The organism is Variovorax frigidus (assembly GCF_051216515.1).
Taxonomy (GTDB): Bacteria; Pseudomonadota; Gammaproteobacteria; order Burkholderiales; family Burkholderiaceae_C; genus Variovorax.
The window spans coordinates 1-115343 of sequence record NZ_JBPJZF010000006.1; the positions used below are offsets into that span (position 1 = coordinate 1).

At 70.2% G+C, this 115343-nt stretch carries 91 protein-coding genes (1 of these 91 running past the window's edge); 53 read left to right on the plus strand and 38 right to left on the minus strand.

Annotation, left to right across the window (positions count from 1 at the left end; translation table 11 throughout):
* Positions 1-323 precede the first annotated feature (323 nt).
* Positions 324-2225, plus strand: a complete 1902-nt coding sequence (locus ACSFBC_RS18190; protein ID WP_435511755.1) for an ATP-binding cassette domain-containing protein — start codon at positions 324-326, stop codon at positions 2223-2225.
* An 88-nt stretch (positions 2226-2313) separates the two neighbouring features.
* On the plus strand, positions 2314-4077 hold the full coding sequence (locus tag ACSFBC_RS18195; protein ID WP_435511756.1) for a phospholipase D family protein: 1764 nt from the start codon (positions 2314-2316) through the stop codon (positions 4075-4077).
* Positions 4078-4095: 18 nt separating this feature from the next.
* On the opposite strand, the gene ACSFBC_RS18200 is transcribed toward ACSFBC_RS18195, so the two are convergent.
* Positions 4096-5490 (minus strand): aminotransferase-like domain-containing protein, encoded by a 1395-nt coding sequence (locus tag ACSFBC_RS18200; RefSeq protein WP_435511757.1) that lies wholly within the window; start codon positions 5488-5490, stop codon positions 4096-4098.
* 97 nt (positions 5491-5587) lie between these two features.
* Here ACSFBC_RS18200 and ACSFBC_RS18205 point away from each other — a divergent pair, with 97 nt between their 5' ends.
* Genes ACSFBC_RS18205 through ACSFBC_RS18250 form a run of 10 tightly spaced genes read left to right on the plus strand, consistent with a single transcriptional unit; the run spans position 5588 to position 13666 of the window.
* Positions 5588-6187: a LysE family translocator gene (locus ACSFBC_RS18205; protein WP_435511758.1), complete on the plus strand. Its 600-nt coding sequence runs from the start codon at positions 5588-5590 to the stop codon at positions 6185-6187.
* On the plus strand, positions 6184-7116 hold the full coding sequence (locus ACSFBC_RS18210) for a DMT family transporter (RefSeq protein WP_435511759.1): 933 nt from the start codon (positions 6184-6186) through the stop codon (positions 7114-7116). Before ACSFBC_RS18205 ends, ACSFBC_RS18210 begins: the two co-directional genes overlap by 4 nt.
* A 37-nt stretch (positions 7117-7153) precedes the next feature.
* A complete protein-coding gene (locus ACSFBC_RS18215) occupies positions 7154-8368 on the plus strand; it encodes an aminotransferase-like domain-containing protein (protein WP_435511760.1) in 1215 nt (404 codons plus the stop codon).
* A gap of 31 nt (positions 8369-8399) precedes the next feature.
* A complete protein-coding gene (locus ACSFBC_RS18220; RefSeq protein WP_435511761.1) occupies positions 8400-9035 on the plus strand; it encodes a LysE family translocator in 636 nt (211 codons plus the stop codon).
* 44 nt (positions 9036-9079) lie between these two features.
* Positions 9080-9721: a glutathione S-transferase family protein gene (locus ACSFBC_RS18225; RefSeq protein WP_435511762.1), complete on the plus strand. Its 642-nt coding sequence runs from the start codon at positions 9080-9082 to the stop codon at positions 9719-9721.
* Between the two features lie 5 nt (positions 9722-9726).
* Positions 9727-10626: a PhzF family phenazine biosynthesis protein gene (locus tag ACSFBC_RS18230; RefSeq protein ID WP_435511763.1), complete on the plus strand. Its 900-nt coding sequence runs from the start codon at positions 9727-9729 to the stop codon at positions 10624-10626.
* Positions 10627-10633: 7 nt separating this feature from the next.
* Positions 10634-11326 (plus strand): VOC family protein, encoded by a 693-nt coding sequence (locus tag ACSFBC_RS18235; protein ID WP_435511764.1) that lies wholly within the window; start codon positions 10634-10636, stop codon positions 11324-11326.
* A gap of 2 nt (positions 11327-11328) precedes the next feature.
* Positions 11329-11970 (plus strand): LysE family translocator, encoded by a 642-nt coding sequence (locus ACSFBC_RS18240; RefSeq protein WP_435511765.1) that lies wholly within the window; start codon positions 11329-11331, stop codon positions 11968-11970.
* The gene (locus ACSFBC_RS18245) at positions 11967-12938 is read left to right on the plus strand and encodes a threonine dehydratase (RefSeq protein WP_435511766.1); all 972 of its coding nucleotides are present in this window, start codon (positions 11967-11969) and stop codon (positions 12936-12938) included. Before ACSFBC_RS18240 ends, ACSFBC_RS18245 begins: the two co-directional genes overlap by 4 nt.
* 50 nt (positions 12939-12988) lie before the next feature.
* Entirely contained in the window at positions 12989-13666 is a 678-nt protein-coding gene (locus tag ACSFBC_RS18250) for a histidine phosphatase family protein (protein WP_435511767.1), read from the plus strand.
* A gap of 16 nt (positions 13667-13682) precedes the next feature.
* Here the strand turns inward: ACSFBC_RS18250 and ACSFBC_RS18255 are convergent, their stop codons facing one another.
* From ACSFBC_RS18255 to ACSFBC_RS18265, 3 genes are all read right to left on the minus strand, one after another.
* A complete protein-coding gene (locus tag ACSFBC_RS18255) occupies positions 13683-15266 on the minus strand; it encodes an esterase-like activity of phytase family protein (RefSeq protein WP_435511768.1) in 1584 nt (527 codons plus the stop codon).
* A 10-nt stretch (positions 15267-15276) separates the two neighbouring features.
* Positions 15277-17502 carry a metallophosphoesterase gene (locus ACSFBC_RS18260; protein WP_435511769.1) on the minus strand — a complete coding sequence of 742 codons (2226 nt, stop codon included), beginning with the start codon at positions 17500-17502 and terminating at the stop codon, positions 15277-15279.
* A gap of 219 nt (positions 17503-17721) precedes the next feature.
* On the minus strand, positions 17722-18657 hold the full coding sequence (locus ACSFBC_RS18265) for a LysR substrate-binding domain-containing protein (protein ID WP_435511770.1): 936 nt from the start codon (positions 18655-18657) through the stop codon (positions 17722-17724).
* Positions 18658-18785: 128 nt separating this feature from the next.
* Here ACSFBC_RS18265 and ACSFBC_RS18270 point away from each other — a divergent pair, with 128 nt between their 5' ends.
* The 5 genes from ACSFBC_RS18270 to ACSFBC_RS18290 all read left to right on the plus strand — a co-directional run bounded on the left by ACSFBC_RS18270 (position 18786) and on the right by ACSFBC_RS18290 (position 25261).
* On the plus strand, positions 18786-19781 hold the full coding sequence (locus tag ACSFBC_RS18270; RefSeq protein ID WP_435511771.1) for a Bug family tripartite tricarboxylate transporter substrate binding protein: 996 nt from the start codon (positions 18786-18788) through the stop codon (positions 19779-19781).
* 51 nt (positions 19782-19832) lie between these two features.
* Positions 19833-21356, plus strand: a complete 1524-nt coding sequence (locus ACSFBC_RS18275; protein WP_435511772.1) for a UxaA family hydrolase — start codon at positions 19833-19835, stop codon at positions 21354-21356.
* A 157-nt stretch (positions 21357-21513) separates the two neighbouring features.
* Complete coding sequence (locus ACSFBC_RS18280) at positions 21514-22983, plus strand: NAD-dependent succinate-semialdehyde dehydrogenase (protein ID WP_435511773.1); 1470 nt, start codon at positions 21514-21516, stop codon at positions 22981-22983.
* A 28-nt stretch (positions 22984-23011) separates the two neighbouring features.
* Positions 23012-23815 carry a 4-hydroxy-2-oxoheptanedioate aldolase gene (hpaI, locus tag ACSFBC_RS18285; protein ID WP_435511774.1) on the plus strand — a complete coding sequence of 268 codons (804 nt, stop codon included), beginning with the start codon at positions 23012-23014 and terminating at the stop codon, positions 23813-23815.
* A gap of 48 nt (positions 23816-23863) precedes the next feature.
* Positions 23864-25261, plus strand: a complete 1398-nt coding sequence (locus ACSFBC_RS18290) for an FAD-binding oxidoreductase (RefSeq protein ID WP_435512238.1) — start codon at positions 23864-23866, stop codon at positions 25259-25261.
* Positions 25262-25277: 16 nt separating this feature from the next.
* On the opposite strand, the gene ACSFBC_RS18295 is transcribed toward ACSFBC_RS18290, so the two are convergent.
* From ACSFBC_RS18295 to ACSFBC_RS18305, 3 genes are all read right to left on the minus strand, one after another.
* Positions 25278-25601: a hypothetical protein gene (locus tag ACSFBC_RS18295; protein ID WP_435511775.1), complete on the minus strand. Its 324-nt coding sequence runs from the start codon at positions 25599-25601 to the stop codon at positions 25278-25280.
* Between the two features lie 283 nt (positions 25602-25884).
* Positions 25885-26130: a GlsB/YeaQ/YmgE family stress response membrane protein gene (locus ACSFBC_RS18300; protein WP_435511776.1), complete on the minus strand. Its 246-nt coding sequence runs from the start codon at positions 26128-26130 to the stop codon at positions 25885-25887.
* Between the two features lie 66 nt (positions 26131-26196).
* The gene (locus tag ACSFBC_RS18305) at positions 26197-27072 is read right to left on the minus strand and encodes a response regulator (RefSeq protein ID WP_435511777.1); all 876 of its coding nucleotides are present in this window, start codon (positions 27070-27072) and stop codon (positions 26197-26199) included.
* Here ACSFBC_RS18305 and ACSFBC_RS18310 point away from each other — a divergent pair.
* Positions 27056-27943 carry a hypothetical protein gene (locus ACSFBC_RS18310; RefSeq protein WP_435511778.1) on the plus strand — a complete coding sequence of 296 codons (888 nt, stop codon included), beginning with the start codon at positions 27056-27058 and terminating at the stop codon, positions 27941-27943. The two genes, ACSFBC_RS18305 and ACSFBC_RS18310, sit on opposite strands and share 17 nt — an antisense overlap.
* On the opposite strand, the gene ACSFBC_RS18315 is transcribed toward ACSFBC_RS18310, so the two are convergent.
* Positions 27873-29399: an ATPase domain-containing protein gene (locus ACSFBC_RS18315; protein ID WP_435511779.1), complete on the minus strand. Its 1527-nt coding sequence runs from the start codon at positions 29397-29399 to the stop codon at positions 27873-27875. The genes ACSFBC_RS18310 and ACSFBC_RS18315 overlap by 71 nt on opposite strands.
* 133 nt (positions 29400-29532) lie before the next feature.
* Here ACSFBC_RS18315 and ACSFBC_RS18320 point away from each other — a divergent pair, with 133 nt between their 5' ends.
* Complete coding sequence (locus ACSFBC_RS18320) at positions 29533-30171, plus strand: YbhB/YbcL family Raf kinase inhibitor-like protein (protein ID WP_435511780.1); 639 nt, start codon at positions 29533-29535, stop codon at positions 30169-30171.
* Positions 30172-30175: 4 nt separating this feature from the next.
* On the opposite strand, the gene ACSFBC_RS18325 is transcribed toward ACSFBC_RS18320, so the two are convergent.
* From ACSFBC_RS18325 to ACSFBC_RS18335, 3 genes are all read right to left on the minus strand, one after another.
* Complete coding sequence (locus ACSFBC_RS18325; RefSeq protein ID WP_435511781.1) at positions 30176-31006, minus strand: creatininase family protein; 831 nt, start codon at positions 31004-31006, stop codon at positions 30176-30178.
* A gap of 10 nt (positions 31007-31016) precedes the next feature.
* Positions 31017-31538, minus strand: a complete 522-nt coding sequence (locus ACSFBC_RS18330; protein ID WP_435511782.1) for an SET domain-containing protein — start codon at positions 31536-31538, stop codon at positions 31017-31019.
* 182 nt (positions 31539-31720) lie between these two features.
* A complete protein-coding gene (locus ACSFBC_RS18335) occupies positions 31721-33058 on the minus strand; it encodes a PQQ-dependent sugar dehydrogenase (protein WP_435511783.1) in 1338 nt (445 codons plus the stop codon).
* A 213-nt stretch (positions 33059-33271) separates the two neighbouring features.
* Between ACSFBC_RS18335 and ACSFBC_RS18340 the strand changes: the two genes are divergently transcribed.
* The 6 genes from ACSFBC_RS18340 to ACSFBC_RS18365 all read left to right on the plus strand — a co-directional run bounded on the left by ACSFBC_RS18340 (position 33272) and on the right by ACSFBC_RS18365 (position 41328).
* Complete coding sequence (locus tag ACSFBC_RS18340; protein ID WP_435511784.1) at positions 33272-35479, plus strand: protein-disulfide reductase DsbD family protein; 2208 nt, start codon at positions 33272-33274, stop codon at positions 35477-35479.
* Positions 35480-35591: 112 nt separating this feature from the next.
* On the plus strand, positions 35592-36284 hold the full coding sequence (locus ACSFBC_RS18345) for a redoxin domain-containing protein (protein ID WP_435511785.1): 693 nt from the start codon (positions 35592-35594) through the stop codon (positions 36282-36284).
* Between the two features lie 39 nt (positions 36285-36323).
* Positions 36324-37448 (plus strand): uroporphyrinogen decarboxylase, encoded by a 1125-nt coding sequence (hemE, locus tag ACSFBC_RS18350; RefSeq protein WP_435511786.1) that lies wholly within the window; start codon positions 36324-36326, stop codon positions 37446-37448.
* Positions 37449-37801: 353 nt separating this feature from the next.
* Entirely contained in the window at positions 37802-39913 is a 2112-nt protein-coding gene (gene priA / locus ACSFBC_RS18355) for a replication restart helicase PriA (protein WP_435511787.1), read from the plus strand.
* 116 nt (positions 39914-40029) lie between these two features.
* Positions 40030-40704 (plus strand): hypothetical protein, encoded by a 675-nt coding sequence (locus ACSFBC_RS18360; protein ID WP_435511788.1) that lies wholly within the window; start codon positions 40030-40032, stop codon positions 40702-40704.
* Positions 40705-40938: 234 nt separating this feature from the next.
* Positions 40939-41328 carry a hypothetical protein gene (locus ACSFBC_RS18365; RefSeq protein ID WP_435511789.1) on the plus strand — a complete coding sequence of 130 codons (390 nt, stop codon included), beginning with the start codon at positions 40939-40941 and terminating at the stop codon, positions 41326-41328.
* 83 nt (positions 41329-41411) lie between these two features.
* Here the strand turns inward: ACSFBC_RS18365 and ACSFBC_RS18370 are convergent, their stop codons facing one another.
* Together ACSFBC_RS18370 and ACSFBC_RS18375 are read right to left on the minus strand one after the other, a co-directional pair.
* Positions 41412-42380 carry an AEC family transporter gene (locus ACSFBC_RS18370; protein ID WP_435511790.1) on the minus strand — a complete coding sequence of 323 codons (969 nt, stop codon included), beginning with the start codon at positions 42378-42380 and terminating at the stop codon, positions 41412-41414.
* Between the two features lie 20 nt (positions 42381-42400).
* Positions 42401-43702: a phospholipase D-like domain-containing protein gene (locus tag ACSFBC_RS18375; RefSeq protein ID WP_435511791.1), complete on the minus strand. Its 1302-nt coding sequence runs from the start codon at positions 43700-43702 to the stop codon at positions 42401-42403.
* Between the two features lie 168 nt (positions 43703-43870).
* Between ACSFBC_RS18375 and ACSFBC_RS18380 the strand changes: the two genes are divergently transcribed.
* The 3 genes from ACSFBC_RS18380 to ACSFBC_RS18390 are packed head-to-tail and all read left to right on the plus strand — an operon-like array spanning position 43871 to position 47552.
* On the plus strand, positions 43871-45973 hold the full coding sequence (locus ACSFBC_RS18380; protein WP_435511792.1) for an ATP-dependent helicase: 2103 nt from the start codon (positions 43871-43873) through the stop codon (positions 45971-45973).
* A 17-nt stretch (positions 45974-45990) separates the two neighbouring features.
* Positions 45991-46401 (plus strand): hypothetical protein, encoded by a 411-nt coding sequence (locus ACSFBC_RS18385; RefSeq protein ID WP_435511793.1) that lies wholly within the window; start codon positions 45991-45993, stop codon positions 46399-46401.
* 41 nt (positions 46402-46442) lie between these two features.
* The gene (locus ACSFBC_RS18390; protein WP_435511794.1) at positions 46443-47552 is read left to right on the plus strand and encodes a phospholipase A; all 1110 of its coding nucleotides are present in this window, start codon (positions 46443-46445) and stop codon (positions 47550-47552) included.
* Positions 47553-47619: 67 nt separating this feature from the next.
* Here the strand turns inward: ACSFBC_RS18390 and ACSFBC_RS18395 are convergent, their stop codons facing one another.
* The gene (locus tag ACSFBC_RS18395; RefSeq protein ID WP_435511795.1) at positions 47620-48537 is read right to left on the minus strand and encodes a protein NO VEIN domain-containing protein; all 918 of its coding nucleotides are present in this window, start codon (positions 48535-48537) and stop codon (positions 47620-47622) included.
* Between the two features lie 245 nt (positions 48538-48782).
* Between ACSFBC_RS18395 and ACSFBC_RS18400 the strand changes: the two genes are divergently transcribed.
* The 6 genes from ACSFBC_RS18400 to ACSFBC_RS18425 are packed head-to-tail and all read left to right on the plus strand — an operon-like array spanning position 48783 to position 55311.
* Positions 48783-49661, plus strand: coding sequence for a branched-chain amino acid ABC transporter permease (locus ACSFBC_RS18400; protein WP_435511796.1), 879 nt, complete (start codon positions 48783-48785; stop codon positions 49659-49661).
* A 5-nt stretch (positions 49662-49666) separates the two neighbouring features.
* Complete coding sequence (locus ACSFBC_RS18405) at positions 49667-50734, plus strand: branched-chain amino acid ABC transporter permease (RefSeq protein ID WP_435511797.1); 1068 nt, start codon at positions 49667-49669, stop codon at positions 50732-50734.
* Entirely contained in the window at positions 50731-51540 is an 810-nt protein-coding gene (locus ACSFBC_RS18410) for an ABC transporter ATP-binding protein (RefSeq protein ID WP_435511798.1), read from the plus strand. Before ACSFBC_RS18405 ends, ACSFBC_RS18410 begins: the two co-directional genes overlap by 4 nt.
* A gap of 3 nt (positions 51541-51543) precedes the next feature.
* The gene (locus tag ACSFBC_RS18415) at positions 51544-52329 is read left to right on the plus strand and encodes an ABC transporter ATP-binding protein (RefSeq protein WP_435511799.1); all 786 of its coding nucleotides are present in this window, start codon (positions 51544-51546) and stop codon (positions 52327-52329) included.
* A gap of 43 nt (positions 52330-52372) precedes the next feature.
* Positions 52373-53563 carry an ABC transporter substrate-binding protein gene (locus tag ACSFBC_RS18420; RefSeq protein WP_435511800.1) on the plus strand — a complete coding sequence of 397 codons (1191 nt, stop codon included), beginning with the start codon at positions 52373-52375 and terminating at the stop codon, positions 53561-53563.
* 5 nt (positions 53564-53568) lie between these two features.
* Positions 53569-55311: an AMP-dependent synthetase/ligase gene (locus ACSFBC_RS18425; protein ID WP_435511801.1), complete on the plus strand. Its 1743-nt coding sequence runs from the start codon at positions 53569-53571 to the stop codon at positions 55309-55311.
* A 54-nt stretch (positions 55312-55365) separates the two neighbouring features.
* Here the strand turns inward: ACSFBC_RS18425 and ACSFBC_RS18430 are convergent, their stop codons facing one another.
* The 4 genes from ACSFBC_RS18430 to ACSFBC_RS18445 all read right to left on the minus strand — a co-directional run bounded on the left by ACSFBC_RS18430 (position 55366) and on the right by ACSFBC_RS18445 (position 59122).
* Positions 55366-56367, minus strand: a complete 1002-nt coding sequence (locus ACSFBC_RS18430; protein WP_435511802.1) for an NAD(P)H-dependent flavin oxidoreductase — start codon at positions 56365-56367, stop codon at positions 55366-55368.
* Between the two features lie 47 nt (positions 56368-56414).
* Positions 56415-57599, minus strand: coding sequence for an acetyl-CoA C-acyltransferase (locus tag ACSFBC_RS18435; RefSeq protein ID WP_435511803.1), 1185 nt, complete (start codon positions 57597-57599; stop codon positions 56415-56417).
* 26 nt (positions 57600-57625) lie between these two features.
* Positions 57626-58366 (minus strand): SDR family oxidoreductase, encoded by a 741-nt coding sequence (locus ACSFBC_RS18440; protein WP_435511804.1) that lies wholly within the window; start codon positions 58364-58366, stop codon positions 57626-57628.
* Between the two features lie 126 nt (positions 58367-58492).
* Positions 58493-59122, minus strand: coding sequence for a TetR/AcrR family transcriptional regulator (locus ACSFBC_RS18445; RefSeq protein ID WP_435511805.1), 630 nt, complete (start codon positions 59120-59122; stop codon positions 58493-58495).
* A gap of 90 nt (positions 59123-59212) precedes the next feature.
* Between ACSFBC_RS18445 and ACSFBC_RS18450 the strand changes: the two genes are divergently transcribed.
* From ACSFBC_RS18450 to ACSFBC_RS18460, 3 genes are all read left to right on the plus strand, one after another.
* Positions 59213-59803, plus strand: a complete 591-nt coding sequence (locus ACSFBC_RS18450; RefSeq protein ID WP_435511806.1) for a 2-hydroxychromene-2-carboxylate isomerase — start codon at positions 59213-59215, stop codon at positions 59801-59803.
* A gap of 316 nt (positions 59804-60119) precedes the next feature.
* Positions 60120-61784 carry an AMP-binding protein gene (locus ACSFBC_RS18455; protein WP_435511807.1) on the plus strand — a complete coding sequence of 555 codons (1665 nt, stop codon included), beginning with the start codon at positions 60120-60122 and terminating at the stop codon, positions 61782-61784.
* A gap of 29 nt (positions 61785-61813) precedes the next feature.
* Complete coding sequence (locus ACSFBC_RS18460) at positions 61814-63598, plus strand: acyl-CoA dehydrogenase C-terminal domain-containing protein (RefSeq protein WP_435511808.1); 1785 nt, start codon at positions 61814-61816, stop codon at positions 63596-63598.
* Here ACSFBC_RS18460 and ACSFBC_RS18465 read toward each other — a convergent pair.
* The 5 genes from ACSFBC_RS18465 to ACSFBC_RS18485 form a co-directional block, all read right to left on the minus strand.
* A complete protein-coding gene (locus ACSFBC_RS18465; protein ID WP_435511809.1) occupies positions 63502-64521 on the minus strand; it encodes an alpha/beta hydrolase family protein in 1020 nt (339 codons plus the stop codon). The genes ACSFBC_RS18460 and ACSFBC_RS18465 overlap by 97 nt on opposite strands.
* Complete coding sequence (locus tag ACSFBC_RS18470; protein ID WP_435511810.1) at positions 64514-65326, minus strand: alpha/beta fold hydrolase; 813 nt, start codon at positions 65324-65326, stop codon at positions 64514-64516. Before ACSFBC_RS18470 ends, ACSFBC_RS18465 begins: the two co-directional genes overlap by 8 nt.
* Positions 65323-70302 (minus strand): amino acid adenylation domain-containing protein, encoded by a 4980-nt coding sequence (locus ACSFBC_RS18475; protein ID WP_435511811.1) that lies wholly within the window; start codon positions 70300-70302, stop codon positions 65323-65325. The genes ACSFBC_RS18470 and ACSFBC_RS18475 overlap by 4 nt, the downstream gene beginning before the upstream one ends.
* Positions 70299-77702: an amino acid adenylation domain-containing protein gene (locus ACSFBC_RS18480; protein ID WP_435511812.1), complete on the minus strand. Its 7404-nt coding sequence runs from the start codon at positions 77700-77702 to the stop codon at positions 70299-70301. Before ACSFBC_RS18480 ends, ACSFBC_RS18475 begins: the two co-directional genes overlap by 4 nt.
* A 93-nt stretch (positions 77703-77795) precedes the next feature.
* Positions 77796-81044, minus strand: coding sequence for an autotransporter outer membrane beta-barrel domain-containing protein (locus ACSFBC_RS18485; RefSeq protein ID WP_435511813.1), 3249 nt, complete (start codon positions 81042-81044; stop codon positions 77796-77798).
* Between the two features lie 884 nt (positions 81045-81928).
* On the opposite strand from ACSFBC_RS18485, the gene ACSFBC_RS18490 reads away from it, so the two are divergent.
* The 3 genes from ACSFBC_RS18490 to ACSFBC_RS18500 are packed head-to-tail and all read left to right on the plus strand — an operon-like array spanning position 81929 to position 84023.
* Entirely contained in the window at positions 81929-82843 is a 915-nt protein-coding gene (locus ACSFBC_RS18490; RefSeq protein WP_435511814.1) for a universal stress protein, read from the plus strand.
* Complete coding sequence (locus ACSFBC_RS18495) at positions 82840-83382, plus strand: hypothetical protein (RefSeq protein WP_435511815.1); 543 nt, start codon at positions 82840-82842, stop codon at positions 83380-83382. Before ACSFBC_RS18490 ends, ACSFBC_RS18495 begins: the two co-directional genes overlap by 4 nt.
* A gap of 8 nt (positions 83383-83390) precedes the next feature.
* Entirely contained in the window at positions 83391-84023 is a 633-nt protein-coding gene (locus ACSFBC_RS18500; RefSeq protein WP_435511816.1) for an N-acetyltransferase, read from the plus strand.
* On the opposite strand, the gene rsmI is transcribed toward ACSFBC_RS18500, so the two are convergent.
* Positions 84020-84964, minus strand: coding sequence for a 16S rRNA (cytidine(1402)-2'-O)-methyltransferase (gene rsmI / locus ACSFBC_RS18505; protein WP_435511817.1), 945 nt, complete (start codon positions 84962-84964; stop codon positions 84020-84022). The genes ACSFBC_RS18500 and rsmI overlap by 4 nt on opposite strands.
* Between rsmI and ACSFBC_RS18510 the strand changes: the two genes are divergently transcribed.
* The 3 genes from ACSFBC_RS18510 (at position 84964) to ACSFBC_RS18520 (ending at position 86796) form a co-directional block, all read left to right on the plus strand.
* Positions 84964-85386, plus strand: a complete 423-nt coding sequence (locus tag ACSFBC_RS18510; RefSeq protein WP_435511818.1) for a YraN family protein — start codon at positions 84964-84966, stop codon at positions 85384-85386. The two genes, rsmI and ACSFBC_RS18510, sit on opposite strands and share 1 nt — an antisense overlap.
* Before the next feature lie 67 nt (positions 85387-85453).
* Complete coding sequence (locus tag ACSFBC_RS18515; protein ID WP_183025228.1) at positions 85454-86053, plus strand: SIS domain-containing protein; 600 nt, start codon at positions 85454-85456, stop codon at positions 86051-86053.
* Positions 86050-86796, plus strand: coding sequence for a BON domain-containing protein (locus tag ACSFBC_RS18520; RefSeq protein WP_435511819.1), 747 nt, complete (start codon positions 86050-86052; stop codon positions 86794-86796). Before ACSFBC_RS18515 ends, ACSFBC_RS18520 begins: the two co-directional genes overlap by 4 nt.
* Positions 86797-86818: 22 nt before the next feature.
* Here ACSFBC_RS18520 and ACSFBC_RS18525 read toward each other — a convergent pair whose 3' ends face one another.
* The 4 genes from ACSFBC_RS18525 to ACSFBC_RS18540 all read right to left on the minus strand — a co-directional run bounded on the left by ACSFBC_RS18525 (position 86819) and on the right by ACSFBC_RS18540 (position 92871).
* On the minus strand, positions 86819-88879 hold the full coding sequence (locus ACSFBC_RS18525) for a prolyl oligopeptidase family serine peptidase (RefSeq protein ID WP_435511820.1): 2061 nt from the start codon (positions 88877-88879) through the stop codon (positions 86819-86821).
* A 31-nt stretch (positions 88880-88910) separates the two neighbouring features.
* On the minus strand, positions 88911-89813 hold the full coding sequence (locus ACSFBC_RS18530; protein ID WP_435511821.1) for an NAD(P)-dependent oxidoreductase: 903 nt from the start codon (positions 89811-89813) through the stop codon (positions 88911-88913).
* Positions 89814-89856: 43 nt separating this feature from the next.
* Positions 89857-90162 (minus strand): NIPSNAP family protein, encoded by a 306-nt coding sequence (locus tag ACSFBC_RS18535; protein WP_435511822.1) that lies wholly within the window; start codon positions 90160-90162, stop codon positions 89857-89859.
* Positions 90163-90231: 69 nt separating this feature from the next.
* The gene (locus ACSFBC_RS18540; protein WP_435511823.1) at positions 90232-92871 is read right to left on the minus strand and encodes a ligase-associated DNA damage response DEXH box helicase; all 2640 of its coding nucleotides are present in this window, start codon (positions 92869-92871) and stop codon (positions 90232-90234) included.
* Between the two features lie 131 nt (positions 92872-93002).
* On the opposite strand from ACSFBC_RS18540, the gene ACSFBC_RS18545 reads away from it, so the two are divergent.
* A complete protein-coding gene (locus ACSFBC_RS18545; protein WP_435511824.1) occupies positions 93003-93464 on the plus strand; it encodes an acyl-CoA thioesterase in 462 nt (153 codons plus the stop codon).
* On the opposite strand, the gene fahA is transcribed toward ACSFBC_RS18545, so the two are convergent.
* Genes fahA through hmgA form a run of 3 tightly spaced genes read right to left on the minus strand, consistent with a single transcriptional unit; the run spans position 93461 to position 97112 of the window.
* Positions 93461-94750: a fumarylacetoacetase gene (gene fahA / locus ACSFBC_RS18550; protein WP_435511825.1), complete on the minus strand. Its 1290-nt coding sequence runs from the start codon at positions 94748-94750 to the stop codon at positions 93461-93463. The two genes, ACSFBC_RS18545 and fahA, sit on opposite strands and share 4 nt — an antisense overlap.
* Positions 94751-94758: 8 nt before the next feature.
* Complete coding sequence (locus ACSFBC_RS18555; RefSeq protein WP_435511826.1) at positions 94759-95742, minus strand: Bug family tripartite tricarboxylate transporter substrate binding protein; 984 nt, start codon at positions 95740-95742, stop codon at positions 94759-94761.
* Between the two features lie 32 nt (positions 95743-95774).
* Entirely contained in the window at positions 95775-97112 is a 1338-nt protein-coding gene (gene hmgA, locus ACSFBC_RS18560) for a homogentisate 1,2-dioxygenase (RefSeq protein WP_435511827.1), read from the minus strand.
* Positions 97113-97244: 132 nt separating this feature from the next.
* On the opposite strand from hmgA, the gene ACSFBC_RS18565 reads away from it, so the two are divergent.
* The 5 genes from ACSFBC_RS18565 to ACSFBC_RS18585 all read left to right on the plus strand — a co-directional run bounded on the left by ACSFBC_RS18565 (position 97245) and on the right by ACSFBC_RS18585 (position 101243).
* Positions 97245-98078: an IclR family transcriptional regulator gene (locus ACSFBC_RS18565; protein ID WP_435511828.1), complete on the plus strand. Its 834-nt coding sequence runs from the start codon at positions 97245-97247 to the stop codon at positions 98076-98078.
* A 104-nt stretch (positions 98079-98182) separates the two neighbouring features.
* Entirely contained in the window at positions 98183-98599 is a 417-nt protein-coding gene (locus ACSFBC_RS18570) for a hypothetical protein (RefSeq protein WP_435511829.1), read from the plus strand.
* Between the two features lie 41 nt (positions 98600-98640).
* Positions 98641-99132, plus strand: coding sequence for a DUF6152 family protein (locus tag ACSFBC_RS18575; RefSeq protein WP_435512239.1), 492 nt, complete (start codon positions 98641-98643; stop codon positions 99130-99132).
* Positions 99133-99175: 43 nt separating this feature from the next.
* On the plus strand, positions 99176-99394 hold the full coding sequence (locus tag ACSFBC_RS18580; protein WP_435511830.1) for a SlyX family protein: 219 nt from the start codon (positions 99176-99178) through the stop codon (positions 99392-99394).
* A gap of 310 nt (positions 99395-99704) precedes the next feature.
* Entirely contained in the window at positions 99705-101243 is a 1539-nt protein-coding gene (locus tag ACSFBC_RS18585) for an EAL domain-containing protein (protein WP_435511831.1), read from the plus strand.
* Between the two features lie 57 nt (positions 101244-101300).
* Here the strand turns inward: ACSFBC_RS18585 and pyrF are convergent, their stop codons facing one another.
* Positions 101301-102125 carry an orotidine-5'-phosphate decarboxylase gene (gene pyrF, locus ACSFBC_RS18590; RefSeq protein WP_435511832.1) on the minus strand — a complete coding sequence of 275 codons (825 nt, stop codon included), beginning with the start codon at positions 102123-102125 and terminating at the stop codon, positions 101301-101303.
* 196 nt (positions 102126-102321) lie between these two features.
* Between pyrF and ACSFBC_RS18595 the strand changes: the two genes are divergently transcribed.
* A complete protein-coding gene (locus ACSFBC_RS18595; protein WP_435511833.1) occupies positions 102322-107100 on the plus strand; it encodes an autotransporter domain-containing protein in 4779 nt (1592 codons plus the stop codon).
* Between the two features lie 66 nt (positions 107101-107166).
* Here ACSFBC_RS18595 and ACSFBC_RS18600 read toward each other — a convergent pair whose 3' ends face one another.
* Genes ACSFBC_RS18600 through tsaB form a run of 3 tightly spaced genes read right to left on the minus strand, consistent with a single transcriptional unit; the run spans position 107167 to position 109164 of the window.
* Positions 107167-107934: a uracil-DNA glycosylase gene (locus ACSFBC_RS18600; RefSeq protein WP_435511834.1), complete on the minus strand. Its 768-nt coding sequence runs from the start codon at positions 107932-107934 to the stop codon at positions 107167-107169.
* A 31-nt stretch (positions 107935-107965) separates the two neighbouring features.
* Positions 107966-108466, minus strand: coding sequence for a ribosomal protein S18-alanine N-acetyltransferase (rimI, locus tag ACSFBC_RS18605; RefSeq protein WP_435511835.1), 501 nt, complete (start codon positions 108464-108466; stop codon positions 107966-107968).
* Positions 108463-109164, minus strand: coding sequence for a tRNA (adenosine(37)-N6)-threonylcarbamoyltransferase complex dimerization subunit type 1 TsaB (tsaB, locus tag ACSFBC_RS18610; RefSeq protein ID WP_435511836.1), 702 nt, complete (start codon positions 109162-109164; stop codon positions 108463-108465). Before tsaB ends, rimI begins: the two co-directional genes overlap by 4 nt.
* A 124-nt stretch (positions 109165-109288) precedes the next feature.
* Here tsaB and dacB point away from each other — a divergent pair, with 124 nt between their 5' ends.
* Both dacB and ACSFBC_RS18620 read left to right on the plus strand, forming a co-directional pair.
* A complete protein-coding gene (dacB, locus tag ACSFBC_RS18615; protein ID WP_435511837.1) occupies positions 109289-110716 on the plus strand; it encodes a D-alanyl-D-alanine carboxypeptidase/D-alanyl-D-alanine endopeptidase in 1428 nt (475 codons plus the stop codon).
* A 95-nt stretch (positions 110717-110811) separates the two neighbouring features.
* Positions 110812-112419: an alpha/beta hydrolase family protein gene (locus ACSFBC_RS18620; protein ID WP_435511838.1), complete on the plus strand. Its 1608-nt coding sequence runs from the start codon at positions 110812-110814 to the stop codon at positions 112417-112419.
* Positions 112420-112422: 3 nt separating this feature from the next.
* Here ACSFBC_RS18620 and ACSFBC_RS18625 read toward each other — a convergent pair whose 3' ends face one another.
* From ACSFBC_RS18625 to purE, 3 genes are read right to left on the minus strand one after another with little or no spacing between them, the layout of a single operon-like run.
* Positions 112423-113424, minus strand: a complete 1002-nt coding sequence (locus ACSFBC_RS18625) for an L-threonylcarbamoyladenylate synthase (RefSeq protein WP_435511839.1) — start codon at positions 113422-113424, stop codon at positions 112423-112425.
* 4 nt (positions 113425-113428) lie between these two features.
* Positions 113429-114613 carry a 5-(carboxyamino)imidazole ribonucleotide synthase gene (locus tag ACSFBC_RS18630; protein ID WP_435511840.1) on the minus strand — a complete coding sequence of 395 codons (1185 nt, stop codon included), beginning with the start codon at positions 114611-114613 and terminating at the stop codon, positions 113429-113431.
* Positions 114610-115167 (minus strand): 5-(carboxyamino)imidazole ribonucleotide mutase, encoded by a 558-nt coding sequence (gene purE / locus ACSFBC_RS18635; RefSeq protein WP_435511841.1) that lies wholly within the window; start codon positions 115165-115167, stop codon positions 114610-114612. Before purE ends, ACSFBC_RS18630 begins: the two co-directional genes overlap by 4 nt.
* 36 nt (positions 115168-115203) lie before the next feature.
* Between purE and ACSFBC_RS18640 the strand changes: the two genes are divergently transcribed.
* Positions 115204-115343, plus strand: partial view of a tetratricopeptide repeat protein gene (locus tag ACSFBC_RS18640; RefSeq protein WP_435511842.1) — the start only. It continues 781 nt past the right edge of the window; only the first 140 of its 921 coding nucleotides appear in the window; the start codon lies at positions 115204-115206; the stop codon falls past the right edge of the window.

Below are 115343 nucleotides of genomic sequence, written 5' to 3' on the forward strand. Positions count from 1 at the left end.
TCACCGCCTCGCTTCGTTCGACTCTCGTCTTCCTGAAACTCAACCGCGATTCGCTTTCAGCGCAGCCTTCGATTATGACTCGGTTTTGGCAACTTCGTCAAACCTTTCGGCTTTTTTCTTCTCCCACCAGAGTGAAGCCTTCCGGCTCCACCCCGACCCGCTTTCGTACATGACGTCCGCTGAGCGAAGCCCTCAACTATAGCGCAGTTCAGAGGGGATTCGAGGGCGAACGCGAAGAATTTGCACCGCGCATCGGGGGGCGCCGCGTCGGCGATCGCCCTCCGTCATGCCGCGGTCCGCCGCCCCTTGGATAATCCCCCCACATGGCACTCATCACACTCCTCGACGCCCAACTGGCGTTCGGTCACGTCCCGCTGCTCGATCATGCGGACTTCTCTCTTCAGTCGTCGGAGCGCATCGGCCTCATCGGTCGCAACGGTGCGGGCAAGTCCTCCTTCCTCAAGATCCTCGGGGGCCTGGAAAAGACCGACGACGGCGTCCTGCAGCTCCAGCAGAACCTGCGCATCTCTTATGTGGCGCAGGAACCCGCTCTGGACATGGATGCGGATGTGTTCACGGCCGCCAGTGCGGGGCTGTCGGAAGTGATCGCCGTGCGCGAGCTCTATCTGTCCGGCGCGGAGGGCGTGGACCTGGACGCGCTGCAGTCGCAGATCGAGGCCTACGACGCCTGGAACTGGGAACAGCGCGTCGAAGAGACGCTGCATCGCCTGCACCTCGACCCCGCCGCCCGCGTGGGCTCGCTCTCGGGCGGGACGCGCAAGCGCGTGGCGCTGGCGCAGGCACTCGTGGCCGCGCCCGACGTGCTGCTGCTCGACGAGCCCACCAACCATCTGGACCTGGATTCCATCGAGTGGCTGGAGCAGCTGCTGATCGACTTCAAGGGCAGCGTCGTCACCATCACCCATGACCGCAGCTTCCTGGACCGTGTCGCCACCCGCATCATCGAACTGGACCGCGGCAAGCTGAGTTCCTACCCAGGCAACTTCGCGCAGTATCTGATCCAGAAGGAAGAGCAGCTTGCCCAGGAGGCAGTCATCAGTGCCAAGGCCGACAAGCTGCTGGCGCAGGAAGAGATCTGGATCCGCAAGGGCGTCGAGGCGCGGCGCACCCGCAGCCAGAGCCGGATCGGCCGCCTCGAGGCGCTGCGCGCGAGCCGCTCGGCGCGCCGCGAGGTGCAGGGCAGCGTCAACATGGACGTGGCCGCCGGCCAGTCGAGCGGGAAGATCGTGGCCGAGCTCACCGAGGCGACCAAGTCCTTCGGAGAGAAGACCGTCATCCGCAACTTCAGCGGCACCATCCTGCGCGGCGACAAGATCGGCCTCCTCGGCCCCAACGGCGCGGGCAAGACCACGCTGCTCAAACTGATCCTGGGCGAGCTCGAACCCGACAGCGGCAAGATCCGCCGCGGCACCAACCTGCAGGTGGCGTATTTCGACCAGATGCGCGACAAGCTCGACCTCGACGCCACGCTGGAGGACTTCATCAGTCCCGGCAGCGAGTGGATCGAAATCGGCAAGCAGCGCAAGCACGTGAAGAGCTACCTGGGCGACTTCCTGTTCTCTCCGGCCCGCGCCAATTCGCCGGTCCGCTCGCTCAGCGGCGGCGAGCGCAACCGGTTGCTGCTGGCGCGCCTGTTCGCACGGCCCGCCAACGTGCTGGTGCTCGACGAGCCGACCAACGACCTGGACATCGACACGCTCGAACTGCTCGAGGACTTGCTGCAGAACTACGACGGCACCGTGTTCCTCGTGAGCCACGACCGGACCTTCCTCGACAACGTCGTGACCAGCACCATCGCCTTCGAGGGCGACGGCCATTGGCGCGAGTACGAGGGCAGCGTGCAGGACTGGCTGATCCAGTCGAAGCGCGCGCGCGAGATCGCGGCCCAGCGCGCGGCGTCGGCCCCGCCGGCCGCCGCACCGACGCCGGCCCCCGCCCCCGCGGCACCGGCGATCGACACGCGTCCCGTCGTCAAGAAGAAGCTGGCCTACAAGGAGCAGCGCGAGCTCGAAGCGCTGCCTGCCCTGATCGCTTCGCTGGAAGAAGAGCAGGGCCGCATCTCGGCGCTGCTTGCGCTCGACGGCGGCGCCATCTACGCCAGCGATGCCTCGCGTGCGACCGAGCTGGCCGAGCGCCATGCCCAGATCGACGACGACCTGCTGAGCGCGCTCGAGCGCCAGGAAGCGCTGACCGGTTCGCGCTGAAGGCGAGCGGCGCCCCGCGCGCTGTCCGACGCGGACGGCACGCGGCGTGCGCTATATATATGGCCCTCTCCACCGCCCAGGACGCTGCATGCTCTTGCTCCGCGCTTTCGCCCCCCGCCTTCGCTCCGGCTGCCTGGCGTTGCTGCTGCCGTTGCTGCTGGCCGCCGGCTGCGCCCAACTGCCGCAGAACGTCGAGCGGCCGGTATCGACCGCGCTGGCTTCCCCGGGCGACACCGCACTGGCGGCCCTGGTTCAGCAACGCCGCAGCGCGGCAAAAGCCCACTTCGAATCGGGATTCCTGCTGCTCGAGGGCCCGCAGGCCGCCTACGGCAGCCGCCTGGCGCTGATCGACGCGGCACAGAAGACGCTCGACCTGCAGTACTACGCGATCCATGCCGATGCCAGCACCGGCCGGCTGCTGCGCGGCATCGTCGCGGCGGCGCGGCGCGGCGTGCGGGTGCGCGTGCTGCTCGACGATTTCCACAGCACGGGACGCAATGCGCTGGTGATGCGGCTGGCCTTCGAGCCCCGCATCGAGATGCGCATGTTCAACCCGCTGGCCGGCGCCCGCGGCTCCACGCTCGGCCGGATGGTCAATGCGATCAGCGACTTCGATCGCGTGCAGCAGCGCATGCACAACAAGCTCTTCATCGCCGACAACGCCATGGGCGTGACGGGCGGGCGCAATCTCGGCGACGCCTACTTCGGCATCGCCGAGACGGGCAATTTCATCGACCTCGACGTGCTGGCCGCCGGCCCGATCGTGCAGGACCTGTCGCGCAGTTTCGACAGCTACTGGAACGACGAACGCGCCTACCCCGTGCAATCGCTGGTCAGCCACGCGGAGCTGCTGGAGATCCGCGACGACCTGAAGTCGAACAACGCCGCCCGGCGCGAGCGCGATCAGAACCAGGGCGGTACGCCTCAACCGCCCGACGGCGAGCCCCGCCCCGCCGATGCCGGTCCGACCGACGCCCAGCGTGCCGCGGTCTGGGACGAGAAACCGCTCGACCTGCGCACCGCCGCCTTCACCTGGGCACCGGCGGTGGTGATGTCCGACAAGCCCGCCAAGATCGCGTCCGAGTCCGCCGACACCCCGAACACGGGCAGCGCCAGCAACCCCGGCCTGGTGGTGACGCAGCCGAGCGATGCGTCCAGGGCCGCCACCGGGCGCGTGGCCGCGCTCGAAAAAGCCTCGGACGCCGCCTCCGACGGCGACACCGTGGTGTCGGGCCTGCTCGGGCTCATCGGCCAGGCACGCAGCGACCTCACCATCGTCTCGCCCTACTTCGTTCCGGGCACCGACATGAAGCAGGCCTTCGCCGCGGCGCGCGCGCGCGGCGTGCGGGTGCGCGTGTTGACCAATTCGCTGGCGTCGAACGACGCACCGGTGGCCCACGTGGGCTACGCGCGGCACCGCGAAGAACTGCTGGCGATGGGCGTCGAACTCTACGAGATGCGCAGCAAGCAGGCCGGCCTGGGCAGCGCCTTCGGCGCGTCCGGTTCCAGCGGTGTCGGCGAGTCGCGCTCGATGCTGCACGCCAAGGTGCTGGTGATGGACGGCAGGCTGCTGGTGGTCGGGTCGATGAACCTCGACCTGCGATCGCAGTTGCAGAACACCGAGATCGCGCTCTTGATCCGCAGCGACGAACTCTCCCGCACGGCCGCCGCGCGCATCGATCTGGCGATGCGCCGCGCCGCCTGGCGCATCGAGCAGGCCGACGGCAGCCTGGTCTGGCGCGCGCCCGAGGGCAGCCACCTGCAGGATGCGCACACCGAGCCCGACACCAGCGCCGGGCTGCGCCTGCTGCTCAAGCTCTTGGGCCCGCTCGCGCCCGACGCGCTGCTCTGAACCGGCGCAGCGGCGCGCTCAGCCGCGCACGCGGGCGAACACCTTCCAGAAGGTCGCGTCCTGCGCGGTCGCGAAGTTGATGCGCATCAGCGTGCTCGGCGGGCGGCGCGCATGGAACAGCGAGCCCGGCGCGAGCAGATAGCCCTCGTCGAGCATGCGCTGCGTCAGCGCATCGGTGTCGACGCCGGTGTCGACCCAGCCGAACAACCCGGCCGGCTCCGAAGCGAAAGTGCAGCCGTGCGTCAGCGCCAGCTTCACCGTGCGCGCCCGCGCGCCGTCGAGCCGCAGCCGCACCCGATCGGCATGCCGGCGCAGCTGCCCCTGGTCGATGCACCAGGCCAGCGCGCGCTCGAACAGCGCGGGCGTGGTGAGCGTGGTCAGCAGCTTGGTCTCGAGCAGCCGGCCGAACAGCGCGGGCGGCGCGGCCAGGAAACCGATGCGCCAGTTGGGCGCGAGGATCTTGGCGAAACCGCTCACGTAGATGGTGCGCTGCAGCCCGTCGAGCGCGCACAGCCGCGTGGCGTGCTCGGGCGCCAGATGGCTGTAGGTGTCGTCCTCGACGATGTGGAAGTCATGCTGGTTGGCCAGCTGCAGCACCCGGTGGGCGCTGCCCGGCGTGAGGCTGTAGCCGGTCGGGTTGTGCAGCACGCTCACGCTGACGAACAGCTTGGGCTTGTGCGTCTCGCAGTACTGCGCCATCACCGCCAGATCGGGCCCGTCGGCACGGCGCGGCACCGGCAGGATGCGCATGCCCAGCGCCTCGAGCCGCGCGAACTCGATGGCCCAGCCCGGCTCCTCGACCATCACCGGATCGCCGGCCCGCAGCAGCGCGCGGCTCACGATGTCCAGCGCATGGGTGGCGCCGACGGTGGTCACGATCTGCTCGGGCCCGGCCGGGATGTTGATGCCCATGAGCTTCTGCGACAGGCTGTGCCGCAACGCGCCGTCGCCGGCCGGTTCGCCGTACTGCAGCGAGATCTCCTGCAGCGCGCGCGTGCCGGTCAGGCGCCGCAGCGAGGTCGGCATGAAGGCCGAATCCATCCAGTCCGGCGGGAACACGCCCATGCCGGGCTGCGGCTTGTCGCTGCGGCTGTGAAACATGCCGCGGATCAGCGAACTGGCGTCGGCCGGCACGGCCGCCGCCTGCGTGCCCGCGCGCGCGGGGCGCGGTGCCGGTGTGGGCGCCGCGTCGCGCACGAAGAAGCCGCGCTGGCGCCGCGCCTCGACCAGCCCCTGGGCCAGCAGCTGGTCGTAGGCGGCCACCACGGTGTGCGGGCTCACGCCCTGCTGGCGCGCGCATTCGCGCACCGAGGGCAGCCGCGTGCCGGGCGGCAGCAGCCGGGTCCGGATGCGCTCGGCGAAGCGGTCGGCCAACTGGCCGGTCAGCGATTGGGTCGGTGTTCGTGTCAGCATGGCGGGTTCTGTGTCGAGCAGCGGACCGATACAGCCTACATTTTTGTCCGCTCAACTGTACCGGTACTGTAATGGTCCTCAGTCTAGAGTGTGTGACATGAACTGGCAAGAATTCACTGCGCTGCTGGTGTTGGCCACGGCGATGAGTTTCTCGCCCGGGCCGAACACCACGCTGTCCACCACGCTCGCCGCCAACGGCGGCCTGCCGCGCGCCATGCGCTTCGTGCTGGCCGTGCCGGTGGGCTGGAGCCTGCTGCTCGCGCTGTGCGCCGCGGGCATCGGTGCGCTGGTGATGGCGGCGCCCGCGCTGCGTTTCGTGATCAAGGCCCTGGGCATCGGCTACCTGCTGTGGCTGGCCTTCAAGCTCAGCGGCAGCGCCACGCTGGGCAAGGCCGGCGACGAACAGCTCCAGATCGGTTTCGGCCAGGGCGTGATGCTGCAGTTCCTCAACATCAAGGCCTGGCTGCTGGCCCTCACCCTGGTCGCCGGCTGGATCGCCGGCCAGCCCGATGCGGCGCAGCGCTTCGCGATCGTGGCGCCGGTGATGCTGGTGTTCGCCTTCATCAGCAACTTCACCTATGCATTGGTCGGCGCACTGCTGCGCGACTGGCTGGCCCAGGGCCGTCGGCTGCTGTGGTTCAACCGCGCGATGGCCGTCGTGCTGGTGCTCACCGCCGCCTGGATGCTCCGGATATGAGCACGCTCGCGCAGGAACAGAAAACCCTCGGCATGCGCCGCGAGACGCTGGGCATGTGGCTGGGCGTGCTCGGCGTGCTGATCTTCGCCATCACGTTGCCGATGACGCGGCTGGCCACCGGCACGCAGGCCGCGCCGCAGCTCTCGCCCTGGTTCGTCACCTTCGGCCGCGCCGCGCTCGCGGGCGTGCTGTCGATCATCGTGCTGGTCGCGATGCGCGCACCGCGGCCGCAGCGCCACGAATGGCGGCCGCTGGCCATGGCGGTGGCGGGCAACGCGATCGGCTATCCGCTGCTGCTGGGCTACGCGCTGCGCGTGGTCACGGCCAGCCATGCGGCGGTGGTGACCGCGCTGCTGCCGCTGGTCACCGCGGCCGTGGCGGCCTGGGTGCTGCACCAGCGCGCGCGGCTGGGCTTCTGGGTCTGCGCCGTCATCGGCAGCCTGCTGGTGGTCGCCTTCTCTCTTCTGCGCGCCTACCAGCAAGGTCACGGCTTCGGCTTCGAATGGGCCGACCTGCTGCTGGTCGGCGCGGTCTTCGCGGCCTCCTTCGGTTACATCTACGGCGCGCAGGTCACGCCCTCGCTGGGGGCCGAGCGCGTGATCTGCTGGGTCTGCGTGATGGCGCTGCCGCTCACGCTGCCCGGCGCGCTGCTGACCTGGCCGCAGCAACCGGTGGCCGTCTCGGCCTGGGCCGGCCTGCTCTACGTCGGCGTGTTCTCGATGTGGATGGGCTTCTTCGCCTGGTACCGCGGCCTGGCCATGGGTGGCGCGCTGCGCGTGAGCCAGACACAATTGCTCCAGCCCTTCCTCTCGATCCTCGCCGCTGTGCCGCTGCTCGGCGAACCGCTGGACGTGGTCACGCTCGGCTTCGCGCTGGCCGTGGTCGCCACCGTGCTGATCGGCAAGAAACTTTCACAGGGCGCGCGATGATGCCGCGCGCCCACGCACTCTCTCTCAAGGAAAAATCATGACGACATGGAAGATGGCCGCCCGCGCCGAGAAGATGAACCCCTCGGTGCTGCGCGAGATCCTCAAGGTGACCGACCTGCCCGGCATCATCAGCCTGGCCGGCGGCCTGCCCTCGCCCAAGACCTTCCCGATCTCGGCCTTCGCCGCCGCCTGTGCCGAAGTGCTGGAGAACGACGGCCCGGCCTCGCTGCAGTACGCCGCGAGCGAAGGCTACGGCCCGCTGCGCCAGGCCGTGGCCGACATGCTGCCCTGGAACGTCGACCCGGCGCAGGTGCTGATCACCACCGGCTCGCAGCAGGGACTGGACCTGATCGCCAAGGTGCTGATCGACCCGGGCAGCCGCGTGCTGGTCGAGACGCCGACCTACCTCGGCGCGCTGCAGGCCTTCTCGCCGATGGAGCCGACGCCGGTGAGCGTGGCGAGCGACGATGAAGGCGTGATCGTCGAAGACCTGATCGCCAAGGCCAAGGACTCGCGCTTCGTCTACCTGCTGCCCAACTTCCAGAACCCGACCGGCCGCACCATGACCGAAGCGCGCCGCGCCGCCGTGTCGGCCGCCGCCGCCGCCGCCAACCTGCCGATCGTCGAAGACAACCCCTACGGCGAACTCTGGTTCGACGAAGCGCCGCCGCTGCCGCTGACCGCGCGCAACCCCGAAGGCTGCATCTACCTGGGCTCGTTCTCGAAGGTGCTGGCGCCCGGCCTGCGCCTGGGCTTCCTGGTCGCGCCCAAGGCCATCTACCCGAAGCTGCTGCAGGCCAAGCAGGCGGTCGACCTGCACACGCCGATCTTCACGCAGCGCATGGTGATGGCGGTCATGAAGGACGGCTTCCTCGGCCGCCACGTGCCGACCATCCGCGCGCTCTACAAGCGCCAGCGCGATGCGATGGCCGCGGCGCTCACGCGCGAGATGAAGGGCCTGGACGTGAGCTTCAACGCGCCCATCGGCGGCATGTTCATGTGGGCCCGCCTGCCCGAAGGCATCGACACCGTGGCGCTGCTGCCCAAGGCGGTCGCGCGCGGCGTGGCCTTCGTGCCCGGCGCGCCTTTCTATGCCGACGGCAAGGGCGATCCGCGCACCCTGCGCCTGTCCTTCGTGACGGCCAGCGTCGAGGAGATCGACACCGCCATCGCCGCACTGGCCGCGACGCTGCGCGAGCAGTTGGCTCACAACGCCGCGGCCCAGGTGCAGCGCGAGCTGGCCGCGAGCTGAGCACCGCAACCCGGGGCGCCACGCGAGCACCATGATCGACCTCGCCACCCTAGGGCTGTTCCTGCTCGCCGTGCTGGCGCTGTTCCTGTCGCCCGGGCCGAACATGGCTTTCGTGCTGGCCCATGGGGTGGCACAGGGGCCGCGCGGCGGGTTCGCGGCGGCGATCGGCATCTCGGCGGCCGACCTGATGCACACGCTGTGCGCCGCCACCGGCATCACCGCGCTGGTCGCGGCCTGGGCGCCGGCCTTCGATTTGCTGCGCTATGCGGGTGCGCTGTACCTGCTCTGGCTCGCGGTGAAGGCCTGGCGCGACGGCGGTGCAGCTGTGATTGGCCAGGCAGCGCCCGCACCCTTCGCACGCATCGTGCGGGAAGCCTGGCTCAACAACCTGGTGAATCCCAAGGCGCTGCTGTTCTTCATGCTGTTCCTGCCGCAGTTCGTCGACCCGGCGCGCGGTCACGTCACGCTGCAACTCGTGGTGCTTGGCGGCGTGCTCTCGCTGGCGGCGCTGGCCTTCAACACGCTGCTTGGCGCTTTCAGCGGCCAGGTGGGTCGCTGGCTGCAGCGCCGTCCCGGTGCCGCGCGCCTGCAGCACCGGCTGCTGGCCGTGGCGATGCTCGGCTTGGCGCTGCGGCTGCTGATGCTGGACCGCCCGGCGCCGCGCTGAGACGATAGGCAAGCGCTCACAACAACGACAAGAGAAAGAAAGAAATGCTCAACATCTGGGGCCGGATCAGCTCGATCAACGTGCGCAAGGTGGTCTGGTGCGCGCAGGAGCTCGGGCTCGACTTCCAGCGCACCGAGGCTGGCGGCAAGTTCGGCGTGGTGCACACACCCGACTACCTGGCGCTCAACCCGAACGGCATGGTGCCGGCCATCGACGACGGCGAAGGCGAGGCGCGCGTGGTGCTGTGGGAATCCAACGTGATCGTGCGCTACCTCTGCGCCCGCCATGCGCCCGGCACGCTGTACCCCGACGACCTTCCTACGCGCTTCGACGCCGAGCGCTGGATGGACTGGCAGCAGACCGCGCTGAACCCGGTCAGCGGCGGCGCGTTCAAGCAGTGGATCCGCACACCGGCCGCCGAACGCAATGCCGCGGTCATCGACCATTCGGTGCGCGCCACCGAACCGCTGTTCGCACTGCTCGACGCCCACCTCGCGACGCATGCCTTCATGGGCGGCGACGCCTTCGGCATGGCCGACATCCCGCTGGGCTGCGAAGCGCACCGCTGGTTCGGCCTGCCGCCCACCGAGTACACGCGCCCGGCCTGGCCGAACGTGGAGCGCTGGTTCGCCGAATTGAAGAGCCGCTCTGCTGCCCGCGGCGTGCTGGATCTCGCCCTGGAATGACCGCCATGAAAACCCGCCCCTTCCAGCAAGTCGACGTGTTCACGTCCGTGCCCTACCGCGGCAATCCGCTCGCCGTGGTCCTCGACGGCAGCGACCTCGACGAAGCCCAGATGCAGCGTTTCGCGCAGTGGACCAACCTGTCGGAGACCACCTTCCTGCTGCCGCCGACCGACCCCGGCGCAGACTACCGCGTGCGCATCTTCACGCCCGGCAGCGAGCTGCCCTTCGCCGGCCATCCGACGCTGGGCAGTTGCCATGCGTGGCTGCGCGCCGGCGGCAAGCCGAAATCGGCGAAACAGATCGTGCAGCAGAGCGCGGTCGGCCTGGTGCCGATCCGCCGCGACGGCGAGCGGCTGGCCTTTGCCGCGCCCGCATTGCGGCGCAGTCCGCCCAGCCCCAGCATGCTGGCCCGCGTGGCCGGCGCACTGGGCCTCAAGCCCTCGCAGATCCGCAGCGCGCAGATGCTCGACAACGGCCCGGTGTGGATGGGCCTGCTGCTCGAGAACGTCGACACCGTGCTCGCGCTCGAGCCCGACCACCGCGCGCTCAAGGAGCTGGGCCAGAAGGTCGGCGTGGTGGCCGTGCCCGATGCGCCCGCGCTCATCGGTCGATCGAACCGCGAGGCGCGCGCCTTTGCCGGACGCGCCGCGCCGTCACCGGTGGCACTCGAAGTGCGCGCCTTCGCGGCACCGATCGGCGTCGAGGAAGACCCGGTCACCGGCAGCTTCAACGCCAGTGCCGCGCAATGGCTGATCGCCGACGGCCACATGCCCGAGCACTACGTCGCCGGCCAGGGCCAGTGCCTGGGCCGCGACGGCCACGTGCACATCGCGCGCGATGCCGAGGGCGTGGTCTGGGTCGGCGGCGACGTCGTGACCTGCATCGACGGCCACGTCGAGCTCTGATCGCGCCATGGCCGCCCGCATCGACCATCTCGTGATCGCCGCCCGCACGCTCGACGAGGGCGTGCGCTGGTGCGAAGCCACGCTGGGCGTGGTGCCCGGGCCCGGCGGCGCGCATCCCTTGATGGGCACGCACAACCGGCTGATCTCGGTGGCCACGCCAGCCTTCCCGCAGGCCTACCTCGAGATCATCGCGATCGATGCGACGAAGGAGCCCACGCGTGCCGCGGGCCTGCACCGCTGGTTCGACCTCGACGATGCCGCGCTGCAGGCCGGACTCGCGCAACACGGGCCGCAGCTCGTGCATTTCGTCGCACGCGTGACCGATGCCGCGGCCAGCCTGCAGGCGCTGGCCTCGGGCCCGGGGCCGATCGACCGCGGCCCGCTGGTCGAGGCCTCGCGCGACACGCCGGCCGGCCGGCTGGACTGGAAGATCAGCGTGCGCGACGACGGCCAGCGCCTGTTCTACGGCACGCTGCCCACCGTGATCCAGTGGGGGCCGGTGCATCCGGCCGACACCATGCCCGCCTCGGGCGTCACGCTGCTCGGGCTGGCCGCCAGCCATCCACGGCCCGAAGTGCTGCGCGCCGCCCTCACCGCCTTGGGTCTGGACGCCTTCGTCGTTCAGGCCGGCCCACCCAACCTGATCGCCACGCTGCAGACGCCGCGCGGGCGCATCCAACTCGAATCGAAAGGCCTCTGAACATGCTCACGCTCACCGAACTCGCCTGGTTTGCGCTGGCGGCGCTGCTGCTGGTGCTCACGCCCGGGCCCAACATGATCTATTGCGTGTCGCGTGCGCTGTGCCAGGGCCGCTCGGCCGGGCTGATCTCGCTGGCCGGCGTGCTGGTCGGCTTTCTCGTGCACCTGGTGGCCGCCGCACTGGGGCTCACGGCCCTGCTGCATGCCGTGCCCTTCGCCTTCGACGCGGTTCGGCTCGCGGGGGCTGCCTACCTGCTGTGGCTGGCCTGGCAGGCGGTCAAGCCAGGCGGCCACGCACCCTTCGCCGCGCGCGCGCTGCCGATCGATCCGCCGGCCAAGCTGTTCCGCATGGGCTTCCTGACCAACGTGCTGAACCCCAAGGTCGCGATGTTCTACCTGTCCTTCTTCCCGCAGTTCATCCATCCCGAACGCGGCTCGGTGCTGTGGCAGAGCGCGACGCTCGGCGCGGTGCAGATCGGCGTGAGCGGCGCCGTCAACCTGCTGCTGGTGCTCGGCGCCGCATCGATCACCGCGGTGCTGTCGCGCAGCGAAGGCTGGCTGCGCGCGCAGCGCTACGTGATGGGGAGCGTGCTCGCCGCGCTCGCGGTGCGCATCGCCTTCGACGGACGCAAGGCCACGCCATGAACTTCAGCCGCGAAGAGATCGAGGCCGCGCAACGCACCGTCTATGCCGCGATGCCGGCCACGCCGCAGTACGCCTGGCCGCTGCTCGGTGCGCGCCTGGGCTGCAGGGTCTGGGCCAAGCACGAGAACCACACGCCGCTGGGCGCCTTCAAGGTGCGCGGCGGCCTGACCTACATGGAAGCGCTGGCGCGCACCCAGCCCGCGGTGCGCCACGTGGTGAGCGCGACCCGCGGCAACCACGGCCAGTCGATCGGCTTCGCCGCGGCCCGCCACGGGCTGACCGCGACCATCGTGGTGCCGCACGGCAATTCGGTCGAGAAGAATGCCGCGATGCGCGCGCTGGGCGTGCAGTTGATCGAGCACGGCGACGACTTCCAGGCCGCGAGCGAACACGCAGCGCGGCTCGCCGACACCGAAGGCCTGCACCGCGTGCCCTCCTTCGCGCGCGACCTGGTGCGCGGCGTGGCCACGGGCTGGGTCGAATTCTTCGAGGCGCTGAAGCAGGCCGGCGACGTGCCCGCGGTGCTGTTCATCCCGATCGGCCTGGGCTCGGGCTTCGCCGGTGCCGCCACGGCGCGCCGCCATTGCGGCGTGACGACCAAGCTCGTCGGCGTGGTGTCGACGCACGCGACCGCCTACCGCGACTCCTTCCGCGCGGGCCGGCCGCTCGACGCACCGGTCAGCACGCTGCTGGCCGACGGCATGGCCTGCCGCACGCCGGTGCCCGAATCGCTGGCGGTGCTGGCGGCCGAGGCGGAAGACGTGGTCGCGGTCAGCGACGACGAAGTGGCGCAGGCGATGCGCTGGCTGTTCACCGACACGCACAACGTGGCCGAGGGCGCGGGCGCGGCGGCACTGGCCGCGGCGATGCAGCAGCGCGAACGCTGGCAAGGCCAAAGCGTGGGCATCGCGGTGAGCGGCGGCAACGTCGACGCCGCGGTCTACGCACGCGTGCTCGCGGGCGGCTGAGCGTCGCCGCCGAGACCGACACGGGCGCATGGCCCGGCCAGAATGCGGCCATGGGCACCCTCTATCTCGTCCGACACGGACAGGCCAGCTTCGGCGAGGCCGACTACGACCAACTGAGCGCACTCGGCCGCCGCCAGGCCGTACGGCTGGGCGAATACTGGCGCGAGCGCGGCATGCGGTTCGACGCCGTGATCATCGGCACGCTCAAGCGCCATCGCCAGACCTGGGAAGGCATCGCCGAAGGGCTGGGCCTGGACGCGGCCACGGTGCCGCTCGAATGGCCCGGGCTCAACGAGTACGACAGCCACGCGGTGATCGCGACGGTGCATCCCGAGCCACTGCAGAAGCCCGACACGCCCGAGCTGTACCGCCACCATTTCAGACTCCTGCGCGACGGCCTCGCGGGCTGGATGAACGCCCGCAGCGCGCCGGTCGGCATGCCCAGCTATGTCGACTTCCTGGCCGGCGTGACCACGGCGCTCGACCATGTGCGCGACCGGCACCACGGCGCTCGCGTGCTCGCGGTGTCGAGCGGCGGACCGATCAGCACCGCCGTCGGCCACGTGCTGGGCACCTCGCCGGAAACGACCATCGAACTCAACCTGCGCATCCGCAACACCGCGGTGACCGAGTTCGTCTTCACGCCCAAGCGGCACATGCTCCTGACCTTCAACACGCTGCCGCACCTCGATGGCCCTGCGTACGAAGACTGGATCACGTCCGCTTAGAACATGCGACGGCGCTTCAACCCACAGCCAAGGGCTTCGGCAAACGCACCCGGATGAACTCGTTGGCGTCGGGCTCGGTGGTGAGGCGCGACGGCGAGCCGCCGGGGTAGTTGTTGTCGTTGACGAACAGCAGCGTCTGCGCGTCGACGAGGGTCACGACTTCCACGCATTCCATCGGGAAGGTGAACACGCCGTCGATGGTGTCGGCGCCGCCGATGCCCTTCGGGTCCTTGAGCGCCATCAGGTCGACGATCTCTTCTTTCACCAGGAAGCCGTCGGTGTCCACCACCCCGATGTCGACCTTGTAGACGCGCTTGAAGCGCGCCGCATTGCGCCAGGTGCCCGAGGCCGGGAACTTGCCGGTGCGCACGTCGCCCGCGCCGCTGTCCTTCTCCATCACCAGGAACTCGTGGTCGTTGATCGCGACCATGTCGTTGACGCTGCAGGTCTCGGTCTCGAGGTTGCCGTCGCCGTTGATCTTCTGGAGCGTGCTCACGCGGTACGAGAACACCTGCGGATCGAAGTTCTGCGAGCGCAGATCGAACACGTTGATCACGCGGCGCTGCGGGTTGTCGCCCGAGACTTCCTTCTCGAACATGGCATAGAGCTTGGTGCGGCTCTTGTTGATCGCCATGCTCTCCAGGCCGCCCGAACCGCCCAGGTTGGCCACGCCGGTGTTGCCCTGGATGTACGGGTTGTTCGAGGTCTGCACCAGCGGATTGCTGCCCAGCTTGCGCAGGTTGGGAATCTGCACTTCACGCGCGATCACGCGGCCCTGCTTGTCGAACTTGACCAGGAAGGGACCGAATTCGTCGCCGATCCAGAAGTTGCCGTCGGCATCGAACTGCAGCGACTCGGGGTCGAGGTCGTAGCCGGTCAGCAGGCGGCTGGCGGTGATGCGCGGGTCCACCGCCAGCGTCTGGTTGGCGGGCGACACCGACGCGCCGGGATAGGTCGCGAGGTCGGCCACGATCGGGTAGCCGAGCCGGCGCTGCGGATCGCTCATGCGCACATAGCTGTCGGGCGTGAACGCGTCCAGCGCGGCGCCCGTCTGGAAGTGGGCCGGCAGCACCTTGCCCTGCGTCCAATCGAGGCGCACCGCGTAGATGTGCAGCAGCGCATCGGGCGAAGCGGCCTTGCCGCCGAAACCGTTGTCCTGCATCACATAGAACACGCCAGGCACCGGTCCCGGCACCAGGGCCGAGAAGCCCTGCATGGGCTGCTTGTCGGTGAAGGGCAGCGTGAAGCCGTAGCTGTTCTTCGCGCGATCGAGGTCACCACCCGAGATGTACTGGCCCGAGGTCGGGCCGGCCACGAAGCTGTTGGCCGGCAGCATGGCGCGGCCGGTCAGCGTGGGCGCGGTGACCTCGGCTTCGGGCGCCGGTGCCGGCGGGGCCGGTGCGGGCGCCGGGGGCGCGGGCGGTGCGGGTGCCGCGGCATCGCTGCCGCCACCGCCGCAAGCGGCCAGCAGGGCGCCGCTCGCGCCCACCAGCGAGAAGGTGGTCATGCCGCCGAGCAGGCTGCGGCGGCGCAGGCCGCCCTGGTCTTGGGAAGAAGCCACGGTGCTGCCGTCGTTGTTGTGGAGGTCGTTGTTCATCATCAAGGCACTCTCAGAAAGGCATGGGCGCCGTGGTCATGTCGGTCAGCGTGTTGTTCTTCAGGTCGATCACGAAATGCTGGGTCGGCGCGCCGCGGGCCAGCTTGAGCAGGATCGCCATCAGCGGCTTGAAGCGCGCCTGGAACAGCGCACCGACCTCGTTGTCGTTGCGCACCTGGTCGCCGTTGAACTTGAGCGTGGCGTCGGTCGCGGCCAGGGCTTCGGCGATCACCCTGTATTGCTTGGCGCGCGCGGTCGGGATGTCGCTGAACGCGAGGTCGCCGGCGTTGGCGAGGCGCACGAAGTCGCCCGCCAGGTCGATGGCCTTCCACTGGTTGAAGTCTTCCAGCCGCAAGCCGGCCGCGTTGGCCAATGCACGCGCCTTGGTCTCCGCCGTGGCATAGTCTTTTGCATACTGCGCGCTGGCCGAACCGTCGCCGCCCGCATCCGACAGGCAGGAGAAGAAGGCGTTGCTGAACAGGCTGTGGTTGCCGGTGTTGGCCAACTGCTTGAGCGTGACCTGGGTCTTGAGTTGCGACAGCACCAGCAGGTCGGCGCCATACAGCGGGCTCTTCACCAGTTCGCGCATCTCGCAGCGCCAGTCGTCGTTCAGCAGTCGCAGGCGCACCAGCTCGGACATGTAGCGCGTACTGAAGTCGCCGTAGGTCTTGGCGTCGAGGATGGTCTTGTCCCACAGCACGCCGTTGCTGCCGCCCGGCAGCATGAAGCCGTAGTCGCTGAAGTAGCTGTGCTCCTGGCGGTAGAGGTCGAACAGCTCGTCGAAGCGCGGCACCTTGTCGAGGCGCACGGTCTGCACGTCGATGTGCTCGGCGTCGGTGAAGGTCAACAGCTTGTAGGCCGGCACATAGGCCGCCATGGAGGGCGCCTGGACGTTCACCAGTCCGTGGCCATCGTCGTACTTGCGGATCGCGGTGTCATTGAAGTGCATGTGGCCGCCGACGTGGACCTGCAGGCCGGTGTCGGCCAGCGCCTTCGTGGCGTTTTCGGTCGGCCGGCGCTTCATCTGCATCTTGCTGGCGCCCAGCAACGCCACGATGTCATCCGACGCACCGTTGAAGAACTCGCTCATCGGGAAATGGCTGAACGCGACGACCTGCTTGCCCTGCGCCTTGCCGCGTGCCACCACATCCTTGAGCCATGCAATCACATGCGGCTTGTGCGTGAGCATCATGTTGTAGCCAGCATCGCCCGAGCCGTTGAAATCGTTCGCACCCGCGCCTGTCGGCTGATAGACGTTGGCGTCGATGCCGACGAGCCAAATGCCTTCCACCGGCTCGACCAGGTAGCTGGTGTCGGGCACTGTGTGGCAGAAGGTGTAGCCGTCCTTCTTGTAGGCGCCGCCGGCGCCCTGGTTGCAGATTTCGTACTCGCGCTTGTTCCAGACAGCTTGCGCCTTGGCCTCGTTCAGCGTGTAGTTCTGGTAGCTGTAGGTGCTGTAGGGCGTCTCGAAGTAGCGGTACCCGGCTTTGGGCATGAAGCCGTGCTGGTCGAGCGCTTCGGTCACGCCCTTGTAGCCCATGTGCTTCACTTCTTCAGTGCAATAGGTCCAGCCGCCCGTACGCGTCCAGTCGCCGCTGTAGTTTTTGCAATCGCTGCCGCCGCGGCTGTAGATCCGCTGGGGGTAGCCGACGCGGCCGGAGTTCGGGTCGATGCCGAGATAGTCTTCCTTGCCGCCTACGGCCTCCATGGGTTTGTTCGGATCGTGGTTGCCCGGTGCCGCGAAGAACTCGATGCCGTGCTTGGCCGAGTACTCGTCGAGCATTTTCTTCAGGCCACGCATGTGCACTGGCTGGCCGTCGTCGGAAAAGTCGCCCGGCAGCGCAATGAGCTTCACGCCGCGTGCCACGGCGTCGTCGAGCGCGGTGATGAAGGCGAAGTAGTTCTCGTTGAACAGGCGTGTGGAGGTCATCTGCGCATGCATCAGTCGCACGGTCGCCTGGAGTCCGGTCTTCGGGTTGAACACGCCGGGGAAGGAGCCATCCTTGAAGGTCGCATAGACATCGTGGAAATGGATGTCGGGCATGAACGCGATCTGCACGCCGGTGCCGGGAACCGGCGGCTGGGGCGGCGGCGTCACTTCCGGCGTGGTGGGCGGCGGCGCCACGGCGACGGGGGTGTTGTTGCCGTTGCTGCCGCCGCAAGCGGCGAGCAGGGACAGCACGGCGGCAGCGACGAGCAGGGACGCTGCGCGAGACGGATTCGGTGGTGAGGAGGTCATGAGAAAAATGAAGGCGGCAAGGGAACCATCCGGCGGCCCTCGCAACCAAGGGCGACCGAAACAGGAGCGCGATGGTGTCGATCGCGCGTGACGGCTTCATGGCACTCCCATGACGCGCGCGCATGCGCGGCAACGTGCCACGAGGATTTCGCGCGGTCTGGCGGTTGGGCTTCTCCGCCTCGAGAGGGTTCGACGTGCGACGTCGCGGGCTTCGCGTCGTCAGACCTTCTGCTTCGCGGCGCGACGCAGGCACTCGACCAGCCGCTCGGTGCTCGGCGTGGCGCGTCGGCCGCGCATCGAGATGAGCCCGACCGGCGGCAGTTCGATCGGCACCTTGAGCGCCAGCACCTTGAGCAGGCCCTGGCGCTGGAAGTGCAGCGCGACCGTTCTCGACATGAAGGCAGCAGCCCCGCGCTGCTGCAGGAAACTGATCTGCGCGAGGAAAGAGGCGGACTCCACGATGTCCACCGGCGGATGAAGTCCCTCGCGGTAGAACATCTGGTCGAGCTTCACCCGCAACGAGGCCCACGGCGGTGGCATCACGCATGGCATGGCCGCGAGGTCGGCCCAGCGTGGCTTGCGCTTCGCGGCCAGCGGATGGCCGGGCGCCACCACCACTGTCATCGGATCGGCATAGAGCGCCTCGGGCACGAGATCGGGCGCGGCATAGCCGGGCTCGAGCCGACCGACGAAAAGGTCGAGCTCACCCAGGCGCAGCTTGGGCAGCAGCCGCGTGAGATCGCCCTCTTCGACCAACACCGTGGTCTGCGACGAGCGCTCCTTGAGCAGCTCGATGGCGCGCGCCACGAGCACCGGCGTCGCCACCACCATCGCGCCGAGGCTCGTCCGGCCCGCGGCACCGCTCGCGACCGCATCGATCTCGTCGCGCGTGCGGTCGTAGTCGGCCAGCACCGAGCGCGCGAAGCGCACCACGCTGTCGCCATAGGGCGTGGGCTCGGTGCCGCGCGTGGAGCGGTCGAACAGTTGCAGCCCGAACATGCGTTCGATCTCGGCCAGCGTCTTGGACACCGCGGGCTGCGTCACCGACAGGAACTCGGCCGCGCGCCCGAGGTGGCGGAACTGGTCCAGAGCGACCAGCATCTGCAGATGCCGAAGCTTGAGGTTGGAACGAAGGACGCGATCGATCTGGCTCATGGCGGGGATGGCGGCTTCTCTTCATAACTTCCATGACATGAAGAGAGTCCGCTATTTCATTGGATTGCAATGATTGTCTCCGCAAGAATCCGCCGCTCGACCCCACAATGATTCCTTGGAGACAAGACATGAACTCGCTTCGCCCCACGCAGCGGCGCCACTTCCTCCTGGGCGGCCTGAGCGCCGCCGCCCTGGCCACCACCACCGGACGCGCTTTGGCCGCGAACTATCCGGACCGTCCGATCACCTTCATCTGCCCGTGGCCCGCCGGCGGCACCGCCGACCGATCGATGCGCGCGATTTGCCAGATCGCCGCGCGCGAACTGGGCCAGCCGATCGCGCTGGACAACCGCGCCGGTGCCTCCGGCATGATCGGCACCAAGGTGCTGGCCAGCGCGCGGCCCGACGGCTACACCATCGGCCAGATCCCCATCTCGGTCACGCGCTTCGCGCAGCTCGGCACCGTGCAGCTGGACCCGCTCAAGGACCTCACCTATCTCACGCGCACTTCGGGCCAGACCTTCGGCATCGCCGTGCCCGCGACCTCGCCGTTCAAGACGCTGGCCGACGTGGTCGCGCAGGCCAAGGCCAAGCCCGGCACCGTCACCTACGCGCATGCCGGCATCGGCGGCGCGACCCACGTGGGCATGGAGCAATTCGCACAGGCCGCCGGCGTGACCTTCAACGCCATCGCCTACAAGGGCGGCTCCGCCGCACTGCAGGACGTGCTGGGCGGCCAGGTCGAACTGCTGGCCGACAGCAGTTCCTGGGCGCCCCACGTCGAAGGCGGCAAGCTGCGCCTGCTCGCCACCTGGGGCGAGTCGCGCACGCCGCGCTTCAAGTCCACGCCCACGCTCAAGGAGCTGGGCTACGACGTGGTGGTCGAGGCCCCCAACGGCATCGGCGCGCCGCGCGGCCTGCCGCCCGCGGTGGAGCAGCGCCTGCGCGATGCCTTCCGCGTCGCGGTGAACAGCGAGGAGTTCCGCAAGGTGGCCGAGAGCATCGATGCGCCCGTCATGTACCAGGACGGTCCCGACTACCGGAAGTACGTGCAGAGTGTCTATCGCCAGGAAACGGACCTGATCCAGAAACTCAATCTGAAGGAACTGATGCAGAAGGGCTGAAGCGCCGGCGACACCGTCGCCGCGCAGTCCCTCTGCTTTCGCCCCACGCCCATGAACGACAGCCCGCTTCTCCGCCTGCACCCGAACGACAACGTCCTGGTCGCCAGGACCCCGATCGCCCTGGGCGAAACCATCGCCGAATTCGACGTGCGTGCCCGCGCACAGGTGCCGGCCGGCCACAAGATCGCCGCGCGCGCCATCGCGGCGGGCGCGGAGGTCAGGAAGTACGACACGGTGATCGGGGTGGCTTCGCGCGACCTCGAGGCCGGCGACTACGTGCACAGCCACAACCTCACGCTGGTCGACAGCTACCGCGACCCGGGCTTCTGCCAGGACGTGCGGCCCGTGGCGTACGTGCCCGAGGCCGAGCGCGCCACCTTCATGGGCTTCGTGCGCGCCGACGGCCGCGTCGGCACGCGCAACTTCATCGGCATCCTGTCGTCGGTGAACTGCTCGTCGACGGTGATCAAGCGCATCGCCGCGCACTTCACGCCCGAGCGGCTCGCGGCCTTCCCCAACATCGACGGCGTCGCCGCCTTCGCACAGACCAGCGGCTGCGGCATGTCTTCGCCGAGCGAACATTTCGACGTGCTGCGGCGCACCCTGGCCGGCTATGCGCGCCATCCCAACCTGGCCGGCGTGCTGATCGTCGGGCTGGGCTGCGAGCGCAACCAGGTCGACTCGCTGGTGGATTCGCAAGGCCTGAAGCAGGGCCGACTGATGCGCACGCTGGTGATGCAGGAGATCGGCGGCACGCGCGTGACCATCGAGGCCGGCATCCGCGCCATCGAGGACATGCTGGAAGAAGCCAACGCGGCGCAGCGCCAGCCGGTGAGCGCGAGCCACCTGAAGATCGGCCTCGAATGCGGCGGCTCCGATGGCTTCTCCGCCATCTCGGCCAACCCCGCGCTGGGGGCGGCGATGGACATCCTGGTGCAGCACGGCGGCACCGCCATCCTCTCGGAGACACCCGAGATCCACGGCGTGGAGTTCATGCTCACACGCCGCGCGATCACGCCCGAGGTCGGCCAGAAGCTGCTCGACCGGCTGGCCTGGTGGGAGCGCTATGCGGCCGGCCAGAACGCGCAGTTCAACGGCGTGGTCGGCCACGGCAACCAGGCCGGCGGCCTGGCCAACATCTTCGAGAAGTCGCTGGGCTCGGCGATGAAGGGCGGCACCACGCCGCTGCAGGCGGTGTACGAGTACGCCGAGCCGATCGACCAGGCCGGCTTCGTCTTCATGGACTCGCCGGGCTACGACCCGGTCGCGGCCACCGGTCAGATCGCCAGCGGCGCGCAGCTGATCTGCTTCACCACCGGCCGCGGCTCGATGTTCGGCAGCAAGCCCGCGCCCACCATCAAGCTGGCGAGCAACACGCCGATGTACCGGCGACTCGAGGAAGACATGGACATCAACTGCGGCGTGGTGATCGACGGCGAGATGAGCGTGCATGAACTCGGCCGCGAGATCTTCGAGCAGATCCTGCGCCATGCCTCGGGCGAGGCGACCAAGAGCGAGGCGCTCGGGCTCGGTGACCACGAGTTCGTGCCATGGCACCTCGGCATCGTGAGTTGAGAACGTGCAATGGAACCTGCTGCGCACCCCGATGCTGCATCTGCGGTGCTCACCGCACGCAAGTGCGGCTCCGCTCCTCGATACAGGCTCGGGGCGCTCGCGACGGTTCCATTCCACGTTCTAAAAATGATCTGAAACGTCCTTACCCCCCCTTCCCATGCCCCTGACCCTCACCCATCCCGAACTCCAGCGCGACGCCAACTTCATCGGCGGCCGGTGGCTGCCCGCCACGGGCCGCACGCTCGACGTGACCGACCCCGCCACCGGCGCGCTGATCGCGCAGGTGCCGGACTCCGGCGCCGCCGAAGCGCGTGCGGCCACCGATGCCGCACACGCGGCCTTCCCGGCCTGGCGCCGCACACCCGCGAAGCAGCGCGCGCAGATCATCAAGCGCTGGAACGATCTGGTGATGGCGCACCAGGACGACCTGGGCCGGCTGATCTCGCGCGAGCAGGGCAAGCCGCTGGCCGAAGGCAAGGGCGAGGTCGCCTATGCCGCGAGCTACATCGAATGGTTCGCCGAGCAGGCCACGCGCAGCAACGGCGAGGTGATCCCGGCGCCGGTGCCGGGACGGCGCATGTTCGCGATCAAGGAACCGGTCGGCATCGTGGCCGCGATCACACCCTGGAATTTTCCGGCCGCGATGATCGCGCGCAAGATCGCGCCCGCACTGGCCGCCGGCTGCACCGTGGTGTGCAAGCCGGCCGAAGACACGCCGCTGACCTCGCTCGCCCTGGTGGCGTTGGCCGAGCAGGCGGGCGTGCCGGCCGGCGTGCTCAACATCGTCACGGCCTCGCGCGAACGCACGCCCGAGGTGGTCGACGACTGGCTCGACGACCCGCGCGTGCGCAAGATCACCTTCACCGGCTCGACCCCCGTCGGCAAGCATCTGGCGCGGCGCTCGGCCGACACCTTGAAGAAGCTCTCGCTCGAGCTCGGCGGCAATGCGCCCTTCATCGTCTTCGAGGATGCCGATCTCGATGCCGCGGTCGACGGCCTGATGGCGGCCAAGTTCCGCAACGGCGGCCAGACCTGCGTGTGCCCCAACCGCGTGTTCGTCCACGACGCGGTGCACGACGCCTTCGCCGAACGCCTGGTGGCGCGCGTCGCCGCACTGCAGGTCGGCCCGGCCACCGAGGCCGGCTCGCAGATCGGCCCGATGATCAATGCGCGCGCGGTCGAGAAGATCGAACGCCATGTCCAGGACGCGGTCGCACGCGGCGCGCAGATCCTGACCGGCGGCGTACGCCTGCCGGCCCTGGGGCCGAACTACTTCGCCCCCACGGTGCTGACCCACGCCGATGCCACCATGGCCTGCGCCTGCGAAGAGACCTTCGGCCCGGTCGCGCCGCTCACGCGCTTCCACGACGAGGCCGAGGTCATCGCGCAAGCCAACGACACGCCCTTCGGGCTCGCGGCCTATTTCTATTCGCAGGACCTGCGCCGCATCTGGCGCGTCGCGGACGCGCTCGAAACCGGCATCGTCGGCATCAACGAAGGTGCGATCGCCGCCGAGGCCGCGCCCTTCGGCGGCGTCAAGGATTCGGGCTACGGCCGCGAAGGCTCGGTGCACGGCCTCGAGGACTACCTGCACACCAAGTACGTGTGCCAGGGCCAGCTGGACTGATCCTCTTCCTTCATCGACAAGACACCCCATGCCCGCACACAACGCATTCAAGGCCGCCCTGGCCGCAGGCCGGCCCCAGGTGGGCTTCTGGCTTTCCATGGCCGATCCCTACATGGCCGAGGTCAGCGCCACCGCGCGCTTCGACTGGCTGCTGATCGACGGCGAGCACGCGCCCAACGACCTGCGCTCGACGCTCGCGACGCTGCAGGCCGTCGCGCCCCATCCCTCGCAACCGGTCGTGCGTGCGGTGCAGGGCGACACCGCGCTGATCAAGCAACTGCTGGACATCGGCGCCAAGAACCTGCTGGTGCCGATGGTCGACACCGCCGAACAGGCCCGTGCGGTGGTGAGCGCGACGCGCTATCCGCCGCTGGGCATCCGCGGCGTGGGCAGCGCGGTCGGCCGCGCCTCGCAGTGGAGCGCGCGCACCGACTACCTGCAGGTCGCCGACGACGAGATCTGCCTGCTGCTGCAGGCGGAAACGGTCACCGCGCTGGGCAACCTCGACGCGATCTGCGCGGTCGACGGTGTCGACGGCGTGTTCATCGGCCCGGCCGACCTGGCGGCCTCGATGGGCCATCGCGGCAACCCCGGCCATCCGAACGTGCAGGCGGCGATCGAGCAGGCGATGCGCACCATCGTCGCTTCGGGCAAGGCCGCGGGCACGCTGACCTCCGACCCGAAGCTCGCGCGCCGGTACCTCGAACTGGGCTGCACCTTCGTCGCGGTCGGCGTCGACCTGCTGCTGTTCGCCTCGGCCGCCCGCAAGCTCGCGGCCGACTTCATCGACACCGTGCAGGCGCCCGCGCCCGCGTCGCGCGCCGCGTACTGAACGACAAGGAACGACCAAGTGATCACCACCGATGCGATCCAGGCCGCGCTGCGCGCCATCGTCGGCCCCAGGGGCTGCCTGAGCGAACCGTCGGACATGCAGCCCTTCGTGACCGACTACCGCAAGCTCTACCATGGCCGCGCCGCGGCGGTGGTGCTGCCGGCGTCGACCGAAGAAGTCAGCCGGGTCATGGCCTGGTGCCATGCGAACGACGTGGCGGTGGTGCCGCAGGGCGGCAACACCTCGCTGATGGGCGGAGCGGTGCCCGAGGCCGACGGCACGGCCGTGGTGCTCAACCTGCGGCGCATGAACCGCGTGCTGGCCGTCGACACGGTCAACGACACGATGACGCTGGAGGCTGGCGTCACGCTGCAGGCAGCGCGCGCAGCCGCGGAAGACGCGGGGCGCCTGTTCCCGCTGCGCATCGGCTCCGAGGGCTCGTGCCAGATCGGCGGCAACCTCTCGACCAACGCCGGCGGCACGGCCGTGCTGCGTTACGGCAGCATGCGCGACCTGACGCTGGGCATCGAGGCCGTGCTGCCCGACGGACGCATCTATTCGTCCTTGCGCGGCCTGCGCAAGGACAACACGGGCTACGACCTCAAGCAGCTCTTCATCGGCTCCGAGGGCACGCTGGGCGTGATCACCGGTGCCGTGCTCAAGCTGGCCGCGCAGCCGAAGTTTTCGGCCGTGGCGATCGTCGCGGTCAGCGGTCCGGCCGCGGCGGTCGCGTTGCTCACCGCCGCCAAGCGCCTGGCCGCACAGGCGGTCTCGGCCTTCGAGCTCATCTCGCGCCCCGCGCTGGAGCTGGTGCTCGGCTACCTGGGCGGCATGCCTTCGCCGCTGCCCGAGCCCCACGACTGGATGGTGCTGATCGAACTGAGCGCCGCCAGCGACGGCGACGGGCTCGATGCCTTGCTGCTGCAGATCCTCGAAGCCGGCATGGAAGAAGGGCTGGTGGTCGATGCGGCCGTGGCCTCCAGCCTGGCCGACATCCAGCGCTTCTGGCGCATCCGCGAGGAGATCTCGGATGCCCAGACCCGCGAGGGCGGCAGCATCAAGTGCGACATCTCCGTGCCCTTGTCGCAGATCGCCGGCTTCGTCGAAGAGGCCTCGGCCATGGTGCTGGCGCTCGAACCGGCCGCGCGCATGGTGATCTACGGCCACATGGGCGACGGCAACGTGCACTTCAATCCGCTGCGCCCCAAGGACCGCTCGGCGGCGGACTTCCTGGCGGCGAACTACACGCGCATCTCGAATGCGGTCGACGACCTCGCGCACGGCCAGGCCGGTTCGGTCTCGGCCGAGCACGGCATCGGCGTGGCCAAGCGCGACGACCTGCGACGCTACAAATCGCCGGTCGAACTGGAACTCATGTGGCAGGTCAAGCGCGCGCTCGACCCGAAGAACCTGCTGAATCCGCAGAAGGTGCTGCCGACGCCCTGAACACCGTCGGCCCCGCTCAAGCCTGCCAGACCCCGTAGCCCAGCGCCCGCAGGCGGATGCCGAGCTCGACCTCCATCGCCTGCGCTTCGGCATAGCGCATGGGGTTGTAGCGGTCATACAGTGCAGGCAGCAGATGCAGGCCATGGTCCTGCACGTAGCGATTGGCCTGGATGCCCGCCTTGTGCTTGTCGAAGCGCATGTCCGGGTCCAGCCCGGTCATGCCGACATAGACGAAGGGCTTGCCCAGCACGTACGCAGGATTCGCCCGCCGAAAGCGCGCGACGTTCCACACGCCGTCATCGAGCGCGACGACGTAGACGTGATAGTGCGGGCGCTTCATGGTGCGCAGTATGTGTGGCATTCACAAGAGATACCGTGGATCCGGCTTCGCCGGGCCACTGGTATCGCCCCCGGAAGGGGGAAGGCGAAGCGACACGCAGTGCGCGAGCCCTCGGGGGAGAGCCTGGTCTCCGGCTTCGCCGGGCCGCTGGTATCGCCCCCGGAAGGGGGAAGGCGAAGCGACACGCAGTGCGCGAGCCCTCGGGGGAGAGCCTGGTCTCCGGCTTCGCCGGGCCGCTGGTATCGCCCCCCTTGGGGGGAGGCGCCGAAGGCGCGTCGGGGGGTTACTTCTTCTTCACCATGCCCCAGACGAACAACAGCACGATCGCCCCCACCACCGAAGCGATGAAGCCCGCACCCTCGCCTGCCCTGTACCAGCCCATCGCCTGGCCGAGGTAGGTGACGGCCAGCGCGCCGGCGATGCCGATCAGCGTGGTGACGATGAAGCCGGCGGAATCGTCACCCGGCTTGAGCGCGCGCGCCACAAGCCCTGCCACGAAGCCGATCAGAATGGTCCAGACGATGCTCATGAAGTAGTCCTTGAAATGAAACGAAAGGAAAGACCGGCGTGCGCGACGATGCGCGGCAACGCGGTCTCATGATAGCGGTGCATGCACCGGCAGCGCCTTCGACACCGCGCTCGCGAGCGTCGCGATGTCGAAGGGTTTGATGAGGATCGACTGGGTGCCCAGCACCCGACCGACCTGCGCCATGTCGGCATAGCCGGTCACCAGGATGACCGGAATGTCGCCCACCATCTCGCGCGCCTGGGCGATGACTTCGGCGCCGTTGAGCCCCGGCATCGCGTAGTCGACCACCAGCAGGTCGTGCGGGGCGGAGGCCAGCGCGGCCAGGCCGCTGCTGCCCTCGGCAGCCTCGCTCACCACATAGCCCAGCATCGACAGGCTCTCGACCAGCACGCGCCGCACCTCGGCATCGTCCTCGATCACCAGCACCTTCTGCCGCTGGGTCGCGCTCTGCTGCGGCAACGGGCCGTCCGCCACGGGCGCTTCGGCGCCTTCGCACGAAGCCGGAAAGCTCATCTCGACCACCGTGCCCTGGCCTTCCTCGCTGCGCAGCACCGCGAGTCCGCCCGACTGGCGCGCGAAGCCGTAGACCTGGCTCAGGCCGAGGCCGGTGCCGCTGCCGACCGGCTTGGTCGTGAAGAAGGGGTCGAAGACCTTGGTCAGCAGGTGCGGTGCGATGCCCACGCCGGTGTCGCGCACCGCCACGGTCACGTACGAACCGGCGGGCAGCTCGTCGCCCGTGCCTTCGGCCAGTTGCGTGCTGATCGACAGCGTGCCGCCACCGGGCATGGCATCGCGTGCATTGACCGCGAGGTTGAGCACGGCCATCTCGAGCTGGTTGGCGTCGAGCATGGCCCAGGCCGGCTGATCGCTCACGGCCATCTCCACCTGGATGGCCGGCCCCACCGACACCACCACCAGTTCGTGCATGCCTTCGAGCAGCATTGACGTCGGTGAGCCGCGGCAGCAACGACTGGTTGCGCGCAAAGGACAGCAGCTGTCCGGTGAGCTTGGCACCGCGCCCGACGGCGCCCTTGGCACGCGCGGCAATGCCGAGCACTTTTTCGTCCTTCGCGACGCGTGCCAAGAGGTCGAGGTTCATGTTGACCACATGCAGCAGGTTGTTGAAGTCGTGCGCGATGCCGCCGGTCAGCCGCCCGATGGCCTCCATCTTCTGCACCTGGATCAGCGCCGCCTGGGCGCGTTCGCGCTCGCCGATCTCGGCCATGAGCCGGTCGTTGGCACCGGCCAGCTCGCGCGTGCGGGCCGCGATGCGCGCCTCGAGCTCGGCGTTGAGCCGCTCGACCTCGGCCCGCGTGTCTTCGAGCTGGCGCAGGTGCAGCCGTGTCGCGTACTGGCGCCGTCGCGCACGCACGGCCGCATCGGCGGCGCGCGCCAGCGTCTCGGTGTGAACCGGCCGCTCGAGCACGAACGCATTGCCCAGCGTCTGCAACAGCGCCAGCGCCTGGCGCGACCGGCCGCCGGCGTCGCGCGAGGCCAGCACGATGAAGGGGAAGTCGGACCAGCTCGGCTGCCCCGTGAGCCAGGCGCGCAGCGGTGCTTCGGGCAGCTGCACCAGCGATTCCTCCGTGAGAATGGCCGCGGCCGCGCCCACGTCGAGGTCGGCGACCATCGCATCCGCCGACGCGCAGACCACCGCCGTCAGATTGATCTCCTGCAGCACCCGCTGCACGACAGCCGCATCGCGTCCGCGTGGCGCGTGGATCAGCACCCGCCGCTCCATGTCAGGACCTGGCCACCAACGGCTGATCTCCCAACAAGGCGATCCCACCACGGTAGGCCGGCACGCCGCTGAGCACGCCGTCGAAATCGGTCAGCGCCGGGCCGACCTCGACGCCGCCATCGCCGAGGCGGAATTCGCGGATGCTCAGCTCGTGCCGGTTGGTCCGACTCTTGACCACCGAAACCGCCTTGAGCAGCTGGCCGCGGGCTTCGAAGAAACGGAACAGCACGATCGCATCCGACAGGTAGCTCAGGTCGAGGTCGCTGCGCACGTCGCCGATGACGCCGTGCTGGCCCAGCACCAGCAGCGTGACGATGCCCTGCTGGTTCAGGAAGCTCAGCAGCTCGTGCATCTGCAACAGCAGGAACTTCGCCCCTGGCATCGCCTGCAGATAGGCGTTGAGGCTGTCGATGACGACGACGTCGGCGCCGCGCACCTGAACGGCCGAGCGAACCATGTTGGAGAACTGGCCGGGTGACATGTCGGCCGGGTCGAGCGGCTGCAGTTCGAGCTGGCCGCTTTCGATGAAGGATTCGAGCGGCAGGCCCAGTGCGGCGCAGCGGCGCAACAACGTGCCTTTCCCCTCGTCGAACAGGTAGTACGACGCCTTCTCGCCGCGACGCAGCGCCGCGACCACGGCCGACATCGCGGTGGTGGTCTTGCCCACGCCCGAGGGCCCCATGAACAAGGTGTTGCTGCCGCGCGCCAGACCGTTGCCCAGCAGCGCGTCGAGCGCGGGTGTGCCGGTCGATGCGTTGGCCACCGCGAAGTCGGTGGAGTGTTCGGAGGCGATCAGCCGCGGATAGACCTGCAGGCCGCCGGTGTCGAGGTTCACGTCGTGCTCGCCGCCGCGGTAGCGCACACCGCGCATCTTCACGACGCGCAGATGGCGCCGCACCGGGCCGTACTCGCCGGTGGCCTGGTCCAGCGCCAGCACGCCGTGCGCGATGCTGTGCAGTTGAAGGTCACCGCCTTGCGAACTCATGTCGTCGAGCAGCAGCACGGTGCATTCGCGCGAGGCGAAGAAATGCTTGAGGGCCAGGATCTGCCGGCGATAGCGCAGCGGCTCCTGCGCCAGCAGCCGCATCTCGGACAGGCTGTCGAAGATGAGCCGCGTGGGGGACAGGCGCTCGACCGCCGCCATCACGTCGCGCGTGGTCTCGCCCAGTTCCACTTCCGAGGGATAGAGGATCGACTGTTCGGCCGACGGGCTGAGCCCCTCTTCGTTGACCAGCTCGAAGAGTTCGATCCCCTCGAGCGACCAGCCGTGCGAGTCGGCCACCGTGTGCAGCTCCGATGCAGTCTCCGACAACGTGACGTACAGCCCCTTCTCGCCGTTGCGCCGCCCTTCGAGCAGGAACTGCAGGCCCAGCGTGGTCTTGCCCGCCCCCGGCGTGCCCTCCACCAGGTAGAGATGGCCGCGTGGCAGTCCACCGCCCAGCACGTTGTCGAGGCCGTCAATGCCGGTGGAGGCTCGGATCTGGCGCGCGGGCGGCACGGAAGCGGGGGGAGCGGAAGTGGTGGGCACGTGAGCCTATGGAAGAAAAAGAGAAGGGAAAGGCGCAGTGCGCGGGGTTGATGCATTCTGCCGACAGCGGCCGCGCTTGGCTGTCCTGCGGCGTCCTACAAGAAGGTCCGCCTCGAAGCGATATACCTCACGAATGCTTGAAAAACTTCCCGATGTGATCGGCCATGCATTGCACGGCGTGCGTGCCGGCCTGGATGCGATCGTCTTCAACACGCTCGGCCTGCGCGAAGGCATGGCGACGATCGCGCTCAGCAGCCTGGCCTTCGCCGACCATGCGCCGCTGCCCGCGCGCTACACGGCCGACGCGCCCGAAGGCGAGGGCCTGTCTCCGCCGTTGCAATGGACCGGCGTGCCGGCGGGCGCGGCCTGCACCGTGCTGCTGGTGGAAGACGCCGATTCGCCCACGCCGCAGCCGCTGGTCCATGCCATCGTGGTCGGGCTGCCGACTGGCGATGGCGCACTGGCCGAAGCCGCGCTGCCGAGCGCGGGCCAGCCAGGCACGGGCCTGCACATGGGCCGCAACTCCTACCTGCAGGCCACCTGGCTGCCGCCCGATCCGCCACCGGGCCACGGCGTGCACCGCTATGCGTTCCAGCTCTATGCGCTCGATGCGCTGCCCGAGTTTTCGGAGACGCCGGGACGCGACGAGTTGATCGATGCGCTGCGTGCGCACGCCATCGCGAGCGGCCTGCTGATCGGCACCTGCGAACGGCCCGACGGCACGATCCGGATCGGACAGGACGCGCCGGCCGGACCGGCCATCGCAGGCTGAGCGTTCAGGGCGCGGGCGTGCCGATCACCGAGAGCGGCAGCCGCGAGACCTCGGACAACAACTGCGCAAGTGCGCGCGCCGCCGCATCGACCACCGCCTGACCGCGCGGTGCGGAGGCCGCGGCAGCATTGCCCGCGGCGCCGTGCGCGTTGTAGTCCTCCATCGCCCAGCCCAGCTTGGCGCTGCGGCCGTTGCCCAGGATCGGGTAGGCGTCGGCGCGCTGGCGCGAGGCCGAATCGAAATCCTGTGCCGCACCCATCACGACCTGGTCGGAAGCCAGCGCCAGCATCATCGAAGTCTCGATCTCGCCTGCGTGCACGCCGAAGCGATGCTCGTCGGCGCTGAATTGCGCACCGGCCTCGCCCAGCGGCAGGTTGAACCAGCTCACGCTGTAGACGATCAGGCCGTGCGCGGCGCGCAGTTCGCGCGCGACGATGTCCATCGCGCCCACGTGGCCGCCATGCGCGTTGAACAGCACCAGTTTGCGCACGCCCGCACGCGCCACGCCGGCGCCGATCTCGCGCCACAGGCGGATCAGCGTCTCGGAAGACAAGGTGAGCGTGCCCGGGAAGTTCGCGTGCTCGGGGCTCAGGCCGATGTGCTGCGTGGGCAGGAACAGCGCGGGCAGCGTGGCCGGCAGCAGCGGCAGCGCGGCGGCCACGATGCCGTCGGCCAGCACCGAATCCACGCCCAGCGGCAGGTGCGGGCCATGCTGCTCGGTCGCGCCCAAGGGCAGCACCGCGACCGTAGCGGCCGGGTCGAGCGCGGCGAAGTCGCGCGTCGTGAGTTGCGACCAGAAGCGGCGCGGTGCGGCGGAAGGTGCGGAAGCGGTCATGCGCGCGATCTTAGGCGGCGCGAGGCTCCAGCGAGAAGCCGAAGGAATCGAAGCTCTCCTCCTCGGTCGTCGCCGCGGCGAGCATGGTGCCGCGGCAGTTGGCGGCGCCGCAATGGCAGCGGTAGTCGCTGGCGGGCGAGCCGTCCTCGGCGGTGAGGCTGTAATCGATGAACAGTTCGTCGCCAGCGTCGACGGCCACCAGGGTCTGAAACTGCAGCACCAGCTCGCCGGTCTCGTCGTGCACCTCGACCGCCTCGCAGTTCGGGTCGCAGGAATGGTTGAGATGGCGCGTCGCGTTGCCGCCCTTGGCACCGTCGATGGTCTCGTCGTTGGACAGCCGGAACAGGTAGGTCAGCTGGTCGTTCCAGCTCTTGGTGGCGATCTGCGCCGGCGTGTAGCGCCGGCCTTCATAGAGGCCGAGCACCGACTGCGCCGGCAGGGCGCGGGTCGCGAAGGCGCCCAGGCCGTGGACGCCGCTGTCGGAGACGCGGATGAACGGCGTGGACGAGGTGAGAGTTTTGCGCGTTTTCATGAGGGGCTCTTGTGCCCCCGATTTTCGCGCATGCCGAGCCCATCGAAGCGGGCCGCGAGAAAGTCCACGGCCAACGCGAAGCTTCGGCCCGGTCAACGCAGCCAACCTGCGCCGCGCCCATGCGCTCATCGAGAGCGGCATGGCACAGGGCAAGGTGGTGCTGCAGGGTTTCTGAGCGCCGTTCAGCGCGCCTTCGCGACGCGCCAGACCACGTTGCCCACGTCGTCGGCCACCAGCAGCGCACCGCCCTTGTCGAGCGCCACGCCGACCGGGCGGCCCTGCGCCTTGCCCTCGGCCGACAGGAAGCCGGTCAGGAAGTCGACCGGCTGCCCGGCCGGCTTGCCGCCGATGAAGGGCACGAAGACCACCTTGTAGCCCGCGGGCGGGTTGCGGTTCCAGGAGCCGTGCTCGCCGATGAACACGCCGGTCGCGAACTCGGCCGGCATGCCGCGCGCATGGGAGAAGGTCAGGCCCAGCGGCGCGACGTGGGTGCCCAGCGCATAGTCGGGTGCGATGGCCTTGGCAACGCGGTCGGGCTGCTGCGGCTGCACGCGGATGTCGACGTTGCCGCCGAAGTAGCTCCAGGGCCAGCCGTAGAAGGCGCCGTCCTTGACCGAGGTCAGGTAGTCGGGCACCAGGTCGCTGCCGATCTCGTCGCGCTCGTTCACCACGGTGAACAGCACGTTGGTGTCGGGCTCCCAGGCCAGGCCGTTGGGGTTGCGCAGGCCGCTCGCGAACAGGCGCTTCTCGCCGCTCTTCGTGTCGACCTCCCACACCGCGGCGCGGCCTTCCTCGGCCTCCAGCCCGTTCTCGCCGACGTTGCTGTTGGAGCCGACGGTCACGTAGAGCTTGCTGCCGTCGGGGCTGGCGATCACGTTCTTGGTCCAGTGGTGGTTGATGCCGGCCGGCAGGTCGGTCACCTTGACGGGCGCGCCGGCCGCCGTGGTCTGGCCTTCGGTGTAGGGCACCTTCACCAGCGCGTTGGCGTTGGCGATGAACAGTTCGTTGCCGACCAGCGCCATGCCATAGGGCGACTGCAGACCCTGGATGAACACGCTGCGCGTCTCGGCCACGCCGTCGCCATCGGTGTCGCGCAGCAGCGTGATGCGGTTGGCGCTGGGCGCCTCGGCGCCGGCGCGCTTCATGACCTTGCCCTGCACGAAGTCCTTGATCATGCCGACCGGGCCCTTCTTGGCCTCGGGCGCGCCGGGCTCCTTGGGCGGCTTGTTGCTCTCGGCCACCAGCACGTCGCCGTTGGGCAGCGTGTAGACCCAGCGCGGATGGTCGAGCTGGCGCGCCAGCGCGGTCACGGCGAAGCCGGCCGGTGCGGTCGGGCCGGCGGTGTCGGTCCAGCCCACCGCCTCGGCGATCTTGAGCGTGGGAATGAGTGTCTTGTTGGGCGCCGGCAGCTGGGGTGTGGGGCCGACGCCGGCCTCGAAGGGCAGGCGGGCGGTTTCGCCGCAGGCCACCATCAACGCCGCGGCGAGGGGGATCATGCAGAGGCGGGCGGTTCGGTTCATTCGAGGGCTCCTGGGTGGACGAGGCCGCAACACGGGCCCGACACGGGCATGAGCATGGCCGCGCCCGGCATTCCCGCCTGTCGGCTGTGGGCGCTTTCTGGCGTGGGTCGGCCTGGAAACGGCGCCGCCGCTACCATCGGCCCATGACGACACCCGGCCACCGATACGGCCTGGCCAGGAACCATCTCCCCGTCTTCCGCTCCGACTGCCGGCATGCTCCGATCCCTTCTGCTCTCGTCCCTGTCCCGACTCCCCCTGGCCGCGCTCGCGCTGGCCGCCGCGCTTCCGGTCGCCGCGCAGCTCAACCCCCGCGTCTCGTCGGTGGTCACCACCCCCCATGTACGGGCCGAACTGGTGGCCCACGCGCCCGACGGCGTCGGCCCGGGCGCCACGGTGTGGCTGGGCCTGCAGATCGCGCACCAGCCCGAATGGCACACCTACTGGAAGAACGCGGGCGACTCCGGGCTGCCGACCGAACTGCAATGGACGCTGCCGGCCGGCCTGTCGGCGGGCGACATCGCCTGGCCCGTGCCGAAGAAGATCCCGATCGGCAACCTGGCCAACTATGGCTACGAGAACACGGTGCTGCTGCCGGTGCCGGTCACGGTGGCTTCCGGCTTCACGCCCGCGGCCGGGCTGACCGGTGCGGCCGGCGTCGACGTCAGGCTCAAGGCCTCGTGGCTGGTCTGCCGCAAGGAGTGCATCCCCGAGGAAGGCGAATTCGCGCTGCGGCTGCCAGCCCAGGGCTCCACGGCGCTGCACAAGGCCGACTTCGACGCAGCCTTCGCGGCTCAGCCGGCGGCGCTCGCGCAGGCCGGCACGGTCGAGGTCGCGGGCCAGACGATCCGCGTGCAGCTCGACGGCCTGCCGGCCGCGGCGCGCGGCAAGACGCTGGAGTTCTTCCCCGAGACCGGCGAGGTGATCCACACCGCCGCGGTCTCCGGCCGCGACTGGACCCAGGCCTGGCAAGGCGAGCGCTGGACCGCGACGCTGCCGCTGGCCGACCACCGCAGCGCCAGCCCGACGGTGATGCCGCTGGTGGTCGCGCTGGCCGAGGCCGACCGCGTGGCCGGCGCGCCCATCGCCTGGCGCGCCGAGGCGCCGGTGACGGGCACCTGGGCCACGGTGGCCGCGCCCGCGCAGGTGTCGCCGGCGCTGCAGGCCGCCCTGGCGGCCAATGCCGCGGCGCCCGCGGTGGCGCCCCAGACGACCTCCAGCACCGGCTTCTTCGCCGCCCTGCTCGGCGCGCTGCTGGGTGGCCTGCTGCTCAACCTGATGCCCTGCGTGTTCCCGGTGCTGGCCATCAAGGTGCTGGCCTTCGCCAACCAGGCGGGCGACCGCCGCGGAAACCGCAGCGCGGGCCTGGCCTACACGGCCGGCGTGATGGTCACCTTCCTGGCGCTGGGCGCGGCCATGCTCGCGTTGCGCGCGGCCGGCGAGCAGTTGGGCTGGGGCTTCCAGCTGCAGTCGCCGGCCGTGATCGCGGCGCTGGCGGCGCTGTTCACGCTGATCGGACTCAACCTCGCGGGCGTGTTCGAGTTCGGCCTGCTGGCCCCGCGCTCGCTGTGCGCGGCGCAGGTCCGGCACCCGATCGCCAATGATTTCCTCTCCGGCATCCTGGCGGTGGTGATCGCCTCGCCCTGCACCGCGCCCTTCATGGGCGCCTCGCTCGGCATCGCGATCGCGCTGCCCGCGCCGCAGGCGCTGATGCTGTTCGGTGCGCTGGGCCTGGGCCTGGCACTGCCCTACCTGGTGGCCGGTTTCGTGCCCGCGGTCGCGCGCCTGCTGCCGCGGCCCGGCCCCTGGATGGACACGCTGCGCCGCGTGATGGCCTTCCCGATGTTCGCCACCGTGGCCTGGCTGGTCTGGGTGCTCGGGCAGCAGAGCGGCATCGACGGCGCGGGCGCGCTGCTGGGGCTGCTGGTCTGCCTGGCGGCCGTCGTGTGGTCGCTCACGCTGCGCGGTCGCACGCGCTGGGTGGTGGGTGGCCTGGTGCTGGCCTGCAGCGCCGCGATGGCGGTGGCGATCGGCGGCAACGTCGTGCGCCCGCTCGAACCGGCGACGGTGGCCGCGGCCGCCGGCGCGCGCTGGCAGCCCTGGTCGGCCGCCCGCGTGGCCGAGTTGCAGGCGGCCGGCCGGCCGGTGTTCATCGACTTCACGGCCGCCTGGTGCGTGACCTGCCAATACAACAAGAAGACCACGCTCAACGATGCCGCGCTGCTGGCCGAGTTCGACCGCCGCCAGGTGGCGATGCTGCGCGCCGACTGGACGCGCCAGGACCCGGCGATCACGGCCGCGCTCAACGCGCTGGGCCGCAGCGGCGTGCCGGTCTATGTGCTGCAGGCGCCGGGCAAGCCGCCGGTGGTGCTGACCGAGATCCTGAGCAAGGACGATGTGCGGGCGGCCCTGAACACGCTCTGAGATCGGGGAGCCCCGGCCCCTCATGAGGGCACTACGGCTTGTCACAGCGGGGTGAGAAAAGCGTTCTAAGCTGTGGCGGTTGTTTGATTTTTTGACTGGAGACCCGCCGACCATGCCTTCCTTGACATCGTCCGCCTCGCGTTCCGCCCACGCCGCGCGCCAGGCCGGCGCCGCGCTGAGCCGTGCATCCCGCCGCGCCGTGATGGCTGCCGCCGTCGCCCTGGGCAGCACGCTGCTGATCGGCGCCCCGGTCCATGCCGCCCCCGCCGTGGGCCAGCCGGCGCCCGACTTCGTCGCCGTCGACACGCGCGGCGCGCAGCACAAGCTGTCGGATTTCGCCGGCAAGTACGTGGTCCTCGAATGGACCAACCCCGGCTGCCCCTTCGTGCGCAAGCACTACGGCAGCGGCAACATGCCGGCCACGCAGAAGGCCGCCACGGCCCAGGGCGTGGTCTGGCTGGCCATCAACTCCACCGAACGCGCCGCCAGCGACTATCTGCAGCCGGCCGCGCTCGACAGCTGGATGAAGACGCAATCCGCCGCCCCCACGGCCGTGCTGATGGACGAGGACGGCCGCATCGGCCAGGCCTACGGCGCGCGCACCACGCCCCATCTGTTCATCATCGATCCCAAGGGCACGCTGGTGTACGCGGGCGGCATCGACAGCATCCCGTCGGCGCGGCCCGACGACATCAAGACCGCCACCAACTACGTGACCCAGGCGCTGCGCGAGGCCTTCGGGGGCCGGCCGATCTCGGCCGCGGTGACCCAGCCTTACGGCTGTTCGATCAAGTACAAGACCTGAGTCCAAAGTTCGGGGACGCACTTCCTCGACAATCGGGGGATGGCCTTCGCTCCCCTGCTCAACGACACCTTCCTGCGCGCCTGCTGGCGCCAGGCCACCGACCACACCCCCGTCTGGCTGATGCGCCAGGCCGGCCGCTACCTGCCGGAGTACGTCGCGACGCGCGCGCGCGCCGGCAGCTTCATGGGCCTGGCCACCAACGTCGACTACGCGACCGAGGTCACGCTGCAACCGCTGGAGCGCTTTCCGCTCGACGCATCGATCCTGTTCTCCGACATCCTGACCGTGCCCGACGCGATGGGCCTGGGCCTGTCCTTCGAGGCAGGCGAAGGCCCGCGCTTCGCCCGCCCGGTGCGCGACGAGGCCGCCATCGCGGCGCTCGAAGTGCCCGACATGGAGAAGCTGCGCTACGTGTTCGACGCCGTCGCGTCGATCCGCCGCGCGCTCAACGGCCGGGTGCCGCTGATCGGCTTCTCGGGCAGCCCCTGGACGCTGGCCTGCTACATGGTCGAGGGCGCGGGCTCGAGCGACTACCGCCTGGTCAAGTCGATGCTGTACAGCCGCCCCGACCTGATGCACCGGCTGCTGAGCGTGAACGCCGACGCCGTCGCCGCCTACCTCAATGCCCAGATCGACGCCGGCGCGCAGGCCGTGATGCTGTTCGACAGCTGGGGCGGCGTGCTGGCCGACGGCGCGTTCCAGGAATTCAGCCTGGCCTACACCGCGCGCGTGCTGTCGCAGTTGAAGCGCGACGGCGCCGACGGCAAGCCCGTGCCGCGCCTGGTCTTCACCAAGGGCGGCGGCCTGTGGCTCGAGGCCATGCGCGCGCTCGACTGCGAAGTGCTGGGCGTCGATTGGACGGTGAACCTGGCCAGCGCCCGCGCGCTGGTCGGCGAGGGCCCGCAGGCCAAGGCACTGCAGGGCAACATCGATCCGAACGTGCTGTTCGCGCCGCCCGCGCGGATCGAGGCCGAGGTGGCGAAAGTGCTGCAGAGCTTCGGCCGGCCGCACACCGATCGTGCGCGCACGGGCCCGACGCACATCTTCAACCTGGGCCATGGCATCAGCCAGTTCACGCCGCCCGACCACGTGGCGGCGCTGGTGCAGGCCGTGCACGCGCAGTCTCGCGCACTGCGCGCCGGAGACATTTCCGGCGCACTGTGACCATTTGTAAGACGAAAGGTCACTTTCGCCTTGTCAAGCTAAAACTGTGTGCGCGGTTGACTTATGCACAAAACACGTGTTGCGGTGCGGAAAATTATCCAAAGGCAAGGGAGCCGCGCTCACAAAGCGATAGCGCTCCTAAGTCATTGATTCATATAGGTTTGTCGGGTTGCTTTTTTTGCGGGCATTTTGACGGAATGCCTTGATTTCCAAGGGCTGCAGACGAGTCAGGCCTAGATATCAACAAAGTTATCCACAGAAACACTGGATGGATTGCAAACTGCAAGCAAATCAACGACTTAAGGCATCTTGCTCAACGTCGCTTTAACTTTCACCGCTTCCGGAGCCCAGCCATGAATTGGCGAGTCGAGGTCGCCGTCCACACCCCCGCGCACGCCGCATTGGGTGATTTGCTGAGTTATGTCGCGCCAGCGGCACTGCCGGCGGGCACCCTGGTGCGCGTTCCGCTGGGACGCCGCGAGGTGTTGGGCGTCGCCTGGCAGAGCCAGCCGATGACCGAGGCGGACGCGACCCTGGAACTCAAACCCGTCGGCACGGCGCTCGACGCGCTGGCGCCGCTGGGCGAGGCCTGGCGCGACCTGGTCGGCTTCGCCGCGCGCTACTACCAGCGCTCGCTGGGCGAGATCGCGCTGGCCGCGCTGCCGCCGCAGCTGCGCGACCTGAACGGCGTGCAACTCATGCGCCGGCTCAAGCGCCAGGGCAGTCCCGTGATGGACACGCCCGAGGCCGACGCCGCGGCCGGCGCGCTGCCGGTCAGCCCCGAGCAGGCCGATGCGCTGCAACGTATCGCCACCGAACCCGGCCCCTTCCTGCTGTTCGGCAGCACCGGCAGCGGCAAGACCGAGGTCTACCTGCAGGCCGTGGCCACGCTGCTGGCCCGGTCGCCCGAGGCGCAGGCGCTGGTGATGGTCCCCGAGATCAACCTCACGCCGCAGCTGGAGGCGCGCTTCCGCGAGCGCTTCGAGGCCCGCTTCGGCGCCGGCGCGGTGGTCTCGCTGCACAGCGGCATGACCAACCCGCAGCGGCTCGCGAGCTGGCTGGCGGCGCATGCGGGCACGGCGCGCATCGTGCTCGGCACGCGCATGGCGGTGTTCGCCTCGATGCCGGGGCTGGCGCTGATCGTGGTCGACGAGGAACACGACCCCAGCTACAAGCAGCAGGAAGGTGCGCGCTATTCGGCACGCGACCTGGCGGTGTGGCGCGGCCGGCGCGAGGACGCCAAGGTGATCCTTGGCTCGGCCACGCCCTCGCTCGAGAGCTGGCACCAGAGTCGCCCGGCCGAGGCCGGCGACCCGGGCGGGCGCTACCTGCGGCTCGCGATGCCCTCGCGCATCGGCGCCGGGGCGCTGCCCGCGGTGCGGCTGGTCGACATGCGGCTGCAGCCCTCGAAGACGGTGCTCTCGGGCGTGCTGCTCGACGCCATCGGCCAGCGCATCGCGCGCGGCGAGCAGAGCATGGTGTTCCTCAACCGCCGCGGCTACGCACCGGTGCTGGCCTGCGGCGATTGCGACTGGAAGAGCGAGTGCCCGCACTGCAGCGCCTACCGCGTGTTCCACAAGATCGACCGCACGCTGCGCTGCCACCACTGCGGCTTCACCGAGCGCGTGCCGCGCGCCTGCCCGGCCTGCGGCAACCCCGACATCGCGCCGGTCGGGCGCGGCACCGAGCAGCTGGAGGAACACCTGGGCACGCTGTTCGCCGCGGTGACCCGGCCCGACGGCAGCCCGGTGCGCATCGCGCGCATCGACGCCGACAGCACCAAGAAGCAGGGCGCGCTGGCCTCGCAGCTGGCCGCGGTGCATGCGGGCGAGGTCGACGTGCTGGTCGGCACCCAGATGATCGCCAAGGGCCACGACTTCCGGCGCATCACGCTGGTGGCCGCCGTGAACCCCGACGGCGCGCTGTTCTCCAGCGACTTCCGCGCGCCCGAACGGCTGTTCAGCCTGCTGATGCAGTCGGCCGGCCGGGCCGGGCGCGATGCGGCCTACTTGGCGGCGCAGGGCAGCACCGCCGAGATGTGGCTCCAGACCCACCACACCGACCACGCGCTGTTCGCCGCGCTGCGCCGCCACGACTACCCGGCCTTCGCCGCCAGCGAGCTGGCGCAGCGCAGCGCGGCCCAGATGCCGCCCTTCGCCTTCCAGGCGCTGCTGCGGGCCGACGCGCGCACCCAGGCCGCGGCCCAGGCCTTCCTGCAGGCCGCCAGTGCGGCGGCCGAGACGCTGGAAGGCGGCGAGCATGTCGTGCGCTACCCGGCCGTGCCCCTGACGATCCAGCGCGTGGCCAACGTGGAGCGCGCACAGATGCTGCTGGAAAGCCATTCGCGCGCCGCGCTGCAGCGCCTGCTGGCGCAGTGGCAGCCGGTGCTGCACGCGCTGCGCCGCACGCCCGAGGGCAAGGGCGTGATCCGTTGGCTGATCGACGTCGATCCGCACCAGATCTAAGTTTTCCTGCACGGCATCCGGGCATCGGCAATACTTTGCAAATGCAGTTGACGCCGAGGGCGGGCTGCGCAAGCTGTAGCCCACGGGCCTTCGCGGGCCCGCACCGGAGTGACGCCATGACGCTGGGAACCCTGTCTCGACTGACCGGGCTGTTGTGCCTGCTGGCCACCGGCGCGTGGGGGGCTGCCGCTGCCGAGCTCAAGCACGAGGGCAACCGCCTGCTGGTGATCGGCCCGCTCGATGCCGAGACGCTGCCCGCGTTCAGCGCGCAGCTGGCCTCGGGCAAGGTACGCACGGTGGTGTTCGAAGATGCCTTCGGTGGTACCGCCGAGGTGGCTGCCAGCTACGCCGCGGCCATTCGCACCAGCGGCGTGCAGACCGAGGTGCGGGGCCAATGCCAGGCCGCCTGCGCCTACGCCTTCCTCGCGGCCAAGTCGCACCGCTTCGGCTCGGGGCTGCAAATCAACGGCCTCCTGATTCCGGTCGCCGTGCGGCCCACGGCCGAAGAGATGGCGACCCGCTGGCGCGGCGACGACACCCACCGCACATTGGCCGAATTCATCCCCCCGGCAGCGCCCGCCACGGCGGCCCTGGTGGAGACCAGCAGCAGCAGCAGCGCCCCGCGCGAGCACTGGCGTGCCGACCGCGGCGTGCTGTTCACCTCCTCGCCCACGCTGTTCGGCCGCGTGTACAACACCTTCTACTGCGACGGCACGCAGGGGCGCGATTTCTCGAAGTGCGAGTTGCTGACGGGGGCCGACCCGTACCAGTTGGGCGTGCTCACGCAGTAGGGCTCCGCCCCCGAGCATCGGCCACCCTGCCGGGCTCGAACCGCGGCCCCTGGATCGACGGGCAGCATCCGGCCTGCCCGGCTGCGCGCCTCTGCGAGAGGAGCTCCTGCTTGGGTGCATGTGAAACCGTCAGTTGCAAGCAGCTTAGGCGTTGAATCGTGCACATCGTCCTTCGCGGCTTCCGTGGAGTGAACGCTATAGTGCCCGCTATTCAAACAGCCAGGGAGCCGGCACATGAAGTCTCAATCCATTGTCACGCGCGCGATCTTTGTCCTGTGTGGGGGCATTGCCTGTAGTGCCATGACTGCACAGGCGAGTGCGGCGGATGCCGTCCTCGAGACGCGGCCGGTCCCGCCCGGCGCAGAGAAGGTGATCGTCGAGGCGACCGGGGCTTATGGCCTCGATCAAAGAAGCATCCAGCGTCACCTGGCCAGTTCCTTGACGACAGGCTCCATGCTTCCCCCGCGTAACGACGCACTCTCCAGTTTCGATGGCCGTGTGCTCACGAAAGTGCAACGTGCGCGCCCTGCGATCGGCAGCCCTTTCGGCAGCGAAGAGACCGTCGTTGTGTTTCCCAAGCTGGGCAACCTCCAGTACAGCGTCCGCCGCCCCGTGACAAACTGAGGCGCCTGGTGGTGCCAGGGCGGGCGCCGGAGCTGCACGCATCCATGCTCAGCGTCGCGGCCCGGTCGGCCTTCCACGTGGGCTCAATTCAACCAGCCCACGGCCAGCGGGAAGGTGAAGAAGGCCGCCACGGTGGTCCACAGGATGATCCGCGCGATGCGCCCGTTGTCGGCGCCGAAGCGCTCGGCCAGCATCGACACGTTGCTCGCGCTCGGCAGCGCGGCGACCAGCACGATCGCGACCAGCGCCGGCCGACTCAGCGGCAGGCCCCACGCGATCGCGACCCGCGCCACGGCCCACACCAGCAGGGGATGCAGCAGCAGCTTGGCGAGCACCACCGGCAGCACGTCGCCGACGCGCGCCAGCCCCAGGTCGGGTTGGCGGCGCGCCACCAGCGCCGAGCGCGCGAGCACCGCGCCGATGGTGAAGAGCGCGGCCGGAGAAGCCGCATCGGCCAGCATCGTGACCGTGCGGTCGATCGGGGCGAACAGCTGGAACTGCAGCGCCGACGCCAGCGCACCCAGCAGGATCGACCAGGGCAGCGGGTTCATGAACATGCCGCGCAGCGCCTGGCGCACGGCCTTGGCCGCGCCGTGCTCGTCGGCGCCGTCGAGCCGCGACAGCGCGATGCACAGCGAGGAGGTGATCACCATGTCGAAGGCGATCGTGATGATCACCGGCCCCGCGACGCCCGGCCCGAGCAGCGCGGCCAGCAGCGGCACGCCCATGAAGCCGGTGTTCGGAAAGGCCGCGACCAGCGCGCCGAAGGAGGCGTCGTTCCAGCCGATGCGCGCGCTGCGCGTGCGCCACACGGTGGCCGCGACCACCCCCAAGGCGCACAGGCCCCAGACCAGCGCCACGCTGCCGTCGAGCAGCTGTGCGATCGGCGTGCCGGCGCCGAAGCGGTAGAGCATGCAGGGCAGCGCGAAGTACAGCACGAAGACGTTGAGGCCGGGGATCGCCTCGAGCGGCAACACGCGCAGCCGCGCGGCCGCATAGCCGGCGGCGATCAGTGCGAAGAAGGGGAAGGTGACGAGAAAGATCGGCAGCACGGCCGCGATTGTCGCTGCCGTCAGAGCTGCGCAGAGAGCAGGCTCGCGAGGTGCTCCATCGCTTTCTCGCGCAGCGGCCGCTCGCGCCATTGCGCCAGCGTCACGGCCCGGCTTTGCCGCAGGTCGTCCTCGAAGGTCGCGACCTGCGCCTTGGCAAAGGCTTCGTCGTAGATGTTGAGGTTGGCCTCGTCGTTGAGCCGGAACGAGCGGTTGTCGAAATTGGTCGAGCCGACCGAGACCAGGAAGTCGTCGACCACCAGCACCTTGCAATGGAATATGGTCGGCTGGTACTCGTGGATCTGCACGCCCGCCTTCAGCAGCGGCCCCCACGACGCGCGCGATGCGCCGCGCACCGTCTGCGCATCGATGATCGGCCCGGGCGTGATGATGCGCACCCGCACGCCGCGCCGCACCGCGGCCACCAGCGCATCGTGCGTGAGATCGTCGGGCACGAAGTAGGCGCTGGACAGCTCGATCGAGCGTTCGGCCGCGGTGATCGCCAGCAGGTACATCAGGTGCATGCTCTCGCTGCCGCCCGAGGGCGAGCTGCTGAACATCTGTGCGCCGCCGCCCTCGCCCGGTGCGCGCAAGTCGTGCGAGCGCAGCGCCGGGAAATAACGCTCGCCGTGCAGCACCTGGCCCGAGACCTTGACCCAGTTGTCCATGAAGACCGCCTGCATCTGCGCCACCACCGGCCCCTCGACCTTGAAGTGCGAGTCGCGCCAGTGCTCGGGGTCCTGCGCATGGCCGGTCCATTCGGGCGCGATGCCGACACCGCCGGTGAAGCCGACCGCGCCGTCGACCACCAGCAGCTTGCGGTGCGTGCGGTTGTTCATGCGCGCGATGTCGTACCAGCTCGGCTTGTGGAACTTGCGGATCTCGACGCCGGCCGTCTCCATCTCCTGCAGGAAGCTGTCGTCGATCTTCGCGCTGCCGACCCAGTCGAGCAGCACGTGCACGCGCACGCCGGCACGCGCCCGCTCGGCCAGCGCATCGGCGAAGGCCCGGCCGATGTCGCCCGACCAGTAGATGTAGGTCTCGAAAGTGATGCTCTGCTGCGCGCCGCGGATGGCGGCCAGCATGGGCGGAAAGATCTGGTCGCCGTTGTGCAGCGCCTCGATGCGATTGCCCTGCACGACGGCCGGACCCAGCAACACGCTCATCGCACGGCGGAACTGCGGATCGCGCAGGCTGTATTCGCGCTCGATGTGCTGATCGATCTTCTTCTCGCCGGGGATGAAGTTCAGCACCAGCACCGTGGCCAGCACGGTGAGCAACGCGGTCCAGAGCACGATGGTGAGCGGATGTCTTGATTTTTTCATGGTGTTGCACGCGAGGAGGCTGCGGTCTTAACACGCGGCGGCACCCTGTCGCGTGCGACGAACACCCATCCGCATGCACGCCGGCAGCCGTTCCGTCAAGGCGGGGCTTTTCGGCGCGCCAGTATCATTGCGCGCTTTGCGCCTGCCCTCGTCACCGCTCACGCCCGAATGTCTTCCGGTCTCAATCTCGCCCAGCAGGAAGCCGTCAACTACCTGCATGGCCCCTGCCTCGTGCTGGCCGGTGCGGGCTCCGGCAAGACGCGCGTCATCACGCACAAGATCGGCCGCCTGATTCAGGCCGGCATGGCGCCCAAGCGCATCGCCGCCATCACCTTCACCAACAAGGCCGCCGCCGAAATGCGCGAGCGCGCCAAGGGGCTGATCGGCCGCGACGCCAGGCAGGTGGTGGTCTGCACCTTCCACGCGCTGGGCGTGCGCATGATGCGCGAGGACGGCGCGGTGCTGGGCCTGAAGCCGGCCTTCAGCATCCTCGACAGCGACGACGTCACCAAGATCCTTAAGGACGCGGGCGGCAGCAGCGACACCGCGACCGCGCGCATCTGGCAGTGGACCATCAGCAAGTGGAAGAACATGGGCCTGAACGCGGCCCAGGCCGAAGCCATCGCCACCGACGACAACGAGCGCATCACGGCGCAGATCATGGCCCGCTACGAAGAGCGGCTCACGGCCTACCAGAGCGTGGATTTCGACGACCTGATCGGCATGCCGCTCAAGCTGCTGCGCGAGCACGACGCGGTGCGCGAGAAGTGGCAGAACACGCTCGGCCATGTGCTGGTCGACGAGTACCAGGACACCAACGCCACGCAGTACGAGGTGCTCAAGGCGCTGGTCGGCACCGAGGGCCACTTCACCGCCGTGGGCGACGACGACCAGTCGATCTACGGCTGGCGCGGCGCCACGCTGGACAACCTGCGCAAGCTGCCGATCGACTATCCGAAGCTCAAGGTCATCAAGCTGGAGCAGAACTACCGCTCCACCAGCGCGATCCTGCGCGCGGCCAACAACGTGATCGGCCCCAACCCCAAGCTGTTCCCCAAGACGCTGTTCAGCGAACTGGGCGAGGGCGAGCCGGTGCGCGTGGTCGATGCCGACAACGAGGCGCACGAGGCCGAGCGCGCCGTGGCCCGCATCGTGAGCCTGCGCGCCGGCAGCGCCGTGACGCAGGGCGACCAGTACAAGGAGTTCCGCGACTTCGCGATCCTCTACCGCGCCAACCACATGGCGCGGATATTCGAGCAGGCGCTGCGCAAGGCGCAGATCCCCTACAAGGTCTCGGGCGGCCAGAGCTTCTTCGACCGCGCCGAGATCAAGGACCTCTGCGGCTGGTTCCGCCTGTGGACCAACAACGACGACGACCCGGCCTTCCTGCGCGCCGTCACCACGCCCAAGCGCGGCATCGGCCACACCACGCTGGCCGCGCTGGGCACTTTCGCGAGCCAGTACAAGCTGAGCCTGTTCGCGGCGCTGTTCAGCGCCTCGCTGCCCAGCGTGATCCCCAAGCGCACGCTCGAGGGCCTGCACGAGTTCGGCCGCTACATCAACGACCTCGAATACAAGGCGCGCCAGACCGTCGGTGCCGAGGCCGCGCGCGCCTTCCTGGCCGAGTGGCTCAAGGAGATCGGCTACGAACAGCACCTCTACGACGGCGAGGACAGCGAGACCGCAGCCGCCACGCGCTGGACCAACGTGCTGGAGTTCTGCGACTGGATGGCCGCGCGCTGCGGCGGCGAGATCGACGACACCTCGGGCGCCACGGTCGAGAGCGAACGCAAGAACCTGCTCGAAGTCGCGCAGACCATCTCGCTGCTGTCGACCATCAGCGAACGCGAGAAGGACCAGAACGTGGTGACGCTGTCGACGCTGCATGCATCCAAGGGCCTCGAGTGGCCGCACGTGCTGCTGATCGGCGTGAACGAGGGCACGCTGCCCTTCAAGCTCGACGACGACGACGGCCGCCAGCAGAAGGTCAGCGACGACACGCTGCAGCGGCTGCAGGAAGAGCGCCGGCTGATGTACGTGGGCATCACGCGCGCGCAGCGCACCTTGGCCGTGAGCTGGACCAAGCGCCGCAAGAAGGGTCGCGAGATGATCGCCACCCAGCCCAGCCGCTTCATCGCCGAGATGGGTCTGGACAGGACCACGATCAAGGAAGACCCGCGCGAGAAGCTCAAGGCGCTGCGCGCCGAGTTCGCGCGCAAGGTGCAGGACAATGCCGCCGCGGCCGCCGCCGCTTCGGCCGCCGACCGATGAAGCGCCGGATCGCCTCGTTGTGGCTGCTGGCCGCGCTCGGCGGCATGCTGTGCGCCCCGGCGGGCGCCGCCGAGGCCTGCCCGGCCAGCGCGAGCGAGCTTGCACCCGAAGCGCTCTACGGCCGCTGGGAGGCGCGTTTCGGCGATCTCGCGGTGCCCGCCGACGTGCAACTGGCCCGCCATCCCGAGTACGAGGGCAGCGTCCGTGGCACCATCACGCGCGGTGTGCAGACGGCCCAGCTGTCGGGCGACATCGGTAACGAAGGCTTTCTGGTCTTCGACGAATCCCTGGACGGCCGCGCCATCAGCGCAGTCTGGTCGGGTGAAATGCAGGCCGGCTCATGCGGCAAGGAGTTCAAAGGAACATGGCGAAATTCAAGCGACGACAGCGAGCAGCCCTTTGTGCTGCGAAAGATCGGCTCCCCCTGACGACCTGGCACGGCGCGGCCCTGGTCGCGATGTTGGCGAGCATGGGCTCAGCCCATGCGCAGCCGGCCGACAAGCCCGCCAGTTCGCTCGCCGTCGACGAGCTGACCTGGCAGCAATGCCAGCGCCTGGCCGGCAGCAAGGACGCGCGCCTGGCCTGCTTCGACCGCTGGGCCCAGCAGCAGACGCTGCCTGCCGCGGCCGTGCCGGCCGCGCCGCCGGTGCTCGCCAGCACACAGCCCGCACCGCCGGTCGATGCCAGCATTCCGGCCACCCGCGTGGTGGCCGTGGCCACCGAGCAGGGCTGCCGCGATCGCCAGTACTCGGCCTTCTCGCGCTTCTGGGAACTCGAGGAAGGCAGCGACTGCGGCACCTTCGGCTTCCGCGGCTACCGCCCGCTCAACGTGTCGATCTCGGCCGCCACGCACAAACCCGACGTGCCCACTTCGCCCGCCGCCGACCACACCGGCACGGCCGTGGACTACCAGGCCAACGAGATGCGCCTGGGCCTGTCGATGCGCACCAAGCTGGCCCAGGGCCTGCTGACCTCGAACGATCCGCAGAAAAAGGATTCGCTCTGGTTCGCATACTCCCAGCAGTCGACCTGGCAGCTGTTCAACGGCGATATCTCGCGCCCCTTCCGCACCACCGACCACGAGCCGGAGATGATGTACGTCTACCCGGCGGACTTCCGGCTGCCCTTTGGCTGGCGCTGGCGCTACCTGGGCGTGGGCATCGTGCACCAGTCCAACGGCCAGAGCCTGCCGCTGTCGCGCAGCTGGAACCGCACCTACCTGATGGGCGGCATGGAGCTGGACGACCGCTTCCAGCTCTCGGCGCGCATCTGGAAACGCTGGAAGGAAAACGTCGACAGCGACGACAACCCGGACATCGCCGATTACATCGGGCGCGCCGAAGTCACAGGCCGCTGGAACTACGACCGCGACAACACCTTCGGCATGACCGTGCGCAACAACCTGCGCGACAGCGGCCGCGGTTCGGTCCGGCTCGAATGGTTCAAGGCGATCGGCAATCCGGTCACCAGCAACCTGCGCCTCCACACGCAGCTGTTCCACGGCTACGGCGACACGCTGGTCGACTACAACCGCAAGCGCACGGTGTTGAGCATCGGTGTGAGCCTGGTCGACTTCTGATTCGGCTCGCCCAAGAAAAAGCCGCTGGCCCCGCAAGGCGCCAGCGGCTTTTTACATGGCGCCGGCCTCAGCTCAGCAAAGGCTCGAGTCCGGGCGCGCTGTCGATCTCGGTGGGCTTGAAGATCTTGTGCTGGGCGGCGGGGCCGCCGATGTCCATCACCACGGCCAGCCGCCAGGGGTCGCCGCGCTTGGCAGCGGCGCGTTCCACGCTGTCGAGCTGGAAGCTGGGCACGCCGCGTGCCGTGCCCTTGACCGCGAGCTTGAGCAGGGTGTTGCCCTTCTTGTCCGACACCTCGATGGCATAGCCCAGCCCCTGGCTGGACACGTCCTCGGCTTTGTAGCCGTAGCTCGAGAAGTGCTTGGTCAGGTGGGCCATCGCTGCCGCCTGGACTTCGTCCTTCGACAGCGGGCCGGAGGTAACGACCGGTGCCGGCGGCGGCAGGCTGCCGCGCGTGCGTGCGGCCTTCATCTCGTCTTCGGTCGGCAGCCAGCCGCGCGGGCCGCGCACCAGCACCGCGACCTTGAGATCGGCATCCCAGCGCGCGACATGCCATTCCTCTTCGTCCGGCACGCGCATCGAGACCTTGGCGGCCTTGTCGGTTTCCAGGTCGGCGATGGCCACGCGGTTGGTCTGCAGCACGGCGCGGAAGGACTGGCCCGCGTCGAGCGAGCGCTTGAGCAGCTTGAAACGGTCCTTGGCACGCTGGACCTGCAGCGCCGTGCGTTCGCCGCCACCGCCCAGGCGCTGCTGCGCATCGAGCGACTCGAGGAAGAACCAGCGCCCGCCCGCACCCACGCTCACGAACTCGGCCCAGATGGTGGCGATGACGTTGTCGCCCGTCGCCAGCCAGGCGGATTCGGAGGCTTGCTGGCGCGCATCGAACACGCCCATCTTGGCGATGATCTCGACCGGCGTGCGCTTGTCGCCCAGCAGGCGTTTTTCATTGATGACCGCAAGCACTGCGGCGTCGACTTCTTTGTCCATTCGGAGAGATTTCAGGCAAGTTGTTGGGAGCTCACGGAGTATGCCGTGCCCGGGACGCGGCTTCCGCGACGGTGTCGCGCTCCCGCCCCAAAACCGCCGCCACGCCATGGCAGCCACACCGGCATTCGTCTAGGGCATACCCCTAGCGAATACGCGACGCGCGCCGTTGACCGCCTGTTCAGGCCGAACCTATAGTCTGTCGATCGTTTGGTTAACCAACGTTTTTCATAAAAGGTGCGCACGCTTTGGACACTTCGCAGCTGTTTCAACTGGGCCTGCAGGGCGCGTCGACCGGCGCCATCTACAGCCTCGTCGCGCTCGGCCTGGTGCTGGGCTACAAGGCCACCGAGGTGCTGAACTTCGCGCACGGCGACATCCTCATGCTGTCGGCGTTCCTCGGCTGGTGGCTGATCGGCAGCGCGGGCCTGCCCTTCTGGGTCGTGCTGCCGCTGGTGGTGCTGATCATTGCGCTCTTCTCGTACCTGCTGGAGGCCCGCGTCATGCGCGTGATCGTCGGCCAGCCGCAGTTCGCCGGCGTGATGCTGACCATCGGCATCGGCTTCATGATCCGCGGCGGCGTGAGCATGGTGTTCGGCCCCGACTCGCGCACCTACGACACGCCCTGGACCGGCCAGACCACGCGCATCGGTGGGGCCGTGGTGGCCGACCTGAACCTGGTGATCGTCGCGGCCGCGCTGGCCGTGACCGCGCTGCTGTACGTGTTCATGGCGCGCACCTCGCTCGGCGTGGCGATCCAGGCCGCCTCGCAGAACCAGCTCGCGGCCTACCTCAGCGGCGTACGCGTCAAGCGGCTCAACTCGCTGGTATGGGGCATCTCGGGCGCGATCGCCGCGCTGTGCGGGCTGCTGCTCGCGCCGATCTCGCTGGTCGACCTGAGCCTCTGGTTCGTGATGCTCAAGGCCTTCTCCGCGCTGGTGCTCGGCGGCTTCGGCAGCGTGCCCGGCGCCATCGTCGGCGGCCTGCTGATCGGGCTGATCGAACAGTTCTCGGGCGTCTACCTGCCCGACGGCTTCAAGGACGTCATGCCCTACCTGGTGCTGATCGCGGTGCTGGTGCTCTTCCCCAAGGGGCTGCTGGGCGAAGCCCATGGCCGAAGGGTCTGACCGCCATGCGCTACGAAACCGATTACCGCCAGGGCCGCCGGCTGCTGTCGACGCTGCCCGCACGCCTGGCCTATCTCGCGCTGGCCGCGGTGCTGATCGCGGCACCGCTGGTGCTGCCGACCTTCTACGTGGGCGAGGCCGCCTTCGTCTTCATCCTCTGCATCGCGAGCCTGGGCCTGATGACGCTCACCGGCTTCACCGGCCAGGTGTCGCTGGGGCAATCGGCCTTCATCGGCCTGGGCGCCTACGTGCATGCGCTGCTGCTCACGGCCGGCGTGCCGTTGCCGCTCTCGTTGCTGGGCGCCGCATTCGTGGCGGCGCTGGCCGGGCTCGCGATCGGACTGCCGGCCATCCGCGTGTCGGGGCTGCATCTGTCGGTGGTGACGCTGGCCTTCGCCATCGTGACCGAGCACGTGATCGGCCGCTGGAAGGGCGTGACCGGCGGCCACAGCGGCCTGTCGGTGCCCGAGCCGCTGCTGTTCGGCTTCAGCCTGGGCGGGCCGCGCGCCTTCTACTTCCTCTGCCTGGCCGTGCTGGTGGTGGTGCTGATGGCGCTGCTCAACCTGATGCGCTCGTCCATCGGCCGCTCCTTCGTCGGCGTGCGCGATTCCGAGGCCGCGGCCCAGGGCCTGGGCATCCACGTGGCGCGTACCAAGGTCACGGCCTTCGTGCTGTCGGCCGGCATCAGCGGCATCGCAGGCGCCTTGATGGCGCATCAGATCCAGTTCATCACGCCCGAGAGCTTCGGCATGGCGCTGTCGCTGCAGCTGGTGCTGATGGTGTTCATCGGCGGCATGGGCAGCCTGCGCGGCGCGATCCTCGGCGCCCTGCTCATCGGCCTGCTGCCCTCGCTGATCTCGCTGCTCAAGGGCGCGTTGCCTTCGCGCATCGCCGACCAGTTCGGGCTGGAGCTGTTCATCTACGGCGCGGTGCTGACCTTCTTCGTGCTGCTCGAGCCCACGGGTCTCAACGGCCGCTGGATGCGCATCCGCGCGCTGGCCCGCGACTTCCCCTTCCTGCGCACCGCCAGCGCCCGGCGCGCCAAGGCCTACATGCGATCGGAGCGCGCATGAAGGCCTTGACCGTTCCCGAGTCCGTCGCGATCCATCACGCCGCGGCCGAACCCCTGCTCGAAGTCGATGGGCTGAGCCTCTCTTTCGGCGGCGTGAAGGCCGTGCGCGACGTGCACTTCTCGGTCCGGCGCGGCGAAGTCTTCGCCATCATCGGCCCCAACGGCGCGGGCAAGACCTCGGTCTTCAACCTGGTCACGCGCGTGTTCGACGCCAGCAGCGGCCGCATCCGCGTCGCCGGCCAGGACATCACGCGCGTGGCGCGCCACGACATCGTGCGGCGCGGCGTCGCGCGCACCTTCCAGAACATCGAGCTGTTCGAGGGTGCGACCGTGCTCGAGAACCTGTTGCTGGGCCGGCACCGCGCACCCCACGGCAACCTGTTCTCGCAGATGCTCAACCTGCCGTCGGTACAGCGCGCCGAACTGCACAGCCGCGAGCGCGTCGAGCAGGTGATCGACTTCCTCGCGCTCACGCCCCACCGCATGAGCCCGGTGGCGGGCCTGCCCTACGGCATCCGCAAGATCGTCGAGCTCGGCCGGGCGCTCGCGGCCGAGCCTTCGCTGCTGCTGCTCGACGAGCCCGCCTCCGGCCTCAACCCCGAGGAGACGCGCGAGCTCGCCTACTGGATCGAGGACATCCAGAACGAACTCGGCATCACGGTGGTGATGGTCGAGCACGACATGTCGCTGGTCTCGGCCGTGGCCGACCGCGTGCTCGTGATGGAACAGGGCCGCGTGCTGATGACAGGCACGCCGGCCGAAGTGCAGTCCGATCCGCGCGTGATCGCGGCCTACCTGGGAACCTGAGCCATGGACACGCTGCTTTCCGTGCGGAACATCGAGACCTGGTACGGCCCGGTCAACGCCATCCGGGGCGTCAGCCTCGACGTACAGGCCGGCCGCATCGTCGCGGTGCTGGGCGCCAACGGCGCGGGCAAGACCACGCTGCTCAACACCATCGCGGGCGTGATCGACCCGGCGCGCGGCAGCGTGAACTTCGACGGCCGGCGCATCGACGGCCTCGATGCCGATGCAGTCTGCCGCGCCGGCGTGGTGCTGGTGCCCGAAGGCCGCCAGCTCTTTCCCTTTCTCACGGTGGAGGAGAACCTGCGCATGGGTGCGTTCGCACGGCGTCCGCGCGAGGGCATCGCACGCGACCTCGAGCGCGTCTACGACTGGTTCCCGCGGCTGCGCGAACGCCGCCGGCAGCGCGCCGGCCTGCTCTCGGGCGGCGAGCAGCAGATGGTGGCCATCGGCCGCGCCTTCATGGCCCAGCCCCGGCTGCTGCTGCTCGACGAGCCCTCGCTGGGCTTGTCGCCGCTGTTCACCAAGGAGATCTTCGGCATCGTCCGTCGCATCAGCGCCGAGACCCACACCGCCGTGCTGGTGGTGGAACAGAACGCCGCGATCGCGCTGGCCTCGGCCGACGACGGCTACATCGTCGAGCTCGGCCGCGTGGTCGCGGCCGGCAGTTGCGCCGAGCTGAGCGCACGCGACGACGTCCAGCGCTTCTACCTCGGCCATGCGGTCGAGCACGTGGCGCACGGCACCGCGGGCGGCGTGCGCCCGCCGCGACGCAGCCTGAGCTGGCATTGACGACCACGCGACGCACGACTTTCAACACCCACAGGAGACACGCATGACCCTTCGACGCAGAACCATCCTGAGCTCGGGCCTGGCCGGACTCGCACCGAGCTTCCTGGCGCTGCCCGCGCGCGCCGGCGGCATCACCGACAAGGAGATCGTGATCGGCACGCACCTCGACCTCTCGGGGCCGGTGTCGGTGGCGGCACCGCCGATCCGCAACGGCCTGCAGATGCGCGTCGACGAGATCAACGAGGCCGGCGGCCTCCATGGCCGCAAGATTCGCTTCATCGTCGAGGACAACGCGAGCCAGGCTTCGCAGGCGGTGCGCGCGGTGGACAAGCTGATCCGGCGCGACGAGATCTTCGCGATGCTGTGCCCCTTCGGCTCGGGCCCGACCGTGGCCACGGCCAAGAAGCTGGTCGATGCGGGCATCGTCTGCTTCGCGCCCTATGCCGCCTCGGCGCTGGTGCGCCAGGCCGCGGGCAACTCGCCGCTGCTGTTCACCAATAACATCCACTACGACACCAGCACCGCCGCGGGCATCCGCTGGGCGGTGGAGAACCTTGGCAGCAGGAAGATCGGCTTCATCTACCAGGAGGGCCCGTTCGGCGACCTCGTGGGCAAGGGCGTGAAGAGCGCGCTGCAGGCCCGGAAGCTGACGATGGTGGCCGAGGCCAGCTACAAGGTCGGCGACATCGACTTCTCCTCGCAGGTCGCGCGCATGAAGGCGGCCGGTGCCGACCTGATCGTGGCCGCGACCACCACACGCGAGACGATCGCGGTGGCGGCCGAGGTGAAGAAGCTTGGCTGGACCGACGTGAACGTGCTGACCACCAGCCCGGGACGCGCCGGTCTCACGGCGATGCTGGGCAAGGCCTCGGTCGAAGGGCTCTACGGCATCGGCACCTGGCGCATCACGCCCGCGGACCAGGTCTCGGCCGCCGAGAAGACCTGGGCCGACAGCTACCGCACGCGCTTCAAGCTCGAGCCGCAGGACATTACGCTGGCCTTCTACGACTACGCGTCGTGGTTCTTCCAGGGCGTGCAGGCAGCCGGCCGCGCGCTCACGACCGACAGTCTGGTGAAGGCGTTGCAGGTCTCGAAGTACCGCGGCCTGTCTTCCTACGATGCGCAGCACTACACCAACGGCCATGTCGATCCCGAATGGATCCAGGTCGAGCAGGTGGTCAAGGGCCAGTGGATCGGCCGCTCGGGCGTGCTCGATCCGGCGAAGAACACGTGAGCGCCATGGCCGAAAACGCGTTGCCGCCGACCGGCATCCACACGCTGCCGCAATGGTGGCGCCAACGCTGCGCGCAGTGGGCCGACCGGCCCGCGCTGCGCCACAAGCGGCTGGGCATCTGGACCACGATGGACTGGCGCCGCTACTTCGAGGAGGCGCGCGCACTCGGCCTGGCGCTCGACGCCGCCGGGCTGCAGCCGGGCGAGGTGGTGTCGATCCTTTCGCACAACCGTCCCGAGTGGCTCTGCATGGACCTGGCCGCGCAGGCCATGGGTTTCGTGAGCCACGGTCTCTACCCCTCGGGCTCGGAAGAAGAAGTCGCGCATGCCCTGCACGAGGCGGGCACGCGCGTGCTGCTGGTGGAGAACGCCGAGCAGCTGATGAAGGCGATGAAGGCGCGCGGCCGCTGTCCGGCGCTGCGCCGGATCTGCGTGATCGACGACCGCGGCCTGCGCGGGCTCGACGACCCGGCCGTGGGCACCTACGCCGCGCTGGTGCAGGAAGGCATGCGGCCGACGGACGCGGCGCTGTTCGAGACCCGCATCGCGGCCGGCACCGGCGCGCAGATCGCGGCGCTGATCGGCACCGCGGGCACGAGCGCGCCCGCGCGGCTCGCGGCCGTGACGCAGCAGGCGCTGCTGCACCAGGTGCAGGCGCTGCAGGCAAGCCTGGGTGCGCAGGCCGGCGACCATTCGCTGTCCTTCGCGCCGCTGGCGCAAGCCGACGAGCGGCTGCTGGCCACCGGCATCCCGCTGGTGGCGGGCGGCCTGGTGCACTTCGCCGAAAGCCCGGGCACGGTCTTCAACGACCTGCGCGAGGCCGCGCCGCACTGGGTGTCGGGGCCGCCGCGCTTCTGGGAGCGGCTCCATGCGCGCACCGACATCCTCGCGGGCGACACCCGGCCCGCCTTCCAGCGGCTGTACCGCCGCAGCGTGGCAGCCCGACGCCCCGGCTGGATCGGTCGCACCGCGCTGCGGCGCGTGCGCGCGTCGCTCGGCCTGACTCGCGCGCGGCTCGCGCTGGTGAGCGCCGCCTCTTTGTCCGAGCCGCTCGTGCATTGGTACACCGCGCTGGGCGTGCCGCTGGCCGAGGTCTACGGGCTCGCGGAATCCTGCGGCGTCGTCTGGCTGCAAACCGACGGCATGCCCTCGGCACCGCACACCGAGGTGCGGCTGGCCGCCGACGGCGAGATCCTGCTCAAGGGGCCGGCCGTGCTCGCGGCCTACTGGTCGGCGGGCGCGCTGCAGATGCACACCGCACCGGTCGACGGCTGGTTCGCCACCGGCGACCTCGGCACCGTGCAGGCGGACGGCGGCCTGCGCATTGTCGGCCGACGCAGCGAGCGCATCGAGGCCGCGCCCGGCGACACGCTGGTGGCCGACGAACTCGAGCGCCTGCTGCGCGCCAACGCCTACGTCTCCGATGCGATGCTGGTGCGCGCACGGCGTGCGCATTGCACCTGCGTGCTGGCGCTCGAACCCGAGCGCGTGTTCAAGTACGCGCAGGACCACCATGTGCCCTACACCGACTATGCGCAGCTGGTCGCGCAGCCGGAGATCCAGCAGTTGATCGCGCAGCAGCTGGAAGCACTGAACGCCGGCCTGCCCCCGGGCCGGCGCATCCATCGCTTCGCGATCCTGCCCAAGCTGCTGCACGGCCACGACGAGGAACTCACGCCCCAGCTGCGCCTGCGCCGGCGCGTGATCGAGTCGAAATACGCGGCGATGATCGATGGGCTGTACGCCTAGGCCGGAACAGAGGGCGATCCGCCGGCCTGCACAGCGGATCGCGCCTCGCGATGCTCAGGCCAGCTCGGCCGTGCGCTGCTCCACCGCAAGCATGCGCTGCAGGCGCTGGCGGATCAGCACTTCGGCATCCGACATGATCCGATCGATCAGTTCCTTCACCGTCGGAATGTCGTGGATCAGGCCCACCACCATGCCGCAGCTCCAGGCGCCGGCGTCCATTTCGCCGTTCACCATGACCCGTGGGTAGACGCCCGCGACCTGGTCGTAGACATCCTCGATCCTGATCGCGTCGCCCTTCTCGCGCTCGATCGCCATCAGGCGATCGACACCGGCGTTCTTGAGCACGCGTTCGGTGTTGCGCAGCGAGCGCATGACCAGGCGCGTGTCGAGTTCCGAGGCCGCCACGATCGCATCCTTGACGTTCTGGTGCACCGGCGCCTCCTGCGTCGCGACGAAGCGCGTGCCCATGTTGATGCCCTCGGCGCCCATCGCGAGTGCGGCGACCAGGCTGCGCGCATCGGCCATGCCGCCCGAGGCCACGAAGGGAATCCTGAGTTCGTCGGCCGCGCGCGGCAGCAGGATCATGTTGGGCATGTCGTCTTCGCCCGGATGGCCACCGCATTCGAAGCCGTCGACGCTGACCGCGTCGCAGCCGATCTGCTCGGCCTTGAGCGAATGCCGCACCGAGGTGCACTTGTGGATCACCTTGATACCCGCTGCCTTGAGCGCGGGCATGTAGGCCTCGGGGCTGCGACCGGCGGTCTCGACGATGCGCACGCCGCCCTCGGCGATCGCGGCGATGTACTCGGCATAGGGCGGCGCCGAGAAGGTCGGCAGGAAGGTGAGATTCACGCCGAAGGGCTTGTCGGTCATCTCGCGGCAGCGCGCGATCTCCTTGGCCAGCAGCTCGGGCGTGCGCTGCGTGAGGCCGGTGATCAACCCGAGCCCGCCGGCGTTGGACACCGCGGCGGCCAGCTCGGCGAAGCCGACGTAGTGCATGCCGCCCTGGATGATGGGGTGCTCGATGCCGAACAGTTCGGTGATGCGTGTCTTCATGGAAAGTCCTCGTTGTCTCGGGGTTGTGGGAAAAAAATGGGGCGCGTTCAGGCGACCTCGAACAGCGCCGCGGCGCCCATGCCGCCGCCGATGCACATGGTGACGACGACGTAGCGGATGCCGCGCCGTCGGCCTTCGATCAGCGCATGGCCGACCAGCCGCGCGCCCGTCATGCCGTAGGGGTGGCCGATCGAGATGCCGCCGCCGTTCACGTTGAGCCGCGCGGGGTCGATGTCGAGCTGCCGCTGGCAGTAGAGGGCCTGGCTCGCGAAGGCCTCGTTGAGCTCCCACAGGCCGATGTCCTCGACGCCGAGGCCGTGCTGCCTGAGCAGCTTGGGCACGGCCAGCACCGGGCCGATGCCCATCTCCTCGGGCGCACAGCCGGCCACCGACATGCCGCGGTAGACACCCAGCGGCGAGAGGCCGCGGCGCTCGGCGAGCCTGGCATCCATCAGCACGCTGGCCGAGGCGCCGTCGGACAGCTGGCTCGCGTTGCCGGCCGTCACCACGCCGTCGGGCAGCACCGTCTTCAGGCCGGCCAGGCTGGCCTCGGTGGTCTCGGGCCGGTTGCCCTCGTCCTGGGTGAGCGTCACCTCGACGTAGCGGAGGGCGCCGGTCTGCTTGTCGGTCACGGCCATCTGCGCGGTGATCGGCACGATCTCGGCGTCGAAGCGGCCCTCGCGCTGCGCCTGCGCAGTGCGGCGCTGCGACTGTGCCGCGAACGCGTCCTGCGCCTCGCGCGAGATGCCGTAGCGGCTCGCGACCCGCTCCGCGGTCTGCAGCATCGGCATGTAGGCATGCGGCACGCGCGCGATCAACGCCGGGTCGGTGCTCTCGCCCACCCATCGCGTGTAGTCGTTCTGCACCGCGGAGATGTTCTCCTGCCCGCCGGCGACCACGATCTCCATGCCGTCGCCGGTGATCTGCTTGGCCGCGGTGGCGATCGCCATCAGGCCCGAAGCGCACTGGCGGTCGATGGTCTGGCCGGCCACGGAGACCGGCAGGCCCCCGGCGAGCGCGGCGAGCCGCGCGAGGTTCATGCCGGCCGTGCCACCGGTCAGCACGGCGCCGATCACGACATCGTCGACCTCGTCGCCCGCAATGCCCGCGCGGTCCACGGCATGCGCGATCACATGGCCAGTGAGCGTGGGCGATTTGATGTGGTTGAGTGCGCCCTTGAACGCGCGGCCGATGCCGGTGCGCGCGGTGGAGACGATGACGGCTTCTCTCATGGGTGGGTCTTTCCGTAGGGCAGGACTTACCAGCGTTCCATGTAGGGACGCAGGTCGAGCTCGAAGGTCCAGGCGTCGCGCGGCTGGGTGTGCAGGTACCAGTAGTTCTCGGCGATGTGCTTGGGGTTCAGGATGCCGTCCTGTTCCTTGAGTGCATAGCGCTCGGGGAAGGAGGTGCGGATGAACTCGGTGTCGATCGCGCCGTCGACCACGACATGCGCGACGTGGATGTTCATCGGGCCCAGTTCGCGCGCCATGCTCTGCGCCAGCGCGCGCAGCGCATGCTTGGCGCCGGCGAAGGCCGCGAAGTTCGCGGAGCCGCGCAGGCCGGCGGTGGCCCCGGTGAACAGGATCGTGCCGCGGCCGCGCTTGACCATGCGCTTGGCCACCTCGCGCGCATTCAGGAAGCCGCTCAGGCAGGCCATCTCCCAGATCTTGAAGTACTTGCGCGCAGTCTCCTCGAGGATGCTGCAGGGCACGTTGGCGCCGATGTTGAACACCAGCACCTCGATCGGGCCGTGTTCGGCCTCGACCTGCTCGATCAAGGCGATGACCTCTTCCTCCTTGCGCGCATCGCTGCCGTAGCCGAAGGCCTGGCCGCCCTGGGCGCGGATGCCCTCCAGCAAGGGCTCGAGCTTGTCGGCCGAGCGCCGCGTGAGGCAGGCGATGTAGCCTTCCCGCGCGAAGCGTTCGGCGATCGCACCGCCTGTTGAATCACCTGCACCGATGACCAGCGCCACCTTGGACTTCTCTTCGTTCGACTGCATACGCATCCTTTAAAAAACGACCGTTTGACAATCGGACGTTAGACAAAAGGCGAAGCCATGTCAATGGCGGTTTCGCGGATCGAACGAAGGGCGGCGTGCGGCGCGCCGTGCCGGGGGGATGCCCGTTCAGTCGCGCGCGCGCTTCGCGGCTGGCTTGGCGGCCGCTTTGGGCGTCGGCTTGGACGCCGGCATCGGGCCGTCCAGCGCATGGGTCTTGTCGAGGAAGCGCCGGCTCGAGGCCAGGATTTCCTTGCGCGTGGATTCGCTCTCCACCGCGCGGGCCAGCACCAGCGCGCCGACGCACTGCGCGATCAGCGCCCAGGCCGCATCGGGGTCGCCGATGCGCGCGCTCCAGCTCTTCTGCGTCTGCTTGAGGCCGCGCTCCACAGCTTCGCGCACTTCGGGTGCGGCGCGCGCGATCTCGGGGCCCAGCGTCGGCAGCACGCAACCCTCTTCGGGGTTGAGCGCATGGTAGGTGCTGAGGTAGCTGCGGATGCGCCTGGCGACGTGGTCGCTGGCCGACTCCTCGTCGCCCGCGAGCATCTCGGTGCTGTTCTTGACCTCTTCATCGATCACCGCGGTGAACAGCGCGCGCTTCGAGGGGAAGTGCGCATAGAACGCGCCGCCCGTCAGGCCGATCGCGCCCATCAGTGCATCGACGCCGGTCGCCTCGAAGCCACCGCGTTTGGCGATGGCTCGGCTGCTGTTGAGCAGTTTCTCGCGGACTTCTTCCTTGTGGGTAGAGGGGTAGCGCATGCGTCGACTCCGGTGTTTCCCTTGTTGACAAGGAAAAAACAATAACATAACTTGCGTTTGACAAACGACCGTTCAATTAAGGAGTGTTCCGTGAGCAAGCAAGCCGAGTTTTTCTTCGACGTGGGCAGCCCCGCTTCCTACCTGGCCTGGACGCAACTGCCGAAGCTGTGCGCCGATGCGGGCGCCAAGCTGGTCTACCGGCCGATGCTGCTGGGCGGCGTCTACCAGGCCACCGGCAACGCCTCGCCGGCCACCATCCCGGCCAAGGGCCGCTACACCGGCATCGACTACGCGCGCTTCGCGCGGCGCTATGGCGTGCCGATCGAGACCAATCCCCACTTCCCCATCATCACGCTCTACCTGATGCGCCTGGTCACGGGCACGCAGTTGCGGCACCCGGAACGCCTCCAGCCGCTGCTGCAGTCGGTCTTCAAGGCGCTCTGGATCGACGCGCTGAACCTCAACGAGCCCGCGCTCACGGCCAAGGCCGTCGCCGAGGCTGGCTTCACGGCCGAAGAGGCGACCGCGCTGGCCAACGATCCGGAGGTCAAGGCGCTGCTGCGCACCAACACAGAAGAGGCCGTGAAACGCGGCGTGTTCGGTGCACCGACGACCTTCGTCGGCACCGAGATGTTCTTCGGGCAGGACCGGCTGGACTTCATCCGCGAAGCCCTCGCCTAGGGCCTGTTCACACTATTTCCGGGGATCGCGTTGGTTGAGCCAGGGGCTGGATGCAAGGCGCACGTGCGTAGCAAGGCTGAAGCCTTGCAAGCACGGGCAACGCCGCAGACGGCCCCTGGCTCAGCCAACCCTTCGGGAAGGCCTGCCATGACGGGCCACTCGGCGTTGCGTTCCTTGCGCGTGCGGCAGCACGCGCAGCGTCACGCGCCTTGATTGGCCCGCCATGGCAGGCCTTCGCGACCCCGGAAATAGGGTGAACAGGCCCTAGCGCCGGCACGAGCCACCCGATCGATCAGAAATACAAGGAGACAAGACAATGGAACCCCGAATCTGGCATGCCTCGTACCCGCCCGGCATGGCGACGGACATCGAGCTCCCAGCCGACGAGACGCTGGTCACGCTGCTCGCCCGCGCGGTGCGCACGCACGGCGACGCGACGGCCGCCACCTGCCTCGGCGAATCGCTGAGCTACGCGCAACTCGGCGCGCTCTCGGACGGCCTGGCCGGCCACCTGCAGGGCATGGACCTGGCCAAGGGCGACCGGGTCGCGCTCATGATGCCCAACTGCCTGGCCTACCTGGTGGCGCTGGCCGGTGTGTTGAAGGCCGGCATGGTGGCGGTCACCGTGAATCCGCAATACACCGCGCGGGAAATCGAGCACCAGTTGCGCGACGCGGGTGCACGCTGCGTGGTGGTGTCGGAGAACCTGGCCGACGCACTGCAGGCCGGCATGACCGACTGCGACGTCCAGCACATCCTGCTCGCGCCGCTCGCCGACCTGCGCGCGTCGACCGATGCCACGGGCGTCGTCGCCGGCAACGAAGCCCTGGCCAGCGGGCCGTTCGGCGTGAGCCGGCTGAGCCTGGCACATGCCATCGCCTGGGGCGCGAAGGCGGGCCTCGCGCCGGTCGAGGTGCGGCCGGCCGACCCCGCGTTCCTGCAGTACACGGGCGGCACCACGGGCGTCTCGAAGGGCGCGGTGCTCACGCATGCGAGCTTCGGTGCGAGCCTGGCGCAGATCCGGCTGTGGATCGAGCAGGCCGGTTCCATGCAGGGCAAGTCGATGGTGACGCCGCTGCCGCTGTACCACGTCTATCCGCTGGCCATGGCCTTCTTCGCGCTCGACGCGGGTGCCGACAACCGGCTGGTGCAGAACCCGCGCGACGTGCCGAAGTTCATCGAGGAGCTGCAACGCGCGCCCTTCGAGATCCTGATCGGCGTCAACACGCTGTTCAATGCGCTGGTCGCGAGCCCCGAACTGTCCGCCGTCGACTTCTCGCGGACGCGGCTGGTGGCGGGCGCCGGGGCGTCGATCCAGAGCGCGGTCGCGCAGCGCTGGGTGGCCGCGGGCGCGCCGGCCATCACCGAGGCCTACGGACTGACCGAGACCTCGCCCAGCGTGACCTTCAACCCGCCGGGCCGCAACGGCACCATCGGCTGCGCCGTGCCCTCGACCGACGTGCTGATCGTCGACGACAGCGACCAGCCCGTCGCGATCGGCGAGCGCGGCGAACTGCTGATCAAGGGCCCGCAGGTGTTCGCGGGCTACTGGAAGCGGCCGGAGGAGACGCGCAGGGCCTTCACCGCCGACGGCTGGTTCCGCACCGGCGACGTCGTGACCATGGACGCCGAGGGCTTCATGTACGTGGTCGACCGCAAGAAGGACATGATCCTGGTCTCGGGCTTCAACGTCTATCCCAACGAGATCGAGGGCGTGGTCGCGATGATGGCCGAGGTGGTCGAGTGCGCCTGCATCGGCGTGCCCGACGAACGCTCGGGAGAGGTGCCGCACCTGTTCGTGGTGAGCCGGCAGCCCGAACTCACCGCCGCCGCGATCCAGGCGCACTGCCGCAACAACCTGGCCGCCTACAAGGTGCCCAAGCACGTGAGCTTCGTGCCCGCGCTGCCCAAGTCCACGGTCGGCAAGATCCTGCGCAAGGAATTGCGCAACCCGCCCGCGACGGCCGCCGCCACGGCCTGAATCCGCCCTTCCCATCGAGACCCCACGCCATGAGCCTGAGCTACCACGCGCCGCTGCGCGACATCCGCTTCGTCCTGAACGAACTGCTGGACCTGCCCCACGTCCTCGGCGGCGCCGACGGCGACGACTTCGATCCCGAGGTGATGGACCAGATCCTCGACGCCGCCGGCACCTTCGCCGAAGAGGTCGTCGCGCCGCTCAACGGCGTCGGCGACCGTGAGGGCTGCGCGATGCCCAGCCCCGGCGTGGTGACCACGCCGGCGGGCTTCAAACAGGCCTACGACCAGTTCGTCGAGGCCGGCTGGCCGGCGCTCGCCTGCCAGCCCGCGCATGGCGGCCAGGGCATGCCGACCGTGTTGAACAACGCGCTGTTCGAGGTCCTGTGCGGCGCCAACATGGGCTGGGCCGCCTACCCGGGCATGTCGCACGCGGCCTACACCTGCCTCGCGGCCAACGGCTCGGCCGAGCAGATGGCGACCTACCTGCCGCACATCGCCTCGGGCGCCTGGGCCGGCACGATGTGCCTGACCGAACCGCACAGCGGCACCGACCTGGGCCTGCTGCGCACGCGCGCCGTGCCCCGCCTCGACGGCAGCCACGCCATCACCGGCACCAAGATCTTCATCTCCGGCGGTGAGCAGGACCTGACCGCGAACATCGTCCACCTGGTGCTCGCGCGCCTGCCCGATGCACCGCCCGGCGTGAAGGGCATCTCGCTGTTCATCGTGCCGAAGTTCATCGTCGATGCCGACGGCGGCCTCGGTGCGCGCAATGCGGTGCAGTGCGGCTCGATCGAGCACAAGATGGGCATCCACGGCAACGCCACCTGCACCATGAACTTCGACGGCGCCCAGGGCTGGCTGCTGGGCGAGGCGAACAAGGGCCTGGCTTCGATGTTCGTGATGATGAACCACGCGCGCATCATCGTCGGCGTCAACGCGATCGGCCTGATGGACGCGGCTTACCAGAAGGCGCTGGCCTATGCGAAAGACCGGACACAGGGGCGCGCACCGTCGGCGCAGCGCCGCGAGGCGCCGGCCGATCCGATCATCGAACACGCCGACGTGCGCCGCATGCTGCTCACGCAGAAGGCGTACGTCGAAGGCACGCGGGCCTATGCGCTGTGGGCCTCGCACCTGATCGATCTGCAGCACCGCGGCGCATCGCCGGCGGCGCGGCAGGAGGCGGCCGAGATGCTCGCGGTCGCCACGCCGATCGTGAAGGCCTTCAGCAGCGACCTGGCGGTGGAATGCACGAGCATGGCCATGCAGGTGTTCGGCGGCCACGGCTACATCTGCGACAACGGCGTGGAACAGCACCTGCGCGACGCCCGCATCATTCCGCTGTACGAGGGATCGAACGGCGTGCAGGCAATGGACCTGCTGGGCCGCAAGGTGCTCGCCGACGGCACCGCGAAGTTCGCGCACTACCTGCAGGCGATCACCGATTTCGCCGATGCAAAGGCCGACGTCGAGGGCATGCAGCCCTTCTGCGCGCCGCTGCGCGAGGCGGCGGCGTTGGCCTTGCGCACCGCACGCCATCTCTCGCTGCGGGCAGAAAAGAACCCCGATGAAGCGGGGGCGGCCGCCGCGCCCTTCCTGCGGCTGGTCGGCCATGTCTCGCTGGCCTGGATGTGGGCGCGCATGGCCGACATCGGCCTGTCGCAGGGCCCCGGGGCCGAAGCGATCTACACGGCGAAGGTCGCCACGGCGCGCTTCTACTTCGCGCGGCTCTTGCCCGAGGTGCAATCGCTCGCGGCGATCATCTCGGCCGGACCGGAGGTGGTCATGGCCCCCGAAGTCGCCTGGCTCTGAGCCACCGGCCCGAAAGCGACGCTACGGGCCCAGCTGTCGACCGCGTCCAGCAACTGGGCCTGCATCGCCAGCGTGGTCGCGGTGTGGTCGATGTCCGGCCAGAAACGGTACTGCACCTGCCCGAACAGCCGCGAGCCGCGCAGCTGGCTCAGCATGCTGTGGTCGCGGTCGAAGCCGTTGTAGGTGTTCGAGTACATCAGCGACAGCGCCACGCCGCGGTCGACCAACGACAGCAGCGCGCGCTCGTAGTCGGCGGCCGAGAAGGCCTTCCCCTCGCCTCCGCCCAGGAAGCCACCGGCGGACGCCGGTGCGGTCCGGTGGGGCAGCAGCGCGCTCAACCGGCCCAGGGCGCGCGCGCGCGCCGTGGCATCGCCGTCGCCGAACCAGCCGACCAGGTCGCGCCACCAGGGATAGCTCGCACGCACCGCCGCATTGCGCGGAAAAGCCGCCATGCGGCGCAGCTTGCGCTCCAGCCGCACGGTGCGGGTCATGTAGATCTCGCCATCGAAGGACAGCAGGCCGATCACGCGCGGGTCGGTCAACGCCAGCGCCAGGCCGTTCTCGGCCCCCGAACAGATGCCGAACACCAGGAAACGGCGCAGCCCGTGGCGCTGCGACAGGTAGTCCATGGCGGCCTTCATGTCCTCCAGCGCCTGTGCGCGGTAGCCGTTGCGGCCCTGGGCCGCCACGCTGTCGCCGATGCCCGAGAGATCGAAACGCAGGGCCGGCAGGCCGGCGCCGGCCAGGCGGCGCGCCGCCTTCACGTTGATCCGGTGCGGACCGATGCGATGGTTCACGCCCGTGTTGAGCACCAGGCAGCCGATGTCGCCCATCTGCCCCGTCAGGCCTTGCGGTCGGGTGAGCAGACCGAACAGATGGTCGTCGGAGCCGAAGAGCACCGGGGCTTCAGAGAAGTCACTCATGGATTTCTGCCGTCACGCGTTGCAGGGCCTCGGCCGGCACCATCTCGTTGCCGGGGGAAGGGTTGCTGGTCCAGATGAGGGGGTGCGCGAGCGGCACGTGACGCACCGTGCCGCGGCCCGCCTGCGCGGCCACCCACTGGCGTGTGCGCGAATCCTCGGGTTTGGCGATGATGACGAGTTCGACGCTCTCGCTCAGGACCCGTCCCGGGGGGGGTGTCAGCGCTGCGACCTGTGCCCGCAAGACCGGCGACAACGCGAAGCCGAAGGCTTCGTCGCTGAAGGCCTTCGGGTCCTCGCGCAAGCTGCGGCGCCAGCCGGGATCGGGCAGCGAATGGCTGAGTTCGAGTTCTCTCACATGTCTTTCGCGCAGGTCCTCGAGGTACGCCTTCCCGTCGAGCACCGGCTCCCAGAGCACCAGCCGCGCGATGCACGGGTCGGCCATCGACGCGGCCTGCAGGGCCAGCGTGGCACCGATGCGGGCGCCGAACCACACGATGCGGGATGCGCCCGAGCGGGCCGCGAGTTCGCGGTGCGCCGACGCGATGTCGCGGCGCCAGCCGTCGAGCTCGCCGTCCTCGTCGTCGCCCGGCGAGTCGCCGGTGCCGTAAGGATCGAAGCGCAGGACCGGCATGCCCGCACGCGCCAGCCGCAGTGCGAGCAGACGGTAGAAGCGATGGCTGCGCAGGGCCTCGTGGCCCATGGGCGGGCACAGCAGCACCGCGGTGTCGGACACCCGCGCGCTGTCCGCCGCATGGAACAGGCCGAACAGTCGCCGCGACGGGGGACCGAACATCAGGGGCGTCATGGCTTGCGTCCCCAGCCCGAGAACATGCGGTTCAACAGCCCGCCGCGCGGTGGCTCCGCAGAGACCTCGGCCCCGGCCTCGGTTTCGGCCGCGGCTTCGGTCTCGGTGGCCGCCAGCTGCGCCAGGCTCTCGAACATGTAGCGGCGCGGTTCGATGCGCATGCCGAGGCTCTGCTCCGACTGCTGCACCACACGCATGGCCAGCAGCGAATCGCCGCCCAGGTCGAAGAAGTTGTCGCCGGCGCGGATGTCCTCGACATCGATGTTCAGCACCTGGGCCCAGACCTGGGCCAACTGCGCCTGTTCCGGCAGCAGGGGCGAGGCCGATGGCGGCTTCGCGGCGTTCGGTGCGCGCTCGTTCCGCGGCGCCTCCGCGGACGAGGACAGGCGACGCAGGAGGCGCGCACTGGCCGAGTCGGCCGGCGCGAGCAGTTCGGCCAGCGGCACGTCCGGTCGGTCGGCGATGGTCCGCAGGATCTCGACGAAGCGGTCGCGGAACGCGGTCCCCGTCTCGGGCAGGTAGATGTCGGCGTTGTAGGCGATCGGGCCTTCGAGGCCCTGCGGCTTCTCCAGCAGCCACAGCCCCAGGTCGTCGGTGGCGCCGCGCTGCAGCAGGTGCACCTGCTTGTGCGTGAGCCCCCCGAAATCGTGCGGGCGCTCGCGCGCATCCTGGAACGAGAACAGCCCCTGGTACAAGCCTGCACCCTGGGCCAGGCGCACGAACTCGGGCTCGGTCGCCATGCGCTCGAACGGCACCTGCTGGTAGCGCATCACCGCGACCAGCTCCTGCTTCACGTAGCGGATGAAGGCGCCGAAGTCCTGGCCGGCGTCGACCTGGAAGGGCAGCGGCAGCACGTTGTTGAAGAAGCCCATCACCGACTCCAGCTCGGGCGCCTCGCGTCCGCGCACCGGCGTGGCGATCACCACCGAGGGGCTGTCGATCGCGCTGCTCATCATCAGCACGTAGGCGCCCAGCGTCAGCATGCTGAGCGTGACGTCGTGCGCGCGCGCCACCTCGCGCAGGCGCTGGGTGGCGACCGGATCGATATGGATCCAGTTCACGCCGCCGTTGCCGGACATGCCGGCCTTGCGCGGCATGTCGGTGCGCGCCGCGCGCGGTGCGGGCATGCGCGCGAAGCGCTGCTTCCAGAAGTCGAGCTGCCGCGCGAAGTCGGGCTGCTTCATCCAGTCGGCATACCACTGCGCGTAGTCGCCCATCGCGACCGGCGGCTCGGGCAGCGCATGCGGCCGCCCGCTCACCCGCGCGCCGTAGAGCGCCGACAGCTCGGCCTGGTAGATGTCGAAGGACCAGCCGTCCCAGACCAGGTGATGCGGCACGAACATGAAGCCGTGATCTTCGGGCCCCATGCGGTAGAGCGCCATGTGGAACAGCGGCGCTTGGCGGATGTCCAGCGGCTGGTCCGCCAGCTGCTGCATGCGCCGCATGAGTTCGGCTTCGCGCTCGGCCTCGGGCAATGCGCTCAGGTCGATCAGCGGCACCTCGAAGTCGACCTGCGCCGCGATGGTCTGGACCGGCGCGCCGGTCTCGTCGCGACCCACGGCCGTGCGCAGCGCGCCGTGGCGCTGCACCATCTCGTGCAAGGCTGCGCGGAACTTTTCGATGTCCAGCGGCCCGAGGAAGCGGTGGCCCGAAGGCGCGTTGTAGACCGGCCGACCGGGGTGCAGCTCCTCGAGGAAAAGAATGCGCTCCTGCATCGGCGTGAGCGGCGCACTGCGGCGGTCGCGCAGCGCCACGATCGGCGCCTGCGCTTCGGACTGGCCCTCGCCGCGCAGGCGGCGCACGGCCTGCGCGATGCGCTCGGCGGTCGGCGCCTCGAACAGCATCGACATCGGCAGCTTGAGCTGCAGATCGCGGCCGAGCCGGGCCGTCAGGCGCGCGGCCAGCAGCGAATGGCCGCCCAGGGCGAAGAAGTCGTCGTGGATGCCCAGGCCCGGCAGGCTCAGCGTCTGCTCCATGACCGTGAGGATCTGCTGTTCGAGCGCGTCGCGCGGCGGCACGGCGGCGTCGCTGCGCGCGGCGACCGCGCTCTGCGGGGCCGGCAGCGCCTGGCGATTGACCTTGCCGTTGGGCAGCAGCGGCAATGCCACCAGCGCCACGAAGTGCTGCGGCAGCATGTACTCGGGCAGGAAGGCGGCCAGGTGCTGGCGCAGCGCCGCGGCCTCGGGCATGGGGCCGCGCGGCACCACGTAGGCCACGATGCGCACGTCGCCCGGCGCGTCCTCGCGCGTGACCACCAGCGCACGGTCCACGCCCGCGTGGCGCGCAAGGTTCGATTCGATCTCGCCGAGTTCGATGCGGTAGCCGCGCACCTTGACCTGGTCGTCGGCACGGCCCAGGCATTCGAGCACGCCGTCGGCACGCCAGCGGCCCAGGTCGCCGGTGCGGTACCAGCGCGCCGTGCCCTCCGGCGCACCCGGCACGGGCACGAAGCGCTGGTCGGTGAGTTCGGGCCGATTCAGGTAGCCCAGCGTCACGCCGGCACCGCCGATGTAGAGCTCGCCGGTCACGCCCACGGGCAGCGGGCGCATCGCGGCGTCAAGCACATGGAACTGGGTGTTGGCCAGCGGCCGGCCGATCGGGATCACGCCGTCGGCCTGCAGCACGCGGTGGAAGCTCGACCACACGGTGGTCTCGGTCGGGCCGTAGCCGTTCCAGAGCTCGCCCACCATCGGCAGCAGCTGTCGCGCCAGGTCGCCCGGCAGCGGCTCGCCGGTGCAGATGGCCAGCAGGTCGCGCCGGCCCGGCCAGCCCGCGTCGAGCAGGATGCGCCAGGTCGAGGGCGTGGCGTCGACGAAGTCGACTTCCTCGGTCTCGATCAGCGCGCGCAGGCGGTCGCCCTGCATCGCCTGGGTCTTGTCGGCGACCACGATGCAGGCGCCCACGGTCAGCGGCAGGATCACCTCGGACACCGCGATGTCGAAGGACAGCGTGGTCACGGCCAGCACGCGGCGCTGCGCGTCGATGCCGGGCACGCTGCACAGGCTGGTCAGCAGGTTCACCACGCTGCGGTGCGGCACCCGCACGCCCTTGGGGCGGCCGGTGGAACCCGAGGTGTAGATCACGTAGGCCACGCCTTCGGCGTCGCCGGTGTGGGCGGGCGCCACATCGTCCGGCGCCACCTCGTCGGCACGCACGCGCGCCAGCGCCTGCAGCGGTGCGGCGCCGTCGGTGTCGGCATCGGTGACGGCCACGCGCAACTGCGCATCGCCGATCATGAATTCGAGCCGCTCGCGCGGGAAGGCCGGGTCCAGCGGCACATAGCCCGCGCCCGACTTGAGGATGCCCGCCAGCGCGACCAGCATGTGCGCATTGCGGCCGCAGCACAGACCGACCAGGTCGCCCGGGCCGATGCCCTGCGCCTGCAGCGCGGCGGCCAGGCCGTTGGCCCGCCGGTCGAGTTCACGGTAGCTCAGCGACACGCCGCCGGCACGCACTGCGATCGCCTCGGGCGTGGCCTCGGCCTGGCGCGCGAAGAGTGCGTCGATGCGCACCTGCGCATCGAACGGCGCCGCGGTGGCGTTGAAGGACTGCAGCAGCGCCACGTCCTGTGCGCTGCAGGCCAGCGCCTCGGCCACGCTCGCCCCGGGCGTGCGCGTCAGCCGCTCCAGCGCCTCGGTGTACAGCGCCAGCCAGCGCTGCACGGTGCACTCGTCGAACAGCGCGGTGTTGTACTGCAGCTCGAGCATCAGGCCGTCGGCCACGGGTACCGCGTTGAGGAACAGCTCGAAATTCTCGAAGTGGCGCGGGTTGCCGGTCAGCGTGCTCCGCAGGCCGGGGAAGGTACCGCCCGGCGAGGCCGAGGCGCGGTCGAGGTTGAACATCACGCTCACCAGCGACGGCCGGCTCGGGTCGCGCGCCACCGGCAGCTTCTTGAGCAGCGCGCCGTAGGTCAGCGTCTGGTGCTCGAAGGCATCGAGCAGCGTGCCGCCGACCGTCTTGAGCAGCGTCTCGACCGGCTGCGAGGCTTCGACCGCGACGCGCACCGGCAGCAGGTTCACGCAGTGGCCCACCAACCGTGGCATGTCGCTCGCGGCCTGGCCGGCCACCGGCACGCCGATGACCAGATCGTCCTGCAGCGACAGCCGGTGCATGAGCGCCGCGAACAGGCTGAACAGCGTGGCGAACAGGCTCACGCCGGCCCGTGCGCCCTGCTGTCGCGCAGCCTCGACCAATGCGGCCGGCAGCAGCACGTCGAGACGACGCGAGTCGAAGCGCCGGCGTGCCGGGCGGGCCCGGTCCAGCGGCAACTCGAGCGTGGGCAGCGTGGCATCGGGGTAGCGGCCCAGCCAGTAGGCGAGCTGCGCGCGCGCGGCCGGCGTCTCGGCCTCGTCACGCGCCCAGTTCGCATAGTCCTCGTAGCTGGGGGCGGCTTCGAGCGCCGGGCCCTGGCCGGTCTGCTCGGCATAGAGCTGGCCGAGTTCGTCGGCGATCACGCCCCACGACCAACCGTCGCACACCGTGTGATGGGCGGTGAGCAGCAGCACGTGGTGCGTCGGCGTGTGGCGGTACAGCGCGGCGCGCAGCAGCGGACCGCGCTCGAGGTCGAACGGGGTCTCGACCGCCTCGGCATGGGCATCGGCCATCGCCTGCTCGCGGGCTTCGACGCCCAGCCGGCTCAGGTCGTGCTGCGCCAAGGCGAATGCGCCGGCCTCGACCACGATCAGCTCGGTGCCGTCGAGCGAGAAGCTGGCGCGCAAGGCATCGTGACGCGCCACCAGCGCCGCCAGCGCCGCCTGGAGCGCGGCGGGGTCCAGCGGGCCGTCGAGTCTCAGGTCGACCGATTCGTTGTAAGCCAGCGAAGCCTCGCTGCCCAGCTGGTGCGCCAGCCAGACTTCGCGCTGCGCCTCGGTGCTGGGGATCACGCGGGCGATCGCGCCGAACGCGAAGGGGTCGAACTCCTGGCCCAGACTGTCGTGGAGGTCCGGGGTGCCGGCGGTGTCGAGCGAAGACGTCATGCGTCGATCCTACGGAATTTCCCCGGCTGTGCGGCGTCGGGCACGAACCATGCGGGCTGGCCGTCCTTGTCGCGTCCGAGGCGGGCATTGGGCACGGGCGGCTTCGCGGCGTCGAAGCGACGGGCCGCGGGGGCGCCGCCCGGCAGGAATTCGGCTTCCTGCATCTCGGCAATCGACTCCTTGAAGGCCGACTTGAGCAGGGCGATGTCCGCCGGTGTGTGGGCCGTCGTCATGAAGCAGGGGAAGTTGTCGAGGATGTGCACGCCGCGGCTGCGCATCATCGCGAACAGCAGGTCCTGCAGCGGATGGTCCTCGAGCCAGCTCACGCGCCAGAGCGAGCCGAAGTAGCGGATCTCCAGCGGCGCGCCGACCTCGCGGCAGAAAGCCGTGAGCTCGTCGGCCATGGCCGCGGTGTGCAGGTTGAGCTGCGTCTGCAGCGCGCCGCCGGACGCATGCAGGTGGTCGAGCGCGGCCTTGGCCGCGGCCAGCGTGAGCGGGTGCCGCACGAAGGTGCCGGCGAAATAGGTCACGCCGACGGTGGGAATCGAATCGTCGCCGTAGTTCCAGGCGCCGCCGTCGAGCGCGTCCATGTACTCGCGCTTGCCCGCGATCGCGCCGATGGGCATGCCGCCGCCGATCACCTTGCCGTAGGTGGCCAGGTCGCCGCGCACGCCGAACAGCGCCTGCGCGCCGCCCGGATGGGTGCGGAAGCCCGTGATGACCTCGTCGAAGATCATGCAGGTGCCGCTCTTCTCGGTGATGCTGCGCACTTCCTGCAGGAACTCCCTGGGCTGGAAGTCGGGCCGGCGGCTCTGCACCGGCTCGATCAGCACCGCGGCCAGTTCGTCGGCGTGTTCGCGGATGAAGGCCAGCGATTCGGGCGTGCCGTAGTCGAGCACGCGCACGTCGCCGAACATGCCGCTCATCACGCCCGGCGTGGCCGGGATGCCGCGCGCACCGCGGCCGGCGCGCACCAGCACCTCGTCGAAGGTGCCGTGGTAGGAGCCGCTGAACAGCACGACGGTGCTGCGGCCGGTGTGGGTGCGGGCGATGCGCAGCGCGGCCATCACGGCCTCGGAGCCGGTGTTGCACAGCGCGGCGCGGTCGAAGCCGGTGAGCTCGCAGATGCGCTGCGTGACCTCGGCCGCGAGCGGATGCTGCGGGCCGATCTCGTAGCCGATGTCGAGCTGCTTGCGGATCGCGTCGTTGAGGAAGTCCGGCTGCCAGCCGAACATGTTCATGCCGAAGCCGTTGAGCGTGTCGACGTACTCGTGGCCGTCGATGTCCCAGACGCGCGAGCCCTTGGAGCGGTCGACCACGATCTGGTAGGTGATCTCCTTGGTGGCGGGGCGGAAGCCGTTGACCACGCGCGGGTCGGCCATGTGGCCACGGTTCTTCGCGGTGAAGTCCTTGCTGTTGCGCGTGCGTTCGACATAGCGGCGCACGAAGGCATCGAGCCGGGCCTGCTGACGGCCGGTGATCTCGCGGTTGGGCGTGGTGTGAATGCGCGCGATCGCGCCGAAGGCTTTCTTGACGTCGTAGGGCACGCCGCCGCCCACGAGCGGCGGCTCGGCGGGTGCGGCCGGTGCGGCGGGCACGGCCACGGGTGCCGTCGCTGCGACCGCTGCGGGCTGGGCCGCGGCGGCCACGGTGCCGGTGCCGGCCAGCAGCGCGAGCTGCTGCTGCATCAGTTGCATCTGCTGGGCGATGACCTGCTGGAGCATCGGCGCGTCGGCATTCATGGCCATCGGTGCGAAGGCCTGCACGGCCGCCGGCAAGGTCGCGCTGGCGAGCGGCGCGGCCACGGCCGCCGGAGCGGCCTGTGGCACGGGCGCGGCGACGGGCACAACCGCAGCGGCCGGCTCGGGCGGCAGCGTCTCGTCGAGGTGCGCGGCCAGCAGGTCGAAGCTGCGGCAGCCCTCCATCAGCTGGCGGAAGCTGATGTTGACCTTGAAGTGCTTCTTGACCTGCAGCGCGGCCTGGGTAAGCACCAGCGAGTCGAGGCCCTGGTCGATGAAGGTGGTCGCGCCGTCGGCATCGGCCATCGGCGTGCCGGAGATGTCTTCGAAGAGTTCGCGCAGCTTGGCGTGGAGGGCGGGGCGTCGGGCGGGGGAGGTGGTGGGCATGGGCGACTCCAAAGTCGGGGCGATGGAAAGGGAAGAAGGAACGGCGACGGCGGTGGCGACAACGGGCACGGCGACGGCAGCCACCGGCGACGCGATGTCGACCCAGTGGCGCTTGCGTTCGAAGGGGTAGGTCGGCAGCCGCACGCGGGCCTTGCGGCTGCGCGTGTCGAGCTGTTGCAGGTCGGGCGTGAGGCCGATCGTCCAGAGCCGGCCGAGTGCGAGGCGGTGTGCGACCAGCTCGTCGGCCGGCGCCGCACCGAGCAGCGCACAGGCTGCGGGCGCCGGGCGCTCGCGCGTGGCGTGCTGGCGCACCAGCGTGCAGAGGGTGTTGCGCGGGCCGAGCTCGATGAACAGCGGCTGCGTGAAGCGGGCCAGCACCTCGTGCACCGCCGGCGAGAAGCGCACGGTCTCGCGCAGGTGGCGCGCCCAGTAGGCGGGATCGGTGGCCTCGTCGGCCGTGAGCACGCGGCCGGTCAGCGTCGAGACGATGGTGCGCTGCGGCGCTTGGAGCGTCACGCCGCGCACCAGCGCCTCGAAGGGCGCGAGCGCTGGCGCCATCATGGCCGAGTGGAAGGCGTGCGAGGTCTCGAGCAGGCGCGCGGCCACGCCGTCGGCCTCGAGCCGGACCTGCAGCGCGGCGATGGCTTCGAAGGGGCCGGCGACCACGCTGGCCGTGGGGCCGTTCTCGGCCGCGAGCGACAACGCCGCGCCGAGGTAGGGCTGCACCTGCGCCGCCGACAGCCGCACCGACAGCATCTGACCCGCGGGCAGCGCCTGCATCAGCGCGCCGCGCTGTGCGACCAGTTGCGCCGCGTCGGCCAGCGACATCACGTTGGCCAGCACCGCGGCCGCGAACTCGCCCACGCTGTGGCCGATCATGGCCGCGGGGCGCAGGCCGAAGGCCAGCAGGCGCGCGCCCAGTGCGTACTCGAGCGCGAAGGTCGCGGGCTGCGTGGCCGAGGTCGGGCGCAGCGCGTCGGCATCGTCCGAGAACATGCGCTCGCGCAGGTCGAAGGGCAGCACGTCGGCGAAGGCCGCGAAGCAATCGTCCATGGCGGCGCGGAAGGCCTCGTCGTGCACATAGAGCGTGCGGCCCATGCCCGCGTACTGCGCGCCCTGGCCGGGGAACAGCCACACCTGCTCGTGCGCACGCGGCGCGATCGCGCCGACGACCTTGTACGGCGTGTCGGCAGCGCGCAGCAGCTCGACGGCCTCGGCCGTGCCGTCGGCCACCAGCGCCAGCCGCTGGCCGAAGGCCTTGCGGCCGACACGCAGCGTGTGGGCCACATCGCCCAGGTTGAGCGCGGGCGCGGCTTCGAGATGGTCGGCCAGTTGCGCGGCCATGCGGGAGAGCGCGGCCGGCGTGCGGGCCGAGAGCGTGATCAGCTGCGGGCCGGCCACGGGCTCCGAGGGCAAGGCGAGCGGCGCCTCTTCGAGGATCACGTGCGCGTTGGTGCCGCCCACGCCGAACGAAGAGACGCCCGCGCGGCGCGGCGCACCGGCTTCGCGCGGCCAGGCCGAGCGTTGCGCGTTCACGCGGAAGGGCGTGCCGTCGAAATCGATGGCCGGGTTGGCCGCGCTGAAGTGCAGCGAGGCCGGCAACTGTTGTTCATGCAGCGCCAGCGCGGTCTTGATCACGCCGGCCGCGCCGGCCGCCATCAGCGTGTGGCCGATGTTGCTCTTGACCGAGCCGATCGCGCAGAAGCCGCTGTCGGCCGTGTGGCGCGCATAGGCGCGGGCCAGGGCCGCGACCTCGACCGGATCGCCCATCGGCGTGGCCGTGCCGTGCGCCTCGACGTAGGAGATGCTGCGCGCGTCGACGCCGGCCGAGGCCAGCGCCATCGACACCACGGCGGCCTGGCCGTCCACGCTGGGCGCGGTGAAGCTGGCCTTGACGGCGCCGTCGTTGTTCACGCCCACGCCGCGCAGCAGCGCGTAGATGGTGTCGCCGTCGGCCTGCGCATCGGACAGGCGCTTGAGCATCACCACCGCCGCGCCGTCGCTGAACACCGTGCCCTGTGCCTGGGCGTCGAAGCTGCGCGTGTGGCCGTCGGGCGAGAACATCGCGCCTTCCTGGTAGAGGTAGCCGCTGTTCGGCGGGCAGGTGATCGCGATGCCACCGGCCAGCGCCATGTCGCACTGGCCCGAGCGCAGCGCGTGGAAGGCCTGCGCCATCGCGACCAGCGAGGTCGAGCAGGCGGTGTTGAGGCTGATCGCCGGGCCGGTGAGGTTGAGCCGGTTGGCCACGCGCGTGGCGAGGTAGTCCTTCTCGTTGCCCAGCATCACGGCGAACTCGCCGACCGTGTCGATCAGGTCGGGGCGCGGCATCACGTGGCGCTGGAAGTAGGTCGCGTTGTGCATGCCGGCATAGACGCCGACCGGGCGCTGCTGCTGGTCGGGCGCATAGCCCGCGCGCTCCATGCATTCCCAGCAGATCTCGAGGAACAGCCGCTGCTGCGGGTCCATCAGCGTCGCTTCCTTGGGGTTGATGCCGAAGAAGGCGGCGTCGAACTGGTCGACATCGTCGAGCACGCCGCGGGCGCGCACGTAGCTCGGGTCGGCCCGCAGCGCGGCGCTCACGCCGGCGTCGAGCGTGGCGTCGTCGAAGAAACGAATGGTGTCGCGGCCTTCGAGCAGGTGGGCCCAGAACTGCTCGACGTCGGCGGCGCCGGGGAAGCGGCCGGCCATGCCGACCAGCGCGATGGGCTCCTGCTGCGCATCGCCCGCCGTCGAACGCAGGCGTTCGGGCTCGGGCGTCGCCACGCCGTCGAGTTCGCGTGCGATGGCCTGCGGCGTGGGATTCTGGAAGAACAGGTTGGTCGACAGGCGCCGCGTGCTGCCGGCCTGCAGGTCGGCCAGCACCTTGAGCACGCGCAGCGAATCGCCGCCCAGGTCGAAGAAATTGTCGAGGCGGCCCGCCAGGTCGATGCCCAGCGCGCGCGCAAACGCGGCGCACACGCGGCGCTCGGTGTCGGTGCGGCCCTCTTCATAGGGCTCGGCCATCTCGGGGCGCTGGGCCAGTGGCTCGGGCAGGCCGCGGCGGTCGATCTTGCCGTTGGGCGAACGCGGCAGCGCCTCGAGCGTCACGAACAGCGCGGGCACCATGTACGGCGGCAGCGTGGCCTTGAGGTGCGTGCGCAGGTCTTCGGCGCTCGGCGCACTGCCGGGCTGGGCCGTGAGGTAGGCCACCAGGCGGGCGTCGCCGCCGCCGTCATGGCGCGCGAGCACCGCGGCCTCGCGCACCGCAGGGTGCGTGAGCAACGCGCTCTCGATCTCGCCCAGCTCGACGCGGAAGCCGCGCACCTTGACCTGGTGGTCGTTGCGGCCCAGGTAGTCGATCTCACCGTCGGCGCGCCAGCGGCCGATGTCGCCGGTCTTGTAGAGGCGCGCGTCGGGGTCGGCGCTGAACGGATCGACGACGAAGCGCTCGGCCGTGAGTTCGGGCCGGTGCAGGTAGCCCTGCGCCACGCCGACGCCGCCGATGTGGATCTCGCCCGGCACGCCGAGCGGTGCGCTGCGGCCGTGGCGATCGAGCACGTGGATGCGGTTGTTGGCGATGGGCCGGCCGATCGACGGCAGCGCCGCCCATTGCGCCGGATCGGCCGCCAGCTGCAGCGCGGTGACCACGTGGCTCTCGGTCGGGCCGTACTGGTTGTGCAGCCGGCAGCCGGGGTGGCGCGTGAAGAACGCACGCACCGCGGGGCTGGCATGCAGTTGCTCGCCGGCGGTCATCACGTCCTGCAGATCGGGCAGCGATTCGTTCGCTGCGACCGCGTACTCGGCGACGTTCTGCAAGGCGATGAAGGGCAGGAACAAGCGCTGCACGCGCTGCGCGCGCAGCACCGCGACCAGCGCCTGCGGATCGCGGCGCACGCTCTCGTCGATCAGCACCAGCGTGCCGCCGGCACTCAGCGTGGCGAAGATTTCCTGGAAGGCGACGTCGAAGCCCAGCGCCGCGAACTGCAGCGTGCGTTGCGGCTGCGGCACCGCCGGATGGTCGAACTGCCAGTGCAGCAGGTTGACCAGGCCGCGGTGCGGCATGGCCACGCCCTTGGGCGTGCCGGTCGAGCCCGAGGTGTAGATCACGTAGGCCAGGTGATGCGGCCGCACGTCGGCGGCAGGCGCATCGTGGCCCTCGTCATGCGCGGGCAGCGCATCGAGCAGCAGCACCGGGGTCGCATCGACCGGCAGTGCGGCGCGCAGCGCGGTCTGCGAAAGAATCACCTGCGGCTTCGCGCCGGCCAGGATCACCGCGGTGCGTTCGGGCGGATGGCTGGGGTCCAGCGGCACGTAGGCGCCGCCGGCCTTGAGCACGGCCAGCAGCCCGACCACCATGGCCAGGCTGCGTTCGACGTAAAGCGCCACCGGCACGTCGGGGCCGACGCCCAACGCACGCAGCCGGTGCGCGAGGCGATCGGCCTCGCGATCGAGTTCGGCGTAGCGCAGCACGTCGTTGCCGAAGCGCACGGCCTCGGCATCGGGCGTGCGGCAGGCCTGGGCCTGGACCCGGTCATGCACGCACAGCGTGGAAGGCCAGTCGGCTTCGGTGGCGTTGAAGCCCTGCAGCAGTTTCTGTTCGGCCGCGCCGATCATCGGCACCGCGGCCAGGGCGTGGTCGGCGTGCGCCGGCAAGGCGGCCAGCGCCGTCTGCACATAGCCGGCCCAGCGTTCGGCCGCGGCGCGGTCGAACAGCGCGCCGTCGAAGTGCAGCACGCCCTCGAGCGTGCCGTCGGCGCACAGAGCGCAGGCCAGCGACAGGTCCAGCGCAGGCAGCGGCGTCGTCGCGCCGAAGCGCAGGCCGGCGCAGGCGCGCGGTGCGCCCGCAACGGCCGGAAGAAAAGGGGAGGCCTGTTCGGCGTCGATGCGCACGAGCATTTCGTGCGCGCTCGGTTCGCCGTGCAGATCGATCAGGAGAAGTCGCGCGTCGTCCGGTGCGCGCGTGTCCAGAGCTGCCGCCAGCAGGAAAGCGTCCTGCGTGCTCAGCCGCGCCAGCACCGCGCCCCAGGCCGCGAGGCACAGGGTCTGGAGCGACGTGCCGCGCTCGAGCGCGAAAGCCTGCAGGTCGAGGGCCGTTTCCGCATCGAGCGACCACCGCACGACGCCGGCACCGTCGGCAGCCGAAGGCGCCGCGGTGCGTGGCAACTCGAGGACGCCCGACACCGCCGTCATCCGCGCTGAGCGCTCCCCCGCCGACCCTTGCGGCAGCGGAGGTGCGAGCGCGTGGGTCGAGGGTGCGAGCATGTCGGAGGATGCGGAGTCGGGCAGAGTGGTCATGGCTGTGGGGGCGGCGGTCGCATGCTGGGAACGAAGAACAAGCCAACGCCGTTTTTCATGGGTTGTTGACGGGGGTTCATGAGCGGTGTCCGGTTACCAGCGGGCCTTGAGGCCCAGCGATCCTTGTACGCCACTCTTCACGCGAGCGTCACCGCCCATCGCAAAAAGCCGACCGATTTCGCCGTAGACGCTCCAGGTCGTGTTCAGTGCCAGTGTCGCGCCGCCGGCCACTTCGCCCCAGCTGCCGCCGGTGCGCGTCGCGATGTCGGTGGTCGCCGCGGGGCCGATGAAGCGCGCGATGTCCGTGCCGCTGGAGGCGCGGTAGAGGTTGATCCGGCCATAGGGCTGCAGCGCGCCGAGCGAGGTGCTCATCTCGCCCTTGACGCGCACGCCCGCACGGGCGATCCAGCCGTTGTCCGCATCCTGCTGGACGCGCGCACCGGAGATCACGACGTCGTCGAGGTCCACGCGCTGGTGGATCAGCTGCAGCTGCGGCTCGATCGTCCAGCCCTGGCCCAGCGCGAAGGACTGACCGACCTCGATCGAGGCCAGCAGGCTGTCGCCCTTGCCCGTGACCGAGGGGTTGCCTTGCGGACGCAGCGTGTAGCGGTGGTCGCCGGCCTGCAGCACGGCGTCGGCGTAGAAGCCGCTGCCGTTGGTCCAGGTCGCGTAGAGGCCGAGGTAGCGCGCGCGCAGGTCGTTGCTGCCCACGCCGCCCCAGACGCCGTTGGCGAAGCCGCTGGTGCGCACGTCGCCGTCGAGCTGGCCGACATAGAGGCCGGCGTGCCAGTTGGCGTCGGCGAACAGGTCGGTGCCGACCTGGAAGCCGTCGACGCGGCCCTTGCTCGCGGGGGACACCGTGCCTTGCTGGCGCACGTCGATGTCGCTGGAGATCACGCGGCCCCAGGCGTTGCGCGGGCCGTTGGCGGCCGGCGCGCCCGCGACCGGCTCGTCGCCGATGCGCTGGTGCAGGTTGCCCAGCATGGCCAGGTCGGCCTGGCGCAGTTGCTGCGGCAGTGCGGCGAACAGCGGAACTTCGCTGCGGTAGGTCGGCACGGTGGCCGGCGGCGTGACCGGCGCACCGGGGGTGACCGGCGCGCCAGGAGTCACCACGTCGGTTTCCGAGCGCAGGTACCAGCTCTGGTCGGCGCCGTGCAGCGTGTAGGCGTAGGCGCCCGCGTCGACGTGGCCGTTGGCCAGTGCGAAGGCGTTGGCGGTCGAGGTGGCGCCGTTGCGCGCGGCCACGACTTCGATGCCGTTGCCCGTGGTCTGCGCGCCCAGGCCGCCCAGGTTGGTGATCTGGACCGTGGTGTTGCCGCTGGCGCTGCCGCCATTGAGCAGCAGGCGGTCGGTCGCGCTGCCGCTGTCGCCCAGTGCGGTGCCCAGGCGCAGCACGCCGCCGTTGCCGACGTAGTTGCCGTTCACCGTCAGGGTGGTGCCCGGTGCGCTGCTCAGCAGCGAGACGGTGCCCGCGTTGTTGAGCGACGCCACGGTCTGGTTGAAGCCGCCTGCGTCGAGCGTGGCGCCTGCGGCCACGGTGTGGGCCGAGGCGGCGCTCAGGGTGTTGGCCGCGCCTGCACGCAGCGTGCCCTGGCTGACCGTGGTGGCACCGCCGTAGGTGTTGGCCGCGGTCAGCACCAGCGTGCCGGTGCCGACCTTGGTCAGCGAGCCGCTGCCGCCGATGGCGCCGGCCAGCGTGCCGGTGAAGGCGCCGGTGTCGACCGTGGGCTGGCCCGTGCCCAGCGTGACCGCGTTCGCGATCTGCAGGCCGTCGGCTGCCAGCCGCAGCGTGCCGTCGTTCAGCGTGAGGATGCCGGAGGCGGCGCCCAGGTTGGCGTTGTCGGTCAGCGCGAGCACACCGGCGTCGACGGTCCAGGGTGTCACGCCGGCCTGCGCGCCGGTCAGCGTCCAGACGCTGGTGCCGCTCTTGTGGAAGCTGTCGAAGCCCTGGAAGGCGGTGCCGATGGTGCCGACGTCGAAGGAGGTCGCGGTGGCGTCGCCGCCCAGCGCCAGCGTGTTGTTGCTGCCGCCCGGGGCCGCGACGGCGTTGCCGTCGAAGACACCACCGGCGCGCAGTTCGAGCCGGTTGCCCGAGCCCTGGAACGCGACCGCGTTGGCGCGCACGGCACCGCTGCTGTCGAGGCTGCCCGAAATGCGGCCCGCGTTGATCACCGTGTTGCCGCCCGCGGCCGAACCCACGATGCCGACCGCGCCCGCGGCGCCCGTGCCCACGGCTGCGGCACCGGCGTTGCCGCCGCTCACCGTGCCGTCGTTGACCACCGTGGCACCGGCGTCCAGCAGCACCACGCCGCTGCCGCCCCGGCCCGCCACCGAGGTGGTTTCGATGCCGCCGACGGCACCACCGGCGCCGCCGAGGATCTGGCCCGTGGCCGTGTTGGTCACGGTGGCCGCACCGCTTGCGACGATGCCGTTGCCGCCGTTGCCGGCCTCCGTGGCCACGCCGCCCACGCCGCCCTGCGCCGTGCCGGCGTTGATGATCTGGCCGCCGTTGCTGCGCACCGCGTCGCCGCCCTTGCCGCCGCGACCGGATTCATGGCCGTCGGCCGTGATGCCGCCGGTGCCGCCTGCGCCGCCCGTCAACTGTCCACTGGCGCCGTTGCTCAGGCTGCCACCCTGGTAGAGGAAGACGCTGGTGCCGCCTTCGGCACCGTTGTAACCGTTGCCGCCCGCGCCGCCGACGATGCGGCCGGTGGCGTTCACGATGCTGCCGCCGTTGACCAGTGCCAGGCCTGCGCCGCCGCCGCCTGCGCCGTCCCACAGGGTCGAACCGCCCGCGCCGCCGGTGACGGCATGGCCGGCCGTGTCGACGGTCGCGCCCGCGGCCGTCACGACCAGCCCGCCGCCGCCGCCGCCGCCGCCGCCCGAGTAGACGATGGGCGTGGGGGGGTTCGCGCCGGCCGTGCCGGCGAGGTCGCCGGTCAGCGTCACGGACGCGCCGGCGTCCACGGTGCCAGCGCCGCCAGCGCCGCCCGGGCTGCCGTTGGAGGTGGAGAACGCGCCGCCGCCGCCACCGCCGCCACCGGCACTCAGGTCGGATCCGCCGGCTGCACCGCCGCTCGCGCCGCTGGCGACGCTGTTGCTGCCGCCCGCCGTGCCGGCTTGCGCGGGCGTCCCGGCCTGCGCACCCGCGCCGCCGTTGCCACCCAGCCCGGGATCGGGGTCGGTGGAATAGCCACCGGCGCCACCGCCGCCACCGCCGGCCAGCCCGCCGGCGCCGCCCTGGCCTTCATCGCGGTCGGCCCGGCTGCCGTTGCCGCCGCCGGAAAGAATCGTGGTCTGCGCCTGCACGCCGGCCGTGGGCCAGACAGAGATCGTCAGCACCGAAGCGAGGGCGATCGCATGGATGGCGAAGCGAGCCGCGGAGGTCCGGGTCGAGGGAATGCCCGCCGGAACGACGAGCGAGGTGTGCGACGCGAGGGTCGAGCAGCGAAGAATGTGTGTAGCCGTGTGTTTCATATTCATTTCACGCACCTGATTGGTGCAAATTGTGGATGAAATGTTAAAACAATATGACTAGTAAGAGTACAAAAGCTTACACATACCCCGCGGATTTGCGCAATTGTCCCGGGATCGTTACTTCCATCGCACCTTCCGAGCGTGCCAAGGCAGCCGGTCGCGCCCAGAGGCGCCGCGCCCCGATTTGTGTTTGTCAATCTGGCAAAGGGTGTGTGGCTTCTGTTGTAGCGGCCGGAGGGCCGGCCTAGACTTCCGACCATGCAAGGTCAGCCTCCTCGTTCCACCGACCTCAGCGGCCGATTCGGCCACTGCGGAGGGACCGCGCCGCGCCGACCGACCTTCTTCACATTCGACGGGCCGACGGCAGGGTCACACCAGACCCTCGCACATTCCTGAGCCCGGCGGTCAGCCTCCCTTCCTTTAGCGCACACCATCGACCGCCGGGCACCCGTCCCGCGCCGTAGCGCGCCCGCACGTTCCTGCGGGCCGCGCTCGCCTGGAGTGGTGGCGATGCACACACCGATCCCCCGGGGGCCCGCGCCCTCGATCGACGACGACCCCCGGTCCGGCCGCGTGCGACGCCGTACGCCGACCCCCGGCGTCCATCGCCCCGCTCGCGTGATCCGCCCTGCCCCGGGCTGAGCCGCCCCCCCCGCCTGCGCGCCGCCCAGGCGCCGCCTTTTTCCACCGAAGGACTGCCGCTTGCCGGCAGGGCCTCGGTGCTGTCCATCCCTGCGGAGAACACAACGATGAACATCCAATCGATCCTGGCCCTGACCGACCTCTCGGCGCCAAGCCGCCGCGCGGTCACGCGCGCCGGGCTGATCGCCGCCGAACACCGTGCCCTGCTGAAAATCCTGTACGCCGCGCCGGCCCTGGGCAACTGTGGCGAAAGCGATGCTGCAGCCCGCACATCGGCCCTCGCACGGGAGCTCGCCGCGCGCTTCGGCATCCTGGTCAAGTGCATTCCCCACGCCCCGGGCAGCGGGCACCTCGCGGATGTGAGCGCCGCCGCGCGTCGGGTCGACCTGCTGGTGGTCGACGCGGACTGCGAGCGACGCGGCCCCGCAGGGTTCGGCGGCTCGCCGATCACGCGACTGCTGCGCGCCGTTGCCTGTCCGGTGCTCGTGACACGGCGCGAGGCCCTGCACCGCTACCGCCGATTGCTGGTGGCGGTGGACTTCACGCCGGCTTCGAAACGCATGGTCGCGCTGGCCTGGGCGCTCGACGGCACGGCGCAGGTCGAGCTGTTCCATGCGCTGTCGGGCGCCCCGGAGGGCCGGCTGCGGCTGGCCGACGCCTCGGACCAGGCGATCAAGGCCTGCCGCCACCAGCGCCTGGGTGCGGCGCGCGAACGCATGTTCTGGCTCAGCGATTCGACGCCGGCGAATGACCGTCGGCTGGTCTCGGCGATCGGCCAGGGCGACCCGGCACGCCAGGCCGCGGTGCAGCAGCAGGCCAGCGGTGCCGAACTGCTGGTCGTGGGCAAGCGGCAACGCGTCGGACCGTTCGCGGCCCTGGCGGACCTTCTGATCGGCAGCGTGGCGCAGCGCGTGCTGGGCATGGCCACCGCCGACGTGCTGGTCGTGCCGTACGACGCGCGCTCGCGGGCGGAGCCCATCGACGCGCCCCTGGGCGCCGTTGCGAAGGCATTTCGTTCATGAGCGCGCCCGACACCCTGGACGCCTACCCGCTGCGGCAGGCGCTGCTGCCCGGCGCCCCCGACCTGCCCGTGTTCGCCGCCCGTGGCCCGGTCGACTGGTTGTCGCGACCCGAGCGCTACCAGGTCGTCTGCGAAGGCCGGGGCGGCCGCATCTATGCGACCAGCGAAGCGGCGCTCGAGGAAGCGCAACAGGTGTTGCAGGATGCCTACGGCACCCAACTGGTCCTGCGCGAGCCCGAGGTCCACACCTTCAGGGATGCGGCCGGCCGCGGGCCCTTCGAACCCGTCATGTTCCTGCGCATCAAGAGCCCCCGCGCCCGGTGCGTCGGGCTGCTCAAGGAACTCGCGCGGCGCCGCGTGCGGGTCATCGAGCAGGACGTGCGGCGCGACGATCTGGTGGTGCGCGCCGAGGTCCGGCTGGCCGATGCCCTGGGCCTGGCCGCTGCGGCGGCGCGCCTGACGAACGGCACCGCCGCGGTATGGATCTGGCTGTCGCGCTACGAGGCGGAATGGCCGCCGCCAGCGGGGTCGGCCCCATGAATCTCGCCTTGCCACTCTGTTCCTTCGGCGTCCCGGTTCGGCGGCCCTGGCAGCTGCATCGGCCGGCCGAACTGCGCATCGACGTCGATCCCCGCGCCGCCGCCGCGGACGACGCGGCGCTGGAGGCCCTCCACCAACGCCTGCATGCGCCCGGCGACCGGCTGTACGGCCTGCCGGCGTTCCCGTTGCACGATCCCGAATTCCAGCTGCGCGTGCGCGAGGCCGACGGCGAGTTCTATGCCTATGTCGAGGACCTGCGCCACGGCTGTCTCGCGGGTTCGACCGTCTTCAACCGGCTGGTCGAGGTCGGGCGCCGCGCCGATCGGCACCTGCGCGCACCCCACTCGCGCTACCGGCCCGCCTACCAGCGGCGCGGCATCGCCGCGGCCGTCTACCGCTGGGCGCTGGACGCGGGGATCTGCCTGATGACGGGCGCACGCCAGTCGCCCGGCGCGCATGCACTCTGGCAAAGCCTGGCGCGCGCGCACGCAGGCGGTTTCGCCGAAGTGCAGCACAAGCGGCTGCGCTACCTTGGCAGCGACATCGCCGAGCAGGACCTCGAACGGCTCGAAACCCGGATGTTCCTGCTGGGCCGCGGCTGGACGCTGGAGAGCTTCCGGCAGGCCACGCAGATGGACTAATCGACGCCTGCGGACTCGCCGCGGATGCGCAGCGCCGTGTCGTAGAGCGCATTGCGCGGCGCGCCGCTGATTTCGGCCGCGAGCTTGACCGCGGTCTTGAGCGGCAGTTCGGCCAGCAGCAGGCGAAGCACGCGCTCGGCCTCGGCGCCGTCGTCGGCCGCCACCGCCACCGGGTGCAGCACCAGCGCGAACTCGCCGCGCGTGCGATCGCGTCCGGCCGCGAACCAGTCGGCCAGCGCCCCGGCGGCCATGGTCGCGATCTCCTCGAACTGCTTGGTGAGCTCGCGCCCGACCGTGATGCGGCGCTCGCCCAGCACGGCCAGCGCGCGGGCCAGGGCCTCGATGCGGTGCGGCGCCTCGAGCAGCACCACGCTGCGCGCCTCGCGCGCCAGCTCGGCCACGGCCGCGTCGCGCTCGCCGGCCTTGCTCGGCAGGAAGCCCGCGAACACGAAGGCGCTGCGTTCGTCGCCGCCGTCGGCCACCAGCCCGGCGGCCTGCACCAGCGTGACCACGCTGCTCGCGCCCGGCAGCGGCAGCACCCGGTGGCCGGCCGCGCGCACCGCGGCCGCGAGCCGCGCGCCGGGGTCGCTCACGCCCGGCGTGCCGGCATCGCTCACGTAGGCGATGCGCTCACCCTGCGACAGCCGCGCGACCACCGTCTGCGCGGCCTCGGCCTCGTTGTGCTGGTGCACCGCGAGCAGCCGCGCGCCGGGCCGGTCGATGCCGTAGGCGCGCAGCATGCCCTGCGTGTGGCGCGTGTCCTCGCAAGCGATCACGTCGACCAGATCCAGCACATGCAGCGCACGCAGCGTGACGTCGGCCAGGTTGCCGATCGGCGTGGCGACCACGTAGAGCGTGCCCTGCGGATAATGCTGGGCACCCGCGGCATCGCGCGCGGCCGACAGGGCGGCGCCGAAAGAGGCGGGAGCGAGAGCATTCAATGGGATTTCTCCAGAACTACAACAAGAAGACGACAGGGAGCGGCGCACCGGCCACCACCACCAAGCAGCGCGGCGACGCGGCGGAAGACGCCGCGCTCGCGCATCTGCAGGCGGCCGGCCTGCGGCTGGTGATGCGCAATTATCGAACCCCCGGCCGCGGCGGCGGCGAGATCGACCTGATCGTGCGCGATCCGCGCGACGGCACGCTGGTCTTCGTCGAAGTCCGGCAACGCGCCGGCGGCACGCACGGCGGCGCGGGCGGCAGCATCACCGGGGTCAAGCAGCGGCGCATCGTGTTCGCTGCGCGACACTACCTGCTGGCGCTGCGCACGGCCCCGCCGCCGTGTCGCTTCGACGTGGTGCTGGTCGAGCCGCAAGGCATCGCGTGGCTGCAAGCCGCATTCGACGCGGGAACCGCCTGAGTCCCGGCGCGCTCCCACGCACCCGCAACACCTTTTGTTTCACCCCCCACGGCTATCATCACCGCCCATGCTCGAGCAACGCATACAGCAGCACTTCATCGACAGCGCCGACCTCAAGTACCAGTCGGGCCCGGTGCTCAGCAAACCCATTTCCCAGGCCATGCAGGCCGTGCTGGCCTGCGTGACCAGCGGCGGCAAGATCCTCGCGTGCGGCGCCGGCGTGTCCGGCCTGCTGGCTGCGCAGTTCGCCTCGCAGTTCGTCGGCCGCTTCGAACGCGAACGGCCCGAGCTGGCCGCCATCGCGCTGACCGGCGATGCCACCGACCCCACGGCCGACACGGCCGAGGCCGCCGATCCCGACCGTTTCGCGCGCCAGGTGCGCGCGCTCGGCCAGGGCGGCGACGTGCTGCTGGCGCTGAGCGTGAGCGGCAAGTCCGCCGCCGTGCTGGCCGCGGTCGAGGCCGCGCACTCACGCGACATGACGGTGGTGGCCCTGCTGGGCGCCAACGGCGGTTCGGTCGGCCGCGCCTTGCGCGAGACCGACGTCCAGGTTTCCGTGCCGCACGAGCGTGCGTTGCGCATCCATGAAATCCACCTGCTCGCGCTGCACTGCCTGTGCGACGGCGTGGACGCCCAGTTACTCGGAGAACAGGAAGCTTTCACATGAAGACCTCATCGATCCCCCGCCTCGTGCTGACCCTCACCGCCGGCGCCGCGCTGGCTGCCGCCCTCTCGGCCTGCGTGCCGCTGGTGATCGGCGGGGCCGCCGTCGGCGCCGGGCTGGTCGCGACCGACCGCCGCACCTCGGGCGCGCAGCTCGACGACCAGGGCATCGAGCTGCGCGGCGCGTCGCGCATCCGCGAGATCGCCAACGACCAGATGTACGTGAGCGTGACCAGCTTCAACCGCCAGATGCTGCTGACCGGCACCGTGGGCAACGACGCCGACCGCCGCCGGGCCGAGGCCGCGGTACAGGGCGTGGACAACGTGCGTTCGGTGGTCAACGAGATCCAGGTCGGCCCGTCGCGCTCGTTCCAGCAGCGTTCGAACGACACCTTCATCACCGGCAAGGTCAAGGCTTCGCTGCTCGACGCCAAGGACCTGTTCGCCAACTCCTTCAAGATCGTGACCGACAGCGGCGTGGTCTACCTGATGGGCCTGGCCACGCGGCGCGAGATCGACCGCGCCACCGACATCACGCGCGGCGTGTCCGGCGTGCAGAAGGTGGTGCGCGTGGTCGAGGTGATCAGCGAAGCAGAACTCGCCAACCAGGCGACCTCCGGCGGCACCCTGCCGAACGCGGCCCCGGCTTCTTCATCCAGCAACGGCTCGCGCGTCCCGCTGCCGCCGATGGAGCCGCTCAAGACGGCACCGGCCACGGGCGGTGCGACCGTCACGCCGGTCCGCTGAGCGAAAACGTCCCGGGAAAGCGCTATGCGGGCGCCCCGAGGTGCTTCCACAGGTACGCATAGCCCAGCGCGTCCATGAACGCGGCATCCTTGTTGTCCGTGGCCGCGCTGTGGCCGCCGTCCAGGTTCTCGTAGAGGAAGCTGGCGCCCTGGCCCAGCGCCACCATCTTCGCGTGCATCTTGCGCGCATGCGCCGGCCCCACGCGGTCGTCGCGGGTGGAGGTGGTGAACAGGGCGGGCGGATAGGCGGCACCCGCCCGCGCGTTCTCGTAGGGCGAGAAGGTCCGGATGAATTCCCATTCCTCGGGCTCCTCCGGGTCGCCGTATTCCGCGATCCACGAGGCGCCTGCCGACAGCTGCGTGTAGCGGCGCATGTCGAGCAGCGCCACCTCGCTCACCACCGCGCCATAGAGCTGGGGGTACAGCGTGAGCATGTTGCCCACCAGCAGTCCGCCGTTGCTGCCGCCCATGGCGCCCAGGTGCGCGGGCGAGGTGATCCCGCGTGCGATCAGGTCCTCGGACACCGCCGCGAAGTCCTCGCAGGTGCGCAGCCGGTTCTCCTGCAACGCCGCCTGGTGCCAGCGCGGACCGTACTCGGCGCCGCCGCGGATGTTGGCGACGACGTACACGCCGCCCCGCTCGAGCCAGGCACGGCCGATGCTGCCGCTGTAGCTGGGCTGCAGCGAGACTTCGAAACCGCCGTAGGCGTACTGCAGGGTGGGGTTGGTGCCGTCGGCCTTCAGGTCCTTCGACGCGATCTCGAAGTAGGGCACGCGCGTGCCGTCCTTCGAGCTCGCGAAGTGCTGGCGCACGCGGAAACGCGAGGCGTCGAAGAAGGCCGGGCTGTGCTTGAGTGCCTGGGGCTCGCCCTGGCCGACGGTGCCGATGTAGAGCGTGGTCGGCTGCAGGAAACCGCTCACGGTCAGGAAGTAGTCGTCGTTCTCGTACTCGTCGATGCCGCCCGCCTCGATCGTCGACAGCGCCGGCGCGCCGCCCAGTCTCTGGCGCTGCCACGCGCCGCGGCCCTCTGCCGGCGGCGTGAGCACCTCGAGCCGGTTCACCACGTCGTGCATCACGTTGACGATCAGGTGGTGGCGCGTCCACGAATGGCTGTCGAGCGCACTGCTGTCGTCGGGCGCGAACAGCACGGTGAGCTCGCGCCGGCCCGCCATGTAGTCGTCGAAGCGCGCGGCCAGCAGCGCGCCCGCGGCGTAGGTCGCGCCGCCGACCGTCCAGTCGCTGCGCGGCTCGACCAGCATCCATTCGCGCGTGACGTCGACCAGCGCGTCGTCGGGCACCTCGATCTTGGCCAGCGTGCCGTCGGCATGGCGCAGCCAGGTCTCGCTGTCGTAGAAGTCGCTCTGACGCGTGACGAAGTCGCGCTCGAAGCCGGGCGTGTTGTCGCGCCAGGCACCGACCGACATGTCCTCGTGCAGGCCCTCGTACACCGTCACGGCGCTGGCCAGCGGCGTGCCGCGCCGCCAGAGCTTCACGATGCGCGGGTAGCTGGACTCGGTCATCGAGCCGGGACCGAAGTCGGTGGCCACGTAGAGGTGGTCGATGTCTTTCCAGCCCACCTGGTTCTTGGCCTCGGGCAACGTGAAGCCACCCTCGACGAATTGCAGGGTCTCGAGGTCGAACTCGCGCAGCACGTCGGCATCCGCACCGCCGCGCGACAGCGAGATCAGGCAGCGCTGGGGGTCCGGGTCGAGGCAGTCGACACCGTGCCAGACCCAGTTCTCGCCCTCGGCCGCGGCCAGCGCGTCGATGTCGAGCACGGTCTCCCAGGCGGGCTGCGGCTGGCGGTATTCCTCGAGCGTGGTGCGGCGCCACACGCCCTTGGGATGGGCCTTGTCGCGCCAGAAGTTGTAGAAGAAGCGCGGGCCGATCTTGTCGACCATCGGGATGCGGTCCTCGGAATCGAGCACCTCGAGGATGCCTTGCTGCAGGGCCTCGAAGGCGGGCGATTGCGCATAAGCCTGCACGGTGCGCGCGTTCTGGGCGCGGACCCAGGCGAGCGGCGCATCGCCGTCGATGTCTTCGAGCCAGAGGTGGTCGTCTTGCGGGGCGGAACTGGAGGTCATGCCCCAGTGTACGAAGCCCCTGCGGCGCGCTTCAGCGCAGCCGGGTGATCAGGCTCGAGGTGTCCCAGCGCGCGCCGCCGGCCTGCTGCACATCGGCGTAGAACTGGTCGACCAGCGCGGTCACCGGCACGCGCGCACCGTTGCGCTTGGCCTCGTCGAGCACCAGGCCCAGGTCCTTGCGCATCCAGTCGACCGCGAAGCCGTAGTCGAACTTGCCCGCGATCATGGTCTTGCCGCGGTTCTCCATCTGCCAGCTCTGGGCCGCGCCCTTGCTGATCACGCCCAGCACGGCCTCCATGTCGAGGCCCGCGCGCTGGCCGAAGGCGATGGCTTCGGACAGGCCCTGCACCAGGCCCGCGATGCAGATCTGGTTGACCATCTTCGCGAGCTGGCCCGCGCCGCTCTCGCCCAGCAGCGTGACCGCGCGGGCGAACGCGGTGGCCACCGGCTGCACCTGGGCGAAGGTGGCGGCGTCGCCGCCGCACATCACCGTGAGCGCACCGTTCTGCGCACCGGCCTGGCCGCCGGACACCGGTGCGTCGATGAACTGCAGGCCGCGTTCGAGCGCCAACTTCGCGAGTTCGCGTGCCACGTCGGCCGAGGCCGTGGTGTGGTCGACGAAGACCGCGCCTCGGGCCATGCCGGCGAAGGCGCCGTCGTCGCCCAGCACCACCGAGCGCAGGTCGTCGTCGTTGCCGACGCAGCAGAACACGATCTCGGCACCGGACGCGGCCTCGCGCGGGGTGGCGGCGCTCCGGCCGCCGAACTCGGTGGCCCAGGCGGCCGACTTGGCCGGCGAACGGTTGTAGACCGTGACGCTGTGGCCCGCCTTCGCGAGGTGTCCGGCCATCGGGAAGCCCATCACGCCCAGGCCGAGGAAGGCCACCTTGCGCGAGGGAACGGAGTCGTAGGTCTTGGGGTTGAGGCTGCTCATGGCGTCAGCTTAAACGAGCCGTGCCCCGAACGCCCCGCCGCGGTCACTCGAAGACCGGCCGGAAGAAGCTGCGCTCGTAGCTCTGGATGCAGCGCGTCTCCTCGGCGTAGCGGAACGCGGCCTGGCATTCGGCGTCCTCGAAGGACTGGATGCGGTAGGTCTCGTAGGCCGCCAGCGAGGGAAAGGAGAACGAGGCCAGTGCGATGTTGTTCGCGCCTTCGGAGGGCAGCAGATAGCCGTGATGGAGGCCGCCGAACTTCCGCACCAGCGGAATCCAGAGCCGGCCGTAGTGCTCGAACTCCTTGAGCTTCGTCGGATCGATGACATAGCGGAGGTGGCAGGTGATCATGGGGTCGTGCGTCCTGTGCGTGAGGCCGCCCGGCGGCGCCGGGGCCTCGCGATTCTGCCGGCAACGGGCTCACAGCGGCGGCAGCGGACGCGACGGCTTGCGGGCGCGCCGCGGCCGCTTGTCCGAGGTCGAGGCATGACGCTCCTCGCCATAGACCAACGCGCGCTCGACCGAATCGACGCCGCCCACCGACACCGCGCCACCCGCGGCCTTCTCGAGCTGCGCGACCATGCGCGCGATGCGATCGGCCACGCTTTCGTTGCTGAGCTTCTCGCGGAAGCGCTCGACCATCAGCGGGAACGCGAAGGGCGTGGGCCGCGCGAGCGGCTGCACCACCAGGCGCTGCGTCGCGATGCGCTCGAGGCTGGCGCGCAGCCGGCCGATCTCGAGTTCCTGCGCCAGCAGTTCCTGCTCGGCCTGCAGCAGCAGCTTGTTCGCGGGGTCGTACTTGCGGAACACCTCCCAGAACAGCGAGGAAGACGCCTGCAGCTGCCGGTTGCTGCGCTTCTCGCCCGGGTAGCCCTGGAAGATCAGCCCCGAGACGCGCGCGATCTCGCGAAAGCGCCGCTGCGCGAGCTCGCTGGCGTTGAGGCTGGCCAGCACCTCGTGCAGCAGCGCGGCCTCGGTGTCGTGGTGCGCGATCGCATCCTGCGCCTGCATGTCGTGGCCGGTGCGCAGCACCTCGGGCAACAGTGCGGGCCAGTCGAGTTCGGTGGCGCACAGCAGCTCGAAACCGTAGTCGTTGACCGCGATCGAGAAGGTGCGCGGCGTGTGCTGCGCCACGCGCCAGGCCAGCAGGTTGGCCAGCCCCAGGTGCACCTGCCGGCCGGCGAAGGGATAGAGGAACAGGTGCCAGCCTTCGCGCGTCTTGAGCACCTCGGCCAGCAGCGTCTGCGGCGTCGGCAGCGCCGACCACTGCTGCTGGATCTCGAGCAGCGGCCGCACGCATTGCAGCTCGGGCGTGTCGTAGCGGCCCTCGCCAGCCAGCGCGAGCTGCTGCACCACGGCGTCGGCCAGCGTGGTCGACAGCGGCATGCGCCCGCCGTTCCAGCGCGGCACCGCGGGCCGCTTGCCGCTCGCGCGCCGCACCCAGGCCGTCATCTCGCGGATGCGCACCAGCTCGAGCATCCGGCCGCCGAACAGGAAGCAGTCGCCCGGCTTCATGCGCGCGGCGAAGCTCTCTTCGACGCTGCCGAGCCTGGCGCCGCCGATGTACTGCACCGTCATGCTGGCGTCGCTCACGATGGTGCCGATGTTCATGCGATGGCGGCGTGCGAGCCGCGCGTCGGGCACGCGCCAGACGCCGTCGGCATCGGGCACCGCGCGCTGGTAGTCCGGGTAGGCCGCGAGCGAGGGCCCCCCCTGCCGCACGAAGGCCAGGCACCAGTCCCAGCTCTCGCGCGACAGCTGCGCGTAGGCGGCGGTGCTGCGCACTTCTGCGTAGAGATCCTCCGGCACGAAGCCGCCGCCGAGCGCGACCGTGACCAGGTGCTGCACCAGCACGTCGAGGGGCTGTGCGGGCGTCTGGCGCGCCTCGATGTGGCCGGCCGCAATGGCCTCGCGCGCGGCCGCGCCTTCGACCATCTCGATGCTGTGCGTGGGCACCAGCGTGATGCGCGACGGCCGGCCCGGCGCATGGCCCGAACGCCCGGCGCGCTGCAGCAGCCGCGCCACGCCCTTGGGCGAGCCGATCTGCAGCACGCGCTCGACCGGCAGGAAGTCCACGCCCAGGTCCAGGCTGGAGGTGCAGACCACCGCGCGCAGCTCGCCGCTCTTGAGCCCGGCCTCGACCCATTCGCGCACCGCGCGGTCGAGCGAGCCGTGGTGCAGCGCGATCACGCCGGCCCACTCGGGCTTCGCCTCGAGGATCGCGTGATACCAGATCTCGGCCTGCGAACGCGTGTTGGTGAAGACCAGCGTGGTGCTGCTGCGCGCGATCTCGTCGACCACCTGCGGCAGCATCGTGAGGCCCAGGTGTCCGCCCCACGGGAAGCGTTCGGCGCGGCCGGGCAGCAGCGAATCGATGACCAGTTCCTTGGGCACTTCGCCTTGCACCATCGTGCCGTCGGCATGGCCGAGCAGCGTTTGCATGGCTTCGCCGAGATTGCCCAACGTCGCCGACATGCCCCAGACGCACAGCGTGGGGTTCCAGCGCCGCAGCCTTGCCAGCGCCAACTGCACCTGCACGCCACGCTTGTTGCCCAGCAGTTCGTGCCACTCGTCGACCACCACCATCCGCACCGTGCCCAGCACCTCGGCCGCATCGGCACGCGACAGCAGCACCGACAGGCTCTCGGGCGTGGTCACGAGCACGGTGGGCAGGCGCTGGTTCTGCGCGCTGCGCTCGGCCGCAGCGGTGTCGCCGCTGCGCGCGCCGGCGGTCCAGTCGGGCGCCAGCGCCTCGAGCGGCTGCTGCAGCGCACGCAGGGTGTCGGCGGCGAGCGCGCGCATCGGCGTGATCCACAGCACGGTGAGCGGCGGCGCGAGCGGGCGGCGGGCGGTCTTCTTCGGTGCCTCGGCCCCTGCCTTCTTTTTCTGCGCGAAGGCCCCGAGTGCCGCCAGCCACACCGCATAGGTCTTGCCGGCCCCCGTGGTCGCGTGCAACAGACCGGATTCACCGGCCGCCACGGCCTTCCACACCGCGCGCTGAAAGGCGAAAGGCTTCCAGCCGCGGGCGGCGAACCAGGCGGCGAGGGCGGCGGCGTTCATCGCTGCGAGCTTTGCCGGCGCGCGGCGCGGGCGCCATAGGACGAAGGCGCATCGTGCGCGACGGCCTTCCGCCCGACATAATCCGCTCCCCGGCGCCCCCAACCCACGACCCACGCTTCGGCGAACAGAACATGTCCTCCATCACCCTGCGCTTCCTGGCCGAACCCAGCACCGTCAACTTCGGCGGCAAGGTCCACGGCGGCACCGTCATGAAGTGGATCGACGAGGCCGGCTATGCCTGCGCCACGAGCTGGTCCAAGCGCTACTGCGTCACGGTGTTCATCGGCAGCATCCGCTTCCACCGGCCGATCATGATCGGCGACCTGGTCGAAGTCGAGGCGCGGCTGGCCTACACCGGCAAGACCAGCATGAACATCTCGGTGGAAGTGCGCAGCGGCGACATGAAGGGCGGCGGCATGCAGACGACGACCGAGTGCCTGATCGTCTTCGTCTCGGTCGATTCGCACGGCCTGCCGATGCCGGTGGGCGCGTTCACGCCGTCCACGCCGGGCGAGATGGCGCTGGCCGAGCGGGCCAAGAACCACCTCGACGCCAGCCGGGCCGCTTCCGGCAGCAGCGGCGCCAAGCCTTAGCGCGCGGCCGCGCTCGGCAGCACCGTGCCGCTGACCTCGCCCAGCCCGATGCGCACCGCGCCCGCGCGCTCGCAGTAGCCGCGCAGCGTGAGCGTGTCGCCGTCCTCGAGGAAAGTGCGGCGCTCGCCGTTGGGCAGCGTGAGCGCCTGCTTGCCGCCGAACGTCAGTTCGAGCAGCGAGCCGGCTTCTTCCAGCGTCGGGCCCGAGAGCGTGCCCGAACCCAGCAGGTCGCCGGGCTGCAGGTTGCAGCCGTTGACCGTGTGGTGCGTGACCAGCTGCGCCGCGGTCCAGTAGGCCGCCTGCGTGGTGTTGCCGCGCGTGAGGCGCGTGGCGGGCTCGCCGGCTGCGCGCATCTTCGCGGTGTGCAACCAGACCTCGAGCGTGATGTCGAGCGCGCCGCCATCGCGGTTGGCGGGCGAGTCCAGGTAGGCCATCGGCTGCGGGTCGCCCTCGGGGCGCTCGAACTTCGCGCGGAAGGGTGCGAGCGCTTCCATCGTGACGATCCAGGGCGACAGCGTGGAGGCGAAGTTCTTCGCCAGGAAGGGGCCCAGCGGCTGGTACTCCCAGGCCTGCAGGTCGCGCGCCGACCAGTCGTTGAGCAGCGTCACGCCGAACAGGTGTTGCTCGGCCTCGCCGATGGCGATCGGCTCGCCCAGTTCGTTGCCCCGGCCGACCAGGAAGCCGAGCTCGAGTTCGTAGTCGAGCCGCTTCGACGGGCCGAAGCTGGGCTCGGCCGCATCGGGCGCCTTGGTCTGGCCCTGCGGCCGCTTGAACTGCTGGCCGCTGACCACGATCGACGAGGCGCGGCCGTGGTAACCGATGGGCACCCACTTGTAGTTGGGCATCAGCGGCTGGTCGGGGCGGAACAGCTTGCCGACCGTGGTGGCATGGTGGATGCCGGTGTAGAAGTCGGTGTAGTCGCCGATGCGGCAGGGCAGCGCCATCTCGACCGCGGCCTGCGCGTACAGCGCGATTTCCCACTCGCCCTGCTTCGGGCTGCCTTCCTGCAGGCCTTCGGACAGCGCCGTTCGCAATGCCACGCGCTCCGCGGGCGTCGCGGCCATCAGCCGGTTCATGTCGGCGTGGTCGACCACCTTGGCGGCCTTCAGGTCGAGCACCTGGTCGCCGATGGCCACGCCGATGCGGAAGGCCTCGTCGGTGCCGGCCGGCCGGAAGCGGCCGAATGGCAGGTTCTGGATCGGGAAGTCGGTGCCCGCGGTGTGGGCGGATTCGACCCAGCTGCGCAGCTTCGGGTCGTGGGTGGCGTTGACGTTGAGTGTGGTCATGGGCTCTTTCAGTCTGCGGACATGCCGGCCTTCTTGGCCACATCGCCCAGGCGTTGGTATTCGGATTGGGTCAGTTGGTTCAATGCCTCGGCGGTCGAGCTGCGCGGCGTGAAGCCGGCCTGCGTGAGCTTGTCCTTCACCTCGGGCAGGGCCAGTGCCTCGACGAAGGCCTGGTTGAGCGCCTTGACGATCGGTGCCGGCAGGTTGGCCGGGCCGTACACGCCGAACCACGGGTCGAGCGCATAGCCCTTGAGGCCGGCCTCGGCGATGGTCGGCACGTTGGGCAACGCGGGCGAACGCGCCGGGCCGGCGACGGCCAGCGCGCGCAGCTTGCCGGCCTGGATATGCGGCAGCGAAGCGGGCAGGTTGTCGAACATCACGCCGATGGTGTTGCCCAGCATGTCGTTGATGGCCGGGCCGCTGCCCTTGTAGGCGACGTGCGTGAGCTCGGTGCCGGTCATCTGCGCGAACATCACGCCGGCCAGGTTCATCGAGGTGCCGGCGCCCGCGGTGGCGTAGGGCAGGCCGGGGTTCTTCTTCGCCGCGGCGATCAGATCGGCGACGCTCTTGATCGGCGAGGCGGCCGGGACTTCGAGCACGATGGTCGAGGTGCCCAGCAGGCTGATGGCGCTGAAGTCCTTGCGCGGGTCGAAGGCCATCGACTTGTAGATGTGCGGATTGAGCGCATTGGTCGAGATCGCGCCGAAGCCGATCGTGTAGCCGTCGGCCGGCGCCTTGGCCACCGCGTCCATGCCGATGTTGCCGCCGGCGCCCGCGCGGTTGTCGATGATCACCGGCTGGCCCAGCTTCTCCGAGACCTTCTGGCCCACCGTGCGCGCCACCAGGTCGGTCGTGCCGCCGGCCGTGTAGGGCACGACGAAGCGGATCGGCTTGGTCGGGTAGTCGGCCGCCTGCGCGGCAAAGGGAAGGCCGATCCAGGCCGAGGCGATCAGCGCGGCGAAGGTGGCGCGGCGGGTGGGAGTGAAGGTCATGTGTCTCTTTTTGGGGAGGGATGGGGAAGGATTCAGGGCTTCTGGAACAGATCGCCCAGGCCCGCCCAGCAGTCGGCATAGGCATCGTCCAGCGCCGGGCTCTGCATGGCGAAGGGCGTGGGGATGAAACGGTAGCGGCTCTCGAACATGAAGGCCAGCGTGTTGTCCAGCTTGTGGGGCGCGAGGTCGGCGTGGCTGGCCTTGTCGAAGGCTTCCTCGTCGGGGCCGTGCGGCACCATCGGGTTGTGCAGGCTCGCGCCACCGGGCTTGAAGCCGCCGGGCTTGGCGTCGTACTGGCCGTAGACCAGGCCCATGAACTCGCTCATGAGGTTGCGGTGGTACCACGGCGGACGGAAGGTGTCCTCCATGACCAGCCAGCGCGGCGGGAAGATCACGAAGTCGCAATTCGCCGTGCCGGGCGTGTCGCTGGGCGAGGTGAGCACGGTGAAGATCGACGGGTCCGGATGGTCGAAGCTGATCGAGCCGATGGTCATGAAGTGGGCCGTGTCGTACTTCACCGGCGCCAGGTTGCCGTGCCAGGCCACCACGTTGAAGGGCGACTGCTTCATCGGCGCGCGCCAGAAGCGGCCGCCGAACTTCTTGACCACCTCGTAGGCGCCGCCGGGCGCGTCGCCGTCTTCGTAGGCCGCCACGGGCGCCTGGAAGTCGCGCGCGTTGGCCAGCCCGTTGGAGCCGATCGGACCCAACTCGGGCAGCCGGAACTGCGCGCCGTAGTTTTCGCAGACATAGCCGCGCGACGGGCCCGCGCCCGCCTCCGAGTCGGGCAGCGCGACCTTGAAGGCCACGCCGCGCGGCAGCACCGCGATCTCGCCCGGCCTGACCTCGAGCACGCCCATCTCGGTCGTGATCACCAGCCGGCCCTGTTGCGGCACCAGCAGCATCTCGCCGTCGGCGTTGACGAAGGCGCGGCGGCCCATCGACTTGCCGGCGAGGTAGACATGCGCGGCCACGCCGACCTGCGTCTCGGCGTCGCCATTGGCCGCCAGCGTGTGCATGCCGTCGACGAAGTCGGCCTCGGCCGCGCCGGCCTCGAAGGGAATCGGATGCCAGCGCAAGGGCTCGGGCGGCAGCGCCATGGCGCGGTTGGCGCCGGTTTCCCAGTGCGGCGGCGCGTAGGCCTGGTAGCGGCCCGACACCACCGAGGGCTGGCGGCGGTAGAGCCAGCTGCGGCGGTTGGTGTGCCGTGGCGCGGTGAAGGCGGTGCCCGAGATCAACTCGGGGTACAGGTCGAAGGGCGCGCGCTGCGGGCTGTTGCGGCCCTGCGGCAACGCGCCGGCCACGGCCTCGGAGGCGTATTCGTTGCCGAAGCCGTGCTGGTAGCGCAGCGTGCCGGTGTCGTGAGTGCTCATGGTCGATGTCTCCGTCAGGAAGTTCGTCTAATCCAAATGCGTTCGCATGGAGCGAATATGCAAAGTGTAGTCCGGGCCACGGTTCATGTCTAATGCGTCCTCCCATCCCGAACACCGCGGAGAGACACATCGATGGTCAGCAGCAGCAAGGACAGCGCGACCCAGCGCGGCATCCAGAGCATCGAAGTCGGCGGCCAGCTGTTGCGCGCGCTGGTTCACCAGGGCCGCCCCATGGCGCTGAAGGACCTGGCGCGCGAAGCCGACATGACGCCCGCCAAGGCCCATCCCTACATGGTCAGTTTCGGCCGCCTCGGCCTGATCGAACAGGACGGCACGAGCGGCCACTATCGGCTCGGACCGCTGGCGCTGCAACTGGGGCTGATCGGTCTGCAACAGGCCGAGCCGGTGCACATCGCCGCGCCGCTGATGGCGCCGCTGGCGCAGCAGATCGGTCAGACCGTGGGCCTGGCCGTCTGGGGCGCGCGCGGTGCCACCATGGTGCACATCGCCGAGGCGCCCTCGCCCGTGCATGTGAGCCTGCGGCACGGCACGGTGTTTTCGCTCGCGCGCACCGCCTCGGGCCGGCTCTTCGCGGCCTACCTGCCGGCGGCCGAGGTCCGGGCGATGCTGGAGGACGAGCGGCGGCGCGAGAAGCAGCGCAGGCCGGGGGACGACACCCGCGCCGGCATGCCGCCCGTGCAGCCCCTGCCCAGCTGGAGCGCATTCGAGGCCGAGCGCGAAGAAGTTCGCGCCCAGGGCGCGAGCCGCTCGGAGAACGAGGTGATCCCGGGCGTGAGCGCCATGGCGGCGCCGGTGTTCGACCACACCGGCACGATCGTGCTGGCGGTCACCGCCATCGGCCCCACGGGCATCTTCGACACGCGCTGGGACGGCGCGGTGGCGCAGTCGCTGCGGGCCTGCGCGCGCGGGGTGTCCGAACGGCTCGGGGCGCCCGCGCGCACCTGAATCGCCGGCACGACCCGCCCACCGACCGCGGGGCTTCGCACGACGACCTCCCCGGTCCGATGACCCGCCGCCACGTGACGAAGCCGAAGCCGCAGAATCGCGCAATGCTCAGTGAACTGCGAACCCATGTCTGGGCCTACCCGGCCCTCGAGGTGGTGCACATCGTCGGCATCGCCTTGCTGCTCGGCAATCTGGTGGCGCTGGAGATCCGCGTCTGGGGCGGTGCCGCGGCCCTGCCGGTGCAGCCCCTGGCGCGGCTGTCGCTCGGCATCGCCCTCGCCGGCTTCGGGTTGGCCGCCGTCAGCGGCCTGCTGATGTTCGCCACCCAGGCGGCCGAGCTGCTGGTCAACCGAAGCTTCCTGTGGAAGATGGGCCTGCTCACGCTGGCGGGCTGCAATGCGGCCTGGTTCCACGGCCGCGGCTCGCTGCAAAAACTCGACTGGGTGGCGCGGATTCAGATGCTGGTGTCCACTGCGGTCTGGCTCGGCGTCGTCGTCTGCGGACGCTGGATCGCCTACTGATTCGCTGCTTCATCCTTCCCTCGAGGAGTACTGCCATGTCGATGTCCCGCCGCCGATTCGCCTTTGTTGCCGCCGCCGCGGCCACGCCCCTTGCCGCATCGCTGACCGCGCCCACCGCCTGGGCGCACCACGGCTGGAGCAGCTTCGATCAGGACAAGCCGATCTATCTCGAAGGCAAGGTGGTTCGCAGCAGTTGGCAGAACCCGCATGCCGAACTGCTGATCGACGTGCGTCCCGACCTGGCGCTGCCGGCCGACCTGAAGCAGCGCCCGCTGCCGGCCCAGAGCGCCGGCGTCGACGGCCCCGCGCTGCTGGGCCGGACCGCCCTGCCCCGACGCAAGGACCGCCGCTGGGAACTGGAACTGGCGCCGCTCACGCGCATGGCGGCGTGGCAGGTGGCGGAAATCAAGGCCGGCGAGACGGTGGCCGCCGTCGGCTTCACCACGAAGGACGAGGCCGGTGAGGCCGTGATGCGGGTGGAATACCTGTTCGTCGGCGGCAAGGCCTACGGCTTGCGGTCGAGCCCGGTGTGAGGGGCTCGGGCCCACGGGTGCCGCCTTCCTGTCCAATACCCCCATGGCACATCCCCGCACCCCCGAACACCGACTCGACGACCTCGAGATCAAGGCCAGCTTCACCGACGACCTGCTGGACCAGTTGAACCTCACGATCTATCGGCAGCAGCAGCAGATCGACAGCCTGTCGCAGCAACTGATCCAGCTGCGCCGACAGATGCCGGAGGCGGGCTCTGGCGGCAGCCGGGACCCGAGTGACGAATTGCCGCCACACTATTGACGCCGCTTCGCGCGAAAGGAGTTCTTTCCGCCTCATCCGAGGGCCGTGTCCTGTGGCAAATGCCCGATCTGCCGCGCCAACGCTCCCAATTCTTGACATGATGTGATCGAGAATGGCGCCGCCGTGGTGTCGATCGGCGAGGGCGGTGAAGAAAAGGGCGAGGTCCCTTGCCTTGCGGCCGGCGCGACCGACCGATGCCATCGCCCTGCTTCTACCTACAAGACACCTGCTGCACCATGCGCCCTGCATCCTTCTGTCCGGCCGACACCTGCGTCAAGCCCGACATCGCCCACCCTCCCGGGCGCGCTTCATGATGCGCAAGCCGCTGGCGCGGACCGTGGTGTCGATGGCATGCGGCGCGGCGATCGCGATCGTGCTGGCGCTCGCCGTCGGCGAATGGACGGTCCGGCGGCAGCAGTACGCGGATGCGGCCGAAATGGCCGAGACCTACATCGAGCGCTCGGACCAGATCACGACCGAGGCGGTGGCCGCGCTGGTCGAGATCGAGAGCGCCAAGAGCAACACCTGTTCCGCGGCCGAGGTGTCGCGGCTGCGACGCATCGTGCTGGCGTCGCGCTACCTGAAGAGTGCCGCGCGACTGCGCGACGGCGAAATCTATTGCAGCTCCACCGTCGGCGCGATCGACCCGCCGGAGCCGGCACCACCGGTCGACGTGGTGAGCCAGCAAGGCCAGCGCATGAGCTTCAACGCACCGCAGGCCGGCGTGCCCGGTGCGCGGGCCCTGCTGATGCATCAGCGCAGCGCCGCCGTCGGCGTCAATGCGCAAGCCTACCTCGAGACCGCCGACCCGCGACTGGACTATGCCGTGGTCAGCGGCCGCCTGCCGCCGCTGCGCGCCATGAACTCCGCGGGCCCGCGCCTGCCGCTGGAGGGCGTGACGCTGCAGTCCGGCGAGCCGCTCGAGCTGCAGGGCAAGCGCTACGAGGTGCGGTGTTCGAGCGCCCACTCCTCCTGCATCGTGGCGGCGCTGCGCCAATCCGAGTCGATCCTGAGCTCGCCGGTGATGCTTGAATTCGCCATCTTCGGCCTGCTGATCGGCCTGAGCGGCGGCTTTGCCGCGAGCATCGCGATCGGGCGCTCGAAGTCGCTCGGCAAGCAGCTGCGGCTCGCGATGCGTTCGGGCCAGCTCAAGATCGTCTACCAGCCCATCGTGCGGCTGTCCGACCGCCGCCAGGTCGGCGCCGAGGCGCTGCTGCGCTGGACCGACCCCACCGGCAAGCCGGTCAGTCCCGACGCCTTCATCAGCGCCGCCGAGCACGAGGGATTCATCGGCCAGGTGACGCGCTTCGTGATCCACCGCGTGCTGGACGAACTCGGCGAGGACCTGCGCCGGCGCCCCGACTTCCAGGTGACGATCAACGTCGCCGCCAGCGACATCCTCGACAACGCCTTCCTGCCCTTCCTGAGCGCCCGTCTGCAGGAAGCCGGGTTGCTGCCGGCCAGCATCGGGCTCGAACTCACCGAGCGCACCACGGCCAACAGCCGCGAGCTGGGCAAGGCCATCGCGCGGCTGCGCGAGGCCGGCCACAAGGTCTACATCGACGACTTCGGCACCGACTACTCGAGCCTCTCCTACCTCTCGCGGCTGCGGGTGGATGCGATCAAGATCAACCGCACCTTCATGCAGGCCCTGCACGACCAAAGCGACAAGGACACCATCGCACCGCAGATCGTGGCGATGGCGGAGGTGCTGGGCCTCGGCATCGTGATCGAGGGCATCGAGGAAGAGCAGCAGGCGGCGTACTTCCTGGCGCTGGCGCCCCAGGCGATGGCGCAGGGCTGGCTGTTCAGCAAGCCGGTCGAATCCAGCCGGCTGTTCGCTCCCTGAGGCCGGCGTCGTCGGCCGCGGCAGGTCCGCAGCGGCGGCGACGGCAATCCAGGCGGCTCAGCCCTTGGCGGCCTCGAGCCCGTCGCGGGTGCGCAGCGCCTCGCGCCGGGCGGCGTCGGCGAAATCGTCACCGTCCGAGGCGTAGCAGATCGCACGCGACGAATTGACGATGATCGGCGCGTCGGGCCGCCAGCCGGCACGCACCGTGGCCACGGCATCGCCGCCCTGGGCACCGACGCCCGGGATCAGCAGGGGCACGGTCGGCGCGAGTTCGCGCACACGCTCGATCTCGGCCGGGTAGGTGGCGCCCACCACCAGGCCGAGCTGGCCGTTGAGGTTCCACGGCCCCTGCGCAAGCCGCGCGACGTGCTCGTACAGCAGGGGCTCGCCCTCGACGCTGGCCAGGCGCTGGCCCTGCAGGTCGGCGCCGCCCGGGTTGCTGGTGCGGCAGAGCAGGAAGGCACCCTTGCCTTCGTACTTGAGGTAGGGCGCGACCGAATCGAAACCCATGAAGGGCGACAGCGTGACGGCGTCGGCGCCATAGCGCTCGAAGGCCTCGATGGCGTACTGCTCGGCGGTCGAGCCGATGTCGCCCCGCTTGGCGTCCAGGATGATCGGCACCTGGGGCGCGACGCGGCGGATGTGCTCCATCAGCCGCTCCAGCTGCCCCTCGGCGCGGTGGGCCGCGAAGTAGGCGATCTGCGGCTTGAAGGCGATCGCCAGGTCGGCGGTCGCGTCGACAATGCGCGCACAGAAATCGTAGATCTTGTTGGCGTCGCCCTTGAGGCGGGCCGGGAAGCGGGTCGGTTCGGGATCGAGCCCCACGCACAGGAGAGAGCGGTTCTGCAGTTCCGCGGCGCGCAGTTGTTCGATGAAAGTCATGGCAGGAATTTTAGGTGCCGGCGCAACGGCCCCTCGGGCCGGCCGCAATGCCGTGCGATCCGCGCGCCGTGTTGGCGGGTTTTCGCCACCATCTGGCAGAAAGGACGACTCCTTTCGGGGCAGACCCTCTGGCGCCCAAACGTATCAATAAGTCACAATTATTTCCTTTTGTGAGACAAATGGAAGTTCTCGACTTATGAATCGCATCCACCGCACCGTCGTCAACCGCGCCCGCAATGTCTGCCAGGCCGTGTCCGAAGTCGCCTCGGGCGGCGGGGGTGGCGTCGACGCCAGCGCGTCGGCCACAGCCTTGGGCAACGCTTCTGGCGCCAGGCTTTCCACGCTGGCCGGCGCCTGCCTGCTGGCGCTGGCGACGATGGGCACGGGGAGTGCCTGGGCGAACGGCGGCGCGGGCGGCGGAACGGCATACATCCAGGTGGACGTCGGCGGCATCGGCGGCACGCACACCGCACCGAACGGCGGCAACGGCTTCGCGGGCATCCCTGCCCCGTTCCTGGCGGGTACCGGCGGCGGCGGGGGTGGCGTTTCGGTGCAGACCGGGCAGGGCGGCAGCGGCGGCACCGGCGGGAATGGTGGCGCAGGTGGGCTTGGCGGTGCATCGGGCGTGCTGGCAGGGAACGCCGCGACAGGCGCGGCCGGTCAGGCCGGCGCGCTGCCGTCGACCTATGTCGGCGGCGACATCGACGGTGGCGGTGGTGGTGGCGGCGGTGGCGGTGCGGGCACCGTGATCGTCGGCAGCACCTTCGATGCCTCGAGCACAGCCACCTTCACGGGCGGCGCAGGCGGCGCAGGCGGAAACAGCAATCTCCAGACCCAGCCCGGCTTCGTGAGTTCTGGCGGCGCTGGCGGCGGGGGGCAGGGCGGCATGGGTCTGTTGGTCACGGCAGCGGGCAGCACGGTCGACAACGGCACCACGGTGCGCGGCGGGCAGGGGGGCGCCGGCGGCGCAGCCAACCCATTGGCCCGAGGCGTCGGCGGCGGCTACGGCGGCAGCGGCGGCGATGGCGGCGATGGCCTGGTGTTCGCTTCGCCCGGCGGCATGCTCACGAACGACCAGGGCGCCGGCCTGATCGGCGGCAACGGCGGTGTCGGCGGCGCCGGCGAGCGGGCTGGCACGGGCGGCTCGGGCGGCGCAGGCCTCCGCGCGGACGGCACCACCCTCGTCAACAACGGCACCGTGAGCGGCGGCCATGGTGCGGCAGCCACCGGCAGCGGCGCGGCCGGCCAGGGCGGCGTCGGCGTGATCGGCTCGGATCTCAGCATCGTGAACAACGGCAGCATCAGCGGCGGCCGCAGCGGCACGGGTGCGCAGGCCGATGCGATCCGCTTCACCGGTGGCGTCAATCGGCTCGAACTCCAGGCCGATGCATTCCTCACAGGCCACGCGGTGGCCGTGGCCGGTGGCAGCGACACGCTGGCGCTGGGCGGCGCGACGGACGCGCACTTCGACGTGGGCCAGATCGGCACCGGCGCGCAGTACCAAAACTTCGCCGCCTTCGAAAAGACCGGCGCCGGCACCTGGGCGCTGGACGGCACACAGACCGGTGCCACGCCCTGGACGGTGCGCGCGGGCCGGCTGTCGATCGCATCGGACGCCAGCCTGGGCGCCGCGAGCGGCACGCTGACCCTCGACGGCGGCGGCCTGCAGACCACGGCCAACCTCAGCTCAACCCGCAACATCGTGCTCGGCGCCGGCGGCGGCACGCTGTCCGCCGCGAACATCACGACCGCGACCCTGGGCGACACGATCTCTGGCAGCGGCACGCTGACCAAGGAAGACATGGGCACCGTGCGGCTGAGCGCGGTCAACCACTACACCGGCGGCACGGTGATCAATGGCGGCATGATCGAGACCGGTTTGACCGGTTCGCTGGGCAACGGCCCGGTGGCCGTCAACGCGGGCGGCGGGCTGCGCTTCGACGGCAACGCCGACGCGCAGAACCTGGTGATCAACGTGGCGGCACGGCCCGTACCCGAGGCCGGCATCAACCAGGGCTTCCTGCAGTTCGCCGACGACAGCTCGGTCGGCAGCGCAACAGTGAACAACCAGGGCGACATGGAGCTGCGCAACCATGCGACGGCAGGCAGCGCCCTCATCACGACCAGCGGCGCCAGCGGCAGCACGGTGTTCTGGGAGACCACCACCGCCAGCACGGCACGGATCGTCAACGAGGCCGGCGGCACCACCGCCTTCATCGACGACAGCTCGGCCGGCAGCGCCACGCTGACCAACAAGGCCGGCGGCAAGCTCGAATTCTGGGACAACGCCTCGGGCAGTGGCGCCACCGTGACCAACCAGGCCGGCGGCATCGTCGACATCCACCTCACGACCACTGGCACAGCCATCGGCTCGCTGCAGGGCGACGGCAACGTACTGCTGGGCCGCAGGAAGCTCACCCTCGGCGGCCTGAACACCGACGCCACCATCGGTGGTGTGATCTCGGATACCGCCAGCAGCGGCTCGCTGGTCAAGGTCGGCACCGGCACGCTGACGCTGACCGGCATCAACACCTACCGTGGTGGCACCACCGTCAACGGCGGCATGCTCGCGGCGGGCGTGACCGGCGCGCTGGGCAGCGGGCCGGTGGACGTCAACGCGGGCGGCGGCCTGCGCTTCGAAGGCAACGCCAGTGCCGGCGACCTGGTGATCGGCATCGCGCCACGCCCGTCGCCTGGCGGCCTGGTCAACAGCGGTTTCGTGCAGTTCAAGGACAACAGCTCGGCCGGCAACGCGACGGTGAACAACCAGGGCTCGCTCGAGCTGCGCGACAACGCGACCGCAGGCACCGCCCGGATCACGAACAGCGGCGGTGGCGGCACGGTGTTCTGGGAGAACACCACGGCCGGCACGGCGCAGATCCTCAACAAGGCGGGCGGGGAGACGCTGTTCTGGGACAGCAGCTCGGCCGGCAATGCCACGCTGACCAACGAAGCCGGCGGCACCGTCGGGTTCTGGGACAACAGCACCGGCAACAACGCCACCGTGGTCAACCAGGCCGGCGGCACCGTCGACGTCCGCTCCATGACCTCGAGCGGCGTCACCATCGGTTCGCTGCAGGGCGACGGCCGCGTGCGGCTCGGCAGCAAGACCCTGACCCTCGGCGGCCTGAACACCAGCACCACCATCGGCGGCGTGATCGCCGGCACCGACACAGGCGGCGCGCTGGTCAAGGTCGGCACCGGCACGCTGACGCTGACCGGCACCAACACCTACGGCGGCGGCACCACGGTCAGCGGCGGCACGCTGGTGGGCCACGTGAAGAGCTTCGGCACCGGCGCGATCGTCGACAACGCGGCGCTGGTGATCGACCAGGCGACCGACGGCACGCTGGCCAACGCGCTGTCGGGCACCGGCAACCTGCGCAAGACGGGCGCCGGCGCGATGCGCTACACCGGCGACGGCTCGGCCTTCGCCGGCAGCACGCAGATCCTCGGCGGCACGCTGCTGATCGACAGCGTGCTCGGCGGCAGCACCAGCATCGGCAGCGGCGCCACGCTCCAGGGCACGGGCACGCTGGGCAACACGACGCTGCTGGGAGGCTCGACGGTCGCGCCGGCCGGTGACGGCAGCGGCACGCTCCGCATCGACGGCGACCTGCGCTTCGACGCCGGCGCCAGCTACCAGGTGCAGGCCGCGCCCGACGGCCGCAGCGACCTGATCCGCGTGAGCGGCACCGCCACGCTGGGCGGCGCCTCGGTGATCGTGCTGGCGGCGGACGGCAGCTGGAACCCCGTGACGCGCTACACCCTCCTCACGGCCGGATCGCGGGTGGGCACCTTCGGCGGCGTGTCGTCGAACTTCGCCTTCCTCACGCCGGTGTTGAGCTACACCGCGCAGGACGTGCTGCTGGGCCTGACACGCAACGACCTGCGCTTCGACAGCATCGGCGTCACGGCCAACCAGCGCGCCAGCGGCGGCGCGATCGACAGCGTGCGCACCGGTGCGCTCTACAACGCCGTGGTGCAGCTCGATGCGCCGACCGCGCGCAGCGCCTTCGACCAGCTCTCGGGCGAACTGCACGCCTCGCTCAAGTCGGCCGCCATCGAGGACAGCCGCTTCGTGCGCGAGGCAGGCCTCGACCGCGCGCGCCAGTCGCTGGGCGGCGTGGCCGCAGCGGACGACCTGGGCGGCCGCGGCGGCCTCTGGGTGCGCGCACTGCGATCGCTGGGCAGCAACGCCAGCGACGGCAATGCGGGCAGCATCGACCGCGACACGACCGGCCTGCTGGTCGGCGCCGACACCGCGCTGGGCACCGATGCCCGCGTCGGCGTGATCGGCGGCTACACCCGTGGCCGCACCGCGCTCGACGCACGCGCGTCCTCGGCCGACAGCGACACCTACCACCTCGGGGCCTACGGCGCCAAGCAGTGGGGCGCGCTGGGCCTGCGCGCCGGCGCCAGCTACAGCGTCAGCCAGGTCGAGACGCAGCGGCAGGTCGGGTTCACCGGCTTCTCCGACCGGCTCAAGGCCGACTACGACGCGAAGGCGCTGCAGGTCTTCGGCGAGCTGGGATGGGCCCTGCCGGCCGGCAGCGGCCTGCTGGAACCCTTCGCGGGCCTGGCGCATGTGCGCCTGAAGACCGACGCCTTCACCGAATCCGGCGGCGCGGCCGCGCTCGGCGTGGCCGGCGACACCACTGGCACCAGTTTCAGCACGCTGGGCCTGCGCGCCAGCAACGCGGTCGCGCTGGGCGGTCTGCAGGCGACGCTGCGCGGCATGGTCGGCTGGCGCCATGCGTTCGGCGACACCACGCCGACGTCGTCGGCCGCCTTCGCGGGCTCCTCGGCCTTCACCGTGGCCGGCGTGCCGATCGGCAAGGACGTGGCGGTGCTGGAAGGCGGCCTCGACTTCGCCCTGCAGCGCAACCTGACGCTGGGGGTGTCGTACAGCGGCCAGGTCGGCAGCGGCGTGGAGGACCACGGCGTGCGGGCCCACCTGCTGTGGAAGTTCTGACGGCGCACTGAGCGCCCGGCATCGATCCGCAAGGCGACACGGCGCAGGCCGTGTCGCCTTTGTCGTTCAGGCCCGGGCCACCTGTTCCGCCGCCAGGCAGAGGTCGGCCCAGGCGCGGGCCTTGTCGGCCGGATTGCGCAGCAGATAGGCGGGGTGGTAGGTCGCCACCACGGGCAGGCCGCCCCAGGCGGCCATCGGCACGGCGCGGCCGCGCAGCTTGCCCAGCGGCTCGGTGCTCTGCAGCAGGCTCTGCGCGGCCAGCGGGCCCATGGCCAGCACCAGGCGCGGCGCCAGGGCCTGCACGTGCGCCGCGAAGCTGTCGTCCAGCGGACTCGGGCTGTCGTCGCGGCCGGATGCGACGCCGCGGTGCGTACGCATCAGGTGCACCGGCCGCTCGCCGCCCTGCAACTGCAGCGCGCGCAGCATGTTGTCGAGCAGGCGGCCGGCGTCGCCGGCAAAGGGTTCGCCATGGCGGCCGTCGGCCTCGGGCGGCATGTCGGCCACGATGAGCCAGCCACCGCCCGGCGAGGCCACGCCGCCATGCAGCAGCCGCGGCGCCTCGATCAGCACGGCGGCGCCGTGGGTGCGCGCGACGGGCGCCGCGGCGGGTGCCGAGCGCTGCACCGGCGCACGCACCGGTGCCGGCGACGCCACCGGTGCTGCACTCGGCGCCGGAGCCTCGCGCACGACGCGGGCGGGTGCCTCGGCCGCGGCAACGGACGCGGGCGCGGCTTCCGCCACGACCGGCGCGGCGCTCGGCCACCAGACCTTGACGCCCATCTCGTCGAGCATGGCGCGCTGGCGCGCATCGAGGTTCATCGTGGACTCGTTCATTGGATCGCCTCTGCGCTGCGCGCTGCGGTGCTCATGGCGTGAGCGCGCCCCAGGCGCTGGTGGGTTCGTCGAGGCGCAGACTCATCACCACCGCGTCCTCGCGGCCGTCGAAGGCCGGGTAGTAGCCCTTGCGCACGCCGACGCGGCGAAAGCCGTGCTGTTCGTAGATGTGCAGCGCACGCGTGTTGCTCACGCGCACCTCGAGCCACAGCCACTGCGCGCTCTGGCCCCGCGACCAGCCGGCCAGCGCCTCGAGCATCAGCAGGGCCCACCCCTGGCGCCGGAATTCGGGGGCGACCGTGATGTTGAGCAGGTGCACCTCGTCGACGCCCTTCATGGCCACGAAGTAGCCGATCACGGTCTCGCCGCCGATCAGCAGCTGGCAGCGGTAGCCCGCTGCCAACGAGTCGATGAAGTTGGCGTGCGTCCAGGGGTGCGTGTACGCCTGTTTCTCGATCGCGCAGACCGCCGGCAACCGCTCGACGCTCATGTCGTCGAAGCGGGCTTCGAGGGGCTGCAGGACGGCGCTCATGGCGTGAGGGTGGCTTGCTGCGCGGCCTTGAGGGCCGCGCGTTCTTCGGTGGTCTGCGCCACTTTATCGCGAACGTAGAGCGGCGCGGCATCGGCCGGTGCGACCGCACGGCCGGCCGCCAGCAGCGCGGGCGCGAGGCGCAGCAGGGCCTCGGCGGTGGGCAGCACCTCGTGACGCATGAGCGCGGGCAGCCGCATGCCATAGGCCGCGAAGGCGTTGCCCGCCAACACCCAGTCTTCGGGCGCGGCCACCGCCTCGGGCGCCAGCAGTTCGGCTTCGACCGCGGTGTCGAGCGGCGCGTCGAAGTCGTAGCGCGCGGCATAGATCTGGTCCATGCGTGCATCGAGCAGCGCCACCACGCGCACGGCGCCGAAACGGTGGCGGGCCTCCTCGGCCACGGCCTGCAGCGTGTCGACCGGCAGCAGCGGCACGCCGGCACCGAAGCCCAGGCCCTGCGCCACGGCGCAGGCGGTGCGCAGACCGGTGAAGGAACCGGGTCCGCGGCCGAAAGCGATGGCGTCGAGGCCGGCCAGCGTCAGGCCGGCGTCGGCCAGCAGCTGGCGGATCAACGGGATCAGCGTGGCCGAGGCCTGCGCGCCGCCCGGGCCGCTGTGGGCGAACACGCGCGCGCCGTGGCGCACGGCCACGCTCAGCGTGTCGGTGCTGGTGTCGAAGGCGAGCAGCTTGTCGTCAGCCATGGGCCGCGTCGGGAGTGAAAGCAGAAGGTCGGAGGGCGGCAGGCATCCCCCGATTATCCCGGTGCCGCGCCGCGGCCCGCCGCCATGGGGACAACATGCGATGACACGCCGGGATAATGGGCCGATGCCTCGTCCCGTCCTGCACCGCGCCCGTTCCGCCCTCTGCCTTGCCACCCTCGCCGCGCTGCTGCCGCTGGCCGCCGCCGCCCAGGCGCTGCCGCCCGAGGTCGAGGCTGCGCTGGCGCGCGCCAAGGTGCCGCGCGAAGCCGTGACCCTGCTGGTGGCCGATGCCGACGGCGTGCGGCCGCCGCGCCTGGCCTGGCGCACGCAGGTGCCGGTGAACCCGGCGTCGATCATGAAGCTGGTCACCACCTACGCAGGGCTCGACCTGCTCGGACCGGCCTACACCTGGAACACGCCGGTGTACATCGACGGCCCGATCCGCAACGGCGTGCTCGAGGGCAACCTCTACATCCGCGGCCAGGGCGATCCCAAGCTGGTGATCGAGCGGCTGTGGCTGCTGATGCGGCGCGTGCAGGGCCTGGGCATCCAGAGCATCTCCGGCGACATCGTGCTCGACCGCAGCGCCTTCGACACGCCCGAGGCCGACCCCTCGGCCTTCGACGGCGAGGGACTGCGCCCCTACAACGCGGCGCCCGACGCGCTGCTGGTCAACTTCAAGTCGGTGGTCATGAGCTTCGTGCCCAACCGTGCGACCTCGACCGCCCAGGTGAGCTTCGACCCGCCGCTGCTCGGCGTGGCGATGCAGGCCACGCTGCCGCTGTCGGCCGGCGAATGCGGCGACTGGCGCGGCACCCTCGGCGCCGAGGTGGCCGACCCCGCGCGCATGGGCTTCACCGGCAGCTATCCGGCCGCCTGCGGCGAGAAGAGCTGGGCCGTGGCCTACGCCGACCCGGGCCGCTATGCGGCGCGTGCGATCGGCGGCCTCTGGACCGAGATGGGCCATCCGCTCAAGGGCCAGGTGCGCGACGGGCGCGTGCCGTCCGATCTCAAGCCGGCCTTCGAAGTCAGCTCGCCGCCGCTGGCCGAGGTGATCCGCGACATCAACAAGTACAGCAACAACGTGATGGCGCAGCAGCTGTTCCTCACGCTGGGCCTGCAGCAGAAGAAGCGCGGTTCGCTCGAGGCCTCGCGCACCGCCATCCGCCAATGGTGGAACGACCGCATCGGCACCGGCGAGGGCCAGCCGGTGTTCGACAACGGCTCGGGGCTGTCGCGCGAAGAGCGCATCAGTGCCGCGGCGCTGGCCAAGATGCTGCAGGTGGCCTGGCGCTCGCCGGTGATGCCCGAGCTGATGTCCTCGCTGCCGGCCTCGGGCGTCGACGGCACGCTGCGCAAGCGGGCGCTGCGTTCGGGCGGCGCGGCGCACCTCAAGACCGGCACGCTGCGCGACGCGGCCGGCGTGGCCGGCTACGTGCACGGGGCCAGCGGCCGGCGCTATGTGCTGGTGGCCATTGCGAACCACGGCAATGCGGTGGCCGCGCGGCCGGCCTTCGACGCGCTGGTGGACTGGGCGACACAGGACAACTGAACCGCGCCGGCGGCGCAGGCAAACACCCATTGCTTCGGACGCGGGGCGCTGAACAGAATCGGACGGTCGATTCCATTCAACGCAGGAGACACACCGTGCAAAAACAACATCTCTCCACCTCGCTGCGCAACGCAGCGGCCCTCGCGGGCCTGACGCTGCTGCTCGCGGCCTGCGGCGGAAGCGACGGGGACAACACCGTCGCCGTGACGCCGCCCGCGCCCCCACCGGCGCCGGCACCGGCGCCCCCTCCGCAGCCCGCGCCCGACACGGGTCGGGGTTCGGTGGTCGCCCCGCCCGAACAGGCGGCCAAGCTCTCAGCCGCCGACTTCACGGCCAGCCTGCAGGGCAGTGCCCAGGGCGGCGCGGTGCTGCAGGTGGCGGGCACGCCCAGGTGCGGCGTCGACACGCGCTACCTCGAATACCGCACCATCGGTGCGAAGAACGAAGCCACCAACGCCACCGCCGCCGTGATGGTGCCCACGGGCACCGACGCGGCCTGCAGCGGCAAGCGGCCGGTGGTGCTCTATGCGCACGGCACCACGGCCGCCCGCAACTACAACCTGGCCAAGTGGACCGACAGCACGCAGGCCGCCGCGGGCGAAGGCCTGCTGATCGCGGCCACCTTCGCGGCCCAGGGCTTCATCGTGGTGGCGCCCAACTACGCGGGCTACGACAAGTCGGCGCTGCCCTACCACCCGTATCTCAACGGCGACCAGCAGGGCAAGGACATGGTGGATGCGCTCACCGCCGCGCGCAAGACCTTCACGGCCATCGGTGCGAGCGATGCCGGCGCGCTGTTCATCAGCGGCTATTCGCAGGGCGGCTACGTCGCCATGGCGGCGCACCGAGAGATGCAGGCCACGGGCCAGACGGTGACGGCCTCGGCACCGTTGTCGGCGCCCTCCGCCATCAGCCTGCTGACCGACCACACCTTCCAGGGCTGGCCGGCGCTGGGCAGCACGCTGTTCGTGCCGCTGCTGACGACCAGTTGGCAGCAGCAGTTCGGCAACGTCTACGCCACGACCGCCGACATCTACGAAGCGCCCTACGCCACCGGCATCGACACCCTGCTGCCGAGCCTGTCGCCGAGCACGCTGTTCACCTCGGGCAAGCTGCCGCAGCTGGCGCTGTTCCCGGCCAACGCCGTGCCGGGGCCGGTCGACCCCTCGCTCGCGCTCTTCTACGGCGCCAACAACCTGGTGCGCCAGAGCACCCTGACGCAGGAGGCCACCGACATCCAGTCGAATCCCTGCCCCGGCAATGCACTGCCGCCCACGCTCGTGTCGCTGGGCACGGCGACGCCGCTGGGTTGCACGCCGTCCACCGGCTTCCGCAAGGCGGCGGTGGCCAACGACCTGCGCAACTGGACGCCGACCCGGCCGGTGCTGATGTGCGGCGGTGCCAACGACCCGACGGTGAACTTCGTGAGCACCCGCGCGACGATCGGCTACTTCCTCGCCAAGGGCGTGCCGGCGCCTGCGCTGACGACGGTGGACCTGGAGGACTCGGCCGCGGTCGACGCCTACGCGCCGGCGCGCGCCGGCTTCGCGCAGGCCAAGGCCTCGCTGGCGGCGAACACGCCGGGCACGCCGACGGACAAGACGCAGGCGGTCACGCTGGCCTACCACGGCACGCTGGTGCCGCCCTTCTGCCTGGCCACGGCCCGCGGCTTCTTCCAGGGTGTGCTGGCTGCGGGCAGTTGAGATTCAAGCGGCCGCGGCGCGCTGCAGCCGGTCCTTCACGCCTTCCCACTCGGGCGTGTCGGGCGGGGTCTCGACCCAGATCAGCTTGACGCCCTCGGTGTCGAACTCGCGCAGCACCGCGAACAGCTGCTGCGCCGCGGCCGCCGCGTCGTCGGGCATGCGCCGCTGCAGCACGCGCTGCGAACGGTGCTTGAGCGGCGTGCGCGACCAGACCGCGATGTGCGCAGCCTGGGCGCCGAGCACGTCGAGCGCGGCCTGCAGTGCCCGCGCGTCCATCAGCCGCAGCTTGGCCTCGGGCGCGTAGTGCGCGGCCAGCGTGCCCGAAGCCCGGGGGTCGGGCGCGGCCAGGTCGTGCTTGTCGCGCAGGGCTTCGCCGCAGGCGCCCTCGATCTGGTCGCGCGTGATGGCACCGGGCCGCAGCAGCACCGGGGCGCCGCGGCTGCAGTCGACGATGGTCGATTCGATGCCGACCGCGCACGGGCCACCGTCGACCACCATCAGCGTCTCGCCGAACTCGGCGTGCACATGCTGCGCGGTGGTCGGGCTCACGCGGCCGAAGCGGTTGGCGCTGGGGCCGGACAGGCCGAGCACGCCCTGCGCGGCGCAGGCCTCGAGCAGCGCCTGCGCCACCGGATGCGCGGGGCAGCGCAGGCCGATGGTGTCCTGCCCGCCGGCCGAAGCCGTGGCGACGCCGGGCTGGCGCGTGACGATCAAGGTGAGCGGGCCGGGCCAGAAGGCCAGCACCAGCTTCTCTGCGAAGGCCGGCAGCGGCTGCGCGAAGTACGACAGCGCCTCGGTGCCCTTGGGGCCGGCCGGCACGTGGACGATCAGCGGATGGTCGGCCGGGCGGCCCTTGGCGCGGAAGATGCCCGTCACGGCCGCGTCGCTGCCGGCGTCGGCGCCGAGGCCGTAGACGGTTTCGGTCGGGAAGGCCACCAGGCCGCCCGCGCGCAATTGCACCGCCGCGGCGGCGATGGCGTCGGGGGAATGGCCGTCGACGATCATGTTCCTACTCCGACAGCGGGATGGGCAGGCCCAGCACCGCGGCGGCGAAATCGGCGGTGGCGCGCACCGTGGCGATGTCGGCGCCGGTGATGTTCAGGTGGCCCATCTTGCGGCCGCGGCGTGCCGAGGCCTTGCCGTAGAGGTGCAGGTGCGTGCCGGGCAGCGCCAGCACGTCGGCCCAGGGCGGCTCGGTCGGCGTGGTGTCGTCGCCGTCGAACCAGAGGTCGCCCAGCAGGTTGAGCATCAGCGCCGGGCTGTGCTGGCGCGGCGCGGTCAGCGGCAGGCCGGCCAGGGTGCGCACCTGCAGCTCGAACTGCGACACGTCGCTCGCGTCCATCGACCAGTGGCCGCTGTTGTGCGGGCGCGGCGCCATCTCGTTGACCACCATCGCGCCGTCGGCCAGCACGAAATACTCGACGCACAGCACACCCACGTACTGCAGGCCTTCGGCGATCGAGCGGGTCGAGGCCACCGCGCGTTCGGCCAGCGCGGCGGGCATGTTGTCCGGGTGCACCTCGGTCACGGCCAGGATGCCGTCGCGGTGCAGGTTGCGCTGGGGCGGCAGGTGCACCATCTGGCCGTCGTGGCCGCGCGCCACGATCACCGAGCACTCGAAATCCAGCGGCAGCAGCTTCTCGAGCACGCAGGGCACGCCGCCGGTGGCTTCCCAGGCGGCGGCCAGCTGTTCGCGCGTGGCGACGCGCTGCTGGCCCTTGCCGTCGTAGCCCAGGCGCGCGGTCTTGAGGATGCCGGGCAGCAGCGCGTCGGCGACTGCGGCCAGTTGGGCGGCGGTCTCGATCACCGCGTGCGGCGCACAGGCCACGCCGCAGCGGATGAAATGCGCCTTCTCGCGGATGCGGTCCTGCGCGATGGCCACGGCGGCCGCGCCGGGCGCCACCGGCCGCGCCGCGGCCAGGTTCTCGAGCGAGGGCGCGGGCACGTTCTCGAATTCGGTGGTGATCGCCTCGGCCAGGCCGGCCAGCCGGGCCAGGCCCGCGACGTCGGTGTAGTCGGCGTGGATGTGGTGGTGGCTCACGCGGCCGGCCGGGCTGTCGGCATCGGGGTCGAGCACCGCCGTGAAGTAGCCCATGCGCTGGGCCGTCTGCGCGAACATGCGGCCGAGCTGGCCGCCACCGAGCACGCCCAGCGTGCTGCCGGGCCGCAGATAGGGCGTGACGGCGTCGCTCACAGCGCGCCCCCGCCCTGGGGCGAGAAGGGCGACACGGCCGGGGCCGCGGGGGCGCCGGCCTCGGGCGGCGGCAGCGTCATGGCCTGCGCGGCCGCGGTCTGCGCGCTGCGGAAGGTGTCGAGCTGGGTGCGCAGCCGCGGATTGCCCACCGCCAGCATGGCGATGGCGAACAGCGCCGCATTGGCCGCGCCGGCATTGCCGATGGCGAAGGTCGCGACCGGCACGCCCTTGGGCATCTGCACGATGCTGTAGAGCGAATCGACGCCCTGCAGGTGGCGGCTGGCCACCGGCACGCCGAGCACCGGCACCGTGGTCTTGGCGGCCAGCATGCCCGGCAGATGGGCCGCGCCGCCGGCACCGGCGATGATCGCGGCCAGCCCGCGCGGGGCCGCGCTTTCGGCATAGGCGAAGAGTTCGTCGGGCATGCGGTGGGCCGAGACCACCCGTGCTTCGTGGGTGATGCCGAATTGCTGGAGAATCTCGACCGCGTGACGCATCGTCTCCCAGTCGGAGTTCGATCCCATCACCACGCCGACCTGGATTGTTTGGTTCATGGTCGCAATTTTACGTTTTGCCTCCATCTGCATCCGATGATCGATATCACCCTCGAAAACTTCCAGACCGCGCTGATCGAAGGTTCGGCCACCACACCGGTGCTGCTCGACATCTGGGCCGAATGGTGCGGACCCTGCAAACAGCTGGGCCCGGTGCTCGAACAGCTCGAGACCGA

Bases quoted from the DNA above. Each gene is read 5' to 3' on its own strand.
- ACSFBC_RS18625 (WP_435511839.1), bottom strand. From the start codon at position 113,424: ATGATCGTCGACGGCCATTCCCCCGACGCCATCGCCGCCGCGGCGGTG.
- ACSFBC_RS18330 (WP_435511782.1), bottom strand. From the start codon at position 31,538: ATGAAAACGCGCAAAACTCTCACCTCGTCCACGCCGTTCATCCGCGTC.
- ACSFBC_RS18415 (WP_435511799.1), top strand. From the start codon at position 51,544: ATGGACACGCTGCTTTCCGTGCGGAACATCGAGACCTGGTACGGCCCG.
- ACSFBC_RS18280 (WP_435511773.1), top strand. From the start codon at position 21,514: ATGCCCCTGACCCTCACCCATCCCGAACTCCAGCGCGACGCCAACTTC.
- ACSFBC_RS18295 (WP_435511775.1), bottom strand. From the start codon at position 25,601: ATGAAGCGCCCGCACTATCACGTCTACGTCGTCGCGCTCGATGACGGC.
- ACSFBC_RS18465 (WP_435511809.1), bottom strand. From the start codon at position 64,521: ATGAGTGACTTCTCTGAAGCCCCGGTGCTCTTCGGCTCCGACGACCAT.
- ACSFBC_RS18515 (WP_183025228.1), top strand. From the start codon at position 85,454: ATGCTCGAGCAACGCATACAGCAGCACTTCATCGACAGCGCCGACCTC.
- ACSFBC_RS18220 (WP_435511761.1), top strand. From the start codon at position 8,400: ATGATCGACCTCGCCACCCTAGGGCTGTTCCTGCTCGCCGTGCTGGCG.
- ACSFBC_RS18555 (WP_435511826.1), bottom strand. From the start codon at position 95,742: ATGACCTTCACTCCCACCCGCCGCGCCACCTTCGCCGCGCTGATCGCC.
- hemE (WP_435511786.1), top strand. From the start codon at position 36,324: ATGGCCTTCGCTCCCCTGCTCAACGACACCTTCCTGCGCGCCTGCTGG.
- ACSFBC_RS18540 (WP_435511823.1), bottom strand. From the start codon at position 92,871: ATGAACGCCGCCGCCCTCGCCGCCTGGTTCGCCGCCCGCGGCTGGAAG.
- ACSFBC_RS18195 (WP_435511756.1), top strand. From the start codon at position 2,314: ATGCTCTTGCTCCGCGCTTTCGCCCCCCGCCTTCGCTCCGGCTGCCTG.
- ACSFBC_RS18510 (WP_435511818.1), top strand. From the start codon at position 84,964: ATGGGATTTCTCCAGAACTACAACAAGAAGACGACAGGGAGCGGCGCA.
- ACSFBC_RS18395 (WP_435511795.1), bottom strand. From the start codon at position 48,537: ATGGACAAAGAAGTCGACGCCGCAGTGCTTGCGGTCATCAATGAAAAA.
- ACSFBC_RS18365 (WP_435511789.1), top strand. From the start codon at position 40,939: ATGAAGTCTCAATCCATTGTCACGCGCGCGATCTTTGTCCTGTGTGGG.
- ACSFBC_RS18345 (WP_435511785.1), top strand. From the start codon at position 35,592: ATGCCTTCCTTGACATCGTCCGCCTCGCGTTCCGCCCACGCCGCGCGC.
- ACSFBC_RS18265 (WP_435511770.1), bottom strand. From the start codon at position 18,657: ATGAGCCAGATCGATCGCGTCCTTCGTTCCAACCTCAAGCTTCGGCAT.
- ACSFBC_RS18420 (WP_435511800.1), top strand. From the start codon at position 52,373: ATGACCCTTCGACGCAGAACCATCCTGAGCTCGGGCCTGGCCGGACTC.
- ACSFBC_RS18430 (WP_435511802.1), bottom strand. From the start codon at position 56,367: ATGAAGACACGCATCACCGAACTGTTCGGCATCGAGCACCCCATCATC.
- ACSFBC_RS18585 (WP_435511831.1), top strand. From the start codon at position 99,705: ATGATGCGCAAGCCGCTGGCGCGGACCGTGGTGTCGATGGCATGCGGC.
- ACSFBC_RS18310 (WP_435511778.1), top strand. From the start codon at position 27,056: ATGCCTTCGAGCAGCATTGACGTCGGTGAGCCGCGGCAGCAACGACTG.
- ACSFBC_RS18230 (WP_435511763.1), top strand. From the start codon at position 9,727: ATGAAAACCCGCCCCTTCCAGCAAGTCGACGTGTTCACGTCCGTGCCC.
- ACSFBC_RS18300 (WP_435511776.1), bottom strand. From the start codon at position 26,130: ATGAGCATCGTCTGGACCATTCTGATCGGCTTCGTGGCAGGGCTTGTG.
- ACSFBC_RS18240 (WP_435511765.1), top strand. From the start codon at position 11,329: ATGCTCACGCTCACCGAACTCGCCTGGTTTGCGCTGGCGGCGCTGCTG.
- ACSFBC_RS18320 (WP_435511780.1), top strand. From the start codon at position 29,533: ATGCTTGAAAAACTTCCCGATGTGATCGGCCATGCATTGCACGGCGTG.
- ACSFBC_RS18565 (WP_435511828.1), top strand. From the start codon at position 97,245: ATGGTCAGCAGCAGCAAGGACAGCGCGACCCAGCGCGGCATCCAGAGC.
- ACSFBC_RS18250 (WP_435511767.1), top strand. From the start codon at position 12,989: ATGGGCACCCTCTATCTCGTCCGACACGGACAGGCCAGCTTCGGCGAG.
- ACSFBC_RS18335 (WP_435511783.1), bottom strand. From the start codon at position 33,058: ATGAACCGAACCGCCCGCCTCTGCATGATCCCCCTCGCCGCGGCGTTG.
- ACSFBC_RS18520 (WP_435511819.1), top strand. From the start codon at position 86,050: ATGAAGACCTCATCGATCCCCCGCCTCGTGCTGACCCTCACCGCCGGC.
- hmgA (WP_435511827.1), bottom strand. From the start codon at position 97,112: ATGAGCACTCACGACACCGGCACGCTGCGCTACCAGCACGGCTTCGGC.
- dacB (WP_435511837.1), top strand. From the start codon at position 109,289: ATGCCTCGTCCCGTCCTGCACCGCGCCCGTTCCGCCCTCTGCCTTGCC.
- ACSFBC_RS18455 (WP_435511807.1), top strand. From the start codon at position 60,120: ATGGAACCCCGAATCTGGCATGCCTCGTACCCGCCCGGCATGGCGACG.
- ACSFBC_RS18260 (WP_435511769.1), bottom strand. From the start codon at position 17,502: ATGACCTCCTCACCACCGAATCCGTCTCGCGCAGCGTCCCTGCTCGTC.
- ACSFBC_RS18270 (WP_435511771.1), top strand. From the start codon at position 18,786: ATGAACTCGCTTCGCCCCACGCAGCGGCGCCACTTCCTCCTGGGCGGC.
- ACSFBC_RS18440 (WP_435511804.1), bottom strand. From the start codon at position 58,366: ATGCAGTCGAACGAAGAGAAGTCCAAGGTGGCGCTGGTCATCGGTGCA.
- ACSFBC_RS18340 (WP_435511784.1), top strand. From the start codon at position 33,272: ATGCTCCGATCCCTTCTGCTCTCGTCCCTGTCCCGACTCCCCCTGGCC.
- ACSFBC_RS18360 (WP_435511788.1), top strand. From the start codon at position 40,030: ATGACGCTGGGAACCCTGTCTCGACTGACCGGGCTGTTGTGCCTGCTG.
- ACSFBC_RS18425 (WP_435511801.1), top strand. From the start codon at position 53,569: ATGGCCGAAAACGCGTTGCCGCCGACCGGCATCCACACGCTGCCGCAA.
- ACSFBC_RS18435 (WP_435511803.1), bottom strand. From the start codon at position 57,599: ATGAGAGAAGCCGTCATCGTCTCCACCGCGCGCACCGGCATCGGCCGC.
- ACSFBC_RS18190 (WP_435511755.1), top strand. From the start codon at position 324: ATGGCACTCATCACACTCCTCGACGCCCAACTGGCGTTCGGTCACGTC.
- ACSFBC_RS18575 (WP_435512239.1), top strand. From the start codon at position 98,641: ATGTCCCGCCGCCGATTCGCCTTTGTTGCCGCCGCCGCGGCCACGCCC.
- rimI (WP_435511835.1), bottom strand. From the start codon at position 108,466: ATGAGCGCCGTCCTGCAGCCCCTCGAAGCCCGCTTCGACGACATGAGC.
- ACSFBC_RS18545 (WP_435511824.1), top strand. From the start codon at position 93,003: ATGTCCTCCATCACCCTGCGCTTCCTGGCCGAACCCAGCACCGTCAAC.
- ACSFBC_RS18255 (WP_435511768.1), bottom strand. From the start codon at position 15,266: ATGATGAACAACGACCTCCACAACAACGACGGCAGCACCGTGGCTTCT.
- ACSFBC_RS18210 (WP_435511759.1), top strand. From the start codon at position 6,184: ATGAGCACGCTCGCGCAGGAACAGAAAACCCTCGGCATGCGCCGCGAG.
- ACSFBC_RS18405 (WP_435511797.1), top strand. From the start codon at position 49,667: ATGCGCTACGAAACCGATTACCGCCAGGGCCGCCGGCTGCTGTCGACG.
- priA (WP_435511787.1), top strand. From the start codon at position 37,802: ATGAATTGGCGAGTCGAGGTCGCCGTCCACACCCCCGCGCACGCCGCA.
- ACSFBC_RS18580 (WP_435511830.1), top strand. From the start codon at position 99,176: ATGGCACATCCCCGCACCCCCGAACACCGACTCGACGACCTCGAGATC.
- ACSFBC_RS18525 (WP_435511820.1), bottom strand. From the start codon at position 88,879: ATGACCTCCAGTTCCGCCCCGCAAGACGACCACCTCTGGCTCGAAGAC.
- ACSFBC_RS18215 (WP_435511760.1), top strand. From the start codon at position 7,154: ATGACGACATGGAAGATGGCCGCCCGCGCCGAGAAGATGAACCCCTCG.
- ACSFBC_RS18490 (WP_435511814.1), top strand. From the start codon at position 81,929: ATGAACATCCAATCGATCCTGGCCCTGACCGACCTCTCGGCGCCAAGC.
- ACSFBC_RS18235 (WP_435511764.1), top strand. From the start codon at position 10,634: ATGGCCGCCCGCATCGACCATCTCGTGATCGCCGCCCGCACGCTCGAC.
- hpaI (WP_435511774.1), top strand. From the start codon at position 23,012: ATGCCCGCACACAACGCATTCAAGGCCGCCCTGGCCGCAGGCCGGCCC.
- purE (WP_435511841.1), bottom strand. From the start codon at position 115,167: ATGAACCAAACAATCCAGGTCGGCGTGGTGATGGGATCGAACTCCGAC.
- fahA (WP_435511825.1), bottom strand. From the start codon at position 94,750: ATGACCACACTCAACGTCAACGCCACCCACGACCCGAAGCTGCGCAGC.
- ACSFBC_RS18410 (WP_435511798.1), top strand. From the start codon at position 50,731: ATGAAGGCCTTGACCGTTCCCGAGTCCGTCGCGATCCATCACGCCGCG.
- tsaB (WP_435511836.1), bottom strand. From the start codon at position 109,164: ATGGCTGACGACAAGCTGCTCGCCTTCGACACCAGCACCGACACGCTG.
- ACSFBC_RS18445 (WP_435511805.1), bottom strand. From the start codon at position 59,122: ATGCGCTACCCCTCTACCCACAAGGAAGAAGTCCGCGAGAAACTGCTC.
- ACSFBC_RS18460 (WP_435511808.1), top strand. From the start codon at position 61,814: ATGAGCCTGAGCTACCACGCGCCGCTGCGCGACATCCGCTTCGTCCTG.
- ACSFBC_RS18495 (WP_435511815.1), top strand. From the start codon at position 82,840: ATGAGCGCGCCCGACACCCTGGACGCCTACCCGCTGCGGCAGGCGCTG.
- ACSFBC_RS18390 (WP_435511794.1), top strand. From the start codon at position 46,443: ATGGGCTCAGCCCATGCGCAGCCGGCCGACAAGCCCGCCAGTTCGCTC.
- ACSFBC_RS18245 (WP_435511766.1), top strand. From the start codon at position 11,967: ATGAACTTCAGCCGCGAAGAGATCGAGGCCGCGCAACGCACCGTCTAT.
- ACSFBC_RS18570 (WP_435511829.1), top strand. From the start codon at position 98,183: ATGCTCAGTGAACTGCGAACCCATGTCTGGGCCTACCCGGCCCTCGAG.
- ACSFBC_RS18595 (WP_435511833.1), top strand. From the start codon at position 102,322: ATGAATCGCATCCACCGCACCGTCGTCAACCGCGCCCGCAATGTCTGC.
- ACSFBC_RS18535 (WP_435511822.1), bottom strand. From the start codon at position 90,162: ATGATCACCTGCCACCTCCGCTATGTCATCGATCCGACGAAGCTCAAG.
- ACSFBC_RS18375 (WP_435511791.1), bottom strand. From the start codon at position 43,702: ATGAAAAAATCAAGACATCCGCTCACCATCGTGCTCTGGACCGCGTTG.
- ACSFBC_RS18200 (WP_435511757.1), bottom strand. From the start codon at position 5,490: ATGCTGACACGAACACCGACCCAATCGCTGACCGGCCAGTTGGCCGAC.
- ACSFBC_RS18225 (WP_435511762.1), top strand. From the start codon at position 9,080: ATGCTCAACATCTGGGGCCGGATCAGCTCGATCAACGTGCGCAAGGTG.
- ACSFBC_RS18275 (WP_435511772.1), top strand. From the start codon at position 19,833: ATGAACGACAGCCCGCTTCTCCGCCTGCACCCGAACGACAACGTCCTG.
- pyrF (WP_435511832.1), bottom strand. From the start codon at position 102,125: ATGACTTTCATCGAACAACTGCGCGCCGCGGAACTGCAGAACCGCTCT.
- ACSFBC_RS18380 (WP_435511792.1), top strand. From the start codon at position 43,871: ATGTCTTCCGGTCTCAATCTCGCCCAGCAGGAAGCCGTCAACTACCTG.
- ACSFBC_RS18475 (WP_435511811.1), bottom strand. From the start codon at position 70,302: ATGACGTCTTCGCTCGACACCGCCGGCACCCCGGACCTCCACGACAGT.
- ACSFBC_RS18530 (WP_435511821.1), bottom strand. From the start codon at position 89,813: ATGAGCAGCCTCAACCCCAAGACCTACGACTCCGTTCCCTCGCGCAAG.
- ACSFBC_RS18600 (WP_435511834.1), bottom strand. From the start codon at position 107,934: ATGAACGAGTCCACGATGAACCTCGATGCGCGCCAGCGCGCCATGCTC.
- ACSFBC_RS18305 (WP_435511777.1), bottom strand. From the start codon at position 27,072: ATGCTGCTCGAAGGCATGCACGAACTGGTGGTGGTGTCGGTGGGGCCG.
- ACSFBC_RS18325 (WP_435511781.1), bottom strand. From the start codon at position 31,006: ATGACCGCTTCCGCACCTTCCGCCGCACCGCGCCGCTTCTGGTCGCAA.
- ACSFBC_RS18480 (WP_435511812.1), bottom strand. From the start codon at position 77,702: ATGACCACTCTGCCCGACTCCGCATCCTCCGACATGCTCGCACCCTCG.
- ACSFBC_RS18470 (WP_435511810.1), bottom strand. From the start codon at position 65,326: ATGACGCCCCTGATGTTCGGTCCCCCGTCGCGGCGACTGTTCGGCCTG.
- ACSFBC_RS18205 (WP_435511758.1), top strand. From the start codon at position 5,588: ATGAACTGGCAAGAATTCACTGCGCTGCTGGTGTTGGCCACGGCGATG.